A 110,607-nucleotide genomic window follows, 5' to 3' on the forward strand; every position below is an offset into this window, starting at 1 on the left:
CAGTACGACGCGTTTGCCGATTATCTGACCGAAGTAGTGAAGCATTATCGCGATGAGTGGGGCATTACGTTCCGTACACTTGACCCACTTAATGAACCTTCCTCTGATTGGTGGAAGAAAGGCAACATGCAGGAAGGCAGTCATTTTACCAATGAGAAACAGGCCGAGATTATCAAGAAGGTTGCGGCATCGCTCAAAAGTAAAGGGCTGGATGGTACGCTCATCAGTGCTGCGGACGATAATAGCATTGACGAGACGGTGCACAATTTCAGCCTCTATGATCAGGATACGCTGGATGTGATCGACCAGATTAACACGCACTCCTATAATGGTAGCAAAATGGAAGAACTACGCACGCTGGCTGAACGGTATGGCAAGAAACTTTGGATGTCCGAGTATGGGACAGGTGGCAGTGAACCGCATAGTCATGAGGACATGACTTCCGTGCAGGAGCTCGCGGAGCGCATCATGTTCGATCTGAAAATCATGCAGCCTTCTGCCTGGGTGTATTGGCAGGCCGTTGAAGATGAAGGTGCCAACAATAACTGGGGTTTCATTCATGCCAATTTTAATGGCGAAGAGCAGTACGAGATGACAAAACAGTATTATGGCATGGCCCAGTTTACGAAATTCATCCGTCCAGGTGCAACGATTATTCCAACAGATGATGGGCGAACACTTGCCGCATATGATGCAGCTAATCAAAGGCTGGTGCTGGTGATTCGCAATGAGCTATCTGCCGGAACTACAGCATTTGAACTGGGGGCATTTGACTACAGCAATACTTCTACAGCTAAAGTTTATCAGACGTCACCGGATCGGAACATGGAGCAGCTTGAAAATGTTCCGGTATATACCAATGGACTGGAAGTCTCGACTGCGGACAATTCCATCACCACCGTTGTAGTGGAAGGTGTAACGTTGCAGGCGAACTGATGGCCTATTGAAATCGGAATCAAAAAAATCTGGGGATAACAGAGATCGGAAGGTTGTTCTGTCATCGCAGCGATGAACTCAAACACAGAGAAGGAGGGCTTATCTTTGACAGAGAAAACATCCCTTTTGCTTCAGGAGCAGGAAAAGAATAAAAATACCAGAACTGAGCATAGTGCTCGATCTGAACTGACTTACGATCAGCGCAGCTTCATGATGAATGGAGAACGAGTATTTCTGAACAGTGCCACCATTCATTATTTCCGCATGCCAAGGGAGGAATGGCGGGAGGTTCTAATGAAGGCGAAGCTGGCTGGCATGAATTGCATTGATACCTATTTTGCCTGGAACGTGCATGAGCCGGAGGAAGGACAGTGGTCGTTCGAAGGAGACAATGATTGTGGAGCCTTTCTGGACCTGTGTGCAGAGTTGGGCATGTATGTAATCACGAGGCCGGGTCCGTTTATTTGCGCAGAGTGGGATTTCGGCGGCTTTCCGTATTGGCTGGAGACGAAGCAGGGAATCAAGTTCCGACAAAATAATGAAGCCTATCTGCATTATGTAGATCTGTATTTTGACCGGATCATTCCAATCATTCGTGAGCGCCAGCTATCTGCTGGAGGCACTGTTATTCTTGTACAGGTCGAGAACGAATACGGGTATCTGATGGATGATGTAGCAGCAAGTGCACATATGAACCACCTTCGGGACGGCCTGCTTCAGCGAGGGATTGATGTTCCGCTTATCACCTGTGTTGGTGGCGCGGAGGGCACGATTGAAGGGGCCAACTTCTGGTCAGGGGCTGACGGTCATTATGCGAAGCTTCGGCAGAAGCAGCCGGATACACCGAAGATCGTTACGGAATTTTGGACGGGATGGTTCGAGAATTGGGGTGGGCCTTCTGCCATTCAGAAGACGGCGCCACTGTTTGAGAAACGTATGATGGAAATTCTTCGCACCGGTTATACCGGAATCAGTCATTACATGTTCTACGGCGGAACCAACTTTGGTGGATATGGTGGCAGAACCGTGGGCAGCAGCGATATTTTCATGATTACTTCCTACGATTATGATGCGCCGCTGAACGAGTACGGGCGGGTAACGGCCAAGTATGCTGTAGCGAAGACGTTATCCTATTTTGTCCATGCGTTTGGCGCTTTGCTGATGGAGACGGAGGAAGTACCAGCAGAGCAGATCAAGGTACGTCATCCGCAAGGCATCTCTGTACGAGGCAGATCTAAAGGCAGCGAAAAGATATGGTTCTTGGAGAGTCAGAAGGATGAGCGCGAGACGTTTCACGTCACGCTGGAGGAAGGCCGGACACTTCCCGTTGCCCTGAACCCAGGGCAGATTATTCCGATACTGGACAGGGTAGAGATTGCCGAGAATGTATACCTGACAGGTAGCGCGATGATTACGGGCAATGAAGTGGTGAATGGAGAATTGACCCTGTTCATCGTTGCGGAGGCGGGACAGCGTTCAGTTGTGGAACTGGTAACGAACGTCTTGAATGTACAGGATAGCAGCATGCAGGTACTGGTTGAACGTGATCAGTTAAATGGAGCCTATCTCTTCGAACTGGTACATTTCCGTGAGCCAGGCATCATTCATCTGGAGGCGAGTGGCATCCCCATTCGGTTCGTGGTTCTGGACAAGGAAACGATGGATCGCACGTGGAGAATCAATGGAGGGGGAGGGGCGAAACAGCTGCGTTACGCAATCGGATTAGATGATATAGCTGTCTCCCTTTCCGGGCAGGTCACGGGTATGATCTCTGATCCGGATCGGAATATTTTACTTCTCGGCAGCTGGACGGATGGTGAACGGTCGTTGACTGGACGTGAGTTCATATACGGAGAAGCAAACGATTCACAGAGCGGCATGCAGGATGAACATGTTCAGGAGTCATCCGCAGCAATTCAGCATGCTCTGTTCAGCACGCCGCCAATGCCACCAAAACTGACGGATTTCCCTGAGTTGTCTCGTGTGATTTTGACAGCGGAACAGCGTGCTTCGAGTGGTCAACCAGCGCATTTTTCCCAGTACGGACAAGATTTCGGGTATCTGTTATACGAGTGCGATTTCGACCGTTCGGTGGATGGAATCACCACCCTGATTCTGCCGTCTCTCCAGGACACGGCCAGAATATATGTCAATCGTGTAGAGCAGGCACTGGTTCGTCAAGTTGGTGCAGCGGGTGTTCAGGTGCAGATGACGAAAGGAAAGAATACACTTCAGGTGCTGGTACAGCATATGGGCAGGCTAAATTTTTCTCCATATTTGGGTGAAAGCAAAGGTCTGGCAGGATCTGTGTACATCGGTGGTTCCGCTCAGGACATACGCCGGAATTGGCATGCGGAGCATGGGGTGGTGCATCTCGATGAAGTGAATCATCTGGAGGATGCCCCGCTTCTGAGCAGAAGCTTTACGCTGGATGGCATGGACCGTGCGATTCTCGTTGGAGCGGTGAGCCAAGGATTGCGCATTAATGGCATGGATGTGCCAATGGAAGGCTATCAGGACTGGTTTTCGTTTAACACGTTGGATCTTTCCCATTACTTGCGGCCCGGAGAGATCAATACGCTGGAGATGCCTTATAGCAGAACGCCGCTGAATCGGCTGGAACTGATCCTGTACCGGAGTGAAGATGAGTTGAAGGATTGGCGCATGGCAGGTGCGGATGCCTTGCTTCCACGGCAATGGGGATTATATGAGCCACCGAACGTTTCAGGTCATCTCGAAACCTATCGGCAGGATGCGGATCATAGTGGCAATTGGAATGCCATGTCGGTGGAGAATGGTTCGTACGGTCAACCTGTCTGGTACCGCTGGCGTTTCTCCAAATCAGCTGTGCCCGAACATTTCCGAATGAACCTGATGCTTCGCCTTACCGGGATGAGCAAGGGAACACTTCATCTGAACGGGCACCATGTGGGACGTTACTGGCAGATCGGTCCGCAAGAGGATTACAAAATTCCGGTATCCTGGCTACAGGATGAGAATGAATTGCTGTTATTTGATGAGGAAGGCCGAACGCCAGAACAGGTGCGTTTCTTGTATGATAACTTGTCCCAGTATCCATGGGTTGTGATCGAATAGCTCGTCTTTATATGTAACAGTACAACGGCAATAGACAGCGTTTCCTTCGTTGTATTTGTTCTCTTTGTGGAGACTGCTCGGATGTTTGAATCTATAGATTCTGAATCTCCGGGCAGCTCACCCTATCTGGACCCACCACTATTGCACATACTCCTTTCTTGAGACATGGTGTGCTATACCACACAACACGGTTCAAGAAAGGAGTTCACCTTGATATATGGCTACCAAATCGGGAAAGGGCAAATCGTCCAATATCCTGATCTGTATGGCCTGTTTGCATCAAATCAGACAATATTTTGCCCACTGCACTTGCGAATTTGAAGCCATGACCGGAAAATCCGCCTGCCAGCCATACATGGTTATGGGCAGGGTGACGGTCGATAATAAAATCTTCATCCGGTGTGAGCTCGTACTTGCATACCGCACCACGTTTCAGCTTTCCCGCTGCCAGAGGCATCCGAAGTTCAAGCAATCTCCGCAGATCACCCTCATCCGTTTCATCAGAGCCAAATGAAGCCAGTGTATCGCCTGGTGTCCACTCCCGCCCCGTATCGTGACGTCCAATCTTCAGACCCGACCCGCCAATGCTCGGAAATCCATAATATCCGCCTTCTTTTCCAGCCAGCGTAAAACCGGGAAAGTGATCCTCGGCGAACATTGCCTCCGGTGCATCGAACCATCCCACAGTTTTGCGTACAGCTCGAATGGGAAGATTGACGAACGGTTTCAGCGTCTGAAACCATGCTCCGGCACTGAGAATGACCTGGTTCGCATAATACGTCTCACCAGCAGATGTGATGACTCCAACAGAATCTGCGCTGCAATCGATATGTTCAACACGTGTGTGGGTTAAGAGAGTGGCACCCGATGCTTCGGCTGCCTGACGGAAGGCGAGCACGCAGCGCTCACTGAATAAATATCCTGCATCAGGCTCATACATTCCCTCGTAATGTTCAGGGACTTCAATGCCTGGCCAGCGTTTCATGATTTCGGCTGCGCGCAAGGTTTCATATCGAATCCCCGCATCGTCAGCATGGGTTAAACGATTATGAAAAGAATGGATATCCGGGTCAACTATATTCAAGACGCCTGATGGTACAAGCAATTTGGCCCCGGTAGTATCCTCCAGTTCTTCCCACAGTTCCTGCGCCAGAAGTGCCATCGCTATATAATCAGGTCCCCCGCTATATACGTGGCGGATAAGCCGTGGTTCTCCGTGATGGCTGCCTTCCGTATGCGGAGGATCAAAGGCATCAATCAGCAATGTTTTTAATCCACTGCGCGCAAGATAATAACCTGCACTCATGCCCATCGATCCGGCTCCAACGATAATGACATCATAGGAATGTGATATAACCATCCCTCCTTCCACTTATTTTTCAGAGACCAATCTTATACAGGATAATCTAGTCTCCAAATCTACGGCAGTCAATAGAACAGGTTATAGAGAAAGCCGATACGACAATAGAAAATTTTGATTAAGGATAAAGTTGTATGTATACCAAAATAGTGGTAGAGTTTTGAACTAAACATTCCGACCTGATTAGTCGGTATTTAAAATCACTGTATTCAGATAAAGAACAAGGAAGGTGAAGTCAACGTCAACGAATCCAACACAAACGTCTGGTTTTCCCAGTCAAACCTATGCCGAAATTGTACTTGAACCCGCCTATAACCAGGCCACACAGCATCTGCTGAACCCCATGATGGCCGTAAACAAAGCACATCTGATTATGCTCCGTGAACAACACATCATTTCGGAGCAAGAGGCGTGCCACATCGCTTCCGCTATACAGAGTTTGGATGTAGATGGGCTCCGAAGTAGCGAATATTCCTTCCACGTTGAAGATTTGTTCTACCAAGTCGAAGTTGAACTAGAGAAGCTTGGCGGACCTTCTGTCGGGAATCTGCATTTAGCCAGAAGCCGAAACGATATGGGTATCGCCATGTATCGTATGGTGCTTAGGGAGAAGCTGAACTCAACGATTTCCTCAGGGTTGTCATTACACCGAAGCCTAAGAGAATTTGCATTACGTCATATCGATACCCTCATGATTGCTCACACGCACACCCAACAAGCCCAGCCGACAACACTTGCCCACTACATCTGTGCCGTTAGCGATTCCCTTGAACGGGATCTCAATCGATTGAGATCCGCCTATACAGGCTGCAATCGCAGCAGTCTTGGTGCGGCTGCTCTCACCACTTCTGGATTTCCGGTCTGTCGAGACCGGACCGCAGAACTGCTTGGCTTTGATGGCATTATTGAGAATGCCTATGATGCCGTCAGCGGTGCAGATTATGCAGGTGAAGCCGCCTCTGTAGCCCAACTGGCAGCTATCAATCTGGGGCGTTTCGTTCAGGATCTGCTGTTATGGTGCACACAGGAATATGGTGCATTAATTGTAGCTGCCCCTTACGTTCAGGTTAGTTCCATCATGCCGCAAAAACGGAACCCGGTATCGATTGAACACGCCCGTTCACTCCTTTCAAGTGCCAAAGGGGATGCAGCAACTGCGCTTATCATGATGCATAACACGCCCTTTGGCGACATTGTAGATACCGAAGATGATATGCAGCCCTATGTATGGAGAAGTCTGAATACACTTGAATCCGTATATCGCTTGCTGTCCGAAGTGATGGATACCCTTAAGGTCAATGTGTTATTGCTGCGTGAACGGGCAGAGCATAGCTTCGCAATGGTTACCGAACTTGCAGATACCTTGGTCCGCACAGAAGGATTATCGTTTCGACAAGCTCATTCCATCGTGAGCCGCATTGTAACACAGCTGACTGAATCCGGTACTTCCATTTCGGGATTGAACTGGGATGTTGTGAATACAGCGGTGCAGGAAATTGCCGCCAAACCGCTTGCCTTAACCATTGAGCAATTAGAGCAAGCAATATCCCCTGAGCATTTTGTACACATTCGGCATGTGCGTGGTGGACCGAATCCGGAGGAAGTGGCAAGAGCATTGGAGGCCCAAGCGCCCCGTCTCGGCACACAGGAACAATGGAGTCTCGATACCACTAATAAACTCCGTTCTGTAGATGCAAAACTGGATTTAATTCTAAACGGCTGGCTTAACAGAATCTAAATGGAAGGAGCAAAATCAATGTTCGCCAATCCCGACTTTCGAGTTTTTGACATCCATGCCCATCTGCCTTATAAACTTTTGCTTTCCTCATATAAAAACCATGAGTTGGTGACGCGATATGGCAAGGAACGCAGTGAGCGAATGAGACTAACCTGGGACTTCCCGGCGGTGGAGGAGCAGGGAGAGGAAGCTGCGCGGCCGTTAATCGAACGGTGGGTAGATGAATTGGACAAATACAATATTGCTGGACTTAACTTTCTGACGGCTCTGGATAATGACAACTTGGCTGAACAAATATCCATATACCCGGATCGGTTTACCGGATTCGCCTATCATCCCATTGAAAATGAAGATGCATCCATTGAGCTGCGTAGGGCAGTTGATGAGCTCGGATTGCGAGGATATAAGTTGTTTGGTCCCCTCACCCAGATTCCCTTTGACTCTCCTTCGCTCGACCAGGTGTGGGCATTTCTTGCAGAACGCCGCCTGCCTGTCCTGATTCATTTTGGCATGCTTGGTCATGCCGGAGGCATCGTTCATCATCCCAACATCAATCCGCTTGCCATCTTTAATACGGCCCGTGCCTATCCGGATATTCCGTTCATCATCCCTCATTTTGGCGCAGGGTATTTCCAGGAGCTTCTGCATTTAAGTTGGAGCTGCCCTAATGTGTACATCGACACATCGGGTTCCAATCAGTGGGTACGCTGGATGCCATACGAGCTGAACTTGGAGACGTTATTCCGCAAAACCTACGAGCTGCTGGGTCCGGAGCGAATTATCTTTGGAACGGATGCAAGCGGATTTCCGCGTGGTTATCCCTATCGTTATTTGCAGGATCAGGTGCGTGTATGCCGTGAACTTCGCTTCCCTGAAGCGGACATTGAACTCATCTTCGGAAATAACGCAAGACGTTTGTTGAAGCTGCCTGTTGGCAAAGTCGTCGGTTCCACCAATGCGTAAGCCAAGGAATTAAAGAACGTTATAACACTTTTGTTGGAAAAAGAGGGGAGAGTGGCTTCACTTGACGGAATCCGGTTATTTTTCATTCAGACCAAGCAAGACCCTGCAATTATTGATTGCAGGTTTACTCTTATTGAGCATTATGGCTTGTTCAACCAAGCCATCCGAAGAGTCCGGTTCAGCAGCTGTTACAGCTTCGGGTGATCAGACGGAGACGGAGCCCATCACGATTGAGTACTGGCAGTACGAATTTCCAGCCAAGGTTGAACTGATCAATACCTTAATCCAGGAATTCGAGACTGAACATCCCAACATCAAAGTCAAACAAACCAATTTTCCGTACGACCAGTACAATCAAAAGGTAGCTACACTGGTTCCCGCCGGAAAAGGACCGGATGTCATTAATCTGTATTACGGCTGGTTGCCCAAATATGTGCAATCCGGTTATTTACAGCCGTTGCCTGAAAGCAGCTTTCCGGGCATCGCCGAGGCATTTTTCCCTTTTGTAGATACAGCCAAATTAAACGGAAGCTATTATGCTCTGCCTACAGGCGTGAGAACGCTGGGGTTATTTTATAACAAGGACTTGTTCGCCAAGGCTGGACTTGATCCCGACAAACCGCCTACGACTTGGGAAGAGCTTGTCTCGGATGCCAAGGCATTAACGGAAACGGACAAAAATGGCCAGTTGGTAACAGAGGGTTTCGCATGGGAACCAGGTTCCCAGCTTCATCACTGGTTCCGAGACGGATTGTTATATCAAGCGGGAGGCAAGGATACGAGCGAGGATCGTCGGAAAATCCTGTGGAATGATACCCCTGCAGGGCTTGAAGCATTCAAGTATCTGGTTGATTTTGCAACCGTGCATAAGGTGGGTATTAACGGCTTTTACACCGATGATGCCAATGCATTCAAAACGGGCCATGCGGCAATTAACGTGGATGGTTCATATCGATTGGGATCTATCAAAAAAGACGCTCCCGATTTGAATTTTGCTGTCGCACCGCTACCGGGTTATAAAGGGAAGTCCACACAGGCTTCATTCTGGGCGAATGCGATCCCTGCCAATGTTACCGGGGAGAAGCTGGAAGCAGCCACGGCATTTCTACAATTTTTGATCAGCAAGGGCGTCCAGGAACAGTGGGTGGAGAAGGTAGGCGAACTGCCTGCCCAGAAAGAAGTGGCTCTTCAGGATAAGTATGTGAATGACCCGCTGCTTGGCCCTTTTATCTCTCAACTGAACGATGCCAACGCCCACTTCTTCATTGATGAGACGCAGGAGCGTACGTTGTTTGTGAACGCTGTGGATGAGGTGCTGCTTAATCATGTGCCGGAAGAACAGGCCTTCAATGATTTGGTGGCCAAAACCCAGAAGCTCTATGACGACTACTGGGCGAAACAGGATAAGAAAAAATAAGTTCTCATTCAAGGAGGCTACGCAGCTATGAGGACTACCGGGGTGATCCCTTCGCGGCCGAAAAGGCGTTTATGGTTCGGATCGGGAATAGGAAGACTCAATTACAGACATAAACAGCGGTTATTCATTTATGGCGGTTTGTTGATTCCGCTGCTCTATTTTGTAGTCATCCGCATCTTGCCCATTCTGTATTCCTTTAACGTGAGCTTTCGCGAATGGGGCATGCTGTCACCGGACAAACCCTTTGTGGGTTTTGATAATTATGCGACATTGCTAAGTGACTCTCTATTTCTCAAGTCGCTGGTGAACACAGGAATCTACGTCGTTGTTGGAGTGCCTGCACAGTTAATTGCCGGATTAATCGTGGCTCTTCTTCTCCAGCAAGTGGTGAAGCTGCGCGGATTGTTCAGGACGGCCTACTTTATCCCGTATGTTACCAGTGTAGTGGCGGTAAGTTGGATATTCCGGTGGCTGCTGATGAAGAACGGGATTGTAAATGCTCTATTTATAGAGTTGGGTCTTGGACCGCAGTCATTCCTGTATTCGCCCTCACAGGCCATCTTCTGGATTATTGCGGTGATGGTATGGCAAAATATCGGATTTCAGATGCTCATTTTCCTGGCGGGTCTGCAAAACATCCCCAAATTGTATTATGAAGCGGCTGCGATAGACGGAGCCACGGGTTGGCAGCGCTTTGTGCATATTACGATCCCTCTGTTGAACCCGGTCATGCTTCTATCTGTCGTCATGGCAAGCATCGGGTTTCTGCAATCCTTCACTCAGGTGCTGAATATGACTGGGGGCGGACCGTTGGACTCCACCATATCTGTCGTGCTTCATATATACAATCTGGCTTTCAAAAGTTTTGATATGGGCTTGGCCTCGGCAGCGACTGTTATTCTGTTTGCCATCATATTCATGCTGACACTGATTCAGCTTAAAGTGCTGGGCAGCCGTTTTCAACAGGAGTAAAAGGAAAGGACGGTGCTCTTCAAGCATGAGCAGATCTGCCGCATTGGCTGATACCCGAACGACACTCCGCTGGAAACGTTCCGGGTCACTGATCAGTTATGTTTTACTTACGTTCGGACTTGGATTGATGGTGTTTCCGTTTCTATGGATGATATCGACATCGTTCAAGACGCTGGATGAAATCTACTCTCTAAGCCTCATCCCTTCCAGAGTCACATGGGACAATTATGCAGCCATTTTTCAGGGAACCCCATTTCCCCGTTGGATGTTGAACAGTTTATATGTAGCCGTCATTGCCACCGTGAGCGTCTGCGTATTTGATTCCATTACGGGATACATTTTGGCCAAATTTTCGTTCTGGGGGAAACAGGTTATTTTTGTGCTCATTCTAAGTACATTGATGGTGCCGACTGAAATGCTGATTATTCCATGGTATCTTGTATCCAGCAGTTTTAACGGCATGGATACCTACTGGGGGATTCTGTTTCCGGGTTTAATATCCGGGTTTGGCATTTTTCTGATGAAGCAATTCATGGAATCCCTTCCTTCGGAATTATTGGACGCAGCACGAATTGATGGCATGGGAGAATGGGGCATTTTCCTTCGGATCGCTGTTCCGCTGGTAAGGCCAGCGTTTGCCACCCTCTGCATTCTGACATTCCTGGGCAGTTGGAATTCATTCATCTGGCCGCTCATTATTACGCAGAGTGAAGAAATGTTTACGATTCCGGTCGGGATGGCTTTCTTCTCCAGCGAGGCCAAGGATAGCAGCAACTGGGTGCAGATTATGACTGGAGCCACACTTTCGGTTCTGCCATTGATCATTCTCTTTCTTTGTTTTCAGAAGCAGATCATTCGTGGCATTGCTACAACAGGTCTCAAATAGCATTAAAGCGTCGGACATTTTTTATAGAAAAACAGAACACTACAAAACAAACAAAGTCGGTTACCCCGTCAGGGAGGGCCGGCTTTGTTCTTTACATGGAAATGAAAAAGCCTTGTATGCAATGAAGCGGTGCATTTTCCATATGGAAATGGGTGATTCGTCCATGGAAGGCCGGACCGACCTTGGATATAATCGGAGATTAAAGCCGTAGCAACCAGGAGGAATACTTCATTGAAACAAGTGATGAGACAAGATGGAACAGAACCGGAGGTAACGTTGCCGGGAACTGCCTATTACCACATGCGTGCAGAACAGACCAAAAGAGAGTACGAGATCAGAGTTTGGGTGCCGGAGAGCGCCCCGCCAGCTTCCGGATATCCCGTGATCTATCTGCTGGATGCCAATGCGGTGTTTGGTACGATGGTTGAGGCCATGCGTATACAATCTTTACGCCCGGAGAAGACCGGGGTTGTTCCGGCAGTTATTGTTGGCGTGGGGTATAAAGCCCGGGAAGCCTTTCCACCGGACAGGCACTATGATTTTATGATGTCGGTTCCTGAAGGGGAATTACCTCGAAGACCGGATGGAGCAACTTGGCCGGAGCATGGCGGCGCTGAAGCATTCACACTGTTTATCGAGGAACAATTGAAGCCGGATATTGAACGACGCTATGCCATTGACCCGAGCAGACAATCCGTTGTGGGGCACTCGCTGGGCGGATTATTTGTTTTGCAGTTGTTACTGGAACGTCCGGGAACATACCGAAATTACATTGCAGGTAGTCCTTCTCTTCATTGGAACTCAGCCTGGATCGCCCGGCAACAAGAGACGTTTGCTTCTCGCATGCAAGATAACAGTAAGGAAATTCACGTTTTACTTGCAGCAGGAGAGCTGGAGGGGAGTCATCCCAGCGGGGTGATTGAACGTTCCCGAGCGTTTACCGAATGGTTGAACCATAGCGATGCAAGTGGAGTGCGCGCTGACTTTATCTGTTTTGAAGATGAAGGTCATATCTCGGTATTGCCTGTGTTGATCAACAGGGCACTGCGATTTGCATCCAGAGATTGGACGGGTTGAGTACCATCATGAAAGAACTAGTAGATGCGAGGGTCTCCGAAAATTTGATATACTGATGATAGTTATTGAGAATGGTTATCAAATGGAGGCCTATAAATAGATGATTTCCCCTAACTTATACCCTAATCAAGAGGTGGATTCCACGTATCTGCTCGACAGATTGACTATAAAATTGCGTGACATGGAGAAAATGAAATCCACTTCGGACTGGAACATTCCCCAGCAGCATACCTCGTCTTATGTGCTTGTCTTGGTCACAGGTGGTGAAGCCTTACTGACACTGGATCGGGGGTCTATCCATATCCATGCACAAGGCGTATATTCCTGTGTACCCGAATCCACTTTTGGCCTGACTTCTTTCGGAGATGAAGGAGCCGAAGTAACGATCATGCGGTTTGACCTTTATCAAGAGCTGCATGATGATCCTGACACCTTGCATGTGGTTAAAGATACCCCGATGTTCAGATCTGGCAAGGAGCTGGCGGTGTCACCAACCGTTCAGCTCTCATTTATGTGCGAAGAAATACACAACCTGTGGCATAGTGGCAGGGCCATGGGACATTTTCAGGCACATGTGCAGTTTCTCCAATTACTCGCAAGCCTTACAGAAGCATCACCTCCGCTCAAGGAAGATTCCCAGATGATGATCCAGCGTACCAAAGATTATATCGATGAGCATTCCAATGAGAATCTAACCGTGGAATATCTGGCAGGCATGGCCGGGCTGAGTCCGAAATATTATGTGGACCTGTTCAAGCGAAGATATGGAATGAGTACAACTGATTATATTTCTTCACTCCGCATTAACCGGGCAAAACAACTGATGGCCGGTACTGAAATGCGTCTGCGGGATATTGCACATCAGGTTGGATATCAGGACGAATTTTACTTCAGTCGCAAATTTAAAAAAGCCATGGGAATATCCCCTTCGGTATATATGAACAGCCGCCGCCGTAAAATTGCGGCCTATCACATTGCGATTACAGGACATTTGCTGGCCCTGAACATGATTCCCTATGCCGCACCGCTGCACCCGAAATGGACATCGTATTATTATCGAATGTATGGCAAGGACATCCCTGTACATCTGAGTGCCTATCGGATTGACATGGAATGGCAATCCAAAATTCAGGCTCTGCAGGAGCATCAGCCCGACCTGATTATCAGTTACGACCATTTACGACCTGAGGAGAAAGCACAGCTTGAAGGTATTGCACCGGTTCATTACCTCACGGTCTCAGATCACAACTGGCGAGCACAGCTTCAGATTCTGGCTGAACATCTGGGGACACAGCAGGATGCCAAGAGTTGGCTGGAAACTTATGATCATAAGGTTGATCAGGTCAAAACGATGATGCAGCAAAAGCTTGGCAACGAGAAGGTAGTTGTTGTCCGTTTGTTAAAACATCAGTTCACACGTTATTGTTCACCTTCCATGTTGGAAGTGTTATATGGAGATTTGGCGGTTAAACCAGCCCATGTCAGTGAAGAAGGGGAGATATATAACGAGCCGATTACGTTGGAACAGCTGGATGAAATGCAGACCGATTGGATATTTCTGATGGTATGTCAGGAGAGTGAGACGTTATCCTTCTGGGAGGATGTGCAGAAAACCTCCTTGTGGCAAAATATAAAATCCGTTCAGAATAACCGGTTATTTATCATCCCAGCTGATCCCTGGCTTGAGAACTCGCCCCTCGCCAATGAACGCATCCTGGACGATCTGATGGATCGCTATCGGTGAAAAATCCATAGAGATTCTGGACAGAGTCCATGGTTCTGTCCGTCATTCTTGTTTATCATTCAATAATGATTATTATTCTCAATTAGAATAATCGAAATTGAAGGGGGATCACCAGAGATGAAAAAGAAATTGGGGTTATGGTTGGTAATGATATGTATGCTCGCAGTATTAGGAGCGTGCGGCAATAAAGAGGACGCGTCAGGGAATGCGGAGAATTCAGCTTCGACCGGAACCGAGGCGTCGACCAATGAAACGGACACAGCTGAGGCAGCTGAAGGCACACGAACCATTAAATACTTAGATAAAGAGTACACAGTCCCAACAGAAGTTAACCGTATTGTTATTACTGGTTCCATGGAAGCGATGGAGGATGCGCTGGTTCTTGATGTACATCCGGTAGGGGCAATTACTTTTGGCGGCGAGTTCCCGGAGATGTATGCTTCTATCACGGATCAAGCTGAGTCCATTGGGCAGAAGATTGAGCCTAACTTTGAGACCATTTTGTCCCTGAAACCGGATATTATCTTGGGTTCCACCAAGTTTAAACCTGAAGTGGCCGAGCAGTTAAGTAAAATTGCGCCATTTATTCAGGTGTCCCATATTGCTACGGATTGGGAGTCGAACCTGAATCTGCTGGCTGAGCTGACAGGCAAGCAGGAACAGGCCAAACAGGAAATTGAACAGTATAAGGCTGCTCTGACTACTGCCCAGGCTGAATTAGGCGACAAACTTGAAAACAAAAAAGTGCTGGCAGTGCGTATTCGTAACGGACAAATGTATGTGTATCCTGAGTCTGTCTTTGTGAATCCGATTCTGTATGGAGACCTTGGATTCCAGGTTCCGGCCGAGATTCAGGCAGCCCAAGCACAGGAAGCACTTTCGGTAGAGAAGATTGCAGAGATGAACCCGGATTATGTGTTTGTACAATTTGAGACATCTGAGAACTCCGATACCCCGAATGCCCTGACAGATCTGCAAAACAACCCGATTATCCAGAAGACAACCGCGCTGAAGGAAAATCATGCTTTTGTCAATGTCATTGATCCATTGGCTGAAGGTGGTCCGGCCTGGAGTCGTATTGAATTCCTGAAAGCAGCAGTTGAGCAGTTATCCAAATAATTAGAGCAAGGCGTGTATACTCCTATGCAAAAAAGAAGATTGAATCCGGTGGTGCTGTTCGCAGCAGCACCTCTGTTCATTGCAGTTACCATTCTGGCGTCCGTCATGTACGGAGCCAAGAGCATTGACGTTTCGACCATAATGGCAGCCATTTTCCATTTTGATACAGACAGCATTGATCACCAGATCATCGTATCATCCCGGCTCCCGCGTGTTATTGGTGCTCTATTGATCGGGGCTTTTCTGGCGGTGTCAGGTGCGCTCATGCAGGGGATGACAAGAAACTATCTTGCATCCCCTTCCATTATGGGGGTATCCGATGGATCGGTAGTGGTCATCACCTTATGTATGGTATTTATGCCGAATACGTCATCTCTTGGTCTGATATTTTACTCTTTAGCGGGATCGGCACTTGGAGCAGGACTGGTATTTTTCATAGCCTGGTTACTGCCGGGCGGCATGTCGCCTGTTCGGCTTGCTATTCTGGGCACGATTATTGGTACATTCCTCGGTGGTGTATCTCAGGCCGTGGCTACCTATTATCAGGTGTCTCAAACGATCAGTTTCTGGTATAACGCCAGATTGCATCAGATGGACCCGGGCATGATCAAGCTGATTATTCCATTTGCTGTGGTGGGACTGGCGTTAGCCATCATTCTTTCCAAGTCTATTACCATTCTGTCGATGGGCGATGATGTGGCAACAAGCCTGGGGCAGCGTACCGGATGGGTTAAGGCTTTATCGATACTGAGTGTGGTTATCCTGACTGGAATATCTGTGGCTTTGGCGGGCAAAATCGCTTTTGTCGGTTTGTTGGTTCCGCATATTACCCGATTTCTCTTCGGGGTAGATTACCGCTGGATTATTCCGTGTTCCGCTCTGCTGGGCGGATTCTTTTTGGCCTGGTGTGACATCTTGAGTCGTTTCATTAACTCTCCGTTTGAAACACCAATTGGAGTAGTCACCGCATTATTTGGCGTTCCCTTCTTCCTTTATCTGATCAAAACCAAAGGAGGGGGAAAACATGCCTGAACCGCAGCGGGGAAGATTATGGGCCGTCATTTTCATAAGTTCAATAATCATTGCAGCAGCCGTTTATATCAGTTTGACTAATGGTGCGTTTGACATATCGGTGATGGATGTGGTCAAAACGTTATTACGGCTGGACCCTGTCCATGAGCATGATCTGGTCATTTTTGATTTCAGGCTACCGCGTATTGTCATTGCATTACTGCTTGGCCTGGGACTCGGGATTGCCGGAGCAGTTATTCAGGGCATCGCCCGCAATCCGCTGGCTGACCCCGGCATGCTTGGGATTAACGCAGGTGCCGGAACAGCAATGGTGCTCTTTATGCTTCTGTTTCATGGGTCCATAACAGGTACAGGATGGTTGTCCATTATGGCGATGCCACTGTTTGGCCTGGTGGGTGGATTAACGGCAGTTATTCTCATCTTGTGGTTTGCACAGGAGCGTGGTCAGTTGGATTCCCAAAGGCTTATTCTGGTCGGGATTGCCATCGGTTCAGGTTTTAGTGCAATTACGCTTTATCTTTCCCTAAAGATGAACCCGTCCGATTTTGAGATGGCTACCGTCTGGCTGACAGGCAGCATTTATAATGCCAATTGGCGATACATATCGGCGATGATTCCATGGCTGGTTCTGTTGATTCCTTTGCTTTGGGCTAAATCCCGTGTGCTGGATGTCATGCAGCTGCAGGAGGCCAGCAGCATGGGACTCGGCGTGGATGTTCATCGGGAGAGAAAAATATTGTTGCTGGGCAGTGTTGGGCTCGTCAGTGCCTGTGTTGCCGTATCCGGGAGTATCGGATTTGTTGGGTTAATCGCTCCTCATATTGCACGGCGGCTGGTGGGGCTTCACCATAAACGGGTCATTCCGATATCCGGGTTGGTTGGCATGGCGATGGTTGTTGTAGGGGATTTGATTGGTAAAACGGTGTTTGCCCCGGCAGAACTGCCTGTGGGCATCGTTATCTCCATTATTGGCGTTCCTTATTTCATCTTTTTACTGCTCAAGAACCGGATGTAACAAGCCAGATTTGAAACAGGAGGGAAGGGTTCCATATCATGAGTAAATGGGTACAGGAGTCGGTTAATGGTTGGACGCTCCATCTGCTGCTTCCGCCATCTTACACAGAGGGAGATCGTCATTACCCGGTCGTTTATATTCAGGATGGAGGTGCGGTAGCCAAAGCCTGCAGCAATCTGCTGGATCATTCTTTTCGTTCCGGAAAACTGCCTGAATTGATTTTGGTCGGTATTGAACCTCACAATCGCAACGATGACTACACGCCATGGCCTGTACCAGCGCTACATGCTTCCTTTTCGGCCTTTGGCGGTCAGGGAAGCATATATCTGAAGGCAATCACTGAGCAGCTGAAACCGTATGTGGACTCGTCTTACCGTGCTCTTACAGATTCAGAGAATACAGGTATACTTGGCTGTTCGCTCGGTGGGCTGATCTCTCTGTTTGCGGCGATGGAATTCCCTCATATCTTTGGAAAGGTTGGGGCGTTATCAGCCTCAATGTGGTATGAAGGTTTCCTCGATTATATGAGTGACTATTCCTGGGCTGAACGCCGCGGGTTGAAGTTGTATATGTACGTTGGGAGTCTGGAAGGTGTGTACAAAGCTAATGCCCAAGCACAAATGCTGGAAAATACACGTTCTGCGTGTCGCATGATTTTGGCCCAGGGCTATCCTGCCGAGCGGCTGAATTACGTGGAGGAAGAGGGCGGGACGCATGATCTTTTATTTTTTGCCAAGCATCTGCCTGAAGCATTAACCTGGTTGTTTCAGTGAGCATAGGGCTTAGTAAGCGCTCATTCTGTTTGGATATCGTCACACCTCAGCTTGTCCTTCCGAATTCGCCCATGCTATATTGGGGAGATGTGAGGAGATGAGGATATGAAGCTGGTGTCCTGGAATGTAAATGGATTGCGGGCATGTGTTACCAAAGGATTCATGGATTATTATAACGAGAGTCAAGCCGATATTTTCTGTGTGCAGGAGACCAAGCTGCAGGCAGGACAGATCGAAATGGATCTGGGTGAAGACGTATATCAATACTGGAATTATGCTGTCAAAAAAGGATACTCCGGCACAGCCATATTTACCCGGATCAAGCCTCTATCTGTCTGGTACGGGATAGAGGAAGATAGTGAACCGGAAGGCCGAATGATTACGCTGGAGTTTGATCATTTTTATCTAATCAACGTATATACCCCCAATGCGAAGCGGGATCTGACCAGACTTCCTTACCGTTTGGAATGGGAGGATCGGTTCAGAGGGTACGTGCTGCAATTGGAGCAGACCAAGCCGGTTATCGTATGTGGTGACCTGAATGTAGCCCATCAGGAGATCGACCTGAAGAATCCGAAGCCGAATCTGGGCAACTCGGGATTCACGCTGGAAGAGCGAGGCAAAATGACCGATCTGCTGGCTGCCGGATATGTGGATAGCTTCCGTCATCTGTACCCGGATCGCACGGATGTGTTCAGTTGGTGGTCGTACATGCCCAAGGTAAGAGAGCGTAATGTTGGATGGCGGATTGATTATTTTCTTGTGTCCAATCAGCTGGCTCCGAAGGTGTCAGAGGCGCATATTGATTGCCATGTCATGGGCAGTGATCATTGCCCGGTGGGTCTCACGTTGCAATTGTAGATTGCAGAGGGTTTATTTGGCTTTTTACAAAATGAATATCATCCAAACCGCAGGTTTCCGTTATCGGGAATTTGCGGTTATATTACGTTGTCTATATGATTATCTTCCCTTTGGTACAGGTCTCAATGGTATTTTTCATCCTGCGGGTAGGGGGTGGAACTAGACTTAGGTTGGGGAAAGAACTGGACCCGGGATCGTTCCGTTTCCACCCGTACTTGGGTAAGATTGAAGAATACATATAGAAGAAGAGCCGGGTAAGGGGTAGAGAACGATGAAGAAGGGGTTACGGAGAGGTTTGAAGGGGCTGGGTGGCCTGATGCTGGCAACAGGGCTTCTGCTGCTGGCAGGAACCGCGTACGAGGCATATCAGTCGACACAGGACATGAAATCTTATACTGCACCGGGCAAGATGTATGAGGTGAGCGGACGTAATATGCATCTCTATACAACGGGAAGAGGAAATGCGACAGTTGTCCTGGCTTCAGGCTGGGGTACGCCCAATCCGTATGTTGATTTCAGCCCGCTATATAACAAGTTGAAATCCCAGGTGAAAATTGCGGTGTATGATCGGTTCGGTTACGGGTATAGCGATTATACGGATCGGCCACGTGATATCGATACCATTACAGAGGAGATCCATCAATTGCTGCGAGTATCCGGCCAACGTCCGCCGTATATCATGGTAGGTCATTCTCTCGGATCGCTGGAGACCGTGCGATTCGCACAAATGTACCCTGATGAGGTAGCTGGCATGGTCATGATTGATGGAGGAAGTCCCGAATATTACAGCACTGTTGCTATGGAGCAATCGGACTGGTATTTCGATTCAGCCCGTCTTCTGGTGAAAACAGGAATTGTGCGTACATTGCTGCATTCGGATCGGATAACGGAATCTTTGGTCGTTAACCCGGATCTCGTTACGGAGTCAATGAGAAAGGCAGCCACAGTATCCACACTCAAGCATGCATACAATGACAACGTGATTGGAGAGATGCGCAATTCCAAGACGAACGCAGCCCATATCCTGGAGCATAAAAAGGAATTCTCCTTCCCGCTAACCATTCTGACGGCCGGTTCAGAGAAACCAAGCGAAGGCAGCCGGGCATGGCAGACAGATCAAGCCGATTTTGCTTCATGGTCCAGTCAAGGATCACAGGTCACTGTGGCACACGCCAAACACGATATTCATAACAGTCAGCCGGATATTGTCGCTAGTGAAATTTTGGAGTTGGTGAAGCGGTCCGGTGAATTATGAAGAACATAATCCAGCCAAAATATAGCAAACAGGATGAGGAGGTAGGATGGATGAAAAAGATCAGAACCGCATCAAGATTCCTTTCCTTACTCCTGGCAAGTTGTCTGTTGTCTCTAACGGTGTTGTCCGTTTCCGTCTTGTTTGCTACTTCTTCCGTGGATGCCATACCTTTTATCCATTCGGTTGGACGTGATTAGAATAAAAGGAATATATCAGGCCTTGCTGCTCTGCATGCAAGGTATTTTTATTTCAAACTGGAAACCTGACAATTTACATGTTATGTTATATCATTATACTAGATAAAGTAGGCAACTATAGATGAAGACAGGAGAGGATTGAACATGGTCAAAGTTGGTATCGTAGGTTACGGAAATCTGGGCAAAGGTGTAGAGAAAGCTATTACTCAAAACCCGGATATGGAGCTTGTTGCTGTATTTACACGTCGTAACCCGGAGCAGATGGTTGCAGAAGGTACGGAGGTTCGTTTCGAGCACATCTCTGCTGCTGAGCAATACATAGGCAAAATTGATGTGATGATTCTGTGTGGAGGTTCGGCAACCGATCTTCCGGAGCAGACACCTGCAATTGCAAAATTGTTCAATACGGTGGATAGCTTCGATACACATGCCAAAATCCCTGAATTCTATAAAGAAGTTAACGCTGCGGCAGAGCAAGGTGGCCACGTGAGCGTCATTTCCACAGGTTGGGACCCAGGCTTGTTCTCAATGAACCGACTGCTTGCCCAATCGATCCTGCCAGAAGGTAAAGAGTACACGTTCTGGGGTAAAGGGGTAAGCCAAGGTCACTCCGATGCCATCCGTCGTGTTCCTGGCGTTAAGGCTGGTGTGCAATACACTGTACCTGTTGAAGAAGTAATCAACAGCATTCGTGCTGGGGAGACCCCAGAATTGACCACACGTGAGAAGCATCTGCGTCAATGCTATGTAGTTGCAGAAGCTGGTGCAAATCAGGACGAGATTCGTGAAACGATTGTATCCATGCCGAACTATTTCTCGGATTACGATACAACGGTGACGTTTATTACTGAAGAGCAATTGAAGGCTGAGCATGAAGGCATGCCGCACGGTGGATTTGTCATTCGTAGTGGAGTTACAGGCGCAGGCCAGAAACAAATTATTGAGTTTGGTCTGAAGCTCGACAGCAATCCTGAATTTACCGCAAGTGTACTGGTGGCTTATGCAAGAGCCGCACAACGTTTGAGTCTGGAAGGACACAAAGGGGCTAAGACGGTATTTGATATCCCACTCGGTCACCTGTCTCCTAAATCGGCTGAGGACCTTCGCCGCGACTTGCTGTAGTCCGTTAATTCATTACTGTAGTTGCAAGTCCATGTAATGCAACACAAATAGCTCGTCCTTCTAAAAAGAGGGACGAGCTATTTGTTGTACAGTCTTCCCTACATCCAGTGTGAGGGAATGTTTAAATGATCCGGCAACTTGGTATCTGCACTGCCTTTTGCCGAGTTGAGCTGGGATTGCGTCAGAAAGATGCTGCCTCTCAGATCCGCTCCACCCAGATTCGCATCCCGCATGTCAGCCCCAATTAGATCGGTCTTTCTCATATCTGCGTTTCGTAGGTCAGCCGCTATCATTAAGGCACCTCTAAAGCTTGCACCCCGAAGGTCAGCGCCTTTAAGATTGGCTCCTAGAAAGTCTCTTCCGGTACCCTTTTTGGTCTTCGATTTGGATGGTCCCTTACCCGAAGCTGGAACCTTTGCCCGCACCATCTCGCTGGCCTGTACAAGCAGTTCGTTCACCACCGCCCGATGTGAGGGAATATCGAGACGTAATATGGCAGATGGATCCAGATCGGTTAGTCGTTCCATTTCCACATATAGGTCCTTCAACGCTGCATGGATGGATGATGTTTCCGGCAGCTGTAGCATTTCATTGATATAGCTCATCATCTCATGAAGCTGCTTCATGACAGGCAAGCAATCGAACATTTCAGCAGCTGATTCCGGATGGTTACGCCAATCCTTGCCCGCATATGTAATTTGTGATAGTTTCTGACCAGCTCCGAAACAATCGTAGACTGTGCAGCCCTTGAACCCTTTCTGTCGCAGCTGTGTATGGATGCCACAGCGGTTATCGGTACGAAGATTGGAACAGGGGGTACCGCTAGATTTATCAAAAGCAAAGTCTGAGGATTTGCCATACGGCAAGGCGACACAGCATAGCCCAAAACATTGCTCGCAGTCTGCGCTTAAATGCAGAGTAGCCTGATTGCTACTGAATGCTTGGTTAGTCATTTGTACACTTCCTTTTATTAAAAAGAATGCTATTTTAAGGTCAGTACAACTTTACCATCAGGCTGGATTTCGATCAATATGCTGCTATGTAGAATAAATTCATAACAATATTTGTATGATAAAGATAAAGTGAAAAAAATATATACAAACTTTACGTAAGTTACTTGACTAAATGAATTTAATTACTTAATATCAATAACAACAGAAGAAATTAAACCAAACGGTACAGGATGGTGTCAATATGGGTTTTATGGATAAATTATTTGGAAAAACAAACAACAACACACAAGAGGAGGAAGAAACGATGTCGAAACTTAACATTGGAATTATTCTTGGGAGCACACGTGAGGGGCGTTTGAGTCCACAGGTTGGAGAATGGGTAAAGCAGATTGCGGATGCACGTGGTGATGCCAACTATGAAATCGTGGATATTGCTGATTACAAGCTGCCTCTCTTGGGAGAAGCGGATGCAACGGAGCAGGCTACTGCTTGGAATGTGAAGCTGGCAAGTCTAGATGGGTTCGTATTCATTGTACAGGAGTATAATCACAGCATCTCCGCATCACTGAAAAATGCTTTGGATTATGCCCGTGAGGCATGGAATAACAAAGCTGCCGGGATTGTCAGTTATGGTTCCGTAGGTGGTGCACGTGCAGCAGAACATCTGCGGGGCATTCTAGGTGAGTTGTCGGTTGCTGATGTTCGTGTTCATCCGGCACTGTCGCTGTTTACCGATTTTGAGAACGGAACGACCTTTAAACCGGCCGATCTGCATCTGACCAATCTGAACGGCATGCTGGATCAGGTGCTGTCCTGGAGCGGAGCTCTAAAAACGGTACGTTCATAAGTACATGTGAGTCTACGGTTCTCTTTACAAAGGAATTAAGAGACTGATACTGCGATTCGAGTGACATCGTTATCTATATCTATGTTAAATGGCAGTTCTCCATTCGGGAGAACTGCCCTTTGCTTATATCTAAGCGATAAGATGCATCGTTTAGCAGATGTTCGGTAATGCAGAGAGTTATGACACCCAAAGAATTAGACGATACCTTGCGCAAGCATGGCGTCTGCCACTTTCAGGAAGCCAGCGATGTTCGCTCCGGCAAGCAGGTTACCTGCGCAGCCGTACTCATCCGCTGCCTGAACACAGCTAGTGTAGATGTCAGACATAATGTCATGCAGCTTGGCGTCCACTTCTTCAAATGACCAGGACAACCGCATGCTGTTCTGCGACATTTCAAGTGCGGACACGGCAACTCCGCCAGCATTAGCCGCTTTGGCTGGTCCAAATAGAACGCCTTCTTTGTGGAAAACGTCAATCGCAGCCAGAGTGGAAGGCATGTTCGCTCCTTCACCGATCGCTTTAACTCCGCCTTGCACGAGCAATGCAGCAGCCTGTTCGTCGATTTCATTTTGTGTTGCACAAGGCAGCGCGATATCACAAGGGATAGACCAGATGCCTTCACAGCCTTCGGTATACACGGCATGTGGATGCTCTTTGACATATTCGCTGATCCGCAGACGATCAACCTCTTTTAATCTTTTTACGGTATCCAGATTGATTCCTTGAGCGTCATAGATATAACCACCAGAGTCACTACACGCCACAACATGAGCTCCAAGCTCCTGAGCCTTCTGAATGGCATAGATGGATACATTACCCGAACCGGAGACAACCACCGTGCTGTCCTTGAAGCTCAGTCCTTTGGATGCCAACATCTCTTTTACAAAGTATACGCATCCGAATCCTGTAGCTTCCTTGCGTGCAAGACTTCCTCCGTACAGCAAGCCTTTACCTGTGAGTACGCCAGCTTCGTGTCCGCCACTGATACGTTTGTACTGTCCGAACATATAACCGATTTCCCGTGCACCTACACCGATGTCGCCGGCAGGTACGTCCGCATCGGAACCGATATATTTGTACAGCTCAGTCATGAAGCTTTGAGTGAAACGCATGACTTCCAGATCTGATTTTCCTTTTGGATCGAAGTCGGAACCACCTTTACCACCGCCGATTGGCAGGCCAGTCAGGGCATTTTTGAAAATTTGTTCGAACCCAAGGAATTTAACGATTCCCGAATAAACGGAAGGATGGAAACGAAGTCCACCTTTGTAAGGCCCAATAGCGCTGTTGAACTGAACACGGAATCCACGGTTTACTTGTACCTTGCCTTGATCATCTACCCAAGGCACGCGGAACGTAATGACACGTTCTGGCTCAACAAGCTGTTCAAGCAAGCCATTCTCCCGATATTTCGGGTGAGCTGCAATGACAGGAATAAGCGAGTCCAGGATCTCTTTGACAGCCTGATGGAATTCACTTTCCTGTGGATTTCTGGCGATAACCGATTCGTAAACGGAATGAACATACTCTGCGGCAGTTACTTGAGTTGAATCCTTAGTTATAGTCGACACTTTTTCAATGCACTCCTTTATTGTGTTAAAGTCTTGGGATGGCTATTTGTATAAATTGCATAAAAGTTTGTAGTTAAATATACAGGAAACAAAATAAAAATACGAGATGAAAACCCATAAAATGTTTTTTATGACGTTATTAAAATCTTCTATGGATCTGTCATATGATGTAAAGGTTAAGTTTGGAAGCTGGATTGACGCCCTTTTTATCATTATACAACGCAAAGTTAACAGAATAGCTGGATTAAAAAATTTGTTTTGGTAAGATGGTAGTAAGACCGCGGTATCCGTGGTTTTTTTATCTATATGAAGGAGGAGAACAACATGATGAAGAAAAACATGCGAATCAACATGGAGAACAGGGCTTGTATAGGAGGTGAGATTTATTATGAACCATAGGACCTCCTTTCAAAATTGCAGAGAAATGCTGGTGAACCAGCTCATTATATTCGGTGAAGAGAAAAGAACATTTCTCGACGCCTATTTTGACGTGCGTGACCCGGAACGTTCGCAGATGGAACGACTGCTCGCGAACTATACGACGTGTGTGGAGAAGCTGCTCCTTGGTTCGGATGAAGCTCTGGAATCGGTGGTACTTATCGGTAGTTTGATCCGTTTTGAGTACGTTGACTTCCATACATCTGATTCATTCACCATTGTTATGCCAGATGACGCGGACCCGGATGCGGGACAAATTTCATTCCTCTCCCCTGTGGGGCGGCAATTATTGCTTGGGCTCAAGGGAGAAGTGAGGTCGATTAATATACCGGCTGGCTCCATGCGAGTACGCATTACGGATATTACGTTAAACAAAGAGTCCTTGAATCGGATGTCCACTGGGGGTGCAGATCATGCACTTTAAAGAGACGGATTTGCCGGGAATTGGACGCAAGTATTGGCTGCACACACGAAGCGGTGAGCATCTGGTCATTGTCATCCATAATGACGAGCGACGTGACCTGTTTCACATGGAATCAGGCGATTCACCTGAAGAACTGGGAGATATGGTGTCACTGGTCACACTGGATGATGATGAGGCACGTGCGGTTGCTGCTATTGTCGGTGGCATGACGTACAAACCAACCTTTCAGGATGAGCGTGAAGTTATGCTGGAGGGACTGTTAATTGAGTGGCTCCGTATTGAGCCGCATTCAGAGAGCATAGGAAGAACGATCGGAGAACTGAATATTCGCCAGGCAACAGGAGCAGTTATTCTGGCTGTGGTGGAGAAGAACAGGACGAAGCAGTTTAATCCAGGTCCGGACTATATCTTTACCGCGGGGGCTACGGTTGTTGTCGCTGGTGATCGGGATCAGATCAAACTGTTAAAACAGTTGTTATCCAATGGACGGCTCTAGCCTATGGATATGCTCATATTCGAAGTGGGAATTGCCGTTGCGCTGATTACACTTACGGGGCTGATATCTGCAAGATTACGATTTTCGGTCATTCCTTTCTATATTCTGATTGGTATGGCTGTTGGACCGCATGCACCACAGATCGGCATTGTGGATTTGCGTTTTATCGAAAGCTCGGAATTTATTGAATTTATGGGCAGGCTGGGTATCCTGTTTTTGCTCTTTTATCTGGGATTGGAATTTTCGGTCTCCCGCCTGATGAAGTCAGGCAAAGCCATTCTGACCGGAGGTATGTTCTACGTTGGCCTTAACTTTGCTTCCGGTCTGCTGCTGGGATGGTTCATGGAACTGCCACTCAAAGAAACATTAGTTGTCTGTGGTATTATGACGAGTTCTTCCACAGCTATTGTGGCTAAAGTACTCGTGGATCTGAAGCGCACGGCGAACCCGGAGACGGAGATTATTATGGGCATGATCATGTTTGATGATCTATTCATCGCCATCCATATATCGATTCTGACGGGGCTTGTACTTAGTGGGGCTACCTCATTCCTCAGCGTCTTGCTCGTATCCCTGTCTGCGCTGCTCTTTATTGTGCTATTTCTGATCATAGGCAGGAAATGCATCAAATATATTGATAAGGCACTCAACATCAAGTCATCGGAGTTATTTCTGCTTACGGTTATGACGCTGCTCTTTTTGGTGGCTGGTTTCTCGGAAACGTTGCATGTAGCCGAGGCGATTGGAGCTCTGATGATGGGGCTGGTTCTGGGGGAATCCAGACATGCCAGCCGAATTGAGCATCAGATTATGCCCTTCAAAGATTTCTTTGGGGCCATCTTCTTTTTCAGCTTTGGCCTGACTATTGAACCCTCGACCCTTGGCGGGGCCGTTGGAATGACCGTGATTGCCGTTATTCTGACCATTGCCAGCAACTATGGTGCGGGCATGATCGCTGGCAGACTCTCTGGGATGACTCCCAAGGCTTCTCTCAATGTGGGATTCACGCTCGTATCCCGTGGAGAGTTCTCTATCATTATGGCGAACATCGGCAAGGCAGGAGGCCTGATGGCATCCATTCAGTCTTTTGCCGTGTTATATGTGTTGATTCTGGCAGTGCTTGGCCCGATCCTGACGAAAGAATCACCTTGGATCTACAGTCAATACGCTCGCTTGAGGAAAAGAATGAGGGGGAAAGAGACGGGATGAATTGTGCATCTGTTTGCCACGTCTTTACAGCGTAGGTTGGTACACAGATGCAAACACGCATTGAATCTAATCCATTGTTTAACCGTAAACGCCACACTGCTTGGAGTATATCTCTCCTTGGTGTGGCGTTTATTGTATCGGGACCGGGGAATTCATGAAAGTTGGATTCGAATGTTCTCTATATGAACCGCGACCCCGCCCACTTGAATCTTGGTGATTTCATTGGAAATGCCCAGCGTTAATCTGGCACGAATCTCCGAGGGGCGGTTCATGGTGTATCCTTGTCTAATCGTATAAGTTGTATCGTGGGGATCTGAAATTTGGTTGTTTTTATGTAAATAACAGAGTAAAGCACCGTTAGATGTACCAGTTGCGCTCTCTTCCGGGATATCGTAAAGGGGAGCAAAGTTCCGGCATTCTGCGAGAGTGCTCTCTTTATCTGGTTTGAGTGCAAATACGTGATAACCTACGACATGGTTAGCTTTGCTAATTTCAGCGATAAGCTTAAAATCAGGAATGATTTTTGACAGCAGATCAACATGGTTAACCGCAATCAAGATATCGCGCAATCCGGTAGATACGATCTGTACAGGTAATTCAGCGTGTAAATCATGTGTGGAAATACCCAGAGAATCTGCAATGCCTTGTCGGTCAACGATCTCTCCAAACTCCGGAAGCGCCTGAGACAAATAGACTTCACCATTGTTGTGGACAACTACTTCAAGTATTCCGGCTAACGTCTCCAGCGTGTATACACCTACATCAACGATATGTTGTGCTTTCATTAAATAAAATAAGGCAATCGTTGCATGTCCGCATAGATCAACTTCATCACTAGGGGTGAAGTAACGAACTTTGAAATCAGCCTGATCGGATGGCATAACAAACGCGGTCTCTGAGAATCCAACTTGTCTGGCAATCTCCTGCATCTGGGAGTCGGACAAGTGTCCTGCTTGTAAAACAACGCCTGCGGGATTTCCGCCTAGAGGCTTATCCGAAAATGCATGTAACGTACTTACTTCAATTTCCACATTCCTACCTCGCTTGTTCAGTTATTTAGGTTCAACTGTACTACATTATATCATGGTTACTAATCAGGCTTGTGAACCCAAACCTGCTGCGAATTCATGAATATAGGTCAAATGAACGTCCGGGAAGGGTAATGAAGAAGGAGAGTAAACGATAATGCTATGGAAAGGCTGGGATCTCTAATGAAAGCAATTGTGATTGAAAAGTTCGGTGGAGCAGAACAATTGAAGGAAAAGGAAATGCCCAAGCCGGCATGTGGAGTCAATCAGGTGCTAATCCGCATTCATGCTACTTCTGTGAACCCGGTGGATTTTAAAGTCAGACAAGGCCATATGAAAGAGGCAGCGGATTCTTTTCCACTTATATTGGGCGGGGATGTTGCCGGTACGGTGACTGATGCGGGTTCGAATGTGGCAAGGTTCAGAGCGGGAGATCGCGTATTTGCTCGTCCTCGTCATTTCGGGACTTATGCAGAATATGTGGCCGTGGATGCGGACATCATTGCCCGTATTCCGGAAAATCTGAGCTTTGAGGAAGCAGTTGCCATACCTCTAGCCGCCATGACGGCCTGGCAGGCACTTGTTGACCATGGACGGCTTGCCAAAGGGCAGAAGGTTCTCATTCACGCGGGAGCAGGTGGTGTAGGAACCTTTGCTATTCAGATTGCCAAATATCTTGGCGCTGAAGTGGCTTCCACGGCGAGTGAATCGAATGAAGAGTTGCTTCGTTCGCTGGGAGTGGACCATTTTATTAATTATAAAAAAGAAGACTTCTCGGAGATTCTCTCCGGGTATGATGTCGTGCTGGACACGATGGGTGGCGACATTCAGCGTGATAGCTTCAAGGTATTGAAGGCCGGTGGACATCTGGTATCCCTTGTGGGACAGCCGGATAAAACGCTGGCTAAGGAAGCAGGTGTAACGGCCAATGTGTTCATGATGGAACCCAAAGGGGATCAACTCGATCAGTTGGCTGAGCTCGCTGCTGAGGGCAAGCTGAGACCTATCATTGATGAGACATACCCCTTGAGTGAACAAGGACTGCGTGAAGCACACGAAAAAAGCGAAACCCATCATACACGCGGGAAACTGGTCATTCGAGTAGAATAGGTGAGGATTAACCGCTGAATATTTCAAATTTAAAAACTTTACTGACGGAAGATGTCAGTGAAGTTTTTTTATACTAGGGGTATCCACTAGAAGGGAAGTGCACGATGCATACAAAAAAAGCATATCTTTATGTATTTGATACGATGTCAGACTGGGAGGTAGGTTATTTAATTGCTGAACTAAACTCGGGAAGGTATTTTAAGAAAGGGCTGGCGGCGATAGAGGTGGTTGCTGTTGGCGTTGATAAAAGTCCGGTGACTACCATGGGGGGATTGGAAATATTACCTCGCATTTCAGTTGAAGAGTGTAAGTTGGAAAGTACGGATGTATTGATTCTTCCAGGCGGGAATACTTGGATGGAATCCATTCACGAGCCAATATTAAAAAAAGCTTCGACATCTTTGGAAAAAGGTCATGTTGTTGCGGCAATATGTGGTGCAACCGTTGGACTTGCGAGGGTGGGATCGCTAGACTCCAGAAGGCATACAAGCAACGATCTGGAATATTTGAAAATGATTTGTCCTCATTACATTGGAGAAAAATACTATGAAATGGTACCGGCCGTAACGGATGGCAATTTAGTTACTGCATCGGGCATAGCTCCGTTGGAATTTGCGATGCATGTATTGAAGGTGCTGGATGTATTTACTCCGGAGACTTTAGATTCGTGGTTCAATCTATATCAGACTCATGAAGCAAAATACTTCTTCGAGTTAATGAATTCTATTAAATAGCTGACATTTCGATATGTTCGCATGGAGTGGAATAAGATATAATAGTAACAATTTATTCCATTCTATGTATGAGGTGATTCGGATGTCCAATGAGCTCATTCAAGCGATTCAATTATTAAAAGAAAAGAAGTGGGTGGATCTGACCCATACGTTTGGACCGGAATCTCCGCATTTCTCAGCTTTTGATGCTGCAGCATTCGATACGTTGTTTAATCACGATCAAGGTTTCTTTGCCCAGAGTTTCAGATTTCCTGGTCAATATGGTACGCATCTGGATGCGCCAATTCACTTTGTGCGGGATACCCGGTATCTCGATGAACTGGGGTTGAAGGAGCTTGTGCTACCGCTGGTGGTCATTGATCAATCTGAGGCTGTTGAGAGCAATCCGGATTTCACGCTGGATGTCGATCATATTCTTGAGTTTGAAAAAGAGCATGGCGTTATTGAAGCTGGCAGCTTTGTAGCACTGCGTACCGATTGGAGCAAACGCTGGCCCAGTCATGAAGCATTCGACAACAAAGATGCTGAGGGAAACAGTCATGCACCCGGATGGTCAGTCAGTGCGCTAATGTTTTTATTCGAGGAAAGAAAAATACAGGCGATCGGCCATGAGACCTTCGACACTGATTCAGCTGTAGACTATCAAAAGAACGGGGCACTTCTGGCAGAATATTATGTACTTGCCCAGGATACATATCAGGTAGAGCTGTTAACGAATCTGGATCAGGTACCAGCCAAAGGTGCGGTGATCTTCAATATCGTACCTAAGGCCGAAAAGGCGTCCGGCTTTCCAGTGCGCTCGTTTGCTATTTTACCGTAAAACAAAGTTGAACTTAGTATATTGCAAAGGACTCACACACAGTTCTTTCCGAATGATTCGCATAAGTAAATAACTAGGGAGGTGTATTCCTCCTCTAATTGTTGAGAAACCCAGGTCATTTCTACGACCTTGGGTTTTTCTTCTGTTCAGCTAGAACTGCTGATATGGAATACTCCTATGGGCAATTGGATCAATCTTGTGTTAACATGTGCACTAACTAACCCAATAGCATGATTAAGAAGGGGATACCATGTCCATTCGAATAAAAATGTTGCTGTCCTTCACGGGTATGCTCGTCATAAGTCTGCTGTTCATCCTACTTACAGCTAGTCTGTATACGATTGCTGCAACAGGCGATCTGCAGGGTTTTCGCGATATTTACAAAGTACATTATCAGGTGAATCCACTCACGGAACAGGGAGAATCGATCTTTCAAGAGATGAAGTTTCTGGCCAAAAATGATCCAGACGAGCTGCAGAACAAGGTTTTGCTGCGCGAGTACGACATGAAGCTTCGAGCCGAGAAGTCTGGGCTATACGTCAGACGGGAGAATAACCAGATTTTCGAATCGTTGACCTTCAACCAGCCAGAACTGAAGCAAGCACTGCCTGCCTATGATCTCAACAATTATCAGATTCGCAGCACCTTTAATATCAGTGAGCGATTCTATGCATATGCGAAATTTGATTTTCAATATTCAGATGGAGAAAGAGGAAGTATCTTCGTTATTCGTGAGAGAAGCCCATTTGCAGAGCTTACTCGCAAGCTGCTACCTATGATGTCACTCCTGCTCATCGGCGTTCTCATTATCGCGAACCTGCTCTTATTCCGCTGGATCACTCGCAGCTTTATTAAGCCATTGAATCAACTGCGGAGCTCAGCCGAACATATTAAAGATGGGAATCTGTCCTTCAAGCTCCAACTTAGCTCCAATGATGAAGTTGGACAACTCAGCGAAGCGTTCGAGAGCATGCGGACTCAATTGCAGCGCTCCAATGAGTTGCGACAGCAAGACGAAGCGAATCGCAGAGAGCTCATCTCCAATATTTCGCATGACCTTCGCACACCGATCACCAATATTAAAGGTTATATTGAGGGGATTCGTGACGGAGTGGCCAACACTCCGGAAAAAATGGAATCATACGTTAATATCATTCACTCCAAAGCAGTTAGCATGGATAAGCTGGTGGATGAACTGTTTCTGTATTCAAAGCTCGACTTAAATCAGGAACCTTTCCTGTTTAAAGTGGTAGATCTTGTCGATTTCCTGGAAGACAGCATTGAAGAGCTCAGATACGATCTGGAGGACAAAGGGGTGGCTTTGGATTGGGATAATCGGGCATCTGGACCGGTCATGGCATCTGTTGATCTGGATAAATTAAAACGCACCGTTGTCAATGTAGTGGATAATGCCCTCAAATATATGGAGAATGACCATAAACGATTCGGGATTACACTTCAAGCAGATGAAGAATGGACTACGATAGCCTTTAAGGATAATGGCAGAGGAATACCGGAAGAGGCGCTGCCTTATATATTTGAACGCTTTTATCGGGCAGAGCAATCTCGCAATTCCTCAACAGGCGGAAGTGGATTGGGGCTGGCGATTGCCCGTCAAATCATTGATGAACACGGAGGCTTCATCTGGGCGAAAAGCAAACCCAATGACGGAACGGTCATTTATATCAAACTAAAACGGTTGAATGAAGAGGAGGAGATTAACGGTAATGACAAACATTTTGATTATTGAGGACGAAACAACGATTGCGGAATTGGAACGGGACTATTTCGAACTCAACGGATTTTCTGTAGAGCTCTGCCATAACGGAGATGAAGGGCTTAAGCTGGCTCTGGAGGGGAGTTACAATCTAATTATTGTTGATCTGATGCTTCCTGGCCTGGATGGCTTCGAATGTTGCAGGCGCATTCGTGAGGTGAAAGAGGTGCCGATCCTTGTCGTCTCCGCGAAGAAGGAGGAGATCGATAAGATTAGAACGTTCAATTTGGGTGTTGATGATTTTATTACGAAGCCGTTCAGTCCAAGTGAGTTGGTTGCAAGAGCGAAAGCTCATTTGACCCGATATGAGAGACTGCTTGGCAAAAGTAAACCAGCCGAGCAAGATGAAATCCACATTCGTGGGCTTCATATCGATAAGGGAGCGCGCCGCGTTTTTGCTAATGGCGAAGAGGTAGCAATTACAACCAAGGAATTCGATCTACTCGTATTTCTTGCGAGTCATCCGAACCGTGTATTCAGCAAATCCGATCTGTTCGAGCGGATCTGGAGCATGGATTCCAGCGGAGATATTGCGACGGTTACCGTCCATATTCGTAAACTGCGTGGGAAGCTGGAGGCAGATCCGAAAAATCCGGAATATATTGAGACCGTCTGGGGTGCGGGCTACCGGTTCACCGTATAAGTTTCGAGAAAAATTAGATTGAGTTTATAGTTTGTTAATATTTTTGTCCTTGGGAGTTTCTTTTTGTCCTCTATTCTATAGATACAGGCAACTTCAACCTATAGAGGAGGAATTCAAATATGAATCCTATAACCCGAAAAATGGCTACATTTTTAACGATAACTGCATTAGGCACAGCAGTATTCCCGCTAACTACCAATCAAGCACATGCAGCTACATACGTTACTAACGTTGCAGCTACAGCGACACAGCTTACCAACCAGCAGATTGAGGTCGCCATCAAGGAACTGAACAGCTTGGGGATCATGAACGGTTACGCCGATCAATCCATGGGTGAACATAGAGCTATTACCCGCGCGGAATTAGCATCACTGGTATTCAAAACGTTTAATCTGGAGGAGAAGAAGGGAGAAAGCGTTGACTTAACGGACGTTAATCCTGACGCGTGGTATGCACCGTATGCATCAAAGCTCGTTGAACTTGGCATCATGCAGGCGAATAACGGACAATTCAATCCACACAGTCAAGTGACGGATGCAGAACTCGAACAGGTCGTATCCAAAGCGATGCAGCGTGACGTGAAATCCGTTCACCATTGGATGAGCACGTTCTATTCCGAGAACGGTTCGACCACACGCGGCGAAACAGCGGTACTGTTGCAAACGGCACACCAGGCTATTCCCTCGGAGCAGGCTCAAATTCAGAGCGTTAGATCGCTGAATGCCATTACGTTAATTGTGACGTTCGACAAGCCGCTGACAGCAGCGGATGAAGTATTTTCCAAGGCACAAACCGACTTTGCGCTCAGTGGTGGGTTGACATTGACCAACATGCCTCGTCTGAAAACAGGGTCCATCGCAACTTACATCGTTCCAACGTCCGTTCAACATGCAGGTGAAGTATACAGTCTCACTTATAAAGGCCACGATGCTGGTTCCTTTGAAGGCAGTGGCACGAAACTAAACATGACGACGGCTAATCAAATAACGAATGATACGTTCGAGATTGAAGCACTGCAAGAGAACGGTGTAGTGGATTATGGCTATATCATTTCAGCATACAGCGGTGGTCGAGGGGCTAATGCGTTTGTGTTGAATGACCAAGAACAAGCAGGAGGCAAAACGTATCAAATTATCTCCTCCATGCAGGCAAGACAAGTCGTGATTACGCCAGAAGGTGGCGAGCCAATCGTTGCCAAATATGTTCCGTTCACGCAATCGACAGATGGCAAACAAGAACCGAAGTTCCGTTTGCCTGAAGGACAAACATTGCAATCCGGTGTGACATATACGGTTTCTTCTGACTGGGCGAACATCAATAACGCTTCATTCACCGCAAGGTCGTTTGATTCGTTGGAGGTTGCGAGTGCCCAAGCTGTGAGTGAAACTTCAGTTGAAGTTACGCTGGCGCAAGATCCTGGAGATGAACTGTTCTCAGGTCGAAGTGTAACATTAACATCACCTAACGGTGACGTTCTGACAGCGACATATAAATATTCAAGTCGGAAAGGCGCCACGGGCGTATTCGACCTTGTTAATGATGGCACGTTAATCTCAGGCACGACCTATACAATAAGTCCAGTTGGGGATTGGAGTGTCGCTTCTTCGGTAACAGTGACACTGTAGTAAGGGAGGCAGTATGAATAAGTCGCTGATGATAATTATCCTAATAAGCAGTATGTTCGTCGTTCAGGGCTGCGTGCCTGAAGTGAGAAACGACTCGAAGGTGGAGGAGAAGTTATCGGATTCACCGGATGAGCTGTTGTTGAAGGCAGCAGAGGGAAGAGACACCGAAAGTATTGAAAAATGGATTCAAGAGGGCGCCAATATCAATGCTCAGGATCAGAGCGGAAGAACAGCTGTTATGATTGCAACGTACAACAATGATCTGGCATCAGCCACAATGTTAATTGAAGCGGGTGCAGATATTAATGTACAGGATGATATGAAGAATAACCCATTTTTGTATGCTGGCGCTGAAGGGTACTTGGATATTTTGAAGCTGACGATTGAGGCGGGAGCCGATCCAGCGATAACGAATCGATATGGAGGAACTGCACTGATTCCGGCTTCGGAGCATGGATACGTGGATGTGGTACGAGAACTGCTGACCCAAACGTCAGTGAATGTGGACCATATTAATCAATTGGGATGGACAGCACTGCTGGAAGCAATCATTTTAAACGATGGCAATAAAAAACAGCAGCAGACGATTCAATTACTCATTGATCATGGAGCAGACGTAAACCTTTCGGATCGTGATGGAGTGTCACCGCTCATTCATGCTCAGAATAAAGGCTTCAAGGAAATCGAAGCGATTTTGGTCCGGGCTGGTGCGAAATAAAGTATTGTTTTTATTTTGCATAATTCAATTTTCTTACTCCAGGGTAGAGAATGTGAACAAGAAGAAGTATCCTGATCCATACAACGTCTAGACGAATAGGCATTCATATAAATAATAAAGGAGGCGTAGTACGCCTCCTTTTTATGTGGTTACTTTTGATCCGAAGAGGGATCTTGATTGAATCGTTGTGAAATTTTCTTCTCTGTCTTCTTACGCCGAACCCAGCGCTTGAAGATACTTTCTTCTTTTCTTCCCTGAAGTGTTTCCTTCATGCCTTGGATCATAAATTCGGATCTTCGTCTGTCGTCCCGACTAATCTCGCGTAGTTCCTTAATAAATTTGTCGTCCATATCTGCCTCTCGCTCATTAAGTATATCTCTATTATACCGAACGTACGTTCTTTTATCAAGTTTTACCATAATCGAATTTTTTGGGATGATTTTAGTGAGAAAGAGCACAGGATTCAGCCCTCTCCATATGTGAAAATGGAGTAGAACGTTCAGTAAAATCTGTTTCATGTCTGGAGGGTGAGGGATGAGAACTAGTGATGATGGAATGAAACGTGAATGTGTACCTGAAAGATCGTGGGCGCTCATTATGATGCAGGGGTTCCTGGCCATTGGTGCGATCATTGGAGGAGGAGCACTCATTATCGATCCATCGGGAAATCTTGTTAAGATGCCGAATTCAATGTTGGAACACTCCCCGTTTGGCAGTTTTCTAATCCCGGGAATTATACTAATGTTGGTTCTTGGTGTTATGCCAATGATCATTGCCATTTCACTCCTTCGTCGCATTCACTGGGAAATAGGTGAAAAACTGAATCTCTACCCGAATCAATACTGGGGATGGACGTTCTCCTTATATACGGGATTTGCTCTGATCATCTGGATTATGATACAGGTATACTGGATCCAGCATGTATCCGTCATCCATCTGGTCTATTTTGCCTGGGGAGTGGGTATCCAGATCGTCACTCTGTTGCCTGACGTACAACGAAGGTATCAGGCAGACTGCTCATCAGCATAATCTATCTCTCTATAAAATAAAACGGCTGTCATCCGGATCTTGGAGTGATCCAGTTGACAGCCGTTTATCTTTGTTGTTACTTGGAAGCCTGGTAGGCGCTCAAAAATTCTTTCACTTTTGCCGGATCGGACTTCAATTCATTCCCGGTCTGCACGAGTGGACTTACTGTAGAGTATGCCTTAAGTTTGTTGTTTTTGTAGAACTGCAAAATGTCATCCTGATTGATGGAGTAGAGCACGGATTTTCTCAGATCACTGCTCTTGGCAACTTCCCGATTGGCTGTGTTGAACAACAGATAGGAAACCGCATTGCTCGGAATGCTCTGCAATTGCAATTTGCTGTCATTTTTGATGATGTCATACTTTGTTTCGGATACTCCGTAGTACAGGTGGATTTCACTGCTGCGAAGAGCAGACAACGCACTGTCAGCATCGGCGATGAAACGAACATTCACCTGAGAGATTTTGGGTGCATATTCGGAGCCTTTACGGTAGCCGGGATTCTGATAGAATACACCTTCGTAATCATTTTTATATGCCAAGATATATGGGCCGCTGGCATACAGGGTGTTGTTGTACGCAGCACCTTCAGTCACGGTATTTTGATCGCCGTAAGGAATGTCTTTATTCACGTCAAACGAAGCTACATCATACGTATTGATGCTCTCAACCTGCTTTTTGGACACAATGCCAGCAGATTGGTGAGCCAGATAGTTCAATACTTGCGGGAAAGGTTCCGTGGTTGTAAGTTTCACAACTTGATACTTTCCGGCAGCGTTATCGGCTTTGTTTTTGTCCGCGACCAGTTCCGTAATTTTGGTGCCAAGCCCTTGTTCCAATGCTTCTTTAACCGTACCGCTGCCACTGGATTGCTGAACGGATTCCAAGGCGCCCAGATCGGTTACCAACTCGGCTTCCTTGATATGTTCGTGCAGGCTGTATGTCCGGTGATCCGGTACGGAATCTTTGTTTTTGGCGCGATCGAGAGAGAAGATGACGTCATCTGCACCGACACGTTCTCCCGTATCTACCGCTTTTTTATTATCAATCTTGGCAAAGTTGATATCGTCTCTGAGAATGAAGTAATACTCCGAGTTACCCTCAGCAATGCTGAAATTGTGGGAGAGGGAACCCTCTGGTGTAAGTTGATCGTCATCTGTCAGGTTAACGAGACGTACATAAATGTTGGTGTTCAGTTGGTTGATGGAACCGTCATTTCCTTTGATCGGGTCAAGGGAAGTCAGGACGGAAGCAGTTTGCGTCAGAATTAATGGTTCTTTTGTATTTTTGGAGCTGTCTTTGAATTCAATCGGTTCCCATGCCATGGCGCGGGATTTGGACAAGCGAACGGTGTCTACATTGAGAATGTCTTTGTTCACAGCCTGACTTTTCAGGGAAATGTACAACGGAGCGATATAGGCCTGATCGGTTACCAAGCGATCCTCCAATTGTTTATACGTATCCTTGTATTCGTCCGGAGTCTGAGTAGCAGCCTGGTCAATTAGCTTATCGATTTCTTCATCAGCCAGAATGCTGTAGTCTCCGCCTGTTTTGAAAAGTGAACGAACTGCATAGTCCGGATTCCCGGTTACCGTTGTCCAGCTGGACAGCGCAATGTCATAATTGCCTGCATCCTGCTGGGATTTGTAGCTGCCGTAATCTGGCTGCAGGTTCAGCTTAACATTGAAGCCATTCTTGGTGAGTTGGTCCCGGATAATGTTCACGTCATTTTCGGAAGAGCTCTGAGCCAATAATTCGATGTCTACCGGTTTTTGGTTTTGCGTGTTTTCTGTTGTATCCGATGGTGAGGATTCTGACTGGGATTCCGTCTTGGTCTTCACACTGCAACCGGAGACCACAAGGACAAAAGTTAATAGTAGTGCTATAAGCATACGTTTTTTCATGAAAATACCTCCAGATAAGTTCATAATCAATGGAATTCAATTTGAGCTGAATATTGTAGGGAAGCGGTTAAGCCTTTTCGAGCTTCGGATCAAGCGCGTCGCGTAGTCCGTCACCCAGAAAGTTGAACGAAAGTACGAGCAGAATGATCGCAAGACCGGGATAGATGGCCAGATACGAATGGGTTTCCAGATACGTGCTGCCCAGCTTGAGAATATTGCCCCACTCGGGAATATGCGGCTCCACGCCGAGCCCCAAATAACTCAGACTGCTGGTGGCAATGACCGCTCCGCCAATCGTAAGTGTAGACTTGATAATCATGGGTGCGAGCGAGTTTGGAATAATATGTTTGAAAATAATGGAGCGATTGTTGTAACCCAGTGCACGTGCAGCTTCAACAAATTCAAACGTAGATACATAGAGCACACTAGCCCTCATGGTTCGTGCATAAGTTGGGATCGAACCCAAGCTGAGTGCGAGAATAAGATTGACCGTATTGGCCCCGAACGCCGCAATGATGGCGATAGCGAGCAGAATACCCGGAATAGCATAGAGAATATCCAGCAGTCGCATGATGATATTGTCTGTGTGTCTCCCATAGAATCCCGAGAAGGCTCCGAGAATACCGCCTATCAGTACCGGAATCAGAGTTGACATGAATCCTACGATCAATGATATACGGGCACCAAATACAATCCGGGAAAATAAACATCGTCCAAAGTCATCCGTTCCCAAGGGATAGGCGAGCGATGGAGACTGAAGCAAGGCCGAGTAGTTATTTTCTACAGCCATGCTGTAATCAAAAGTAAAGAAGCTGCAAATCGATATCGAGAACAGGAAAATGATAAAAAACAAACCGGACATTGCCGTGACATTCGGAGCAAGACGCTCCCACAGATCATTCCAGAAGTTGGATTTTTGTTTACCCTGTCTGCGGATTCGTCCAATGATGGAAATACCCAGCAGCAGTGCAAACACATTTCCTGTGACCGAAGTCAGAATCAGGATCACGCTCACGCCCAGCATCCAGCGTGGGATGGTCGAGGCTGACGTATACCGGGATACGATAAACAGCACCACCAGATCGATGACAAGCACAAGTACGAGCACAGCCATAGCTGGCAAAAACGTATCCGCAACATATGCTTTAAACATATTGAGTGCCGAGACCCCAATAACGAACAGCTGGGTCAGCAGCATATACACCGCAAATGTATACTCAATGCTTTTTGTTTTCTTGATCAGATGAAAAGCGGCCGTCACGATAAAGATATTGCCTGAAATGATACCCAACAGCTGGACCCAGGCGAGTCTGCGAGTCAGCACAGAGATTGTCCCCTGCCGAATCAGGTCTCTCCGAATCCGGAGCGTCAGCACACTCTGGACCAGCGTGAAAAATAGGTAGATTCCAAGCGCAGTCAGCAGAAATGGTCTGAACTCCTGAAGGCTCCAGTCATAACTGTTGAACAACAGTAACACCGACAAGAGAAGGGAAGTGACCCAGGCGAAGCTCGCCTGACTGTACTCCTGTGAAGACTTAAGCCGAAAACTCATTTCTTGTGTAAGTGAACCCGATTTTGTCATAGTGCACCTGCTTTAATATTGTTTCATCTTGGAACGAACCCTGGGATCGACAAAAGCGTACAACAGATCTACCACAACATTAATGATGGAGATTGTAATCGCTGTGTATATGACCCCGCCCATAATGCTCGGAATATCAGGGATAAACTGTTTATCCACAATGTAGCTGCCAAGTCCGCTGATATTAAATACTTTCTCCGTTACAGCCGCCCCGCCAAGCATGCCTCCGAATTGAAGACCTACAACGGTTACGATTGGAATTAGCGCATTGCGCACAGCATGTTTCAGCAGAACCTGTCGTTCACTTAATCCTTTGGCACGAGCAGTCATCACGTAATCCTCATGAATAACTTCCAGTGTGGAAGACCGAGTCATACGGGCCACCGCAGCGGTTAATCCCGTTCCCAGAACAATCGTTGGCATAATAATAGATAGCCAGTTCTGTGGATTGAAGGTAGCCGGAAGCCACTGCAGCTTGATCGAAAAATTCAGGATGAAAATCAGTCCTTGCCAGAAATTCGGAATCGATAATCCAATCAATGCAATAAACATGAATGTGTAATCAAACAGTGAATTGGGCTTGATCGCCGAGATGATGCCGATTGGCAATGCAATGACAAGGGCAAGCAGCAAGGAGATAACGGCCAGTGTTAACGTGATTGGAAACTTTCTGGCGATCGTAGCCGTGACATCTTCATTCCCTGAAAAAGACTTACCGAGATCAAATAGCGCTATGCCCTTGATATTGTTCCAGAGCTGGACAAGATAGGGCTGATCCAGGCCATAGACATGGTTAAAAGCTGCGATCTGTTCCTGTGTCGCTGTCTCTCCGAGGATGTTGGCCGCCGGATTGAATGGGGACAGGTACAAGATGGTGAATACAAGTGTAGCTACGCCCAAAATGACGAATACCGTCATCAGAATTCTTTCGAATATGTACTTTAGATAAGGATTGCCATACAAAAACATCATGGCGTACATCAGACAGCCCGGAATAACTGATATCGCAAGGAACCAAGGTTTATCAATCATCGATTGGAATGTATCAGCCATCGTCAGGCGCTGTTTTCCCTGTTTCTGAAGCTTGCTGAACGTTCGTTCCTTTAACTCCTTCTGAACGGATTCCTCCAGCCATTCCTCCGTCTGACGCTTAAACTCTGCCTCACTAACTTGCTGCCGAAAGAAATGGTGTTTACGCCTCAACTGTTCTTCAACGTCCATTCGAAGTTTATCCCGGTAAGAAGTGGAGAGCATATCGCGCTCAACAGCTTGTTGAACCACGGCCCAGTCATCCCTTTTTCGTCTTGATTGCCAGATCAGAAGCACAACCAAATTAACGGGCAGTCCGAGAATAAATAGAACATATCGATAGGAGGGATGAAGCAGCATTTTGCCATAATTAAATCCCAGGGTGTAAACAAGCTGTGACATTTTGCTGCCTTTTGCAAGATTCAAACCATGCGAGCCTCCTTTCATCTCATTTTAAATTGCATTATTCCGATTGATATAGTATATATTATTTAGAGTCTATTTAATTGTCAAGGTATGGAAGAGTATACATATGAGCACATGTGAAAATATGGATGAGGGCTGGTGATCACATGCAACCTTTGTTGAAAGTAAATGAGTTGTCCGTTTCTTTTCATTCCGGAGAGAGTGAATTTCAGGCGGTGAAAGAAGTCAGTTTTGAAGTGCGGAAAGGCGAAACGCTTGGCATTGTAGGGGAATCCGGCAGTGGGAAGAGTGTTACGGCACGTTCCATTATGCGGCTGCTTGCCTCGCCTCCTTCGCAGATGAAAAAGGGTGAGATTCTGTTTAAAGGGGTAGACCTGGTCCATAAAACGCAAAAAGAGATGGAGAGTATCCGTGGCCGTGACATCGGCATGATCTTTCAGGACCCTATGAGCTCGCTTAATCCGACTGTGAAAATCGGAAAACAGATCACCGAAAGTCTGATTAAACATCAGAAGCTTTCCAGAGGGGAAGCGAAGAAGCAGGCGATTGCCATGCTGGAGCTCGTTGGTATCACCCGAAGTGAAATACGTTTCAATCAGTACCCACATGAATTCTCCGGAGGTATGCGTCAGCGGGTGATGATCGCTATTGCTCTTGCTTGCCGTCCTGAATTGCTGATTGCGGATGAACCTACAACTGCGCTTGATGTTACTATCCAGGCCCAAATCCTAAATTTGATGAAAGATATGCAGGCACAGCTGGGAACTTCTATTATTCTGATTACCCATGATCTCGGAGTAGTGGCAGGCATGTGTGATCGGGTCGTGGTCATGAAAGACGGGCAGATTGTGGAATCCGGCACAACTACAGAGATTTTTGCAAATCCGAAGCATCCGTACACGTCCAGGCTGTTGAATGCATTACCTCGACTGGATGAGAAGAAAAAGCCGAAACTCGTCTCGTTGGTGCCACGCGATCTGGAAGATGATCAGCCTTTACTGGAAGTGAAGTCCCTCAAACAACATTTTAATTTGGGGAAAGGCAACACTTTAAAAGCTGTGAACGATATCAGTTTCGAGATTCGCCAAGGGGAGACGCTTGGGGTCGTAGGCGAATCGGGCAGCGGGAAATCGACTACAGGCAGAGCCATTCTACGACTGCATGAACCTACAGGTGGGGATGTGCTGTTTAAAGGAGTGCCGCTCAACCGCCTCTCTGCCTCAGAGATGAAAACGATGAGGAGACATATGCAAATTATTTTCCAGGATCCGTATGCCTCGCTTAATCCGAAATTTAGAATTATGGACATTATTGGGGAAGCCTTGGATATTCACCATCTTGCCGGCAGCCCCGCTGAGCGGGAAAAACGTGTGGAGGAATTGCTGGAGATGGTGGGTCTCGATCCGGCTCATGCCCAGAGATACCCTCATGAATTTTCGGGTGGTCAGCGGCAGCGGATTGGAATCGCTCGTGCGCTGGCCGTGGAACCTGAATTTATTGTATGTGACGAGCCTTTGTCTGCGTTGGATGTGTCCATTCAGGCTCAGATCGTACAGCTGCTTGAAGAATTGCAGCAGCGACTCGGTCTGACATACCTGTTCATTGCACATGATTTGTCCATGGTTAAACATATCAGTGATCGTGTAGCTGTCATGTATAATGGGAAGATTGTGGAGTTAGCAGAAAGTGAAGAACTATATTCGAACCCTCAGCATGCGTACACAAAGGCCTTGTTATCGGCTATTCCGGTTCCGGACCCGGCTGTGGAAGCGAAGAAAAAACGTCATGCTGTAAACGAAGCCCCAAGAGAGACGGTAGAAGTGGAAGATCGCTATAATCTGGAGCAGTCCCGATGGGTGGAAGTCAAAGAGGGACATTGGGTGGCCATTTCCGGATAAGGTGAAACATTCATTTTACTCGAAAAAGAACCCCGGCAATGATCTGTGGAAGGTCATTGCGCGGGGTTCTATTCATGCACATTAGGCACTGTGACAGTGAGTGTATTATTTGAACTGAACGGATTTCTTGATGTTGTCGATCTCGGCCTTTGTAGTATCATCCAAATAGGTGAAGATGAAGTTGAATGCATAACCTTCAATAATGGTGCTGTAGTAATCTTGCGTAATGGTTGAACCATTGCCCGCATCCATCGTAATTTGCATCAGATCCATCTCTTTGCCACCGATGGTTTCGGTTGTGAATTCCTTGTATTCATAAGGGAACTGGCTGTCCTCCATGAATTTCTTCGTTGCTTTCAGATAATCTTTACCGGTACGAATTCCTTGCAGCAGGCTTACTTTTTCAGCAATCGCCATGGCGGAAGGGCCAACTTGACTTCCGTCCAATGGATATTGTGAAGCCATCAACAGGTTCAGTGTTTTGGCCTGAGATAGCTCAATTTGTTTTTTCTTCGTTTCATCATCTCCAGCAATAACTTCGGAGGAAGCGTTAGTCAGCTCGTTCATGCCTGCGGCATCCTGGAACTCCCAAGCTTCGGGGAATTTCAACGAAACACCGAAATAGTCATTGTTGTAAGAGCCTTTTTCCGTAGTTCCCAATTCAACGTCTTTGGAGTTATCTGTTTCCTTGGACTCGGAAGTGGATGCTTCGGAGCTCTCCGTGTTCTCCGTATCTTCTGTCTTGGCTGTGTCTGTATCTGTGCCGGCAGTGGTTTCTGTTGCAGTGGATTCCTTCGATTTGACGTTGTTATCCGCTTTGTCGCCGCAGGCTGCAGCAACCAACAGAATCATAATTAACATGGCAAACAATGAAGCTTTTTTTGGATTAGACATATTACCCTCCTGAAAATGTGTGTGTGTTCTTGTTCTCTCTCTAATTCATGTGTACCTAAAAATCTTAGCACAGATGTTCGTGTTGACCACCTATAGGAATCTATAGGTGTACCTTTATAGATAAGACAGACGGCTGGCAATTGAAACAGCTTCCGTGCTGGATTGTACACCTAATTTGTTAAAAATCACTTTTTTATGGTGATTTACGGTGCACTCCTTTATTTTCAATTTCAAAGCAATGGCTTTAACCGTCAGTCCGTTAGAGATCATTTTCAGAATGGTTAACTGTCGCTTCGTGAATTCAATCGATGGCTGCTCTGTTACCGACGAGGCAAGGTTAGATTGATACCGATTTTGCATATGGGCCGGGATCAGCTTGGCGATTGCAATCAGCTCACTCTGGATGTCTGCATTAATGGTGGAGACGTCTAGGTAGCCAACATGTTGAAGACCGACCGACAAAGGTGCAGCGTAGCAATGCCAGTTCTGAAAAAGTGGATTCTCATGCTGTTCAGGGGACAGCTGAACAGGCCCATGTTTATCCATAGATTCGGATATGGCATTGACGCCACAGCTTCTAGCTGTAAAGATCATACCTGGGCGGATGGGTGACTGTTTCACCACTTGTTCCAGATCGGGGCTATAATCCATGGCAAGCAGAACTCCATGCGCGTCGGTGAGCAGAAAGAGATATGTGTTGGACAGGTTTTCTTTGATATCCGAGAGACTCTGCTGGAAGGCGTTAATCAGAAAATGATTAATTTTGCGAATCCTGTCCAGATTGGTTTTCGTTAAATATTGAATATGTGCCATACCGGGAGCATAATTTTCGCTCTCGGACCAGCTCTTCCGTAAGGAAGATGTTCTTGACATATGGTTACCTCCTTGTGATCAACCGATGGTTTCGATCACATGACCATCCTGATCGGTAATTTCAGTGCGGGCAATTCGAAAGAGAACGCCGGGTAGTGAAGCAATTTCAAATGTTTGCTCGACTGGGCGAAGGTTTGCAACTAACTCCGATACGGTTTGTTCATGCACAACTACCTTAATCTGGTTGCCATCCTCAGAAAATGAAGGTGTCCCCCCGGCTTCGAACGTAATGTTCACTCCTGATCCGATTAGGGACAGTGGAGCGCCTTTTGAAAAGCGGCTACGTAGTATTTTTCCGATAATTTGGGCTTGTTTTGCTCCGATCTGGAGTTCAGCGGGTACACTTTTTTGCAGTATTCTCTTGCGTGGAGATATCCAGCCCAGTTGTTGTATGAATAAAAATGCTGTACTGGAACCTTCCTCTTCAATCCCGCGCTCAACAGCCTGTATCACTGAGGGGATATCCAAATATGAATTTCTCATGAGATCCGTAACGTATTTTGGCATGAATTCAACAAAGGCTGCTAACAATCCGCGGGTGTTCCATGTTTGCATCGTTTCGAGTTCCAGACCGGTGATTCCCACCATCTGAATGAATTTCACCGTTCCATTGGGTGTGGAGATCTCTGTCAGATCAGGATCTTCAATAAAAGAAAGTGCGGTTAGTAATGTATCTGAGCCGAGACAAATGGGGCCATTTGCATCCATGTAATCTCCTGCATGAAATACGTTCCCGCTAGTAAAAACATATCGTCCAACGTTCTGTAATAGATTCAGAGCCCAAGACGGGGGTATGGACTCACCCTCACTCCGGGTAAGCCGAAACGTCATTTCAAATCCATAACCGCTATGCTCGAGATCCTCCGATTCCTTCTCATACAGTTCTGAAAAACCATAGGTAATGAAATGCCAGTGAGGTATGGGGGCATCCACTTTGTATACGCTAATTCCATTTAGCGGATCAGGTCCACCGAGCATATAAGGAATGGCTGTACCATAGTGAAGTGGTTCCTGATCTCCATATAACTTACCAACTGCTATATCAATGGCATCCCAACCGGATGTGTTTGCTTCTTCAGTCATTGTTGTGTTCCTCCTTGGCTATTCATTTTCCCGAAAAACATTTAAAATTAAGTCTACCTTTTTCCAAATCGGTTTCAAGCGGCTTAAGGATGAATTGCTTATCGTAGGACTTGGGGGTTACGATGTCTATTTCAGTGAGGGAATTTACATGAGTATGAAAGAGTTATATCTGGCGGAATTTAATCAGGGCAGTTGGGACTCATTTGTGCAACTCTTTGAAAAATCATATTTACATGTGGACCCAAAATGGGCTGAATGTGCAGAGCAGCGGGGGATTCCGGCAGATATTAGCAAGGTTATATTAGTTGAAATGGGTGAATATGCGCTAAGATGGATAGACATGAAAGTTCCTGCATTGGGCGACGAAAGTCCTGCCAGCTATCTCGAATACGGGGATACAAATGCCCTAAGAGCAGCGATTATGCGAATGCCTCGATAACGTCCAAAGGTGGTCAGCGAGTGCATAAAACGGAAAGTTGATTTTGCAAAATAGATATGTTACGCTTACATTACAAGAGAAAACAACCGAATACGCAATAACATCTTTTGATGGATTGTAACTGTGCAGACAGGCAAAACCTAAACTGATGGTGAAATGAAGGCTCTTTTTTTGCGAGCTATTTTACCTTGAGTTTAGGTTTTTCTTGTTTTTTGGCCTGAAATACAGCCGCTGTATTCGGGAAAAACCCAAATAAAATTCGAAAAGAGGTTGTTCGTTATGACCACGGCAAAAAAAGGATTCCCCGAAAACTTCCTGTGGGGAGGCGCTACAGCTGCCAACCAATTAGAAGGTGCATTTGATAAGGACGGCAAAGGTCTCTCTACTGCGGATATGATTGCGCATGTTCCCAAAGAGAAGCGTACAGGCGGACATGCCATGGAAATCTCCTCTACACGAATTGAAGAGATCCTCTCCGGCAAAATTGAAGAACGTTTCCCTAAACGTTTTGGTATTGATTTCTATCATCATTATAAAGAAGATATCGCATTATTTGCTGAAATGGGCTTCAAAGTGTTCCGTTTGTCCATTCACTGGGCACGTATTTTCCCGAATGGTTATGACCAAGAGCCGAACGAAGCTGGTTTGAAATTCTATGACGACGTCTTCGACGAACTATTGAAATACGGCATTGAACCGCTGGTAACCTTGTCTCACTATGAAACTCCGCTGGGTCTGACACAGAAATACAATGGTTGGGCAGGTCGTGAAGTGATTGGACACTATGTGAGATATGCAGAGACTGTGTTCAACCGTTATAAAAATAAAGTGAAATACTGGTTGACGTTTAACGAAATCAACGTGATGCTGTTTAGCCCATACACAGGCGGCGGTATCCTGATCGATAAAGTGGACAACCAACTGCAAACGACATATCAAGCGCTGCATCACCAATTTGTAGCTAGTGCACTGGTAACCAAGCTTGCCCATGAGATTATTCCTGGTTCCCAAGTGGGCTGTATGCTCGCTCGGATGGAAACGTACCCGGCGACTTGTAATCCGGTAGATGTTCGTCTGGCGCAACATGAGAATCAGATTAACCTCTTCTTCACGGATATGCATGCTCGTGGTCAATACCCGAACTACATGGCTCGTTATTTTGAAGAAAATAACATCGTAATTCAGAAAGAAGCAGGCGATGATGAGATCTTGCTGAACAATACGGTTGATTTCATTTCCTTCAGTTACTACATGTCTGTAACCAAATCTGCATCCGCAGACAAGGAAGAAACAGCAGGTAACCTGACTGGCGGCGTGAAAAACCCTTATCTGGAAGCTTCCGATTGGGGCTGGGAGATCGATCCGATCGGTCTGCGCGTAACGTTGAATAACTTCTGGGATCGTTACCAGAAACCATTGTTCATCGTAGAAAATGGCCTGGGTGCATATGACCGTGTTGAAGAAGACGGTTCAATTCATGACTCCTATCGTGTGGATTACCTGAAGAAACACATCGAACAAATGAAAGAAGCGATCAAAGACGGTGTGGATCTGATTGGATTTACAGCATGGGGTCCGATTGACCTCGTGAGCATGTCCACGTCTGAAATGTCCAAACGTTATGGTTTCATCTACGTGGATTTGGACGACGAAGGTAATGGAACACTCAAACGTTCGAAGAAAGATTCATTTGACTGGTACAAAAACGTAATTGCCAGCAATGGTGAGCAACTATAATTTGATCTGATTCCTGTATCTTAAACCCGGATCGCTGTAAGTAATTAGGTTATTCGAGGATTGTTACCGCATAAAGCGGGCAAAACCCAACAGAAAGCAGGCTGATTTGAAGCCCTTTTAGTTGCGCATTGTCCGCTTTTTGATGTGTTCACGGGCATAGGGTCAACCGTTTTAACAAAGAATGAGTACAACGTAACCAGAGAGGAATGACAGATATGACAACACCATTTCCGAAGGATTTTCTATGGGGCGGCGCAGTCGCAGCCAATCAGCTCGAAGGAGCCTACAATACAGATGGCAAAGGCCTGTCTGTTCAGGATGTAATGCCCCATGGGATTACGACGCCAAGAACGGAAGGACCGACAGAGGATAACCTGAAATTGATCGGTATCGATTTCTACAATCGTTACAAAGAGGATGTTAAGTTGTTTGCTGAAATGGGCTTCAAAGTATTTCGTACATCCATTGCCTGGTCCCGTATTTTCCCTAAAGGTGATGAATTGGAGCCAAATGAAAAAGGTCTGCAGTTCTATGATGACCTGTTTGACGAGTGCCACAAATACGGGATTGAACCCCTCGTAACGATTTCTCATTATGAGACACCGCTGCATTTGTCCAAAACGTATGACGGCTGGGTAAACCGGAAAATGATTGATTTCTACGAGCGTTATGTAACCGTCTTGTTTAACCGTTTCAAAGGCAAAGTAAAATACTGGCTGACGTTTAATGAAATTAACTCCATTCTGGAAGAACCATTCATGAGTGGCGGCATCTTTACACCAAAAGCGGAACTCTCCAAACAGGATCTGTACCAAGCAATTCACCACGAGCTGGTGGCAAGTGCGCTGGCAGTAAAACTGGGTCATGAGATTATGCCTGAAGCGAAAATTGGCTGTATGGTACTCAGTATGCCAACCTATCCATTGACACCAAATCCAGATGATGTGGTAGCTGCAATGCATGCAGAACAGCGGAATGACATCTTTGCCGATATTCATGCACGTGGCTATTATCCGAAATACATCAATCGTTACTTCAAAGCGAATAATATCAACATCAAGTTTGAAGATGGCGATGCTGAAATTCTGAAACATACGGTGGACTTCATCTCGTTCAGTTACTATGTAAGTATTTGTGAGACAGGTGACCCACAGAAACGTGTTGAAGGCAAAGGAAATCTGTTTGCAGGTGTACAGAACCCTTACCTCAAAGCAAGTGAATGGGGCTGGCAGATTGACCCGCAAGGCCTGCGCGTAACGCTCAATAAATACTGGGATCGTTATCAAAAACCATTGTTTATTGTCGAAAATGGTTTGGGTGCAGCCGATGAGCTGGTCACTGACGAAAATGGCAATAAAACGGTGAATGATGATTACCGGATTCAGTACCTGAATGATCACTTGGTACAAGTAGGCGAAGCGATTGAAGACGGCGTTGAAGTCATGGGTTATACCTCATGGGGCTGCATCGATCTGGTGAGTGCATCCACAGCAGAGATGAAGAAACGCTATGGCTTCATCTATGTGGACCGTAACAATGACGGATCAGGTACCCTGGATCGTTACAAGAAAAAATCATTCCATTGGTATAAAGAAGTTATTGGTACAAACGGCGCAAGTCTAAAATCCGACAACCATTAATTTCTAGTTCTAAAGACATATGTGAGCAGCATCTTCTTGTGTCATATTCAAGCACATTAACCGCTTTCACAAAAACATTGTCAGATGGATAATTATATGGTAAGATGGACCTAAGGCTAATGAATACTGGATTGTTACTGTTCAATCAGGCAAAACCAGAAGCGGGGCATGTGTTTCATGACCAGCTTTGGTTTTGCCTTTTACTACTTTGACGGTGCAAGGTGATGTGAAGAAATGAAAATTGAGAAGGTGCTGAACAACAATGTAGTTACTGTGATTGATCCAGGAGGAAACGAACTGGTCGTCATGGGACGGGGCATAGCCTTCAAAAAGCATACTGGTGAAACGATAGACGACAGTCTGGTCGAAAAAATATTCTCATTGGAAAGCAAGGAAGTATCGCAGAAACTGAAAACGCTTCTGTCAGATATTCCAGTTGAATATGTCGAATGCTCGGATGAAATTATCCGTTATGCAGAGACCGTATTAGGTGAGAAGTTGCATGAGAGCATCTACATTTCACTGACGGATCATATTCATTTTGCCATTGACCGGCATCGTCAAGGCTTGCAGATTCGTAACGCATTGTTCTGGGAGATCAAGCGCATGTACCGCAAGGAATATGCCATTGGGCTCAAGGCACTTCAGATTATTGAAGAAACATTGGGTGTCCTGCTTCCTGAAGACGAATGCGCATTCATCGCAATGCATCTGGTCAATGCCCAGATGAATGGTGAGATGAGAGAAACCATCAGCATTACGAATATCGTAAAAGATATACTCAACATTGTACGACGCAGCTTTGTCATTGAGCTGGATGAGGATTCGCTGAGTTATTATCGATTCCTGACACATTTGAAGTTCTTTGCTCAGCGCGTACTACACGGTACAGCAATTGAAGATAAGGAAGCAGATAATCCGCTTCATGATCTGGTGAGCAAACAATATCCTGAGGCACATGCTTGTGCTTGTAAGATTAACGACTATACTCGCAAGATCTATAGCCGGGTCTTATCCAAGGAAGAAATCCTATATCTGACCATTCATATTGAACGAGTTGTCAGAACTGAACAAACAATTGAATAATTGGGATTGTTACTGCAAAAAAGGCAAAACCTAAACGTTGAATAATGATAAGCTGAAACTGCTTTGTCATTATTCAGTGTTTAGGTTTTTTTTTACCTTCATTACACATAAAAGGAGCAAAACACAATGGATAAACAACAATTGTCCAAGGATATTCTGAAGCTTGTTGGTGGCGAAGAGAACATCGATCAAGTCACACACTGTATGACAAGACTCCGGTTTAACCTGAATGACAACAAAAAAGCGGACAAAGCGACGCTGAAAAATACACCTGGCGTTATGGGCGTTATGGAGAATGGCGGACAATTCCAGGTCATTATCGGGAACGATGTGCCTGTTGTGTATAATGCACTTGTAGGCAACATGTCCAAATCCCCGAATGCAGACGCTGGATCAACCAGTGCTTCGACTGGGGAGAAGAAAAAGAGAAATCCAGTAAGTGCATTGTTCGACTTTATTTCTGGAATATTCACGCCGATTCTGCCAGCGATTACGGGTGCCGGTATGATCAAAGGGATCGTGGCAATCCTAGTAGCTGTAGGTTGGTTGTCTGATACCAGTTCAACTTATATCATCTTATCTGCTATCGGTGATGGTGCATTCTACTTCCTGCCGATCATTCTGGCGATCAGTGCCGCACGCAAGCTCGGTAGCAATATGTATATTGCTGCAGCGCTGGCAGCGGGGATTATGCATCCGACGATTACAGCCTTGCTTGCCAATGGTGACACCACATTTGTAGGCATTAAGGTTATAGCAGCAACCTATTCTTCTACGGTTATTCCGATTATTCTCGCAATCTGGATTGCTTCCTATGTAGAGAAAGCGGTTGATCGTGTTACACATGCTTCGCTTAAGCTTCTGATTGTTCCAACGGTTACCCTGTTAATTATGGTTCCTTTGACCTTGATGACGGTTGGACCATTGGGTACAGTGCTCGGTAATGGTTTGTCAGGTGGTATTTCATGGTTGTTCGACAATATGTCAATATTCGCAAGTATCCTAATTGGTGGTACGATGTCACTTCTGATCATTACGGGTATGCACTATGCACTGTTGCCGATCATTGTTGGTTCGATGACATCACTTGGTTACGATTTTATTATTCCACTGATGTTTGCTGCTAACTTGGCACAAGGTGGTGCAGCATTTGGTGTTGGTCTTAGATCGAAAAATGGTAAAACGAAATCGCTTGCTTATTCCACAGGTCTTACTGCTATCATGGGGATTACGGAACCAGCGATGTACGGGATCAATATGAAGTTCAAAAAACCATTTATTGCAGCTCTGATCGGTGGAGCTGTTGCAGGTGGATTCATGGGGATCGTCAATGTTAAAGCTTATGTACTTACAGGTCTAGTGGGCCTGCCAAGTATTGCAGCATTTATCAGTCCGGCAATTAGCACGTTACTCTACGCTCTGGCTGGTGGTTTGATTGCCATCGTAGCAGCGGCAGTACTGACGTACATCCTTGGTTTCCAAGAAGACAATGCTCCACAATCGGCTGAAGCAACGCCAGCTGCTGAGCCTACAACACCAGCAGCAACGACTTCTGCTTCCGCAGTAACTGCTGTTGAAGAAACTAAAGCACTGGATCAAGACGTATTTAGCCCAATTACTGGTGAAGTTAAATCACTGAGTGAAGTTCCAGATCCTGCATTCTCGGAAGAGATTATGGGTAAAGGTTTTGCCATCCAGCCGTCGGAAGGCCGTGTGGTTTCTCCAATTAACGGTACAGTATTCTCGTTGTCGAAGAGTGGACATGCCATTGGTCTCGTTAGTGATGACGGCGCTGAAATGCTGATTCACATCGGGATTGATACCGTGAAACTGAAAGGTCAATTCTTCTCCCCTAAAGTTCAAGCAGGAGCGAAGGTTGCCGTTGGTGATGTACTGATGGAATTCGACAGAGAAGAAATCGAAAAAGCCGGTTACACAACGATTACGCCGGTTATTATTACGAACATGCATCAATATAATTCGATTGAGTCTGCCGGGCGTACAACGATTAAGGAAAAAGAATTGTTGTTCACGGCAAAAGCTTAACGAACATCAAAAAGCAGCAGTCTTGCCGGATGAAATTATTCCGGCAAGGCTGCTGCTTTTTAGTATATGGACGATATTATTGATGGTCGATGTCTGCTGGACACTATACCGAGCTTGAAGGCAGTAGCTCCTGAACCAATTGCACAAAGTGCTGCGCGGGCTTGGAAAGATGACGATTGCGATGCCACACAAGCGCAGAATCTACGGCAGATTGCGCATCTTGAATACGATAGATATGAAACGGATGCTCATGATAAAGCTGAAGAACCGTATGGGGCACGATGGAGCTTGCAAAACCGAGTCGCACAAGTTCCAACAACATGTTAATATCCGAGCATTCGCCCGCAATGGAAGGAATCACGTGATGCTCACGGAATTTCTGTAAAATCAGTTCGAACATCCCGAGTCCTTCAGTGCTAGGAAGCAAGAGAGGGATATCGGCCAACTTTTGAAAATAAATCCCACGCTCATCCGCTGACTTCAGCGGTGTGGAGGAAATATAGAAGAGAGCTTCCTGCGGTAGATGCAGCACTTCATATTGTTCTGTTTTGACAGGCATCCGCACACAGGCAAGCTCGATTTTGCCTTCACCCAAGAGCTGGCAGAGCTGTGCAGATTCATTTTGCTGAATTTTATAGGTCACCTGAGGGTGTGTTGTCCGAAACTGCTGGAGCGCCTGCGGGATCAAACGATCTGAAATGGTATTAATGCCAAGCGACAACTTGCCCCGAATACCATAGCGGAAGCTCTGCATCTCCATGACAGCTTCTTCCATGTATTTGGTCATCGTAACCGCATAATCATAGAAGCTTCGACCGGCCTGTGTCAGCTCCATGCTGCGTCCTTTGCGTTCAAATAAAGCTACGCCGAGTTCGTCTTCCATCAACTTGAGCTGCTGGCTTAAAGGAGGCTGAGCCATGTGTAGTCTGCGCGCTGCCGCCGTGATCTGTCTCTCCTCGGCAATCGCGATGAAATAGCGACATTGTTTGATATCCACGTGTGTTCTCCTTATATGCAGCGATATGTTTTTCATATGGGAAACCAACAAAACATGTATTTTTAATATACTATTATCCTATGTTAACATACATAAGGTTTAAACACTTCAAATCACACATGTAGATTATGATGTATTGAATATATGCCGTGAGGATGGCGACAAATTGGAGGGTGAAGGTGCGATGCTGAAAACAATACATGCAGCTGCTGAAGCTGGACATACGGATGATGTGCTGCGGTTTATCGCACAAGGGACTGGAGTGAATGACCGGGATGCTCGAGGACGGACACCTCTGATGGCCGCGGTACATGGGAACAAACCAGAGACGGCAAGTACACTTATTGAAGCGGGAGCGGATGTGAACATCCAGGATCAACGACTGGATAACATGCTGCTGTATGCCAGTGCGGAAGGTTTGCGAAAAATGGTCGAACTGGCTATAAAAGCAGGTGCTGATACCCGGATTACGAATCGGTTTGGGGGCACAGCTCTGATTCCTGCTTCAGATCGAGGTCATGTCGATATTGTGGAGATCCTTCTGAAATGCACGGATGTGGATGTGAACCATATCAACAATCTGGGCTGGACAGCTTTGCTGGAAGCGGTCATTCTGGGGGATGGCGGCACTCGTCATCAGCAGATCGTAGCATTGCTTTTGCAATATGGTGCTGATCCTTTCATTGCTGACCGGGACGGAGTTACAGCACTTGCGCATGCCCAGAGGCATCATTATAAAGAAATGGAGCGAATGTTAACTCAATCATGAACAGACATCAAGAGCAATCTTTGCAAAATAATATAAAGGGTGCGTCATCGCTTGCATTGGCAGGCATTCAGTGGTTCTTCTTCCTGTTTACCAACACTGTGGTGGTGCCGTTATCCATCGGACATAATTTTCAGCTTTCACCGGAGGCCATTGCTGCGTCGATGCAGCATGCCTTTTTGCTTACTGGGGCTGTGTGTATATTACAGGCGTTCTTTGGACATCGTTATGCCGTGATGGATGGTCCCTCGGGATTATGGTGGGGGCTGACACTAAGCTTAACGGCCTCGGCTTCATCAGCCGGCATGAGTTTCGAACGTATCGGGGGAGGATTGGCTGCGGGTTTTCTGTTAGCGGGTCTGACGATGATGATCCTGGGCGGACTTGGAGCAGCGCATGTGCTTCAGAAGCTGTTCACACCAATGGTCAAGAGTGCGATGTTATTTCTGATGACGATTCAATTGACCATGAATTTCTTCAAAGGCATGATAGGATATACCGAGTTCGGCAATTTTAACCTGCCTGTAGCGGCGTTGTCCGTTGCCATAGCGTTTCTAGTGGCCTTAATCCAGCTTAAGGGAAAAGGCAAGCTCGGTAACTACTCCATCCTGATTGGCATCGTGACGGGGTGGATTGCCTACAGTTTTGTATTCCCTGGACAGCATGCAGGAGCATCCGGTCATCAGAATTTAAACCTGTTTTCCTGGTTTCCGTGGGGGACGCCGAAGTGGGAACCGGGTATTGTCATCACAGCATTTTTTGTCGGGCTGGTGAATATGACAAACTCCATAACCACGTTAAGCTCTGTCGAAAAAATATATGGAGTGCAAACGTCCAGCCAACAATATAAACGATCATACATGCTTACGGGATTGTTCACCATGTTATCTGCGTGTGTAGGTGTGCTGCCGTTCGGATTATTTGCCTCTTCGATTGGTTTTCTGGAGAGCACCCGTATTCTGAAACGGGCTGCGTTTGTTGTTGGAGCAGGCATGTTATGTATATTAGGACTGACGCCTTCTGTGACAGCCTTTTTCGCACAAATTCCTCCCAGTGTAGGGAGTGCCGTGCTATTTGTTGCCTATTTGCAAATGTTTGGTACAGCTCTAAGAACACTTGAAGGCACCACTTTTAATTCCAAAACAATCTATCGTGTGGCACTGCCGGTTCTTACAGGTGTTGCTGTAATGAACATCCCTGCTGAAGCTTTTCAGGCTCTACCCATGTATCTCATTCCGATCATTAGCAATGGGCTTGTCATTGGAGTTGTGGTGTCACTTTTGCTTGAAACCACAGTGGATTGGTCCAAGATGGACAATACTACGACTGCGACCAAAGCAGCCTGAATATCTAAAATGTTGAAACAGTCCGGTTCACCGGGCTGTTTTTTTTTGTTAGGTTGGTGCTTGCCGGGTTACTTCACCATAATTTTGCCTTGCCCCGCAAGCATTCTCATTTCTCTGGATAGACGCTCATGATTACCTTGCTGGATCTCCAGCTGTACGCCGTAGTGCCATCGGTTATTCTCTTCTTTGCCCCAGCGCAGCGTTCCTTCCAAATACAAGGGGTCTTCAAAAAGCAACAAGTTCATGCCGATTCGGATGTTATTGGACTCCACATGCAGATTTAACGGAAATGAAAGCTGACAGCCCGATCGGCTGATATCGCATAATTCCGCTTGAATGGGTTTGGGTGGTGCTGAGGCGCCGTTAATGCTGAGAATAAAAATTTCGAACATTATTGGTTCCTTTAAAGTATAGCGAAAAGGTTCTCTTCTAAGGTTGATAGCCATGGTTTCCTCCACAAAATCAAAAAAAGTCAGTTATCATTATATCGTCAATTTTGCTAAAAAAATGAAGAGATTAACCTTGTTTGCTAACACCTTAATTCTTCACATGTATAACATGAATCTAGTTAACTCTTGAATGCCTTTAACCTGTGTGCCGGGCTTGATATAATGGTTGGATATGGTTCTGATTTTTCACCTGGATCAGAATGGGAAGGAGCGGATCAAATTGCGTCATTTTTCTTCAGAATTTCAGGAGAAATGAATCGATTGGGAACCGGATGTGTGCAACAAACGGTTGATCAACTGCGTGAATAGAGTTCAAAAATTGAACGATATCGTCCAAATACTGTGCGTCCATTAGTTTTCGTGGCGAGAACAAGGCGGTTGCATAGGTTTTTAACGTAGAATGCACCAGTGAAGAGGGCAGCATCGAATGATCAGCATCCGGTAGTTTGGTTACACTGAGCAGTGATTGTGGAATCATCTGACGATACACGCGCTCTGTCTCTTGAACATCGACATTTATATCTTGACCTCCAAGCACGAGATGAACAGGGCTTTGAAACGAAACGAGCCCATCTGTGGCATCCGATTCCACATTGTTGACGATAAACGTCCAACGCTCCTTGGAAATGAGTTGGTCCTTATTAGCCATGAGTTTATATTCATCATAGGTGGCCTTGTTTCGAATCAGCTGCAGAACCTGGTCATTATAGAGCTGCCTTGCAGTGATCTCTTCCTCGGTATATCCCTTCTGGAGCATTTCCTGCTGCGTGTTGTATCTGTTCTGTGTAATCCAGTTGATGGCGGGGGAAACCAAAATGCTAAATGCAATATCCGGATCTTGTTTCACAACGTTTGGAATGACCCATCCAGCCTGGCTGGCACCCCACAAACCAATTCGATCTTGATCAATAGATGGTTCTTTTCTGGCCCATTCAATGGCGGTTAAGACATCCTGTGCACGATCCTCCATGGTCTGGTCAAGCCAGTTTCCCGAGGAACCGCCAACACCAGGTTTATCCAACGAGAGGGAGGCATACCCCGCCATGGCAAGCTTTTCCCACAAAGGTCGGTATCCACCGTCATAACTGGCATTAATCGGACCATCACCATGTACAAAAACGACAAGGCCAACCTTATCTGAATGCTGTTTGGGCAGTGTGAGTATACCCGTTAATTGTCCATATGAGGTTGGAATGGAGATGCGTGTTTCTTTCATGTTGAATGTGTTCTGAATGAGCAGCCAAGACACAATAGCCAGAATGATGATTGTTACACCGATCAGCCATTTGAAAACTGGGGTCGTAAATAATCTTAGTCTAGGGGGTTGTTGTTTAAACACTGAAATGCCTCCTGTATGTTAGAGATAGGGATCATCATGAAAATCCATTCAGGTTCACGGAACAGGAATTTTCGGGAAATGCTGTTGTGTGATGATTCCACTCTGAAGTTCAATTGTTGGTAAAGACGAATGGCTTGTGTGTTGCTGCTGGATACGTGCAAAGATATATATTTACAATGGAGATGTTGGTTTGCAAACTGCTGAGCTGTAATTAGCAACTGTCTGGCAATCCCACGCTTTCGGTGACTTGAAGCTACAGCCAAATGCTCAATATAACATTCGTGTGGTCTTGGCTTATATTCCAGGGCAATCATTCCGACCATAAACATGCAGACATTGCGTAGTCCATATTGCTTGCAAAGCTTACGGAGTGGAATGTGATGGATATCCTTTTTTATCTGTAGGGGGTTTTTGAGGCACCATTTCAGGGATAGAACCCCGACAACCTGGTTTCCATCCATAGCAATGAACTGCCTACCGGAGGGTGAGTTTCCCTGCTCAACCCATATAGCGCCAAGCAAGTCAACTATTTCCGTTGGGGCGAGCCGAACAAGAGCCTCAAACTTGGTTGCAAAAGAATGGACTATTAACTTTCGGACAGCCAGTTGATGTTGACTTTGATCATCATAGTCCACAATTTGAATTGGATTCGTGAGGTTCATAATGGGTTCCTTTCTTTCACTTTAGAAGGAGTGACCTCAATTCTGGCCTGAATCTCATAGTGTAATTGATCAGTTCCTAACATGGAAAGATAGGACTTTTCAATCAAAATTATAGGGTCTACCAGCACGTAAGTGGCTTGAAATGCATATTCCTTAAGGTGATGAATTTCCTGGGCAATATTTTCTTCGGATGTCACTGTGAATGATCTGGTTAGATACAACCCTTTTTCAACAAAAGAATCGCTGATAGAATTAGAAGACGGAACACAGACTGCAACCTGGCCTAAGGTATACAAGTAGTGTAAATCAATTTCAAACAATGCAGGTTGATCCGTACGATGCTGATAAAGTGCACGGGCATGCAAAGATTCGTTTGGTTGGATGGTGATCCAAGTGGTGAAATGCCGAACAGGAATTTCCTTTATCTCATATATGGGTATACACTGATCCTGCTGTGATTGGCTGATCCATTCCTGCTGTTCCTGCAATATGCCTTGAATGAATTGTTCCATATGCATTAACGAATCAATCTGTGATTGTACAGCTTGAAGTGAATCGGTTAATAATCGGTTATAGTCATCTGCGGAATAGGAGAGCATGCACTCTTTGATTTGCTGAACAGGGACATTCAACTTGCGCAATAAAAGAATGTGAGAAAGCTGGTAGATCTCATCCATTCCATACATACGGTAGTGGTTGGTATCCACATATGCCGGGAAAAGTATTTCTTTTTCCTCAAAGTATCGAATTTGATGGATTGAAACATGCATTAATTTGGATAATTCGCTAATCGTAATGTATTTGTTCATTATGCTGGCTCCTGTCTGCTTGAATGGAATAGTTCCACTATAAACCTTAGGTCTGACCTAGGGTCAAGGTGTTTATTTTGAATTAGAAAGGAGAGATGAAGAATGAATGGGAAGTTTCAGTTCTTCACGGATACGGCAGCATTGTGCCTGTATGATCTGGCGGCGCTAAAACATCGTGTTGAAGATACACCGGACTGGTGGTCTATTGCGGAAGATGAACTGATTGAGGTAAATGCAGGCAACTGTTTGTTTCTGAATCTGGGTGAAGATGGACAGTATGAGGTGACATGGAGTCTGGATGATGCGGGGAAGGAACTGGAGAATGCACAGGTATACCATCTACGTGTCCCTTCCGGTAACGTGTATCTGGGGGCGGCGGAGGATGTCACTGGGGGCGAGCTAGAACCCGATGAGTCTTGCGGTGGTGTGTTGCTCCAGATGAAGCCCGGAAATTATGCATGTGCGGTAACGAAGAAAGACAACCAAATTTCGATTACCATCAAACCCAGTCTGCAAAGCGAAAATAGTTTGAATGACTTGATTCGAATCTGACGTTATAGGTACAACGTGATGGAAGGAGGCTTACATACATGTACAAGGTACAGTTGGAACGCATACAGGGGAAGTTGAACAAACTCCAGACTCTGGACCCGAAGCGGAATCTGTTTGGGGCAGAGAATCATCAATATGAGATGGCTCCGGTATGGACATTGGACAAAATTAAAGCTTTTGAACAGAAATGGAAGATAGAGCTGCCCGAAGAGTATCAAGCTTTTTTGCTTGTGATTGGAAGTGGTGGGGCAGGTCCTTATTATGGGCTGGAAAAGCCGGAGAACGGCATATATTTGGTGATGGATTATGATGATGAGTTGAATGCAATTTCTGAGCCTTTTCCACATGTGGAATCCTGGAATTGGGATGTGGACTGGTACGACGACAGCAAAGAAGAGGACGAGTGGGCAGCGCTTGAACATGAGTATTATGATCCAAAATGGTCGGCAGGGATGCTGCGAATCAGCGATTTTGGATGTGGCGTGTCGCTCAATCTGATTGTGAAGGGATTGTCCTTCGGAGAGATCTGGACCGATGATCGAGCGAACAGTAATGGAATTTATCCAGATCAGTATATGGGCAACACGGAGCGGCTGGGTTTTCTCGACTGGTATGAATTGTGGCTGGACCGCTCGATCAATGAATTGAATGAGCAAGAGTAATCGTTTTTACTTACTTTTAGATTAAAGGAGGTACCATGTGGGCTGGGAATATGGCATCAGAACAACAAATCCTATCATTTTACCTCGGATTGTGAAGCGACTGGGGGATTCCTTAACCTTCTCTGACTTGTATAGTCTGGAGCATTATGAAGATGGGTTTGCGTTAATTCAGGAGGGTTCATCCTGGCCTGAAGCTCTACAAGTCTCGATTGAAGTGGCATCGGGAATGGATGAGATTGTAGAGGGAGAGTTATACATATATTGTCTGTTTCATACTTGGGGTGACATCGCAGCAAACTGGCTAAGGCAGATGGAAGCAGCTGTGAATCAGGATGACAATGAGCTGGAATGGTTTGAACTTTAAATAATGATGCGGAAATCAATACAAGAGCTTCCTCCTCAGGATTAGGCGGGGCTTTTTTGTGATGGAAAATAAATAAAAAACGGTTTGGCTTGTTCATCCGTCTTAAACCACAGAAAGAGAGAGAAGAAGGAGGGGATTGCAGGGTGGAAACCAAAGCCGAGATGAAAAAGATGCTGTTTGTACAGAGCGAAGACGAGACGGCATTTGTCCAATCCATCATGGAGCATCAGGACACGCTGATCTCCATTGCCTACAGTTACCTGCGTAATCATCACGACGCGCTCGAAGCGGTGCAGGAGATGACATGCCGGGCCTGGATCAAGCGTCGCTCTCTGAAAAATGAGAAGGCGTTCAAATCATGGATTATTCGTATTCTGATCTATGTGTGCATTGATGAACAAAGGCGTCGCAAACGGGCCACACCTCTGCCGAGCGAAGGGTTGGAGGAGGCGATATCCGATTCTGCCATTGCAGGATGCAGTGACAACAGACTTGCGATGTGGTCCATGCTTGAGAAAATCAAACCTAAATACCGCCATGTATTACTGCTGAAATACTATAATGACATGACGTCGATTGAGATTGCCTCCATTCTTGGCAAACCGGAGGGCACCATCAAGACCTGGCAGCATAAAGGGTTGGAACTGTTACGGAAACAGATGAAGAACAGGGGGGATTGGCATGACAACTAGTCCGGAGGAACAGGCACTTTTCGCAGATGCTTCCCAGGTTAAGCTGGAGAGACAGCAATTGAATCCGGCGGACACGGCGTTTGCCATTCAGCGAGGTCTGGCAAAGGCAAGAACTCGGCGAATGACAGGTCATGTGCAATTAAAGTGGATTACGGCAGTGCTCGTAACAGCTCTGGCAGCCGGTTGGCTGCTAATGGGTCCGCTTGGTTCTACACCACAACAAGCAATGTACAGCCCGCCCGCACAGAATTGGGGAGTTCTTGAACCTTTTCGGGAGTTGGCTGGAAAAGAGGTAGACGGAAACACGATTTCATCCGCAATTAACAATGGTTATGTGCAGCTCGTGAATCGTTCTGTGAAATCAGGAATATATCAGTTAACCGTCAATGCAGTGATGGCGGATGAAAACAAGATGATCGTATTGTACACAGCCCAGACGGATGCTTCCCAGGAGATATATTCAGTTCCCAAAACGAATGTGGTCAATGGCATGACGAACCAATCGCTTGGCTATAGCGGTATAAGCAGCCTGTACACCCCAAATGGAAAGTATACACTTTACGGACGCAGCACCGTTGAAATGGATGGGAATACACCGCTTCCTGATCAAGTGAAGTTCGATTTTCGCATTTCATCTGTAGTTCCTGATCTGTTGGCTGACACGAATAAGGTTAAAAAAGATCCCAAATACCAATTCTCGAAACCGATGGAAGTGAGCTTCGATCTGGACCCTAAATTTTCGGTACCCAAGACAGAAAAGATCAAACTTAATCAGTTATTTACGATTGGGGGTCATGAGGTATTGTTATCTGAAGCAGAGGTATCACCACTTATGACACGGGTAAGATTTATCTATGAACCTAATCAAAAAATTGATTATAAAACTAAACTCTCCGTCAGTGATGTGGTTAACCCTATCGAAATTGTATCCACGACCAAGGACGGGCAGAAGACCAAATTGTCCGGTGTATCAGGTAATGGGACGGAAGATGGGATGGTCTATTCCTTTAGTAGTAATCTGCTGGATGGCCCACAATCTCTGGTATTAAAACTTCGCGGTGAACCCGGCAAAGTTTACGATGATTGGCAGGAAGCCGAGAAACATATGCTGGAACTGAGAATCAAATAGGATTCAGAAGAAGGGCGATACAAAGTCATGGTTTTTGTAGATGACTTTGTGTCGTCTTTTCATTTTTCTTATACGGGGACTGCTGTTGCAAAAAAATAAAAATATTGGTTAAATTGCAATTTTTGTATTGTCACATCTGATGTTACACGATATAATCAACTTGTCTTTCAGGATAAAATTATAAAGGATGGTGAAATTTTGAAGAAATTTTCGATTCTTTTACTCGCTGTAACACTGTTATTGTTGACGGTCTCCACGGCACCCGCTACATATGGTGCGGCCAGTTATCCCAACACAGGCACGAATGGTTTAACGGGTTTTGCCGGTAACGCCAAAAATGAGAGTGGTGTATCCAAATCAGCCACGACAGGTGGTAAGAACGGTCAGGTCATCTACATCAGCAATCTGAACGATCTGCGAACACATATGGCAGGCACAACAGCTAAAATACTGGTCATTGAACAAAATATTTCTTCCTCTACGTTGCAGAAAGTCGAATTTGGATCGAACAAAACGTTGGTAGGCTCTTTTGATAAACACATACTGACGAACATTCATTTCAGATCGACGTCCAGCTCAAGCAATGTCATTTTTCAGAATCTGACTTTTGAACACGCTTCCAATATTAATGCTAACGACGATATCCAGATGTATATTACTTCAGGCTCCAACTACTGGATTGATCACGTGACGTTCTCCGGCCATAGCTACAGCTCGAGCGGAAGTGATCTGGACAAGCTCCTGTACATTGGGGATCGCGCAGATTATATTACGATCAGCAATTCCAAATTTGCAAACCACAAATACGGAATTATTCTTGGATATCCGAATGATGGCAACAGCAGCTATAATGGTGTACCTCATGTAACGATGGCAAATAACTATTTTGAAAACCTGTATGTACGTGGTCCTGGTCTCATGAGATACGGTTATTTCCATATCAAAAACAATTACGCCAACAATTTTAACCAGGCCATTACCATTGGCGAGAAAGCACGTATTTATTCTGAAAACAATTATTTCGGTGCAGGCGCTGAAAAAGGCGGCATTCTGGATGATAAAGGAAACGGAGAATTTACGGATACAGGCAGTACACCTGCGTTGAGCAGCCCATCTTCTCCCCAAACAAGTTGGAGACCAAGTACCAACTACAGCTATGAAGTGCAGACAGCCAGTTATGCTCGCGAGTTTGTCACCAAGTATGCAGGTTCGTCTAACACCACACTTGTGTTCGGAAAATAAAAGGTAGCTGACCCCCTTAACATGAAAAAGCCCGTATCCCTGATACGGGCTTTTACTATGGAGAAAACCAAATAAAATTTCTGAAATATAAGTACATATTATATTCCTTCATATATTAAAAATTTATAATAAAATTCCGATATATAGTAAGTGTGTTTTCATGTTTATGAAGACCTAATGTACTATAACAAAGCCCTAGGATTTTGCGATTTATTCATAAGCAAGGACCATAGACTGATAAAAGATAGTACAGAAATGTTTCACCAGCGTATTTAATTGATAAAAAGGACGGGAAATTCATGAATCGTTATGATGAAATCATCTGGAAAAGGAACAAGCTAATCTGTATCATCCTGTGGGTTATTGTTGCCATCGGTTTTGGTATGGCCTTTCTGGAACCCAAGCTGCTTGTTTCGAGTGGGGTAGCTATTTTATTCACCGGTTGGGTAACGTACGCCAATATCAAAAAGAAGTATATTCATGTGATCCCGTGGCTTTGTACACTCCTGATTACAATCTGTGGCGTCTACGCAGGCTGGGGAAGTGTTAACATCACTTTAAGTCTGGTTATCACTTCAGTGTTATTGCTCTATCCTGACAAGAAACTGTTCACAACCGGATTTCTCGTGCTGCTTGTTATTAGTATTCTTCAGGTTGTTCTGGTGGAGACAAAGAGCTCCGAGGAGTTTATTGGCTATATTGTTGATGTAGGGTTGTTTGCACTTACTGGAGCCATTCTGATGATGGTTTCCCAGTTGAATCAAAGACTCTTTTGGGATAGCGAGGCCAGGTGGCAAGAGGTGGAGCATTCCAAAATGAGAGTGGAAACAATGCTTGTAAGGGTCAAAGAATCTGTAGATGGCCTATCTCGTTATACGGAACAACTGAAGCAAAAAGTAACCGACACCGGCTCCATTACCCATGAAGTAACGCTGGGATTCAGTGAAGTGGCCAAAGGCGTTGAATTCCAGGCTACTAGTGTAGCAGAAATTTCAGAGTCCTTGTCCTTGTCGGATCAGCATATTCGCGATGTTGCTTCCTACTCACTTCAGATGAAAGAACTGTCAGCCAGCATGGCAACCAGTACAGAAACAGGCAGCACACAAATGGATCAACTGAATGTTCAGATGCAGGAGCTGTATGAAACGATTAATACCACAGCCGATGATATGAGTAAGTTTAACGAGGAAAGTGAGTCCATGTCGCTAATGCTGAACAGTATTTCAGATATTGCAAATCAGACAAATCTGCTTGCGCTTAATGCAGCGATTGAAGCAGCCCGTGCAGGAGAACATGGACGCGGCTTTGCAGTCGTGTCGGAGGAAGTTCGCAAGCTGGCAGAGCACTCCGGCCAGTCGGCCAGTGATATTGCTGCTATTTTGTCCCGTTTGAGAGGACAGACACAGGCGTTGACGGATCGATTTGGGCGTATTCGACTCGCTTTGGAAGCAGGAAAAGACAGTGTGCAAACGGCAGAAGAAGTTTTCCGTACGATCAACAGCAATTCTCAGCAAGTATTGAATCAGGCCGCAGATATCGAGAGCAGTTCAGCCACGATGAGAGATTCCTCTACCAAAGTGGTTAATGAGGTTTCAGAAATTTCAAGTGTGACTCAGCAATCGAGTGCCGCTACGGAAGAAATTCTTGCTAGTATGGAGGAGCAGCGCAATCTGACCCAGAAGATGGTGGACAGCTTCGGAGAACTGGAGCAACTGATTGTGGACCTGAACGAGTTGGTATCGGATAAGAACGAAGTAGTTTCTCCAACGGGTACGCTGTAAAATACTTAAGCTGAAGCTAGCTTACTGCATCGGAGTCACCTGATTACTCCAATTTTATACTCGAAGTTCAGTCTATTTAGCCTGTCTCCAACCATGATGTGGGGGCAGGCTTGTTTGTTTTTTGATGGCCGATCGCTCTGACTGTTTTCAATGAAATAATTGTGGGTGTTCATCCAGGCCCACTATAATGGAAGGAAAAGAATTTGAAAAAATAATTAATGGCAGGAGGTATGGGCAATTGGGGGAGCAGAACGTGAAGAATGCAGTAATGGAAAAAAGGACGGATAGCCACGATCGTACAGATCCAGCGAAGAATGAAAGACGCGATAGTCGCGTTCGTTTCTTTGATCGGAATTCGCTCGAAGATATGGACTGGCCTAACACCGAGGATGGTAGAGATGCAAGAGCGTATTTGGAACCCATGATGTTACAAGGGACACGGGACTTCATGATAAATGCAAACACAACCTTACTCATTGCTCGAATTGACGATCTAGTGCTTCCGTTGACAGTAAATGATGCAGAGTATGAAAATTCTTACGTTTGTTCGCCTTATACACATTATGTACGGTATGCCAAGCAGGAGTTGATGCTGCTTCGGAAACCGTTGCTGGAAAAAGGGTTTTTCGCGCTGCTCAGTGTGGTGGGGTGGGGAATGCGGCAATCACAAATAAACAAAGTTGTACATATCAACAACTGGCTGTTATCAACAAACCTGTATCCTGCCATGTCAGGAGAGCAGGCGGTTTGTCTGCTTGCAGCAGTAAGGGAACGTTATCCTGAGCATGCCGTCGTATTTCGTTCCTTGTGCCCAGGACTTCACTCTGATTTCACGGGAGAGCTGCAGCAAGCAGGCTGTCAACTAATTCCTAGCCGGCAAATCTATCTGTACCGGGCGAATGATCCAAATTTCGGCAATGCGAAGTCGCGCTGGCTGCTGAAGCGGGATTACGAATTGTTGACAAAGCACGAATATGAATTCGTTTCCGGAGCGAATCTGACGGAGGAAGATATTCCGCGAATCGCGGAGCTGTACAGGCTGCTATACCTCGAAAAATATTCTTATGATAATCCGCAATTCAGTGAACAGTTCATTGCGACAGCAAAAGCTTCGGGAGCGCTGACCTTGTGTGGTCTGCGAAAGGAAGGGCGTATAGATGCGGTTATGGGATACTTCTGTCGAAATGGGGTGATGACAACGCCGTTGTTCGGTTACGATACGGCGCTACCCCAGTCCATCGGGCTGTACCGCATGTTGTCAGCTTGCCTGATTGGACAGGCCCGTGAGAGCGGTCATCTGTTGCATGAGAGTGCAGGTGCTGCGCAGTTCAAGCGCAACCGTGGCGCTGTATCGGATTTCGAGTATTCTGCCGTGTATGAGCGCCATCTGCCAATGAGCAGACGCTGGTGCTGGCTGCTGCTTGAACGGCTTTTGAATCGCGTGGGTGTACCGCTAATGCGCCGGATGAAGCTGTAAACTTGCACAACAGCGCGCTGACGCCATCCTATGTGGGGTGCTCGTGCAGGTTTGGCTCCACACAAAACAGGCCGGTCATCGTGAAACGTACACTTATTTGGATTCGCCTCAAACAATATTACGCCTTAATTATGCATGTTCAGCCAACTGCACTTCGAAGCCATCTGGATCGGCAATGTAAATAAATCGCAGATGCGGATTGGGCTGGACGGGGCCTCGTACAATCGGGATACTTAATGCGGCGAGCTGCTCCATGGATTCGTCCAGCGACCTTACCTCATAACCGATCGAAACACCGGCCTCTGGCTTGAGTGTGGTTTCGCTGCCCTCAATCAGTTCCAACTTCGTTTCATTTTCCAGTCCCAGCATGGCGATCTGCCGTCCCCGGCTTTCGAATCTGCGCTGAATCGGCAGCCCAAGCATGTCGTGGTAGAAACGGAGCGATGCTTCCAAGTCGCGTACCCGCAGTGTGATCCAGTTTAATCTGATCAACATCATGAGTCTCTCCTTTTTTACGTCATATTTATCAACGTTATGCTTATTATACGATAAGCTTGTGCGTGGGCCTACTATACTACGTTACCTTTGCATATAGAAGTTGGATTTAAAAGTGAATTCGAAAAACCGCCCAAGAATATTCTTGGGCAGTTTAGCTAAGAGTGCCGTTCAATGAGGGGGCGCTATTTTATTGAATCAGATCAATCGCATCCTGTGACACAAAGGCTTCTACGCCATTGTAGACAATTACGCCATCCAGGGTTGTCTTTTTGCCATTAACGAGCGCGATATTTTTGTAGATTTGCAGTTCAAGCTTGGTGCTACCTTTTGTTACGAGGATCTTCGGATTTTTGGCTTCCGTCAGGTCCAGCTTGTACGTTGCACCTTTGGCAGTAAAAGCCTGTTTGGCGGGCACAAACAATTGTTTGCTAACGCTATCGAGGTCAAGGTCCAGCACACGTGCCATGTATTTGGCTACATCCGTGTTGTCGATAACACCGAAAGGTCGATCATTATTCGGAGCGTACGTATACAGCACAACATCTCCGCCCGTATGACCACCAGTGGTCCAGCCGATGCCGGAACGTTTGCTGATCATCGGTCCAACCGTATAATTGAGGCTGCCGGGACTGGCCGCTTTAATTGCAGCGATTTCCTCGGAAGTCAGGTCGGTAATGCCATAGTATTGCTTCATCACAGCTTTGATATTAGTGCGTTTGGCATCCAGCTTGGATTCCAAACCTTCGCCTGTTAGCTTGGCCTTTTTCAGAGGTCCGATAAATGTGGACAACGGCTCTTTATCATAGGTGCCTGTCGTTGAAGCATTACCGATGGTCAATCCACCGTTCTGGTGATCCGTGACAGCGACAACGACAGTTTCTTGATCTTTTTTGGCAAAATCCATGGCTACTTTGACGGCATCATCGAATGCCAGTACATCACTGATAATGCCGATTGGATCGTTGGCATGTGCTGCCCAGTCGACCTTGCTGCCTTCAACCATCAGGAAGAAGCCATCTTCATCTTTGGAAAGAACTTCGATCGCTTTAGTTGTCATCTCGGCGAGACTTGGCTGTTTAGCTGGATCACGATCCATATTATAAGCCATGCCTGCCGGGGCAAACATCCCCCACAGCTTGCCTGAAGTGGAAGCTTCCATCGCTGCCGGAGTAGTCACATAATCGTAGCCCAGTGCTTTGATGGATGAGACCAGATTTTCGCCATCTTTGCGTCCCGCAGGCTCCAAATAACTGCTTCCTCCACCGAGAACAACGTCCATACCGTTATAGACCTGCTGTTTGCTCAATGCATCATAGTTTTTGCGATCCGGATAGTGGGCGGAGAAGTCAGCTGGTGTGGCGTGCATAATTTCAGATGTCGCAATAATGCCAGTTGCTTTGCCTGCCAGTCTGGATGCTTCCAGGATAGAAGCAACCGGTTTTTTCGCATCTCCCGGTGCGATGGCTTTTTGTCCAGGCATCGTTGCTTTATCAGGCAGTACTCCGACATACCCTGTATGTGATTTGTGACCTGTAGCAAAGGCTGTTCCCGCAGGGGCCGAGTCCGCAATCGGCGCATCCGCAGAGTGTGTACGAACCATGCCACTAGCCATGGAGTCCAGAGTAAGAGAGGAACCTTTGTACCAGCGAGCCAAAGCTGTTGCGTCGTTCGCCATACCGTCCGGGATCAGGATGATTACATTTTTGATCGGTGAAGCAGATGAGGTGGTGTTTTCCACAGCCCATGCTGCACTACTGCCTCCCAGCGTAGCTGTAACAATGGTCGTAACCGCGAGCATCATTTTGGCAGCACGGGTATTGAATCGATTTAACATGAACACATCCTCCTAATGATATGTATAGTTTGGTATCCAAAACCAGTGTATACAATCAATGATAAATGAGCGTATGTACTCGATTAACTAAATGTAAATTTTACGATTAGAGAAGCGCGGCTGGATAGGTTTTGGATATTCGTCATCTCATTATGGAAGGGACAAGGTGTTTCAATCAGCCGACGCTTTTTTGTTGAAGGACAGAGGGGCAGCAGATATGCAGCAAGAAGCTTTCTCTCAGTAGGGGTGTGAAGTACTTGATTAGAAGAATCGCGAAACAGGATTAGCGAGCTAAGGTATAGAATTCGTAGTGTAAAGGTGTATGCATGATGAAATAGAGAGCTTGATGAGAGAGGTGAGTGACCATGATTGATATTATTGCGCTTCGACGAGACCTTCACGAACATCCCGAGCTGGGATTCACCGAATTTCGTACGGCTGCAAAAGTCGTGCAGATGTTAACGGAACTGGGTTACCGTGTGACTTATGGAAAAGATGCCATTGATGACACATCGCGGCGAGGTCTGCCAAAGCCTGAAGTGTTGGAAGATGCATATCAGCGTGCCATCGATGAAGGGGCAGATCCAGCGATTGTGCAGCAGATGCGAGGGGGATTTACGGCAGTTGTCGCTGAGTTACAAGGAGAACAGGAAGGACCAACAACGGCGTTCCGCTTCGATATGGATGCACTTCCGATCCGTGAGAGCAAGTCAGATAAACATATACCACAAGCGGGGCAATTCCGCTCCAGTCATGAAGGCATTATGCACGCTTGCGCACACGATGGACATACAGCCATCGGGCTTGCACTTGCAGAACGTTTGAGTAACCGAAATTTCGCCGGGAAGATCCGTCTGCTGTTCCAGCCTGCTGAAGAAGGTGTGCGTGGTGCGTATGCCATGGTCGAAAAAGGTATGCTGGAACAGGTAGACCGTCTGTTCTGCATACATCTGGGTACAGGTGTGCCTTCCGGTCATGTCAGAGGGGCATCTGCCGGATTTCTGGCAACGACCAAGCTGGAAGCCCATTTTACAGGTGTGGCTTCTCATGCGGGGGCCATCCCGGAGGAAGGACGGAATGCTTTGCTGGGAGCATCTACGGCACTCCTTAATATTCATGCGTTGCCTCGGTTTAGCACGGCAGATACACGCATTAATGTGGGTATTCTTGAAGGCGGAACAGGAGCCAATATTATTCCCGAGCACGCACGGATGGTGATTGAAACCCGTTCAACGAGTGAAGAAACGAATCGTGAGCTGGAGCGACGGGTGCGTCAGATCATCGAGCACAGCGCGGCGATGCATGAGTTAAGCTCCACGGTTGAAGTCATCGGCGGTGCAGTCCCTATTCGCTGTGATATGGAGCTTGCAGAGCTTGTTGTGCAGCAAACTGAAGGCATCGCAGGATTTACCCATGCGGAGGCTATTTCGGATGGTGCTTCACTTGGAAGTGAGGATGCCAGCTACATGATTCGGCGCGTACAGGAACAAGGTGGGAAAGCAACGTATATGATTATTGGCAGCGAGCTGCCTGCTCCGCATCACCATCCGGAATTCGATATTGATGAAGCAGTGTTGGCTCCTGCGGTAGAACTGCTGGAGAGATTGGCTCGGACGCGCTAGAAAGATATAACTACAACCAAGGAGAGGCTTTCACTTACATATCAGTTAAGGAGGTGAACGCGCTTCAAGGCAGGAGTATGAGCGAACGTACTGAGGAGACTGCATAAGCTTCACAGGCACAGCTCAAAAATGGCGTTGGAACCTTGGAGCAGAGTTGGATGAAACATAAACAAGATCAGGGGTTCAAACCTCAAACATTGCAGCAGACAAAATATGGAGCTATTGACGGAAAAATCTATGAACAATACGGTACGCTCGGCTGGTTAGGCGTTTCTTATGCAGCACCTCCGGTAGGTGCATTACGCTGGAAAGCGCCGTGTGAACCGGATGCATGGACCGGGACTCGAACAGCCAAGGAATTTGCTGCGTGCAGCTTGCAGTTATCCGGCGAAACGATAGCCGGAAGTGAAGACTCACTGTATCTCAATATTTGGCGTCCGAATACAACCAGTTCCAAGCTTCCGGTAATGGTGTTTCTGCACGGCGGCGGGAATATGACCGGATCAGGCAAGGATTTTCAGGGTGAACAGCTTGCGCGTAACACGAACAGCATTATCATATCGGTGAACTATCGTTTGGGAGCTCTTGGGTTCTTTCAAAATGCTGCATTGAAAACCGGAAATCCTCTTGATGATTCGGGCAACTATGGCTTGCTTGATGCATTCCGTGCACTCCAGTGGGTACAGGATAATATCGAGGGATTTGGCGGAGATACAGGCAATGTTACGTTGGCCGGGCAGTCGGCAGGAGCACGTAATGTTCTGGCAGCATTAATCTCTCCGCTAAGCAAAGGGTTATTTCAGAAAGCAGCTGCGTTCAGTGGTGGCCTGACCACGGCTGCACCGGAGGAAGGAGAGCAAAAATCCGAGCATGCACTTGTGAAATTGCTCGTGCAAGAGGGTACAATGACCTCTATTGAACATGCGAGAACATGGATCGGCATGCAGTCTCAGGCACAACTGGCGAGTTATTTGCATGAGTTGCCTGCGGACAAGTTGGTCACTGTATATGGTTCAACGGCGATTCGTATGCAGCCATTCCCACATCTATTCCGTGATGGAACGGTCATTCCAAGAGAAGGTTTCGATGCCATCAACAGCGGTAATTATGCACAAGTTCCTGTTCTGCTGGGCAGTTTGGAAACCGAGTTTTCCAGCTTTGCTTTCGGTGATCCATACTTTGTACCCTCATTTCATGATGAAACTCTGTTTACAGATGAAACCAAGGCCGAACAGTATGCCGCAGCTCTGAAATATGGTAGTGAGGTTTATGCAGGTTTTAATACAGAGCGGGTAGCTGAACGCTTGAAGAGTAAAGCGGGACAGCCACCTGTATACGCCTATCGTTTTGCATGGGGAACACAGGCTGGGGTCATTTCCGAAAGACTGCAAACAATGCTGGGCGCACCGCATGGCGCGGATATGGACTTTTACACAGGACACGCAGACGGCGTCGTCGCCCTTTTCCCTGAAGGTTATTTTAGTGAACAGAACAAACCTGGCCGTGAGGCATTGTCTGCAGCGATGGCAGCATATTTGAAGCAGTTCCTTTACACAGGTAACCCGGGTCGTGGTGGATCCTCGGAGTTGGCAGAATGGACACCTTGGTCAAAAGACGCCGAAGCACCAATTATGCGCTTGGACGCAAGCAGTACCACAGTTGAGATCGGCATGTCTACGCAATATAATGGAGGCAAGGATGTCGTAATGGCGAAAATGAAAAAAGAATTGCCAGACGAGACATACAAGTTGCTGACGGAGAAGGTATTTGCCGGACGTTTTTTCTGGGAATAAGTCATGTGAAAGGACACGAGAGAATGCTCTCTCGTGTTCTTTTTTAGTTGCAGGCGTATCTCCTCATTCTTCAATGTGAAAATACCATATCTATAGGTGGTTTCTGGATTTTTTTCGTATGTAGAATAGTGATCTCGTCATGGGGCTGGTCTAAAAGCAGAAATTGAGGTAGAATTATTGAGAATTATTCTCAATTAAACAAATCTCTATCTGAGAGTCATGATCAAGTTATAGACGAGGTGAGAACACATGGGTTTCGATTCGTTAGCTGTCGTATACCAGCATTACTTAACGCAGGAACCATTCAGTCAGCAAGATGAAAATACGTACCTGCTCTCTGCTAAAGCGGGCAGTGGAAATATAAAAAGAGTAACCACGTATAGTGGTATCGAAATTGTGTATTCTCAGATTAAATATAGTGAACCATGCTCTACGTTCTTTGCGTCGAATATTCCCATCATTGAGCTGCAATTTGCCTTGTCAGGTGCACGTTACGTAGATATATCTGGTCAGGAATATACGCTGGCCACTGGGCAGGGAGCACTCATTATGATGCGTGATTTTGAAGCCTGGTTCCATCCGCCTGCGCAGGAGAACTATACTTCTTTTGCCATCGGAATTCCGATCTCGTTGTTCAATTATGCGGGCGCACAATTGGCAACGAGCCAGTCCATTCGGTTTCAGGACATTTTAGGACATTGTGTGTTCAAACCGATTATATTTCAGCTGGATCACAGAATTCGAACGATGATTGACAGTCTGATTGGGGAATTGAACAACCCCTATAGATCTTCCTTAATGATGGAAGCGACCGCATTGGAGATATTGAATCGGTTTATGATTCAGCTGTTTGATCTGGCTCCTATTCCTTCAGGATTCTCCAGAGAGGATATACGGAAGTTGCATACCGCCCGGGAGATTATGGAGGCATGTATGGTAGACCCTCCATCCCTGCTGGCGTTGTCCAAACAGGTGGGTCTAAACGATTTCAAATTGAAAAAAGGCTTCAAAGCGCTGTTTGGCACTACCGTATTTGAATATTTACGCCAGATTCGTCTCGACAACGCTATGAAATTGCTGCGTAGTCAAGAAAACAACGTCACTGAGGCAGCGATAGCAGTTGGTTACAGCAATATCAGTGCCTTTTCTCAGCAATTCTATCGTAAATTCGGCGTGAAGCCATCGGAAATGAAAAAAATATATTAATAATCCGTCTAACCGTTAATTGTTCCGTATGGAGGCAGTCGAGATTCTCTCAGCCTTATATACTCCAGGTACAGTGGATACTGTACTGAAAAATAAAGGAGTGTATGAGCGTGAACAGAATCAGAGGAAGTATCTTTTTTAGCGTATTTGCAGCGATGTTGGGTCTTATGCTTATTGCTCCCATTATGCCGCCGCTTATTCGGGAACTGGGGATGAAAGAAAGTCATTCCGGACTCATTATTTCACTCGGGTCCATCGCCATGGCTGTGATGGGCCCGGTATGGGGCAGGTTCAGTGATCTGAAAGGCAGAAAACCCATCATATTGATTGGATTCATAGGTATGTCCATAAGCTGTGCGTTGTTTGCATTGGCGATGTATAGTGGATTAAATGCGTGGATCGGAGGGGGACTTCTGTTAACCCTTCTAATTGTAACGCGGAGCTTGATCGGTATGTTCATTCCGGCAGTGTTATCCTCTTCTCAGGCATATATGGGAGATGTGACGGAAGGAGAAGAGCGGGGAAGCGGGATGGCGATTATTAGTGCCGCCAATGGGCTGGGGCTTGTATTTGGCCCTGCGATTGCAGGCGCTTTTACCATTATCGGTCTCCTGTGGCCGCTTTATTTTGGTATTTTTATTGCGGTAGCGGCGTTTATCATTGCGTTGTTGCTCATTCCTGCTGCCAAGCCGGTCATTCAGGAGAAAGCGCCCAAGGTTAACCCGCTCCAACGCGGTTTGCGTATGTATCTTGCTGCCGGGTTAGTTACGATGATTGGCATTATGACGGTACAGGTTGTCGGTGGATTTTATTTTCAGGATCAACTCTCATTATCTCCAGGGGCTACAGCCCGAATGGTTTCGTTCGGACTGATGTTCTCCGGGGCTGCGATGCTGATCATGCAGGTAATCCAGATGAAGTGGTTGAAATGGCAGCCGCGGCCGATGATTTTACTCGGGTCCCTTTTTCTGCTCGCAAGTATGGTTTTGTTTCTGATCTCCAGTCAATTGGTTGTCTATTATCTCTCATTCTTCCTATTCGGCATGGGCTCGGGTCTGATGATGCCTGGTTTCATGGCGGGAGCTTCTCTTTCGGTTAGCAAAGAACAGCAGGGCGGCGCAGCCGGATTGGTTGCAGCGATTCAGGGCATATCTGCCGTAATTACCCCTTTACTCACAACAACGTTGTATCAGGTGGATAAACATATTCCATTCATGCTGGTAGCTCTGTTGGTTGTCATCATGGGTATTATTATGCTGGGCATTAAAAAAGATCAATCTGGTCCAGTGCAGGCAAAGGAGACTACACGTTCTGCATCATAGTCAGATAAAGCCAGAAGGTCAAAAAAGGTCAAAATTAAAGAAAGCAGAATCTATTTTAAGGGAATGAGTCGTGGCTTGGAAAAATCGTTCTTTTTGAGCTTTAACGGATTTTGAGCAATTTAGGGATCGATTTTATAATTAGACGTGTAAGCAACAACTAAACCAACCACACATAAGGAGCTGATTTTGATGTTTGATCTGATTCCGTTTCGCAAACGAAATGAAGACTTGTTCGGACACATGCTGAAATCCTTCAATGACATGGTTGAGTCTCCATTCCTCTCTCCATTCGGAACCGGTGTACAGTCATTTCGGACCGATATTCGCGAAGAAGAAAACAAATACGTGGTAAAAGCCGAGCTTCCCGGCATCGCCAAAGAGGATATAGACATTCAGGTTGAAGGTAATGAACTGATCATCCGTGCCAAACGGAATGAAATGACTGAGCAGAAGGATGATACGAATCGAATCATTCGGCAGGAGCGACGTTCAGGTGAATTTATCCGACGTTTCTATGTGGAGCATATTGATGAGGAAAACATCAAAGCCAGATTGGAAAATGGATTGCTGGAGCTCGACATTCCGAAACTGCCGGGTGAAGATCACAGCCGAAAAAGCATTCAGATTGACTGACACATATAAATACAGGAGCGTTATCCATCCTTCATGGCAGGCAGCAAGCAGGAAGCGTTCTTGATGATATTCCCCGGGGCCTCTCCTGGGGAATTTTCACATCTTTATTTAACCAGTCTGATTGAACATTTACAGTCTATTTCTTGGTCATTGGAAGAGCTCAATATCAGCTGATTCACGTTACTTCTCAGCCGCAACCTGCATCAGCTTGTAAATCTGGCGGGTCGTGTTCACGTTCCGAACCGTCATATATTTGTAGACCTTGGAGCCTATGAGCTTGTTCATACCACTTTTGGTAACAAGTTCTTTACTGACGGAATATAAAATGGCTCCGGGAACATATAGCAATGTGCCGATCTCCGGTTTGATGGGCAGTTTGTCCAGAACGGATGCATCATCCACTTCATCCCAGAGGAACATGACATCACTTTTGGCCGTGGCATCATTTGTCCAGTCCTCCGGTAGTGCCTGAATAACAGTTCGGACTTCATCCAAATTACGTACCATTACTTTGATCTGTAAGCCAAAATCGACAGCTATGGCTTGTTCAAGAATCTGGGATAATTCTGTATTCGCATCCACGCGTTCCTGATGATCGGCAAAGATAATATTTCCTGAGTTGATATATGTCACCACATCCAGCAAGCCGGCTTGCTCAAACGTTTCTTTTAACTGCTTCATATTGATTTTGTTATTCCCGCCCACATTAATGCCCCGCAGCAAAGCAACATAAATCATGATTCAACCCTCCGTATCTTGTGATCCTTTACTTTTAACGAAATGACAAATACTCGAATAAATGTGCAGTATGCTCTTCTCCCAGTAAATCATTCAATATAGGTTCGACATGCTCCAGATATTCGGGTATGGTTTCATAAGTTTCCTCGTCCTTCAATTCCCCTGTATGGGTCCGTGCAGCTTCAATCAGGATGGCCAGTGCATTGAAAAAGTCTGTTAATGAATCGGCAATAAGCTGAGGTTCTTCACCTGCAAAAGCAGCATATACCGGTGAGTCCGGTGCAGCTGTATCAACGATTATTGGATCATCGTTAAAATTTGCGATGACAACATGATTTTTTTGCCAAGAGTCTGACTCCTCATAAGGTTCGTTCATTCCGATCCAGCGGTGCCCCAGTTGTTGACGATAGAGATGTTCAGGTGCAACAAAGAAGATTAGAGCTGCATCACCGATCTCGACAGCTGCATTTTTCATTTTGAGTGTGCCGTTGGCCTGTTCATCCATCATCTCGTAGTGGCTGTACAGATATTGCAGCTCTGGAGAGAGCGGGATTCGTTCGTCCACTTCGGGCTGGTGGTGTTGTTCACGAGGACGTAGATCATGATTTTTGAAAAGTCCATATGCTTCATTATATAAATCTTGCTGCTCCACAAAATGGATAAGGGCGGCATTCAGCTTTTCCATCGGTGTCTGATCCCTCCTGGTGTTAGGATTATTTTTAAGCAGTTACATTCACTCATAGTCATAAGCATAATCATATATCAAAATAGGAAAAGCTTACACCCTGGTTATACAAATTCAACTAAACATTTTAATTGATAATGGGGAGCATCAGTTGAAGCATTATCAGCGTGTGATTCTCACTGTAAAATAGCCAAGAATAAAAAATAAGTACAAAGAGCCCTTTCGTGATGAGAGGGCCTTTTGGCATACAAAGTGGATTGTTCTTTATGTATCCAAAGTAATGAAAATTAATATTTCTTATCCATAACCCAACAATTTCCGATATAATAACCAGATAGGTCATAGCAAAAGGATACTACCTCAGAGAGGTGATTTGGATGACGATTGACGTCCTCGTACGTAACAATGTGAAAGTGCTGGGAAAAGGCAGCCAAACGATTATCTTTGCACATGGGTTTGGGTGTGATCAGGATATGTGGCGCTATATTGTTCCGAGTTTTACGGAGAACTACCGAGTTGTTTTATTCGATTATGTAGGCTCAGGTGAATCTCAAATTAACTATTATGATCCAAACAAATACAGTGATCTACAAGGATATGCCCAGGATGTGCTGGAGATTATGGAAGCGCTCGACTTGAGTGATGTCATATTTGTTGGACACTCGGTCAGCAGCATGATTGGCATGCTTGCTTCCATTCATGAACCTAAATATTTCAAGCAAATCGTCATGCTGGGGCCTTCCCCGCGTTATGTAAACGATCTTCCGGGTTATTATGGCGGATTTGATCGGCGTGACATTGATGAGCTGCTGGAAATGATGCAGATGAACTTTATTGGTTGGGCCAGCTATCTTGCTCCGATTGTTATGCAGAATGCGGAACGGAAAGAGCTGACGGACGAGTTGGAAAAAAGCTTCTGTTCGAGAGATCCGCATATTGCTAGACAATTTGCGGAGGTGACGTTTTTCTCGGATTGTCGGAATGAATTGGAGCGGGCCTCGGTACCTACGCTCATTCTTCAATGCTCGGATGACAGCATCGCTCCCGTTGAAGTGGGGGATTACTTGCATGCGCATCTGAAGAACAGTAGACTTCAACAGATGACGGCGAAGGGGCATTATCCACATTTAAGTCAGCCTGAAGAGACAAGCCGCTTCATTAAAGAGTATTTGCAGAGCGTGTAAAGTAAAATGAGAGGAAAGGCAATTATTTCAATGGATATTCAATTAGATATGGCTCCATGTGGCTATTTCTCAATCGCTGATTCAGGAATTATTCAATCCATCAATCAAACCCTGCTGACTCTGCTGGGATATGAACGCAACGAACTGCTGGGACGGCATATCGAGTCAACCATGTCGGTGACCAACAAACTTTTTTTTCATACGTATTTCTATCCCTACATTCAGTTATATGGACATGTGGATGAGATGTACTTCTCGTTTCGGACCAGCGACCAACAGGATGTTCCGGTTCTTCTGAACGGGGTTCGCCGGACACGCAATGGAGAGAGCGTAATCGACTGTGTTGTAGTTGTCATGCGCAAGCGAATTGAACATGAGAAGGATATAATGAACACCAAAACAAAGCTTCAGGAACTGTATCAAGCGACAAATGAGGCAAACCAGGAGCTTGAACGATTGCACGAAGAATATAAAGTGAAGCAGCAGGCATTGATTAAAGTAAATGATCAGCTGGAGACGATGGCCTCGACGGATCTGCTTACGGGACTTAAGAACCGCAGATTTTTTCAGGATAAAATGCTGGAAAGTTTGGCTCGCTTCCAGGAAACTCAGTGTGTTTTCTCCCTTCTGGTCGTTGATATTGACCATTTTAAGCATATCAACGATACGTATGGACATCCGATTGGAGATCTGGTTCTGGGTAACCTGGCAGGCTTGTTGCAATCGGTGTCACGGAGCACGGACGTGGTGGCGCGTTATGGCGGAGAAGAATTTGTCATTATTCTTGCGGATTGTGATCGACAGCAAGCTGTGACTATAGCAGAGAGATACCGTTCACAGGTCGCCTCTGCCGATTGGGGCGAGTATAACATTACAGTGAGTATTGGCGCGGCTACGGTTTCGCAGGAAGATACAGAACAGTCTTTGTTTCAAAAAGCGGACCAGGCGCTTTATGCCTCCAAAACAGGTGGGCGAAATCGGGTGACCCATGCAGCCGAAGCAGCGAGTAATGGTAGTAAACCTTCATAATTGATTAATAACTGTCGATATAATATTCAGCACTACTATCTCTATTAGAGGAAGTGAATATATTATTATGAATCAGGTTGAGGCTGTTTTGGCTGCAATACCATTTATTCGCGAAGCTACACGTCAGGATGTCTCCATATCGGTCATGGACCGGGAAAAGTTCCTGTTTTTCGAATCCGGCAACGCTTTGAAATATGATTTCAAGGCAGGAGACCCAATTGCAGATATACACAGAGACTTTAAAATGTTAAAGAATGAATCCAAGACAAGGGAGCATTATCCGGCTGAGGTTTTTGGTATCGCCACGGATTCTTATTTCCTTCCGATTAAGAATGAACAGAACGAGATAGAAGCAGTCCTTTGCATTACATATAGTATGGATACCCAGGATCAATTGAAAAAACTGATGAATCAGGCAGGAGAAGTTACAAGCAGACTGATTGAGGGTATCCAGCATGTAGCTGCTCATTCGGAAGAGTTGAGTGCAACCTCGGAAGAAATTTTGAGCAATACGAAACGTGCAGTTGAAGATTCCAGTAATGTGAACGAAGTGGTTAGTTACATAAAAGAAATTTCAGAACAGACCAATCTGCTAGGTTTAAATGCTGCAATTGAAGCGGCGCGGGTGGGTGAAGCCGGCGCAGGCTTTGGAGTAGTAGCCACAGAAATCCGTAAAATGTCCACAGGTACCAAAGAAGCCACGGGACGGATTGAGCAGTCTCTTGACGCTGTGAAAAAGTCCGTACTGAATATGGAGCAGGAGATTGCCCAGATTTCAGTTTCTTCACAAGAACAGGCCAAACTGGTCACAGAGTTTATGAATGTAATTGATCAATTGAACGAAACCAATCATGGCTTGCGGAAACTGGTCGAAAAAATAACCGACGACGCTGAATAATAATTTGCTTCGTTAAGCCTGTACTTCAAATTCTAAAGACGAAAAACGCTCAACCACCATCATGGCTGAGCGTTTTTTCGTCTTGCTTAGAGTTTCACCAATTGGAATCATATCAATCTATTCATGGCTCATAAATCCATTTTCCTTGGCAGGTGAATTGGCTTGGAGAGTGAAATCCTCGTTCGCCTCATCTACAAATTGGGGGTTCACATACAATGAATGTACGTCATTTCCTGATCCCTCCATGTAGGGGGTGAAGCCGGAATACTCCGTGTTTTTCCAGACCCACAGGGCCTCTTCTTGTGGTGCAGGGGAGTAGTACACATTATAATCAAACACATTCCCCGAATTACTGGTGTATTCATTGTAAATGAGCACGTCAGAGCTGCCCGATACGAGAATGTTTCGTTTGAACGTATTGTTCTTCGTTTGGGCTTGCAGGAATAACTGCCCATTGCCTGCATCCAGCAGGTCGTTATCCACTAACGTATTGTACATAATCGTACTATCCTCGGTAGAGCCGCGCTGCTCATCATAGCCGCCCATGGCGATGCCTGTAAGTCTGTTATGAAAAATCAGATTATCCTGCAACATAATGTTGCTAGTCGAACGTCCGGCATGTTCTGAAGCAATCTCGATCCCGATATCGTTGCGATATACCCGATTGTGGTCGATGATATGATTTTTGCCTCCATCCACGTAGATTCCTCCTGCTGAATTGCTATCATTGGGGAGAGTCGTTCCATAGGACGGATTATGATTGGAAGAGATATTATAGACCTCATTGCCCCGTACGATCCCGTTTCGCGCCAGATCATAAGTATCGTCCTCCGAAGTTCCCTCATACCCAATCAGATCAATGCCGATGTTGTCCGTATCATGGATCGTATTGTCCAGTATGGCAAACGTATCCACATTTCCGTTGACTGCGAGTGACTCACTTGAGCCTAGCACGAGATCATACAATTCATTATCCTTGATAATGATGTCCCGCAATGCTTGGGGATGCTCCGTACCATATATCGCGATTCCATGGGCATCTCTGCCTTGTAAATTGGGTCCTGAAGGTTTAGCCCCATTTGCAATGGAATGAATGGTGTTGCCCAGCAGTTGAATGTGCTCTCCTGACCCGTGAACATATATTCCAGTAGGCACTTGTCCCCGAAGTGAGGTTGTAAAGTTGCAGATTTCGAGATTTTGGATCGTAATATAGCTGGCATTTTCGACTTCAATCAGACCCTCTATGCCGCGTACCGACAGACCTTCACCATCAATGATGGCCTTCTCCTGCGGATAGCTGGAAAACAGGGTTGGATTGCCGGAGGAATTACCGCTTCGAGTGATTTTGACTTTTTGGTGATAGACACCTTCCCGCAAATAAACGGTGCTTCCCGGGGGAGCATGGTCGGCAGCATGCTGCAACGTTTTCCAGGGAGCTTGAATGGTTCCTTTGTTCAAATCGTTTCCTTGGGGTGATATGTAATACATCTTCTGGGTATCCGGTACCTGCACGGCCTCGGGAGAAGGGACGGATGAAGCCTCATCCTTCTGACAACCGGTTGCGAACAGGATCAGGGCCAGGAGTGTAATTGCAGCTATACGATACAAGTTGAATCCTCCTTAATAAATAGCTATGAAGTTCGATTATAACAGATTTAAAGGGTGAAATAAGGCGTAAGATGCTCATAGAATTCCACAATGGGGAGAGGTATTTAGAAACGAAACAGGTGGTGAGTGTGATCTCGCCACCTGTTTGTATATGTTGCTTGTTATTTTCGGTCCCAGAGCACACTGTAGCGGCAGCAGATAAAAATGATGACATTGGCTGCTGCGGCTATACCGAACACCAACGCAGGATTGGACAGCTCGGAGATCCAGCCACTTCCCCATATAGCCAAGGGCATGCCGAGTTTGAACAGAGACCCGGTAATCCCGCTGATCCGGCCTATCATGTGATGCGGCGTGGATTCCTGACGGAATGTCCAGATGCAGATCGTGCTGATGGTTTGGAAAATACCAGATAGAAACAGGCCCACTGCAAGTCCGTAGGTTGAGTGGAACAAACCAAGGATCAGAAAGGCGAAACCTTGAAGCAGTGTGGTCATCACAATCAGCACACCAGCAGAATATTTGCGGCGCAGGGAGCTTACCACCAGACTGCCGATTAAACCGCCTACTCCGGCAGCAGATAGTACAAGTCCAAGCTCCAGATTACGCAGTTTCAAAGTGTCTTTGGCATAAAAGATGACGGTTGCATCCACCATACCTGAGGTCGCATTAAGAAAAATGACCGTAATGCTGATAACCAGTAACATATGGTTGCGACGTAGCTCGATCCAGCCTTCTTTAAAGTCCACCCGGAAGCCCTGAGGAGATGTTCCTCTGGACACAGGTGCGGAGTGCAGTGGTAATAGAATCATACAGGATATCGCAAGCAGAATGGCGGTAATTAACAGACCTGTATACAAGTTGGATAACATCAACAGCATTCCTGATAGGGCGGCACCCATGATGGTAATTAACGTTGTGGTGAAACCCAAAGCCGCGTTGGCTGAGGTTAGTAGTGGCGTAGGCACCGATTGTTTGATCATGCCAGCTGATGCATTGCGAAAAACATAACTCAGTGTCATCAGCATAAAACCGCATCCGTAGAGTACATAAATGGAAGGTTGACCATATTGAAAAGACAGAAACAGCGCGAGCAGAAGAATAACCTGTAACACGATGGAGCCAATAGACCACCATTTCTTATGCACCCGGTCCATCAGTACACCGATAAACATGGCGAGAAACAGGTTCGGCAGAAATTCAATGCCACGCATGGTGGACATCGCTACAGGAGACTTTGTGAGTTCATATAAAATAAGAGGCAGAGCCAATTCATAGATTTGATTGCCAAGAGCAATGATGCCGCTGGCAGCAAACAGAATGATGAAGCTTGGATTTCTCCATACGGATGTGGCGAGTGTGGTGGTAGGTGTGGCGTGTACGTTGATTTCAGACATGGATAACAATCTCCTCTTTACGTGTGGTAATGAGGTCCATTATACTTTTGCAAAAGAGGAAGAAAAAGCGAAGCATTCACCAAGTCGACTTCGCCTTTTAGGAGGGGGAAGATGGACGCAGAAGAGCATTATCTGATCTTGCGCACTCACTTTGAGGGTGTGCCTGAGCAGGAAATGATGGAAGTCACGATGGAACAGGTCACTGAACTGCTGGATTGTTCGAGGCGTAATGCACAGCTTGTGCTGAACAAATTGACGGAATCCGGTTATTTGACATGGATACCCGGTCGAGGAAGAGGCAATGTATCCCGAATGTCTTTTAACGTATCGGTGTCGGATCTGCTTGCAGCCAAAGCGAAGCAGCTTGTGGAGAATGAGCAACTCAATGAAGCATGGCGTTTAATTGATTCTTCCGGTACGCAGCGAATGAAGGATGACTTCACCGATTGGCTGGAACGACAGCTGGGCATCTTGCGCGCCGATGGGGAGGAACGGGAGGTACTGCGTTTTCCCTTTTACCGGCCGGTCCCTCATCTGGACCCTGCGTGGGTTCAGCGGCGTACTGAATCTCATTGGGTAAGGCAGATCTTCGATACACTCCTCATATTCGATCCGGAGGAAAAACGTATTCTTCCTGGACTAGCTCATCATTGGGAATGGGACGACTCATCATCCCGGTGGCGGTTTTACTTACGTAAGGGAGTACGGTTCCACCACGGTCAGGAAATGACTGCACAGGATGTGAGATTTACATTTGAACGCATGTCAGGAAGGACATCCTCGGAATGGATGTTTTCTTTAATCAAAGCTATAGAGACTCCCGGGAGATATTGCATTGATTTTTATTTTGCCCAGCCCAATGCGGTATTTCCAGCTTTTCTCTGTACGGATCGCTGTTCGATCGTGCCTGAAGATTTGGGAGGTCCCGATAAAGCTGAATGTTTCTCAGCACTGCCGATTGGCACGGGTCCTTTCCGCATGATCAAAAATAATGAATCCCTGCTTGTTCTGGAAGCGAATGGCCATTACTTTGAAGGGCGTCCTCATCTGGATCGGATTGAGATGTGGGTGTGGCCGGACTACGAAGGACAGCCTGGGTCACACAGGACAAGCAGGGATATGCAGCTGTTATATTCGGGTGCGAGTAGAGAATCAACGAGTGAACCCTCTCTCAGCCAGTTGGAGAATGGCAGCACCTACCTGACCTTTAACCTGAACAAAGCAGGGATTCAGCAGAATATTTTATTTCGTCAGGCCATGGATCTGGGATTGGATCGGGAACGAATGATTAAGGAACTGGGTGGTCTCAGGCAGTGTGCATCGGAGGGGTTTGTGCTCAGTGGAGCGCAGCAGGATTACGCAGGGAGTTCTGATCTGGATGAAGCAAAAAAACGGATTCAGGGATCCGAATATGGCGGTCAGCCTCTGAACCTGTACACGTATGAATGGTTGGAGAATGAAAAAACGGCTGTGTGGATTAGCAGACGATGCAAGGAGATGGGGGTACAACTGAATGTGGTGAAGCTCCCGATTGAGCATCTGGCTGACCCCCAAGTGCTGGCACAGGCCGATCTGGTCATGGCTGGAGAAGTGCTTGGTGAGCAGGCAGACCTTACCCTGCTGGAGCTGTATCAATCCCGTTTCAGTTTTCTGCGTAATCACCTCAGCCCGGAATTGACCGCATATGTGGATGACAAGTTAACAGTATGCATGAGAGAACCGAGCCCGGACGAGCGAATGAAGCAGCTTTTGGACATTCAGGAAAAGCTCAAAAGTTCATCGAATGTCATCTTTCTGTATCACAGTCTTCAGAGTGCCCAGCATCACCCCATGCTTGAAGGCATTGCCTTAAATGCATGGGGAAAAATTGACTACAAGCATATCTGGGTGAAGCTTGCAACATAAAAGGAATAGTGTGAACGTATGGAGCAACTACGGCCTTATTGGATTTAAAGTAGATCGAAGGGAGAAATGATCATGCATAAATTATCCGTAAGCGAATTAGTGGATCGGGAACATCACGCTTGGGAGGAACTCAAGGAGCTATTGGACCATGGACAAAATAAGTACACCTATGTTCCTGCACAGCGGGAGGCAGGAGAGGATGCGCTCTATCGCCTCCAAGTAAGCACCAAATCCTATTTGGGAGCCGTTGCCTATGAGACAGAGGGAATCGTGTTGGATGATGGCTGGATTACGTTACTTGGATCGGGTGGTGACCGCATTTTTGGGAGTCTGACCCGTTGGAATGGTGTGGGTGACAAGCCGTGTGTACCCACATTGGAAGGCATGATGATCGTCGCCTACGATGCCGCCGGTGGGTTTTTCGGAATGGATATGGGCAAGTATGGCCGTACAGGACATGTATACTATTTTGCCCCTGACACGCTGGAATGGGAATCGACAGAACTGGCTTACTCGGGCTTCATCAACTGGTTGGCTAATGGTGATCTGGAGCAGTACTATCAGACCTTTCGTTGGAAGGGTTGGCAGAACGACATGGGACAGCTTCAGACAGGACAAGTATTTGTGTATTATCCACCGCTTTGGACGGAGGAGGGCGGCGGCGAGAGCAGCAGCAAAGCTCCTGTAGCAGTGGAGGAAGCCTGGAAAGCAGCATTGGTTGGGAAATGATGTGCTATGACAGGGCTGTAGGGGAGGGAGAGTATGAATAACTTGAATATCAATAACATTCAGAAGCATTACAGCATTGTGTTTCCGCACGAATATCTGGAGTTCCAACGGAAGACCGACGGTCAAGCATTTGATATGATTGAAAATGGAGAGGTCATCGATTGGGAAATTCGTTTCTCTGCTCTCGATGATCAGTTCATTGCAAATAACATCAATCTGGTAGACGATGTGAATCCGGATCCGAGCCGGATTATTCCGTTTGCTTGGAGTGTCAGCAGCGGCAACAACTATTTATTGGATTACCGAAAGAATTCAGAATCTCCTGCCGTACTGGTTATGGATCATGAAGAGGCGATGGTGCGTGAAGATGCTGAGAGTGAATCAGAGACCCCGGAGGAAGCTCAGCAACTGCTGGAGGAAAATGTACGAGAGATCGCTGATAATTTCAATGCATTCATAGCTTGTTTAAAAACCAGACCGAGTGATCCAGTTGAGTGATTCACCGTTTGAATATCCTCGTGAACGACAAAAGGCTCGCGCTATGCGCGGGCCTTTTACTCAATCGAATACATGAATGTTTTGATTGAATGATATAGAATACATACATCCTAGTTTGCAACCTACCCAGTCTCAGTCATCGTAACCGTAGAAGTTGATCGTGCAGCTTTGTTATGCCAGACCACGATGACTAGCGAGATCAGACAGACCAAGAGCAGACATCCATATACATAATGATAGGCTTCCTCTATCGGAACGCCCGGAATGCCGTGAAGCAGCAGCCCGCAGACAGCGACGGATACCGAACCGCCAAAAAATTGGATCAACTGTAATAAACCCATACCGGAACCGATCTGCGCTTTGGGAAGCATCCGAGATGCTTCATTATTCAGCGAAGCTATCGAGGCGGAGAGTGCCGGGGAGAAAAAGAGATAACCTCCGGTGATGATTAGGGCTGACTGATTCAGACCCAGCATAAACAGAGCAAGTACTGCGGCAAGCAAAATGTGCCCGATCATCAGAAAACGCATATTGCCATAACGGTCGATCCAGCGACCTACGAAGCGGGTACAGAATGCCGAGACGATGGCTCCAGGAGCAATCAGCAGACCAATAGCCAGCGCCGAACGGCCAAACAGATCAGCGAGCACTAGCGGCATCAGGAACAAATTGCCCAGATTTACGACCAGAACACAGAAGCCGATGAGCAGTAGCCGGGTAAACCCGGGTGTTCGGAATACATGTGGATTCACAAAAGGGAGGCTCGCCCTGCGAATATACACGATGTGCACAATAAGTGAAATGACACCGATGGTCAGCCATAACCATGACTGCTGAGTAATGGCAACCAGAAGGGTAGTTGCATTAATCACGGTTAATGCTGCACCGAACATATCAAAGGGATTCTCCGGTTTGGCCGTTTCACGCGGGAGAAAATAGAGCAGTACGGGCAGCGCAAGCAGGACAAGCACCGTAATAGCGAAAAGTCCATTCCAGCCCCAGTACTCACTAATGAGTCCACCCACAATAGGGCCAAGCCCAAACGCCATGGCACTGCCTGATGAGATCAGTGCGATGGCTGCTCCGCGCCGCTCCACTGGGATATAGCGGCTCGCGATAACAAGCCCAAGTCCGGCCATGACCCCTGCACCCGCAGATTGCAAAATGCGTGTCAGCAAAAGGATCGCAAAGCTGTGCGCAAATAATCCGAGTAATGAAGATAACCCCAGAATAAGCAATCCAACCGTCAACAATTTGCGTACCGGAATACGGTCAGACAATCGGCTGTAAATCACCGTCGACAAGGCATAACCAATCGAGTAGCTTGAAATGACCCAGGAACCCAGGTCCGATGTAATCTGAAGATCATGAATAATAACGGGTAAAGAGACGTTAAACATGGTGGTGTTCATCACAACGATGAACAGGCAGCAAGTCCAGAGAGGCATTACAATTTTATCTTTCACGTAACCATTCCTGTCTATGAATTCAATAAATCATTTTACGCTCAATCTTCTTATATGGCAATAATGTCATACGGATTCGACGATCTTCATTATCGTATGCTAGACACTTGTTGAATAAGTCTTGTTACCCTTTCTTCCTGAATTTAGATAAAATAGTCATTGTGTATACATAAATTAGATGTTAGGAGAATTTGAATGAATCATTTTTTACTGATGTCCCACAGCATATTTCCTACATTGGATATTAAGCAAACGGCTAAATTTTATGAAGAAAAGATAGGTTTCAGAGTAGTTGAGTATCTGGATACCGAGGAACCTCATGTTTGCCTGTATCGTGACGATACCGAAATTATTTTGACCCTTAGCAATGGTCAGAAGGTTATACCCAACAGGGAATTATACGGTTACGGGTACGATGCGTACTTTATCACCAAAAATCAGGAAGAGCTTCAACAGGAACTCATTAACGCTGATGTGAAAATAGTGCGCCCATTAAATCATACGGACTACAATAACAAGGAATTTGTCATTGAAGATGTAGACGGACGATGGATCGCTTTTGGCATCAAACAGGGGTAACTGTCTTGTGCAGTATATCTCGCGGAAAATAAGGTGGCTATACAAAAACGACGTCCTGACCAGGACGCCGTCTTTTGCATGTGTTCATTTTTAGGACGCAGTAGCTTGTGTGCCACGATTGCGAATCCACTTGATGACATCCATCAGAATGACCGCGGCGAGAGCAAGTCCCCCTGCGATAAGGAACTCATTCCAGCCAAAGGCTGCCGGGATGGCGAAGATGCTGCGAACCCCTGGAATCAGCGTGATTCCATACAGGCAGAGACAAACCAGGATGGAGCCGAGGACATATTTGTTGGTGGTGAAGCCGACCTGGAAAATCGTCTGTGTGTTGGAGCGCGCTGCAAAAGTTTGCAGACTCCGTGCCAGAATTAGGGTCGTAAATGCCATCGCTACACTCATTTCCTCCGAGATCCCAAGTCCAATATATTGGGACACGATGACAGCCACTCCGATCAGAACACCACGTGTAATGACAGCCTGCAACGTTCCACCAGCAAAGATGCCTTCGTTGATATCCCGCGGTTTTCGACGCATGACATCCGGTTCAGCTTTTTCCGTACCCAGTGCAATAGCTGGCAGGGAATCATTCACCAGATTGATGAAGAGCAGCTGGAGGGCTGTGAAGGGGTTCACCCAACCGACCACTAATGCAAACAAAATGGCGATAATCGCCCCCAGGTTTCCTGCAAACAGGTACGCAATGGCTTTTTTGATATTATCGAATACCATACGCCCTACACTGACTGCATTCACGATGGAGACAAAGTTATCATCCGTCAAAATCATGGCTGCCGCGTCTTTCGCGACATCCGTCCCGCTGCCCATCGCTACGCCGATGTCTGCCTGTTTCAGTGCAGGTGCGTCGTTGACGCCATCTCCGGTCATCGCTGCAATCTTGCCTTTGCGTTGCCACGCACGCACGATGCGGATTTTATTTTCAGGAGATACACGTGCATACACCGAGATATGTTCGAGCTGCTGATCGAGTTCTTCATCCGACAGTTTGTCCAGCTCTGCTCCGGTAAGGGCCAGATCATCCGGGCCTGCAAGTCCGATATCAATACCGATCGCTTGGGCTGTTGTTTTGTGGTCGCCAGTGATCATGATCGTGCGAATGCCTGCCTTCTTGGATTCTTCGATGGAACCATATACCGCTTCACGTGGTGGATCAATCATGGCTGTCAGACCAACAAGTGTTAGATCATATTCGTCCTCTACCGTGACCTGATTTTTGTCATCAAACTTTTTGTAGGCGTAGGCTAGCACACGGAAGGCCCGTTTGGAGAAAGCTTCATTCTTTTCTTCAAACTGCGTGCGAATCTCAGATGTCAATGGCTGAACTTCACCGTTCATAAATACATGACTACAGCGACTGAACAGCACATCCGGTCCACCTTTGGTCAGCAAAGCCGTCTGCCCTTCAAATGTGTGCACAGTGCTCATCAATTTCCGATCCGAGTCAAAAGGAAGCTCGGCTTCACGCGGAAACTGGTCACGAATTTCATTGTAATCCTTGTTAACCCGGTTACTGAAGGCGATGAGCGCTACCTCGGTGGGATCACCAAGTTCCTTGCCTTCTTGGTTAATATTCGAATCATTGCAGAGTACTGCAATATGTAACAAACGCCGTTCCTCTGCAGACCACTGTTTGGGATCATCGGGGAATTGATCTTTTGTGCCATGGGGAATGTAATAGTCCACCACGGTCATTTTGTTTTGAGTGAGCGTTCCTGTTTTGTCAGTACAGATAATACTGGCAGAACCCAAGGCTTCCACGGCAGGAAGACGTCTGATGATGGCGTGCTGCTTGGCCATTTTATTCGTTCCCAGAGACAATACAATCGTCACGATGGAGGAAAGAGCTTCTGGAATGGCAGCGACAGCAACGGCAACTGCGAACATTAGGGCATTCACAATGGATGGTCCGATATTTTCCGTTCCTTCAGTTAGCCAGACACGTCCTGCTTCGATGGCGAAAATAAGAATCGACAAGCCTAGGATAAAGAAGCCAAGCTTCTTACTAAAGGATTCCAATTTCCGTTGCAATGGAGTTTCCTTCGCCTCTGCATTTTCGATCAATTCGGCAATCTTGCCGATTTCCGTTTTCAGCGCTGTACCCGTAATGACGAGCGTACCCCGACCATACACCACCAGTGATCCACTGAATGCCATATTGCGACGGTCACCGATCGGAGCTTCTTCCGGGATGGCATCTGTGTGTTTCTCTGCTGCTTCGGATTCTCCTGTCAGCATGCCTTCGTTGATGCGCAAGCTGCCTGATTCCAAAATACGGCCGTCTGCCGGGACATAATCCCCTGCATCCAGCAAGACAATATCGCCGGGAACAAGTTCCCGCGCGGGAATCGTTTTTTTCTGCCCGTCACGAATGACTTTGGCTTCGGGAGCAGACATTTGCCGGAGTGCATCCAGAGAACTTTCGGCCTTTTTGGTCTGCACAACGCTGATTACCGCATTTAACAGAATGACGAGAAAAATGATTAGCGATTCGATCAGGTGTCCAAGGACGATCTGAACAGCGGCCGCGATCAGCAGCACGATAACCATGGGATCTTTAAAATTTTCAATAAATAGCTTCCAGATGGGGGTTGCGGCTTTTCCCTTTAACTCGTTATAGCCTTCCGTCTCCAGTCTCTTCGCAGCCTCAGAGGTTGTGAGCCCGTCCGTGGAACTCTGAACGTCCTGAAGCGTCTCCTCTGCGCTGTGTCTGTAATATTGCAAATGACCAGCTCCTTGGATCATAGATTTCAATATGCTTCACTTGTATTACCCTTACGGGCAAAATATAGAATCGTTCCATTCATTATTTTTTATGTACACAGTATTTTTCATAAGGAGTTCAGATATGCCTATTTTTAAATTTTTTATTTTCAGTGATGCACTTAGATGACATGCATCACTGAAATGTTGAATGAACTAACGTTGGCGAGTATGACAGATTAGATTAATCGGTAGCCGGGAGGAAGCTCACCGGTTCTTCTAATTTCACGAATCTGTGCCAGTGTTAACCGCTGATTGGAAGAAATGAGGGATTCCACATCACCTCTGCGCAAGAAGTCATCCAGTTCACGAATGATTCGATTGCCCCGCAGTACAACGAAATTGTCACGAAAACGTGAACGATCAAATAACACGAGTGTGGCGTTTGGATTGGTAGAGAAAAATTTCAGACTTTCGATCCCTGTCAGAACGGCGTCAATATCGGCAATTCCAAGGTTACCACGATATACTCTCCGAAGGCCTCTGAAATTCTCTTCGCTGTACACGGTTAATCGAGGGTGAATTTGGGAGATAGAAACTTGTTTGACCATATAATGATTCCTCCTTTGATTTCACACAAACTGTCTATGACAGAATGCGCTATTCGACAGGATATGCTGAGGATTAAGTGATGGCTTGGATGATAGTCTTGGAGTTGTCCAAAGTTGCGGTGAGTGATGACGAGTACGGCTATCTGAAGCATTAGATGTCAGTGGTGAGTACGGGGAAAATGATTCATAAAACAAGTTGAACGGAAGCATACATAGTAAGTAGCTCTATGCTTGAATTAGGTCATTATACCTTGCACAAAAATCATGAAATATAAGGTGAATTAGTTTTTTTATCCTATTGAAGTTTTTTCATGGAAATGTGTATATAGATAGGGGCACATCATAAAACTCGGGATTACCGCAGCATAAGGAGAAGGTACATATGAATGACAGTAGCATCGAACAACTCTTGAATCTCGCAGGAGGAAAGGAAAATATTCGTCTTGTACAGCATGAAGAGAACACCACTACGCTGACATTGCGTAACCGTACAGGTATAAATTTGTCCCTGCCTGTTGTATCAAATCTTGACGCAGATATTCGTATAACAGGTGATCAATGCTACATAACATTTGAGGACGAATTTTCCCAACTATACCATACGCTACAGGCCATGGGAGTGGGGAAAGCAGAAGGGGACGCAATGAAAGAAACAAGGCGTACCCGTAAAAAATCATTGTTATTTTTTGTTTCCGATGTGTTCAGGCCTCTGATGCCCGCCATTCTGGGAGCTGCAGTGCTCAAGATTGTGCTAGCCATCATTACGTTATTTAACGTTTACAGTTCTACAGATTCCTCTTCGTTGATGGACAGTCAGACGTTAATGATATTTAAATCCATTGGAGATAGTGTGTATTATCTGTTGCCAATCCTGGTAGCCTTCAGTACAGCCTTTCGGTTAAAAAGCAATGTTTATGTTGCCGCAGCGATTGCCGGACTAATGTTCTACCCGCAAATGACCGCTTTATTGTCAGGTGAAGAGGATGTTCACTTTATTGGAGTACCCATTGTGTCACAAGCGATCTTTTTTTCAGCTTCCATTTGGGTGATTTTGACGATATATGCGGCGTCCTATCTGGAAAAAGTCGTTGAGCAAATAAGCCCAAGAGCCTTCAAAGGAATTCTTGCTCCATTGTTGACGTTTCTGATTCTCGTTCCATTGGTTCTAATGATACTTGGTCCACTTGGTACTTGGATTGATCAGCAGTTACCGGATGTGGTGGATTCACTACTGAATGATGCCCCGATTTTAGCAATTATGCTGCTGGGAGCGGTTTATTCCCTAATGATGATCGCTGGATTACATTACTGGCTTTTACCTATCATAATCAATGAAATAATGGTGAATGGTTTCTCCCTCATTATCCCTGTCATGTTGGTTGCCTTTGTTGCACAAGCAGGAGCTTCACTCGCTACTGGGCTAAGAAGCAAACAGCGGGAATTCAGGAAGCTGGCTTTCTGGGCAACAGGAACTGCTTTATTAGGTACCCCAGAGCCTGCGATGTATGCGGTCAATATGAGAAAGAGGGCCTCTTTTTATTCGGCATTGCTTGGCGGTGCTGCAGGAGGACTGTATTTCGGGCTGATGTCCGTCAAAGCAGTTGCATTGGGTGGATCCGGAAGTCTGCTGGAAATTCCGCTATTTATGGAAGAAGGGAGCCTGAATCTGTTACATGCCTGCGTTGGTTTGATTATTTCCTTCTGTGTGTCAGGTGTGCTCACCTATTGGATGATAGGAAAGGAACGGAAACACGTATAAATTAAGAAAAGCCCGTACCTGATGGTGCGGGCTTTCGTGTATTGTAGAGTTAATAATAGGACAGCCACAGAAAGGATAACAAAAATGCTCAACAACATAGAGTGGATGGCTCAATGGAAGTCAACTAAGCCACTGACAGACCAATGGATGACGGCGGGCAAGCTGCATCACTTTCCTAGTCATGCTTTACTACTCATCCTCGATGGGAGAGCGATCTGGAATATTAATGGACATAGGGTTCAGGTATCTTATGGGGAGTTAGTTGCAGTGCAAGAAAACACCGTGATTGAAGTGATTGAGGGTGGCAATCTGGATCTGGCCGGATGGCATGTTCAGTTCGATACATACGCGTTGTTCCCAGACCGAGGTGAAGTAGTGAAATATGAATGGCATGTACCGTCAGGGGACACGTATCAAAAAGTAAAATTAACCGGTGGCACACTGGCGAGTCTCAGCCAACATTGGAGTGAAGAAGGTTCTCCTAATTCCAATGTAGTACATGTAGGAAATCAACTTTTGGTGTATGAACTGTTACAACATGTATACCGGGAGTTGTTAGAAGAGGAGCCTACCGTGGAACAAAGCATTCTCCGCACTGTGGACTACATGCAGCAGCATTATGAACAGGTCATCACACGAAAGCAATTAGCTGAGATAGCAGGCATAAGTCCCTGGCATTATTCCCGCAAATTCAGTGAGCGGTATGGAAAGCCGCCTCTGGATTATCTGGCTCATTACCGGATCTATCGTGCTCAAGAGCAACTGTTGTTATCAACGGCAACATCTCAGGACATTGCGAAGAGGACCGGATTCGAGGATGCTCATTATTTCAGTCGTCGTTTCAAACAGTTAACGGGTGTGTCCCCGAGAAATTATGCACAAACGTTGCCCCAGCGTAAAATCGTATGTCTTTCCCCGCTTTGTGCGGAAGTGTTGATTCACTTGGGGGTTATTCCACATGCGGTTGTAGTAACTCCCTTGCTTTTGCCTGAACATCTACGTGAACTATTTGACATGCATCAGGTGAAGATGATGGAAGTGTCGCAATATGAGCTGGATGTGGAACAGATTCGGCAAGTTCAGCCCGAATGGATTGTGGGAAATTTTTGGACAGAAGAGATCAAGCAAAGGCTGCGCACAATTGCACCCATTATAACCGGTTTAAATAACGATGTGGAGGCTCTGCTCCATCAATTGGCAGGCTTGTTTCATCGAGAAGATACAGCCCATAAACTGCATATGCAGATGAAATTGGAAGTAAACAAAGCACAGCAGCAACTACAGCATCTTGTCCAATCTTCCTCTACCGTGATGGTGCTGAGGGTAGAACCGTTCGGTTATCGATATTTGGGTGGTCATTCTAATGGGGTATCCCATTTACTGTACGAACAGCTCCGTTTAACTCTGCCACAGCCGTTGCATTCAGGGGAGGCGTGGTTTAATCCTTGCTCACTCGACTTGTTGGCCAAAGCCAATCCCGAATACCTGTTTGTGGAGAAGCGAGTTATGCAGCACTTTAGTGCTGAAGAAAATATGAAGAAGTTAGTGGAGAGCTCTCAATGGAATGGCTTGGAGGCTGTAAAAAACAACAGGGTATTTTTCGTGGATACTTGCCTGTGGGTGGATGGCCGTGGAATTATTGGACACCAAATGATTTTGAATGAAATTGTAAATAGGCTGGTCACCAATCTATGATAGAGCACAATAATCCAACTGAATACGCACCATCTCCTATGGAAGGATCTCTTCCTATTTGCTAGTATTTGATAATAATTATCATTATCAATATTGCATAAGGGGCGAGTAGATCATGTCACGAAGGTTTAAGGGTTTGGGAATGGTGCTGTTGGCGCTAAGTTTGGTGCTTTCCGCCTGTTCCGGTTCTTCTGATAAAGAAGTGGAAGCTTCAGCAAAAACGGCAGAGAAAAATGAGACGAAAGTTGTTCGGGATCAGTTTGGAGAGGTGACGATTCCTATGAATCCTCAAAATATGCTTGTACTGGATTCCATCTATGCCGAGTATTTGATTGAGATGGGCGTTACACCGCAGATGGTTATATTTGTTCCGGAGATTGAGCCGGAATATCGTGCGTCTTATTTTGAGGAACACGGGGTCCAAATGATTGAAGCGGAACAATATCAATATAATTATGAACAATTGCTGACGTTGTCACCAGATATGATTGTTAGCGCAGGCGTAGGTATGGAACAAGGCGTATATGATGAACTATCCAAGATTGCTCCAACGGTGGCTCTGGATTCCAACAGTGAAATGCAGATTGCCATGCCGAAGCTGGCTGCTGTCTTTGACAAGACAGAGGAATCTGCCAAAGTGCTGGCTGAATTTGATGAGAAGGCGAAGCAGGCACAGGAAAAAATTGCTCAAGCGATCGGCGACAAAACCGTGCTGGTTCTTCGAGTAGAGCACAATCGTTACCGTTTCATGGGTCCCAAAGGTGGAAGCAGCAGTGTCTTTTTCTATGAAACCTTAGGTCTGAACAGCCCTGAAGTCATCAAAGACTCTACAGATTGGTTTAGCCAGTTTTCCCTGGAATTTTTGCCGGAAATGAACCCGGATTATATATTTCTAGAAGACAGGACGCTGAAAGGCTATGATACGAAGCAATCCATGGATAACCTGAAAGAAAGCAAAGTGTGGGCGAATTTGAACGCAGTGAAAGACAATCATGTCTTTCCGCTGAAAACGAGTGATTTTGTAACAGGTGTGGGTCCTATTGGATCGGCCAAGTTGTTGGATTATGTCGTTGAAAAGTTGGTGCCCTAGATGAATACTGGAGCAGAGCAGCAATTGGACATTTACGATATAACGATTGTTGGTGGCGGACCTGCAGGAATGTACGCTGCTTTTTACAGCGGGATGAGAGCCATGCGTACCAAAATCATTGAAGCCAAAGAGGAATTGGGCGGATTTATGCGCACGTACCCGGAGAAGCTGGTCTGGGATGTAGGTGGAGTTGATCCGATTCGTTGTGAGAAATTGATCGATTCCCTGGAAAGACAGGCAAGAACCTTCGATCCAACTATTGTATTCGGCCAGGAAATTGCTCAGATGGAACGACGCGATGATCAACTGTTTGTACTCACCTCGAAGACAGGAAAGCGTCATTACACACGTACGATCTTGTTATGTGCAGGCAGAGGCATGACGCAGGTTCAGAAGCTGGATATTGAGGGCGCAAATCGGTATGAGCTGACGAACCTGCACTATACCATTACGGATCTTTCCAGATTCAAGGATAAACGTGTACTGATCTCGGGAGGCGGGGATTCCGCAATAGATTGGGCGAATGAGATGGAGGGATTGGCACGAGAGGTCATCGTAGTGCACAGACGACAGGAGTTTACGGCACATGAGTTGCCAGTTGCCCAGATGAAAGCTTTTGCCCAAGTCTGGACTCCTTACAGCATCTCTCGCTTATATGGTACAGGAGACAAAATAGGCCGCGTTGAACTCGCCCATGTAGACAATGGAGAAATCATGCCAATTGAAGTGGATGAAGTGGTTGTAAGTCATGGATACGATCGTGATTTCGGTAACCTTGTCCATTGGGGATTGGAACGTGAAGATTACGGTATCTCGGTTGATCCGCGAATGTGCACAAGTCAACCGGGGATATTCGGAGCAGGTGATTTCATTACCTATGGAAGCAAAGTCCGTCTGATTGCTGGTGCATTTAATGATGCCGTACTCGCAGTAAACAGCGCCAAGCTCTATCTGGAGCCGACCGCTTCCGATATGGCAGGGGTATCGTCCCATAATGCAAGGTTCTTTGAGAAAAACAAAGCCATATCTAACCTGTAAATCAGCATGTGTAGAACGTGAAGTAACAGTAAGAAGCCCGACCCATGTTGAGAATTTCTCGAACAAATGTCGGGCTTTTTTCATTAAAACATCCAATCTCAACTAACCAATACGTTATCCTTGTGCCTGATGTAATTCAATGTATGTCATAAGTTCCTTCACGCCTGCAAATTGCAGGGACAGTTGGCTGTTTAGCTTTTGCAGGGCTAGTTGGAAGGCTTTATTGATCTGTGTATAATCCTGCGTGCCGACAGTGTTCAGAAGCTCTTTCATATGTTCAATGTAGTAGACGGATTTTCTTAAGCTGCTAATGACCAATATCTTTCTTAATTCGTCCCGGGTATACATTCGATAACCGTTGTTAGGGTCTCTTTCTGAGAAAATCAAGCCTTCGGTTTCCCAATGCCTGATAGCAGAAGTGTTGACCCCGGCTGCTTCGGCAGCTTTTCCAATCGTCATCGCCTCCGTCGTTCCAACCTTTCGATCGTTAGCAAAATCCACCTGCTGCACCATCTTCCATATGTCTTCCATTCGTTGCTTCTCCAGTTGGCTGTTATATAGCTGCTGGTTTATAAGCCAGAGGGCATCCATCGTATCGCCCTGTTTTACTTTTCTCATAACCTCGTATACTACGGGAATCTCATACCCTTTCAATAATAAACGAATCGCAACAAACGCCTGAAGATGAACAGGGGTATAGTACCTATGATTGCTGTCTGTCCGTGGAACGTCTGGAATCAGGTTCTCCTTTTCATACCGTCGCAGTGTAGTTGTACTTACATCCAGCCTTGTGGCAATCTGCCCAGGTGTATATGTTCGGTTCATGTTTCTTCTCCTCATGCTTCAAGTAAAACCTTCAAGTGCTACAGTAACATACAACGCGCCAAAGTCCATATTTTATCCACATTTTATAATGAAAACCGGAAGATTGCATCCATGTTATACACTGAGGATATCAACAGTAAAGGACTGGTTCAATTGAAGAAAATGATTACATTGTTGAATGGCTCGCAGCTTGAAGTAGGTCTGACGGGAGCAGAAGATCGTAGCGCCATTATGCTGCCCATAGCCAAAAAGTCCGTAACCGGACAAGAAGCCGAAACCCTAAAGTTATGGGGGGGGGATCCTGAATTGGGTGCAAAGTTTATCGACGGACTTTCCGGTGAATTTCAGATCCTGCATTTTGATTATGAAGGCCACTATATGGCACATCCCCATCCGGAACATTTTACGCCCGAATATATCGCTCAGGATTTGTTACGAATTGCGGATCAGATGAATGTGAATCGATTTAGTTATTATGGATACTCCTGGCTGGCTCTCGTTGGACTGCAGTTAGCCCTGCGGACTGACCGTATGGAAAGTCTCATTATGGGAGGATTCCCGCCATACGAGGGGCCATATGAGGAAATGCGAGTAGTGACCACCAAGACATATGAGGGAGCATTGAAGCAGCATGAAGAATCGGGAGAAATACACTCAGCAGAAGCTCTAATGAAAGTAGAAGAACTGAGTCCGGATCAATTGGATTGGGACAACGTGGAGTTAAAGATCGATCCGGCTCAAACGAAACAATTTGCGACCTTGTATCAAGGTTTATTTGATTTCGATGATCAACGTATTCAAACTCAGTTGAATATCCCCAGATTGGCTTTTGCAGGAGAGAGAGATACGATTGTGTATGGTGAGAAATTTGGCAGTGTGACGGTGGATATCGCTGGACGATTGCAAAAGCATAAACACGTTCTTGAAAACCTCGGCTGGACCGTCCAAATCATCAAGGGAGCGGATATGGATCACACCAAAGCAATGCAGCCCAGTACCGTTCTCCCTATTATCCATCCCTGGTTAAAAGCTCATTTAAGCTGAGGATCGGCAGAAACAATGCTGGATTACTGTGTTACATCGTCTAATGCTCTTTGTTTGCGCTGCTGATAATCCAAGATGGATTCATATAACAATTGCTCGTTGAAATCCGGCCACATCACGTCCGTAAACCAGAGCTCGGAATAAGCGGCTTGCCATAATAGGAAATTGCTTAACCTTTTCTCCCCACTGGTTCGGATTAGCAGATCGGGGGCAGGATTGAGTCCGGTATACAAAAACTTTTCGAATTCCGCCTCGGAGATTTCCGAGGTTTCTTTGTTTTCTTCATTGTTTTCTACGATGTACGTTTTGATCGCTTGTACAATATCGTTTTTACCCCCATAATTCATCGCGAAATACACAGCCATCCCGCTATTCGTTTGGGTTAGTTCCACCACTTTACGCATCGCTTTCTGTGTTTCGTCTGGGAATTTCGAGATATCACCAATAAAATTAACTTTGATATTATTCTGATTCAGTTCCTGAACGGTTGTATCCTGTACAAATTCGACCACCAAACTAATGATGTAATCGACCTCTTCCTTGGGCCTTTTCCAGTTTTCCGTAGAGAAGGCGTAAAGAGTGAGCGAAGCAATCCCGTTTTTGTGGCACAGGCTTATCGTTTCCCGCATTGTCTGCATTCCTGCATAGTGCCCAGCACTTCGAGGTAATCCTTTTCGCGTAGCCCATCTTCCATTTCCATCCATCATGATTGCGATATGCCTCGGGATTAATCCGTTCCAGTCGATGGAATGGGTTGTATTCGATTTTTCTTTATGTACACGGTACCACTTCAATGAAAACTCCTCCTGCTCAAGCTAGAATGGGTTGATGGGATTACTTGTACAAATAAGACATACAAATATGTGAATAAATGGTGAATTACATACGCTTTCAGTCCATGATGATTCGTTCTCCATTATAATAAACTAAAACGGACGAGGAGATGAACTCCAGATGAAAAAACAAATGTGGATCATTGCCAGCTTAGTGGTTGTAATTGTGTTGGGGGCCTTCCTTATTGCAAACAATGTGGGGACAGAAGAAGCAGATAACGCGGAAACGCCCAATATCAAGAAATTAGTAGAAGATATCAGTACAGGCAAGGAGACACCTGAATCGGCCTCCATTAATGCCACCCAGTTAATCGTCACGGATAAAGGTAACCAAACGACAACCTACGACTTGCCTGAAAAGGAGTTTTTCCTTTCCATTGCACCCTATGTGGAGCAGACTCATCCCTGTGCAATTCATAGTTTGACCGGATGTCAGGGCGAAATGAAAAATAAGAAGTTCAGTGTGACGATCCATGACTCCGAGGGGAATACGCTCATGAAGGATGCTGAGATGAAGGCCGGATCCAACGGTTTTATGGATTTTTGGTTAGCCAGAGATAAGTCATACCTCATTCGTGTGGTGTATGATGGAAAGGTTGCAGAGACACAGCTATCTACCTATGAAGAAGATAATACGTGTATCACAACGATGCAGTTGAGTTAAATTATCGTACGGTGCATTCTATCACCATTTCAAAACAGTCGATGTGATCCAGGCCCGCCTTGAATGCGGGTTCTTTCATTTTTTTTCTGTTTATGCTGTGACAGGGAAGATATTGCAAAGAAAATAATAACTCTTTTGAATTGACAAAAAAGCAATTCTACAGGATAATCCATTAGTGATAATGATAATTGTTATCATATAAATACATATAAATAGGGGAGAAAAGAGATATGAAAAAAGGATTAAAAGGACTTTTGATCATGCTGGCGTTTGTGCTTGTCCTGGCAGGATGCGGTAAAGCCAATACTACTACAGATGCAAGTAAGGATGCTGATTCCGGAAGTGCTCCTGCAGAAGAGACAGCAGGCCCTGTGACGGTGAAGCATAAACGCGGAGAGCTGACGCTCGACAAGCCAGCAGAGCGTGTGGTTACGTTGGAATGGACATACACCGAAGATGTGGTTGCACTGGGCGTTCAACCAGTAGGTAATGCAGATAACGCCAATTACAAAGTCTATGTATCATCCGAAGCAGGTCTGGATGACAGTGTGACGGATATTGGAACCCGGAGTGAGCCGAATCTGGAAGCTATCGCTGCATTGAAACCGGATCTCATCATTGCCAATGCAGACAATAATACTGCGGTGTACGATCAGCTTAATGCAATTGCACCAACGATTGAATACGACCCGTATGATGGCGATGGCTATAATTATGACAAAATGACAGAGATCTTTAATAACATCGCAACTGCTCTGGGCAAAGAGGACAAAGCAAAGCAAGTACTGGATGAACTGGATCAGCATTATGCAGAAGCCAAAGAAAAATTGGCTGCTGCAGGTAAAGATAATTTCCACTTTGCTCTGACACAGGCATTCACGTATCAAAATGCGGCCAGTCTGCGCATGTTTACCGATAACTCGGTTGTGATTGGCACGTTGAACAAAATTGGTTTGGTTAACGATTGGCAGCCGGAAAAATTAGAAGGTTATGGTTTCTCTACAGTGGGGATTGAATCCTTATCTGATGTACAGGATAGTAACTTCATTTATATTACACAGCCAGACGATGATGTTTTTGGCACAGCAATGAAAGATAACTCGGTGTGGAACGGACTCAACTTTGTTAAGGAAAAACGCACATATCAACTGGATAGCACGACATGGACATTTGGTGGACCCGTTTCCTCCAAAGCATTGGTTGATGGCGTTGTTGAGGCGATTACCAAATGAGTTCGGTTCAGGCAACTAGGCCAGCAATGAACTGGCGTACAATAAGCATATATGGGGGCGGTCTATCCGCTCTCATCGTGCTTTTTTTTGTAAGCCTTTGTTATGGTGAGGCAGCCATTTCATTACATACCGTTTGGGATGCACTTACTGGCAGGCAGAATACTTTAGAGCACAATATGATTTGGGATTTGCGTATGCCACGTACGGTTATTGGTATTATTGCAGGAGGGGCTCTGGCTGTAGCGGGAGCGCTGTTACAGACGATTACTCGAAATCCGCTCGCGGCGTCAGACACGTTGGGCATTAATGCAGGAGCGTACTTTATCGTGGTGCTGGGAACCATTCTTTTTCCGGGCTTACTCAGTCAGTCACCTTTTCTATTTGCAGCTCTTGGTGGTCTGGTGGCAGCATTCGCAGCTTATTTTATGGGTGGCGGACGAAGATCCAGCCCGGTACGACTTGCATTGTCCGGTATGATTGTGTCCATGGTGCTTGGTTCATTTACAAGCGCACTGCATATTTTTTTCTCCATGGAAACGCAGGGGCTGTTTCTTTGGGGTTCAGGAACACTCGTCCAGAATGACTGGAGTGGCGTAGCTTATGCTTGGCCTTGGGTGATTGGTATTACCGTTATCGCGCTAATCCTGTCTAGACAGTGGGATATGCTGGAGCTGGATGAATCAACGGCGTCCTCATTGGGACAAAAGGTTGGACTCGCTCGTGCTGGCGGTTTGATTATTGCGGTATTGCTGGCTGCGGTGATTGTCAGTGTAATCGGGCCGATTGGCTTCGTGGGACTCGTGGCACCACATTTGGTTCGATTGAGTGGAGTACGCTCCAATCGATTGCTGCTGCCTGGTGTTTTTATATGGGGAGCGGCTCTCTTGGTTGGTGCGGATGTACTCGCCAAGATGGTGCATAACTCCAGTATGGAGCTGCCGACAGGGGCTGTAATGGCAATTATTGGTGCACCGTGGCTGATCTGGCTTGTACTCACACGCATGAAGGCAGCGAACGGGTCGGGCATGTCCACTTCGATGAGTACAGGAGCACCTTCACGTCGCTTTGCATTCGGCCCGATGGCCGTATTATTTTCGGTCATCACAGTAGTGCTGATCTTGCTCAGTACCATGTTTGGCGGTATGCGAATTCCGCTGGCCGATCTATTACCAAGTCTATTCCAATCAGATGGACTATTCTCCGCGTTGATTCAACTTCGAATTCCGCGTACGCTAGTTGCTGCAGGTGCGGGGGCTGCACTGGCGATCAGTGGTGTGCTCATTCAGATGGCGGTACGTAATCCGCTGGCGGATGCCTCAATTGTTGGTGTATCCTCTGGTGCTGGGCTTGGAGCAATGATGGTCATCATTTTGTTCCCAGGTCTACCAATTTATTTGCTGCCCATAGCGGCAATCATCGGTGCAGCCATCGCCGCAGTAGTTGTTTTTTCCCTCTCTTGGAAGAAAGGGCTGAACCCGTCTGCGGTTGTGTTGCTGGGAATTGCGATGTCTGCCATTGCAGGAGCAGGAATTCAGATTCTGATTGTACGTGGTGCGGTATACGGTAGTAGTGGATACATCTGGCTAACAGGAAGTACCTATGCTCGGACCTGGGATCAGGTTAAAATTATCGGCCTGTTTTTAATTATTCTGGTTCCGGTGGCTTGGTGGTTGGCTCGCAGATTTGAATTGTTGGTATTCGACGACAATAGCGCATCAGGACTTGGACTGAGCGTGCGTCGCACACGATTACTAGCGATGACGACAGGGGTGTTACTTGCAGCAGGGGCTGTTGCCTGTGTAGGGACTGTCGGCTTTATCGGTCTTATTGCACCCCATATGGTTCGCCTGCTCACGGGACACAAATTAAGACGATCGATGTTTTTATCCGCGTTGGCGGGGGCTGTCATGCTGGTGCTGGCCGATACGATCGGGAGAACGGTCATGGCGCCAACAGAGATTCCATCAGGAATACTCATTGCGATCATTGGTACACCGTATTTCCTGTATTTGATGTATCGTTCCAACTGGCGCAAGTCAATATAATGATTTTAAATTCAGGAAGCCTGCCATCGAGCAGGCTTTTTATTACCCGTTTGTCCCGTATTTCTGATTTAGAAAGGTAGTATCCCTTTTATTTACCCTGGCTGAAAATAATAAAAATCCCCCTGGTCCACAGTGTATGGAGATCACGTTAACCAAAGTGAGGCTCATACCCACTGTGTAGGACTTGGGGGATAACTCTTACAAGTAACGCTGAACTCTTATCGTGTTATAAATTCGTTGTTTTTTTCTCTTAGCATTCCACTGTTATCTACCGATAGGATCGCTTGCTGCAACGTCTCTTTATCCTGAACCAAAGCGAATCTCACATATCCTTCACCTGAAGGTCCGAATGCACTCCCAGGCGTTACGATTACACCCGCTTGTGTAACCAGATCCATGGCAAACTGTTCTGAGGTATCGTAGTGGTCCGGAATCCGACTCCAGATGAACATGCTGGCTTCGGGTTTGGCGATATGCCAACCGAGGTTGCTGAATCCTTCGCAAAGAATATCTCTGCGCTCCTCGTAGATATCTCTGACCCGCTCAACTTCACTCTGATCCCCTGTGATTGCAGCAATGGCTGCCTTCTGAATCGGAAGAAACATGCCGTAATCCATGTTGGATTTCAACTTTTTAAGCACAGATACCACATCCGGGTTCCCCACACAAAAGCCGATTCGTGCCCCAGCCAATCCATAGGTTTTGGATAACGAGTTGAATTCAATGCCGACATCCATCGCCCCGGGATAAGCAAGGAAACTACCGCATGTTTTCCCATCGAACACCAGCTCGCTGTATGCATTGTCATGAAGAACGATAATGTCATATTTCTTGGCGAAATCAATTAGATCCAGATAGAACTGATCGGGTGCCATCGCTGTCGTCGGATTGTTCGGATAGGATACAAGCATGAATTTTGCTTTGCGCGCAACAGCTTCAGGAATGTCCTGGAGTTGAATAACATATCCATGTTCTTCTTTTTGTGGCATATAATACAGTTCGGCTCCTGCAAGTAGAGGTCCATCAGCAAAGACTGGATAACAAGGATCGGGTACAAGGACCAGATCTCCTTCATCAACGATCGCCAAAGAGATATGGGCGAGACCTTCCTGTGATCCAAGCAAGGAGCAAATTTGGGTTTTCGGGTTCAGTTCGACATGGTAACGGCGCTTGTACCATTCACTGACTGCTTGCAGCAATTCGCTCTGATCATTTACAGCATATGTATAGTTTGAAGCATCTGCTGCTGCCTCGCATAAAGCCGTCATGATATGTTGGGCAGGGGGAATATTTGGTGTGCCTACACTTAAATCAATGACAGGTTCTCCATTCTCCAGTCGTTGCCTCTTGATTTCCAGCAAACGTGTGAATATCCCCTCACTGAAATGTTCCATACGTTTAGCAAACTTCATGATGATTATCCTCCATCCTGATCTCCCCTTGGGGAATAACACTTGGAGGTATTATAGCAGAGTTTTCAGGTGATAAGTAACCACGAAATGAGCTTTCAAGCTTCTAACAGGTATTAGATAATTCCGATCCCAGCTAGACCAATCAGAATCAAACCGAACCCTGCGACGCGATTCGCCCGTATTGATGTTCTGCGAGCTTTATCTTCGTAGCCTGGTTTAAAGCCGTGTTTGTAGATGAAGCTGTTTTCTATCCGCTTTTCGTTTTTGGAAGTAGCAATCATCATTACACCCGCAGCAATGGCAATAAGTCCTGTTCCAGGACCTATTAATGAACTATTCATCAGATCTCACCCCTCTTTCAAATAGATATCTCTTTATATCGGATAAATGCTCTTTAGATGTAACATTATGGATTTTAAAAGGTGATCTCTTTCTCATTTTCATGAATACACCAGTTGTTACCGAGTACAGAGTGCAGAATACAGTATTGCAATCGAATATCCGACTTCTCAATGTACTCTTCTTGATTTACAATTAAAGGAAAGCTAGACATAGATAAGTATCAGAGAATTGGAGGGTGACCAATAATGAACGAACCGTGGGCCGCTTCAATGAGTGGAGTTCCCTGGAACGAGGATAAAATGGACAAGGCTATCGTACAACTGCGGAACAGGGCTACGATTAGCTTTGTTGTCGGGTTGGACGAGATGCATGATCTGCGAAAACTGGATGAACATGTGTTTGCCAAACGACCCGATTTGATTTTAAATGTGTCCAATACAGATGTGAAGGGGCGGTATTCAGAAGAATTTCTGGAGGCACTTGCTGGTTTAAAACATGTCACCGCTTTGCAGCTGGATCTCAAGCAAACACAGGATTTAAGTATATTGAGTGCGCTGCAAAAGATGGAGTTTCTGAACATTCGCTCACCCAAAAAGCAAAACCTGGACTTCATCCGGAATTACAAATACTTGAATTACCTTGCACTTAGCGGGAAATTTCCCGATCTCTCGCCGATTGAGGACTGCATTCGGTTGAGTACCCTCGTCCTGAACTGTGACATTGATCAGCTTGATTTTGTTGTAGACTTACCATTTATCGAGTATTTGGCTCTCGATCACTGTACATTGGCTGGTTCACTCGAAGTACTGGCTGAATCGAATATCCGTATGCTGAGATTATCGTCCGTAAAGAATCTAACCGAGATCGATGCAGTAGGAGCATTACATCATCTGGTCTTTCTGCACCTTTCGCTACCCAAGATTGAGCGGTTGTGCGACTTCTCGCACATGAAAAATCTGAGGCATCTTGAAATGGATTTCATGAAGTCTCTGCAAGAGATTGAGAACCTGTGGACTGCGGATCAATTGGAGGTGCTGGAACTGAAAGAGATACATAAAGGCATCAAGGCTGAGGCATTCGAACGTTTGACTGAAATGCAAAGTTTACGACAGGTGGATTTTCGTTTTATTGATCATAGTAAAGGTCGGATTGCTAGTATGAGCAAACAAATGATTGAAGCGGGAAAAGGGCATCTGCTCTATGAACAAATTCCTGAAGAACAACGAATTCCTTCGATGGCTCTTGTGCACCTGTCCAAAATTCTAATGTAAACTGACAGTACACCAGCGCCTGCTTCCGAGCGGACGCTGGTGTATTTACAATCTACGGTTCTTGCCCGCTCACGCCTGGTTAGCCATGGCTGGAGGAGATAAATGGCTCATCACCCGCATGACGCTTGCGGTATTCTCCGGGGGTCAGCCCGTACCGACGCTTGAACATGCGGATAAACGAGTTCACATTTTGATAGCCGACCTGTGTCGCAATGTCCTGAATTCGCAGATCTACATTCACAAGCAGTTCCTTGGCCCGCTCAACCCGCAGATTGTTCAGATATTCGCTGAAGTTGATGTTAGTCTTTTCCTTGAAAATACTGGAGAGGTACCCCGATGTTAAATTCAACTTGTCGGCGACGATATTCAAATTAATGTCTTCCCCATAATGATGATCCAGGTAGTCCAGCACAAAGGTGATAACCGGATCACGCGTTTCCAGCTGGCTTCGTACTGCCGCAAGTACCGGTTGAGCCAACGCCTTAAGCCATTCCCTGTATTGCTGCATGGAATGGAAACCAGCAAATGCCTCTCCCGGAGGAGAAGAGCGAAGCTCGGATTCGATATTCGTCAAATTCAGCTTCATCACCGTCTTACTGATCTGTTCGACTGCGCCGATTGCAAATGTGCGGAAGTCTTCTGCGGCTGCATCCTTGTGTTGCAGTTGCTCCAGCTGCCGATCCAGCCAAGCGAATACGGCCTCTTCATTGCCGGATTGCAGCAGGTTGTGCAGTTCCTCCCCATAAGTGACCTTCACATGGAAGGCATTTGACGAAGAAGCACGCGGCTCCACAATAACTTGTGTCTCCCCATTCAGCCTGCGCTCTTTTAACAGCATGGACAGATTGCTGTACGCATCGGTAAACGGAATTTCTCCGGAATACACCGGACTTACCGCGATGGTCAGATAAAGGGTTTCCTCGACAGCCAGCAACTCCTTCAGTGTATCGAGCGCTTGAAGAATACCACTCTGTGGACCTGGATCGAACAGCAGCAAGAGCAGTTGGTCCTGCTCGGGCTGAATGGCAACGCTATTGGTTTTGCTGCTGGTGAACAGGCTTTGAATCAGCTTCCATAATAACAGGGTATGCTGCCCGAATTCATCCGGCTGGGATTTGAAGCCCACCTTGAACAGAATGGAGACATAAGGCTGCTCGGCATGCTGGGCATCCTCAAGCTCTGCCAAATAGGAGCTGAGCGGTATATTCTTTACTTTATGGATATAAGCGTACTGGCGTACAAGAGAGTTCTTCTGCGCAAGGTCGCTTTGAATGTAACGGTTATTCTCCAGAATAGAACTCAGGCGGTCGCCGATCATGGCGAATTCTTTTACACTGCTCCATTTGTCTGGTACGCTGTCCGAATTTCGGTCCAGAGCGGCAATAAGGCGCTGGAGCGGCTGGTTTAATCTTATGCTGAAAAACAGGGAGGAGATCATGCTAATCAGCACAGCAGCGCCAAGCAGGAAAGCCAGCAGCAGCTGCATGCCCCGCATTTCCGCGGCGATTACTGCGGCCTGGGTGACCCGGACATAGGTAAATCCGGTTTGCTTACCTTTTTCATAGAAGTAATACTGATCCCCAATACGTTCATGTTTGCTTCCGTCTGCAGGTAGCTGCGGATTTTGCAGTTCCCCCTCCATCGTGGTAAAAAGCAGGCGTCCCTCGTTGTCCAGAATGTAGAACGGATTATTAGCGGCATCGCCATATGTGTCCTGCATACGTTGTGGATCCAGCATAATAATGCCGTACACATCTTCGTAGGGAATAGCTTTCATCATGACCGGCATCAGTTGACCGAGAGAGCGGGATGAGTGAACGGTATTTTCCGTAAAAGCTGCGGCAGGCATTACTTTCAGGAACTGGTTGTTCATCGTTTGAGTTTTCCAGTAATCCGGGGGATATTCTTTACTATAATAATATTTACCGAACATATCGCTGGCACTGCTAAGACCTTCCTTCTCCAGTACATAGTCTTCTTGCTTGAAATAGAGAATGAAATTGTCGATATGCAGAAAAGGATTAGCGTACAGCGTGGAGAGGTCCGACTTCACCTCTGCGGGAATATCGTAACGGCGGTTCTCCTTAATGTGGCTCAAAATGCCCAGATTGGCTGTCCAGGTATCCGATTGGGTGAGGGCCAGAATCATGTTCTGGGTCAGTCGGAAATGATTCTCATACCCTTCAACGGTCTGCGCAAGGCCGAGTTCATTTTGTCTGACCATCTCCTGATAGACCTTGTTGCTTAAGTACAGATGGGAGAACAGATTAAATGAAGCCAAAATCAGGATGACACTGAGGAAGCTCAGCATTAGCTTGACAAACAGTCCATTCAGCGCAAATTTGCTTGTAAGCAGTCCCTTCATTATGACATTCCCCCTTGAGTACAGCCCCGGATCGAGTAGTTGATCCTATCATAGCGGCATAAATCTGACACAAACAATATACACTTTTACTGAATTATACGCGGATATCTGGAAAAAAGGAGTAAAGGCGAAAAGTTATATAACATGT

At 46.3% G+C, this 110,607-nt stretch carries 96 protein-coding genes (1 of these 96 cut by a window edge); 66 read left to right on the forward strand and 30 right to left on the reverse strand.

The window, feature by feature from the left end:
- Together CS562_RS15890 and CS562_RS15895 are read left to right on the forward strand one after the other, a co-directional pair.
- Nucleotides 1–936 carry the 3' portion of a glycoside hydrolase family 30 protein gene (locus tag CS562_RS15890; protein ID WP_306554266.1) on the forward strand. 597 nt of this gene lie to the left of the window's left edge, so the window shows 936 of its 1,533 coding nt (coding positions 598–1,533); its start codon lies beyond the left edge, outside the window; its stop codon occupies nt 934–936.
- Between the two features lie 105 nt (nt 937–1,041).
- Nucleotides 1,042–4,032: a beta-galactosidase gene (locus CS562_RS15895; protein WP_099857056.1), complete on the forward strand. Its 2,991-nt coding sequence runs from the start codon at nt 1,042–1,044 to the stop codon at nt 4,030–4,032.
- A gap of 205 nt (nt 4,033–4,237) precedes the next feature.
- Here the strand turns inward: CS562_RS15895 and solA are convergent, their stop codons facing one another.
- Complete coding sequence (gene solA, locus CS562_RS15900; protein ID WP_099857058.1) at nt 4,238–5,392, reverse strand: N-methyl-L-tryptophan oxidase; 1,155 nt, start codon at nt 5,390–5,392, stop codon at nt 4,238–4,240.
- A 229-nt stretch (nt 5,393–5,621) separates the two neighbouring features.
- On the opposite strand from solA, the gene argH reads away from it, so the two are divergent.
- The 15 genes from argH (at nt 5,622) to CS562_RS15970 (ending at nt 21,563) form a co-directional block, all read left to right on the forward strand.
- Complete coding sequence (argH, locus tag CS562_RS15905) at nt 5,622–7,130, forward strand: argininosuccinate lyase (RefSeq protein WP_257219504.1); 1,509 nt, start codon at nt 5,622–5,624, stop codon at nt 7,128–7,130.
- Nucleotides 7,131–7,148: 18 nt separating this feature from the next.
- Complete coding sequence (locus CS562_RS15910) at nt 7,149–8,093, forward strand: amidohydrolase family protein (RefSeq protein ID WP_099857060.1); 945 nt, start codon at nt 7,149–7,151, stop codon at nt 8,091–8,093.
- A gap of 61 nt (nt 8,094–8,154) precedes the next feature.
- Nucleotides 8,155–9,510, forward strand: a complete 1,356-nt coding sequence (locus CS562_RS15915; RefSeq protein WP_257219505.1) for a sugar ABC transporter substrate-binding protein — start codon at nt 8,155–8,157, stop codon at nt 9,508–9,510.
- Between the two features lie 27 nt (nt 9,511–9,537).
- Nucleotides 9,538–10,482, forward strand: a complete 945-nt coding sequence (locus CS562_RS15920; protein ID WP_099857061.1) for a carbohydrate ABC transporter permease — start codon at nt 9,538–9,540, stop codon at nt 10,480–10,482.
- A gap of 25 nt (nt 10,483–10,507) precedes the next feature.
- On the forward strand, nt 10,508–11,368 hold the full coding sequence (locus CS562_RS15925) for a carbohydrate ABC transporter permease (protein WP_099857063.1): 861 nt from the start codon (nt 10,508–10,510) through the stop codon (nt 11,366–11,368).
- A gap of 243 nt (nt 11,369–11,611) precedes the next feature.
- A complete protein-coding gene (locus CS562_RS15930) occupies nt 11,612–12,445 on the forward strand; it encodes an alpha/beta hydrolase (protein WP_099857233.1) in 834 nt (277 codons plus the stop codon).
- Nucleotides 12,446–12,545: 100 nt separating this feature from the next.
- Nucleotides 12,546–14,189, forward strand: a complete 1,644-nt coding sequence (locus CS562_RS15935) for an AraC family transcriptional regulator (protein ID WP_099857065.1) — start codon at nt 12,546–12,548, stop codon at nt 14,187–14,189.
- A 117-nt stretch (nt 14,190–14,306) separates the two neighbouring features.
- Nucleotides 14,307–15,308, forward strand: a complete 1,002-nt coding sequence (locus CS562_RS15940) for an ABC transporter substrate-binding protein (protein WP_099857067.1) — start codon at nt 14,307–14,309, stop codon at nt 15,306–15,308.
- A 24-nt stretch (nt 15,309–15,332) separates the two neighbouring features.
- Entirely contained in the window at nt 15,333–16,340 is a 1,008-nt protein-coding gene (locus tag CS562_RS15945; RefSeq protein ID WP_063565358.1) for a FecCD family ABC transporter permease, read from the forward strand.
- Nucleotides 16,333–17,355 carry a FecCD family ABC transporter permease gene (locus CS562_RS15950; protein ID WP_063565359.1) on the forward strand — a complete coding sequence of 341 codons (1,023 nt, stop codon included), beginning with the start codon at nt 16,333–16,335 and terminating at the stop codon, nt 17,353–17,355. Before CS562_RS15945 ends, CS562_RS15950 begins: the two co-directional genes overlap by 8 nt.
- 38 nt (nt 17,356–17,393) lie before the next feature.
- Entirely contained in the window at nt 17,394–18,128 is a 735-nt protein-coding gene (locus CS562_RS15955) for an alpha/beta hydrolase (protein ID WP_257219506.1), read from the forward strand.
- A gap of 105 nt (nt 18,129–18,233) precedes the next feature.
- Nucleotides 18,234–18,989 (forward strand): exodeoxyribonuclease III, encoded by a 756-nt coding sequence (locus tag CS562_RS15960; RefSeq protein WP_063565361.1) that lies wholly within the window; start codon nt 18,234–18,236, stop codon nt 18,987–18,989.
- A 271-nt stretch (nt 18,990–19,260) separates the two neighbouring features.
- Entirely contained in the window at nt 19,261–20,244 is a 984-nt protein-coding gene (locus CS562_RS15965; RefSeq protein WP_099857071.1) for an alpha/beta hydrolase, read from the forward strand.
- A gap of 50 nt (nt 20,245–20,294) precedes the next feature.
- Complete coding sequence (locus tag CS562_RS32975) at nt 20,295–20,441, forward strand: hypothetical protein (RefSeq protein WP_157258407.1); 147 nt, start codon at nt 20,295–20,297, stop codon at nt 20,439–20,441.
- Nucleotides 20,442–20,585: 144 nt separating this feature from the next.
- A complete protein-coding gene (locus CS562_RS15970; RefSeq protein WP_371121655.1) occupies nt 20,586–21,563 on the forward strand; it encodes a diaminopimelate dehydrogenase in 978 nt (325 codons plus the stop codon).
- A 98-nt stretch (nt 21,564–21,661) separates the two neighbouring features.
- Here the strand turns inward: CS562_RS15970 and CS562_RS15975 are convergent, their stop codons facing one another.
- Complete coding sequence (locus CS562_RS15975; protein WP_099857073.1) at nt 21,662–22,516, reverse strand: pentapeptide repeat-containing protein; 855 nt, start codon at nt 22,514–22,516, stop codon at nt 21,662–21,664.
- A gap of 304 nt (nt 22,517–22,820) precedes the next feature.
- On the opposite strand from CS562_RS15975, the gene CS562_RS15980 reads away from it, so the two are divergent.
- Nucleotides 22,821–23,363 (forward strand): NADPH-dependent FMN reductase, encoded by a 543-nt coding sequence (locus tag CS562_RS15980; protein ID WP_076288277.1) that lies wholly within the window; start codon nt 22,821–22,823, stop codon nt 23,361–23,363.
- A gap of 194 nt (nt 23,364–23,557) precedes the next feature.
- Here the strand turns inward: CS562_RS15980 and gdhA are convergent, their stop codons facing one another.
- Nucleotides 23,558–24,934 (reverse strand): NADP-specific glutamate dehydrogenase, encoded by a 1,377-nt coding sequence (gdhA, locus tag CS562_RS15985; RefSeq protein WP_076287928.1) that lies wholly within the window; start codon nt 24,932–24,934, stop codon nt 23,558–23,560.
- Between the two features lie 388 nt (nt 24,935–25,322).
- On the opposite strand from gdhA, the gene CS562_RS15990 reads away from it, so the two are divergent.
- The 3 genes from CS562_RS15990 to CS562_RS16000 are packed head-to-tail and all read left to right on the forward strand — an operon-like array spanning nt 25,323 to nt 27,501.
- Nucleotides 25,323–25,796 (forward strand): GreA/GreB family elongation factor, encoded by a 474-nt coding sequence (locus CS562_RS15990; protein WP_099857076.1) that lies wholly within the window; start codon nt 25,323–25,325, stop codon nt 25,794–25,796.
- Nucleotides 25,786–26,292, forward strand: a complete 507-nt coding sequence (locus CS562_RS15995) for a cation:proton antiporter regulatory subunit (RefSeq protein WP_099857078.1) — start codon at nt 25,786–25,788, stop codon at nt 26,290–26,292. The genes CS562_RS15990 and CS562_RS15995 overlap by 11 nt, the downstream gene beginning before the upstream one ends.
- Before the next feature lie 3 nt (nt 26,293–26,295).
- On the forward strand, nt 26,296–27,501 hold the full coding sequence (locus tag CS562_RS16000) for a cation:proton antiporter (protein WP_099857080.1): 1,206 nt from the start codon (nt 26,296–26,298) through the stop codon (nt 27,499–27,501).
- Between the two features lie 152 nt (nt 27,502–27,653).
- Here the strand turns inward: CS562_RS16000 and CS562_RS16005 are convergent, their stop codons facing one another.
- Nucleotides 27,654–28,532: a PhzF family phenazine biosynthesis protein gene (locus CS562_RS16005; protein WP_099857082.1), complete on the reverse strand. Its 879-nt coding sequence runs from the start codon at nt 28,530–28,532 to the stop codon at nt 27,654–27,656.
- A gap of 180 nt (nt 28,533–28,712) precedes the next feature.
- Between CS562_RS16005 and CS562_RS16010 the strand changes: the two genes are divergently transcribed.
- The 7 genes from CS562_RS16010 to CS562_RS16040 all read left to right on the forward strand — a co-directional run bounded on the left by CS562_RS16010 (nt 28,713) and on the right by CS562_RS16040 (nt 35,956).
- Nucleotides 28,713–29,639, forward strand: a complete 927-nt coding sequence (locus CS562_RS16010) for an NADP-dependent oxidoreductase (protein ID WP_099857235.1) — start codon at nt 28,713–28,715, stop codon at nt 29,637–29,639.
- Nucleotides 29,640–29,743: 104 nt separating this feature from the next.
- Nucleotides 29,744–30,373 (forward strand): type 1 glutamine amidotransferase family protein, encoded by a 630-nt coding sequence (locus tag CS562_RS16015; protein WP_099857084.1) that lies wholly within the window; start codon nt 29,744–29,746, stop codon nt 30,371–30,373.
- Nucleotides 30,374–30,455: 82 nt separating this feature from the next.
- Nucleotides 30,456–31,193, forward strand: coding sequence for a cyclase family protein (locus CS562_RS16020; protein WP_076287935.1), 738 nt, complete (start codon nt 30,456–30,458; stop codon nt 31,191–31,193).
- A gap of 250 nt (nt 31,194–31,443) precedes the next feature.
- Nucleotides 31,444–32,943: a sensor histidine kinase gene (locus CS562_RS16025; protein ID WP_099857086.1), complete on the forward strand. Its 1,500-nt coding sequence runs from the start codon at nt 31,444–31,446 to the stop codon at nt 32,941–32,943.
- Nucleotides 32,921–33,613, forward strand: coding sequence for a response regulator transcription factor (locus CS562_RS16030; protein WP_090903764.1), 693 nt, complete (start codon nt 32,921–32,923; stop codon nt 33,611–33,613). Before CS562_RS16025 ends, CS562_RS16030 begins: the two co-directional genes overlap by 23 nt.
- A 119-nt stretch (nt 33,614–33,732) precedes the next feature.
- Nucleotides 33,733–35,238, forward strand: coding sequence for an S-layer homology domain-containing protein (locus CS562_RS16035; RefSeq protein ID WP_099857088.1), 1,506 nt, complete (start codon nt 33,733–33,735; stop codon nt 35,236–35,238).
- Nucleotides 35,239–35,251: 13 nt separating this feature from the next.
- Nucleotides 35,252–35,956: an ankyrin repeat domain-containing protein gene (locus tag CS562_RS16040; protein ID WP_099857090.1), complete on the forward strand. Its 705-nt coding sequence runs from the start codon at nt 35,252–35,254 to the stop codon at nt 35,954–35,956.
- 149 nt (nt 35,957–36,105) lie between these two features.
- Here CS562_RS16040 and CS562_RS16045 read toward each other — a convergent pair whose 3' ends face one another.
- Entirely contained in the window at nt 36,106–36,306 is a 201-nt protein-coding gene (locus CS562_RS16045) for a hypothetical protein (protein ID WP_063565515.1), read from the reverse strand.
- Nucleotides 36,307–36,490: 184 nt separating this feature from the next.
- Between CS562_RS16045 and CS562_RS16050 the strand changes: the two genes are divergently transcribed.
- The gene (locus tag CS562_RS16050; RefSeq protein WP_257219507.1) at nt 36,491–36,985 is read left to right on the forward strand and encodes a hypothetical protein; all 495 of its coding nucleotides are present in this window, start codon (nt 36,491–36,493) and stop codon (nt 36,983–36,985) included.
- Between the two features lie 76 nt (nt 36,986–37,061).
- On the opposite strand, the gene CS562_RS16055 is transcribed toward CS562_RS16050, so the two are convergent.
- The 3 genes from CS562_RS16055 to CS562_RS16065 form a co-directional block, all read right to left on the reverse strand.
- Nucleotides 37,062–38,888 carry an ABC transporter substrate-binding protein gene (locus CS562_RS16055; RefSeq protein ID WP_099857092.1) on the reverse strand — a complete coding sequence of 609 codons (1,827 nt, stop codon included), beginning with the start codon at nt 38,886–38,888 and terminating at the stop codon, nt 37,062–37,064.
- Between the two features lie 67 nt (nt 38,889–38,955).
- Entirely contained in the window at nt 38,956–40,470 is a 1,515-nt protein-coding gene (locus CS562_RS16060) for an ABC transporter permease (protein ID WP_099857094.1), read from the reverse strand.
- Nucleotides 40,471–40,482: 12 nt separating this feature from the next.
- The gene (locus tag CS562_RS16065; RefSeq protein ID WP_099857096.1) at nt 40,483–41,925 is read right to left on the reverse strand and encodes an ABC transporter permease; all 1,443 of its coding nucleotides are present in this window, start codon (nt 41,923–41,925) and stop codon (nt 40,483–40,485) included.
- A 146-nt stretch (nt 41,926–42,071) separates the two neighbouring features.
- On the opposite strand from CS562_RS16065, the gene CS562_RS33720 reads away from it, so the two are divergent.
- Nucleotides 42,072–43,823, forward strand: a complete 1,752-nt coding sequence (locus tag CS562_RS33720) for an ABC transporter ATP-binding protein (protein ID WP_099857098.1) — start codon at nt 42,072–42,074, stop codon at nt 43,821–43,823.
- 105 nt (nt 43,824–43,928) lie between these two features.
- Here the strand turns inward: CS562_RS33720 and CS562_RS16075 are convergent, their stop codons facing one another.
- From CS562_RS16075 to CS562_RS16085, 3 genes are all read right to left on the reverse strand, one after another.
- The gene (locus CS562_RS16075; RefSeq protein WP_099857100.1) at nt 43,929–44,717 is read right to left on the reverse strand and encodes a hypothetical protein; all 789 of its coding nucleotides are present in this window, start codon (nt 44,715–44,717) and stop codon (nt 43,929–43,931) included.
- Between the two features lie 114 nt (nt 44,718–44,831).
- On the reverse strand, nt 44,832–45,590 hold the full coding sequence (locus CS562_RS16080; protein WP_099857102.1) for a LuxR C-terminal-related transcriptional regulator: 759 nt from the start codon (nt 45,588–45,590) through the stop codon (nt 44,832–44,834).
- Nucleotides 45,591–45,608: 18 nt separating this feature from the next.
- On the reverse strand, nt 45,609–46,673 hold the full coding sequence (locus tag CS562_RS16085) for a suppressor of fused domain protein (RefSeq protein ID WP_099857104.1): 1,065 nt from the start codon (nt 46,671–46,673) through the stop codon (nt 45,609–45,611).
- Between the two features lie 148 nt (nt 46,674–46,821).
- Between CS562_RS16085 and CS562_RS16090 the strand changes: the two genes are divergently transcribed.
- From CS562_RS16090 to CS562_RS16110, 5 genes are all read left to right on the forward strand, one after another.
- The gene (locus tag CS562_RS16090; RefSeq protein ID WP_099857106.1) at nt 46,822–47,112 is read left to right on the forward strand and encodes a hypothetical protein; all 291 of its coding nucleotides are present in this window, start codon (nt 46,822–46,824) and stop codon (nt 47,110–47,112) included.
- 279 nt (nt 47,113–47,391) lie between these two features.
- On the forward strand, nt 47,392–48,849 hold the full coding sequence (locus CS562_RS16095) for a glycoside hydrolase family 1 protein (protein ID WP_090903753.1): 1,458 nt from the start codon (nt 47,392–47,394) through the stop codon (nt 48,847–48,849).
- 215 nt (nt 48,850–49,064) lie between these two features.
- Nucleotides 49,065–50,489, forward strand: a complete 1,425-nt coding sequence (locus CS562_RS16100; RefSeq protein ID WP_099857108.1) for a glycoside hydrolase family 1 protein — start codon at nt 49,065–49,067, stop codon at nt 50,487–50,489.
- A 234-nt stretch (nt 50,490–50,723) separates the two neighbouring features.
- Entirely contained in the window at nt 50,724–51,575 is an 852-nt protein-coding gene (licT, locus tag CS562_RS16105; RefSeq protein ID WP_053781440.1) for a BglG family transcription antiterminator LicT, read from the forward strand.
- 126 nt (nt 51,576–51,701) lie between these two features.
- Nucleotides 51,702–53,621 carry a beta-glucoside-specific PTS transporter subunit IIABC gene (locus CS562_RS16110; protein WP_099857110.1) on the forward strand — a complete coding sequence of 640 codons (1,920 nt, stop codon included), beginning with the start codon at nt 51,702–51,704 and terminating at the stop codon, nt 53,619–53,621.
- A gap of 103 nt (nt 53,622–53,724) precedes the next feature.
- Here CS562_RS16110 and CS562_RS16115 read toward each other — a convergent pair whose 3' ends face one another.
- Nucleotides 53,725–54,618, reverse strand: coding sequence for a LysR family transcriptional regulator (locus CS562_RS16115; protein WP_099857111.1), 894 nt, complete (start codon nt 54,616–54,618; stop codon nt 53,725–53,727).
- Nucleotides 54,619–54,802: 184 nt separating this feature from the next.
- Between CS562_RS16115 and CS562_RS16120 the strand changes: the two genes are divergently transcribed.
- Together CS562_RS16120 and CS562_RS16125 are read left to right on the forward strand one after the other, a co-directional pair.
- A complete protein-coding gene (locus tag CS562_RS16120; RefSeq protein WP_099857239.1) occupies nt 54,803–55,387 on the forward strand; it encodes an ankyrin repeat domain-containing protein in 585 nt (194 codons plus the stop codon).
- The gene (locus tag CS562_RS16125; RefSeq protein WP_099857113.1) at nt 55,384–56,730 is read left to right on the forward strand and encodes a uracil/xanthine transporter; all 1,347 of its coding nucleotides are present in this window, start codon (nt 55,384–55,386) and stop codon (nt 56,728–56,730) included. Before CS562_RS16120 ends, CS562_RS16125 begins: the two co-directional genes overlap by 4 nt.
- A 68-nt stretch (nt 56,731–56,798) precedes the next feature.
- On the opposite strand, the gene CS562_RS16130 is transcribed toward CS562_RS16125, so the two are convergent.
- From CS562_RS16130 to CS562_RS16145, 4 genes are all read right to left on the reverse strand, one after another.
- On the reverse strand, nt 56,799–57,122 hold the full coding sequence (locus CS562_RS16130; RefSeq protein WP_246318214.1) for a PilZ domain-containing protein: 324 nt from the start codon (nt 57,120–57,122) through the stop codon (nt 56,799–56,801).
- 292 nt (nt 57,123–57,414) lie between these two features.
- Entirely contained in the window at nt 57,415–58,518 is a 1,104-nt protein-coding gene (locus CS562_RS16135) for an alpha/beta hydrolase family protein (RefSeq protein WP_257219508.1), read from the reverse strand.
- Nucleotides 58,491–59,180 (reverse strand): GNAT family N-acetyltransferase, encoded by a 690-nt coding sequence (locus CS562_RS33835; protein WP_099857117.1) that lies wholly within the window; start codon nt 59,178–59,180, stop codon nt 58,491–58,493. Before CS562_RS33835 ends, CS562_RS16135 begins: the two co-directional genes overlap by 28 nt.
- Nucleotides 59,177–59,989, reverse strand: coding sequence for a MerR family transcriptional regulator (locus CS562_RS16145; protein WP_099857119.1), 813 nt, complete (start codon nt 59,987–59,989; stop codon nt 59,177–59,179). The genes CS562_RS33835 and CS562_RS16145 overlap by 4 nt, the downstream gene beginning before the upstream one ends.
- Nucleotides 59,990–60,091: 102 nt before the next feature.
- On the opposite strand from CS562_RS16145, the gene CS562_RS16150 reads away from it, so the two are divergent.
- The 8 genes from CS562_RS16150 (at nt 60,092) to CS562_RS16185 (ending at nt 67,888) form a co-directional block, all read left to right on the forward strand.
- The gene (locus CS562_RS16150) at nt 60,092–60,541 is read left to right on the forward strand and encodes a DUF6386 family protein (protein ID WP_099857121.1); all 450 of its coding nucleotides are present in this window, start codon (nt 60,092–60,094) and stop codon (nt 60,539–60,541) included.
- A gap of 38 nt (nt 60,542–60,579) precedes the next feature.
- Nucleotides 60,580–61,203 carry an SMI1/KNR4 family protein gene (locus CS562_RS16155; RefSeq protein ID WP_099857123.1) on the forward strand — a complete coding sequence of 208 codons (624 nt, stop codon included), beginning with the start codon at nt 60,580–60,582 and terminating at the stop codon, nt 61,201–61,203.
- Nucleotides 61,204–61,240: 37 nt separating this feature from the next.
- On the forward strand, nt 61,241–61,567 hold the full coding sequence (locus tag CS562_RS16160; RefSeq protein WP_099857125.1) for a hypothetical protein: 327 nt from the start codon (nt 61,241–61,243) through the stop codon (nt 61,565–61,567).
- Nucleotides 61,568–61,710: 143 nt separating this feature from the next.
- Nucleotides 61,711–62,259, forward strand: a complete 549-nt coding sequence (locus CS562_RS16165) for an RNA polymerase sigma factor (protein ID WP_257219509.1) — start codon at nt 61,711–61,713, stop codon at nt 62,257–62,259.
- Nucleotides 62,249–63,388: a DUF4179 domain-containing protein gene (locus CS562_RS16170; protein WP_099857128.1), complete on the forward strand. Its 1,140-nt coding sequence runs from the start codon at nt 62,249–62,251 to the stop codon at nt 63,386–63,388. The genes CS562_RS16165 and CS562_RS16170 overlap by 11 nt, the downstream gene beginning before the upstream one ends.
- A 198-nt stretch (nt 63,389–63,586) precedes the next feature.
- On the forward strand, nt 63,587–64,630 hold the full coding sequence (locus CS562_RS16175) for a pectate lyase family protein (protein ID WP_099857130.1): 1,044 nt from the start codon (nt 63,587–63,589) through the stop codon (nt 64,628–64,630).
- 299 nt (nt 64,631–64,929) lie between these two features.
- Nucleotides 64,930–66,411: a methyl-accepting chemotaxis protein gene (locus CS562_RS16180; protein WP_099857132.1), complete on the forward strand. Its 1,482-nt coding sequence runs from the start codon at nt 64,930–64,932 to the stop codon at nt 66,409–66,411.
- Between the two features lie 238 nt (nt 66,412–66,649).
- Nucleotides 66,650–67,888: a GNAT family N-acetyltransferase gene (locus tag CS562_RS16185; protein WP_257219510.1), complete on the forward strand. Its 1,239-nt coding sequence runs from the start codon at nt 66,650–66,652 to the stop codon at nt 67,886–67,888.
- Between the two features lie 129 nt (nt 67,889–68,017).
- Here CS562_RS16185 and CS562_RS16190 read toward each other — a convergent pair whose 3' ends face one another.
- Entirely contained in the window at nt 68,018–68,383 is a 366-nt protein-coding gene (locus tag CS562_RS16190) for a VOC family protein (protein ID WP_099857134.1), read from the reverse strand.
- A 190-nt stretch (nt 68,384–68,573) separates the two neighbouring features.
- Entirely contained in the window at nt 68,574–70,187 is a 1,614-nt protein-coding gene (locus CS562_RS16195) for an alkaline phosphatase (protein ID WP_099857246.1), read from the reverse strand.
- 398 nt (nt 70,188–70,585) lie between these two features.
- On the opposite strand from CS562_RS16195, the gene CS562_RS16200 reads away from it, so the two are divergent.
- The 5 genes from CS562_RS16200 (at nt 70,586) to CS562_RS16220 (ending at nt 76,796) form a co-directional block, all read left to right on the forward strand.
- The gene (locus tag CS562_RS16200) at nt 70,586–71,842 is read left to right on the forward strand and encodes an amidohydrolase (RefSeq protein WP_099857136.1); all 1,257 of its coding nucleotides are present in this window, start codon (nt 70,586–70,588) and stop codon (nt 71,840–71,842) included.
- 158 nt (nt 71,843–72,000) lie between these two features.
- Entirely contained in the window at nt 72,001–73,635 is a 1,635-nt protein-coding gene (locus CS562_RS16205) for a carboxylesterase/lipase family protein (RefSeq protein WP_099857138.1), read from the forward strand.
- A 249-nt stretch (nt 73,636–73,884) separates the two neighbouring features.
- Nucleotides 73,885–74,841 (forward strand): helix-turn-helix transcriptional regulator, encoded by a 957-nt coding sequence (locus CS562_RS16210; protein WP_099857140.1) that lies wholly within the window; start codon nt 73,885–73,887, stop codon nt 74,839–74,841.
- 110 nt (nt 74,842–74,951) lie between these two features.
- A complete protein-coding gene (locus CS562_RS16215) occupies nt 74,952–76,163 on the forward strand; it encodes an MFS transporter (RefSeq protein WP_099857142.1) in 1,212 nt (403 codons plus the stop codon).
- Nucleotides 76,164–76,352: 189 nt separating this feature from the next.
- On the forward strand, nt 76,353–76,796 hold the full coding sequence (locus CS562_RS16220) for an Hsp20/alpha crystallin family protein (protein ID WP_099857144.1): 444 nt from the start codon (nt 76,353–76,355) through the stop codon (nt 76,794–76,796).
- 180 nt (nt 76,797–76,976) lie between these two features.
- On the opposite strand, the gene CS562_RS16225 is transcribed toward CS562_RS16220, so the two are convergent.
- Both CS562_RS16225 and CS562_RS16230 read right to left on the reverse strand, forming a co-directional pair.
- Nucleotides 76,977–77,534 carry a DUF1697 domain-containing protein gene (locus CS562_RS16225; protein ID WP_099857146.1) on the reverse strand — a complete coding sequence of 186 codons (558 nt, stop codon included), beginning with the start codon at nt 77,532–77,534 and terminating at the stop codon, nt 76,977–76,979.
- A gap of 34 nt (nt 77,535–77,568) precedes the next feature.
- Nucleotides 77,569–78,219, reverse strand: coding sequence for a hypothetical protein (locus CS562_RS16230; RefSeq protein ID WP_099857148.1), 651 nt, complete (start codon nt 78,217–78,219; stop codon nt 77,569–77,571).
- A 377-nt stretch (nt 78,220–78,596) separates the two neighbouring features.
- Here CS562_RS16230 and CS562_RS16235 point away from each other — a divergent pair, with 377 nt between their 5' ends.
- The 3 genes from CS562_RS16235 (at nt 78,597) to CS562_RS16245 (ending at nt 81,330) form a co-directional block, all read left to right on the forward strand.
- Nucleotides 78,597–79,403, forward strand: a complete 807-nt coding sequence (locus CS562_RS16235; RefSeq protein ID WP_099857150.1) for an alpha/beta fold hydrolase — start codon at nt 78,597–78,599, stop codon at nt 79,401–79,403.
- Between the two features lie 30 nt (nt 79,404–79,433).
- On the forward strand, nt 79,434–80,432 hold the full coding sequence (locus CS562_RS16240; protein WP_099857152.1) for a sensor domain-containing diguanylate cyclase: 999 nt from the start codon (nt 79,434–79,436) through the stop codon (nt 80,430–80,432).
- 67 nt (nt 80,433–80,499) lie between these two features.
- Complete coding sequence (locus CS562_RS16245) at nt 80,500–81,330, forward strand: methyl-accepting chemotaxis protein (protein ID WP_099857154.1); 831 nt, start codon at nt 80,500–80,502, stop codon at nt 81,328–81,330.
- 117 nt (nt 81,331–81,447) lie between these two features.
- On the opposite strand, the gene CS562_RS16250 is transcribed toward CS562_RS16245, so the two are convergent.
- Both CS562_RS16250 and CS562_RS16255 read right to left on the reverse strand, forming a co-directional pair.
- Nucleotides 81,448–82,938 (reverse strand): DUF5123 domain-containing protein, encoded by a 1,491-nt coding sequence (locus CS562_RS16250; RefSeq protein ID WP_099857155.1) that lies wholly within the window; start codon nt 82,936–82,938, stop codon nt 81,448–81,450.
- Nucleotides 82,939–83,099: 161 nt separating this feature from the next.
- Nucleotides 83,100–84,335: an MFS transporter gene (locus CS562_RS16255; protein ID WP_099857157.1), complete on the reverse strand. Its 1,236-nt coding sequence runs from the start codon at nt 84,333–84,335 to the stop codon at nt 83,100–83,102.
- Nucleotides 84,336–84,446: 111 nt separating this feature from the next.
- Between CS562_RS16255 and CS562_RS16260 the strand changes: the two genes are divergently transcribed.
- From CS562_RS16260 to CS562_RS16270, 3 genes are all read left to right on the forward strand, one after another.
- Nucleotides 84,447–86,240, forward strand: a complete 1,794-nt coding sequence (locus tag CS562_RS16260) for an SgrR family transcriptional regulator (protein WP_099857159.1) — start codon at nt 84,447–84,449, stop codon at nt 86,238–86,240.
- Nucleotides 86,241–86,312: 72 nt separating this feature from the next.
- Nucleotides 86,313–86,969, forward strand: coding sequence for a DUF2625 family protein (locus tag CS562_RS16265; RefSeq protein ID WP_099857161.1), 657 nt, complete (start codon nt 86,313–86,315; stop codon nt 86,967–86,969).
- A gap of 33 nt (nt 86,970–87,002) precedes the next feature.
- Nucleotides 87,003–87,467, forward strand: coding sequence for an SMI1/KNR4 family protein (locus tag CS562_RS16270; protein WP_099857163.1), 465 nt, complete (start codon nt 87,003–87,005; stop codon nt 87,465–87,467).
- A 122-nt stretch (nt 87,468–87,589) separates the two neighbouring features.
- Here the strand turns inward: CS562_RS16270 and CS562_RS16275 are convergent, their stop codons facing one another.
- On the reverse strand, nt 87,590–88,933 hold the full coding sequence (locus CS562_RS16275) for an MFS transporter (protein WP_099857165.1): 1,344 nt from the start codon (nt 88,931–88,933) through the stop codon (nt 87,590–87,592).
- A gap of 195 nt (nt 88,934–89,128) precedes the next feature.
- Here CS562_RS16275 and CS562_RS16280 point away from each other — a divergent pair, with 195 nt between their 5' ends.
- Nucleotides 89,129–89,512: a VOC family protein gene (locus tag CS562_RS16280; protein ID WP_099857167.1), complete on the forward strand. Its 384-nt coding sequence runs from the start codon at nt 89,129–89,131 to the stop codon at nt 89,510–89,512.
- A 90-nt stretch (nt 89,513–89,602) separates the two neighbouring features.
- On the opposite strand, the gene CS562_RS16285 is transcribed toward CS562_RS16280, so the two are convergent.
- Together CS562_RS16285 and CS562_RS16290 are read right to left on the reverse strand one after the other, a co-directional pair.
- On the reverse strand, nt 89,603–92,254 hold the full coding sequence (locus tag CS562_RS16285; RefSeq protein WP_099857169.1) for a cation-translocating P-type ATPase: 2,652 nt from the start codon (nt 92,252–92,254) through the stop codon (nt 89,603–89,605).
- 218 nt (nt 92,255–92,472) lie between these two features.
- Nucleotides 92,473–92,844, reverse strand: a complete 372-nt coding sequence (locus CS562_RS16290; RefSeq protein ID WP_076287975.1) for a hypothetical protein — start codon at nt 92,842–92,844, stop codon at nt 92,473–92,475.
- A gap of 382 nt (nt 92,845–93,226) precedes the next feature.
- On the opposite strand from CS562_RS16290, the gene CS562_RS16295 reads away from it, so the two are divergent.
- From CS562_RS16295 to CS562_RS16310, 4 genes are all read left to right on the forward strand, one after another.
- On the forward strand, nt 93,227–94,603 hold the full coding sequence (locus CS562_RS16295; RefSeq protein WP_099857171.1) for a PTS sugar transporter subunit IIC: 1,377 nt from the start codon (nt 93,227–93,229) through the stop codon (nt 94,601–94,603).
- An 84-nt stretch (nt 94,604–94,687) separates the two neighbouring features.
- Nucleotides 94,688–96,298 carry a helix-turn-helix domain-containing protein gene (locus CS562_RS16300; RefSeq protein ID WP_257219511.1) on the forward strand — a complete coding sequence of 537 codons (1,611 nt, stop codon included), beginning with the start codon at nt 94,688–94,690 and terminating at the stop codon, nt 96,296–96,298.
- Nucleotides 96,299–96,413: 115 nt separating this feature from the next.
- A complete protein-coding gene (locus tag CS562_RS16305; RefSeq protein ID WP_099857173.1) occupies nt 96,414–97,388 on the forward strand; it encodes an ABC transporter substrate-binding protein in 975 nt (324 codons plus the stop codon).
- A complete protein-coding gene (locus CS562_RS16310) occupies nt 97,389–98,426 on the forward strand; it encodes an NAD(P)/FAD-dependent oxidoreductase (RefSeq protein WP_099857175.1) in 1,038 nt (345 codons plus the stop codon).
- Nucleotides 98,427–98,540: 114 nt separating this feature from the next.
- On the opposite strand, the gene CS562_RS16315 is transcribed toward CS562_RS16310, so the two are convergent.
- Complete coding sequence (locus CS562_RS16315; protein ID WP_099857177.1) at nt 98,541–99,251, reverse strand: MerR family transcriptional regulator; 711 nt, start codon at nt 99,249–99,251, stop codon at nt 98,541–98,543.
- Nucleotides 99,252–99,362: 111 nt separating this feature from the next.
- Between CS562_RS16315 and CS562_RS16320 the strand changes: the two genes are divergently transcribed.
- Complete coding sequence (locus CS562_RS16320) at nt 99,363–100,295, forward strand: alpha/beta fold hydrolase (protein ID WP_257219512.1); 933 nt, start codon at nt 99,363–99,365, stop codon at nt 100,293–100,295.
- Between the two features lie 23 nt (nt 100,296–100,318).
- On the opposite strand, the gene CS562_RS16325 is transcribed toward CS562_RS16320, so the two are convergent.
- On the reverse strand, nt 100,319–101,089 hold the full coding sequence (locus CS562_RS16325) for an undecaprenyl pyrophosphate synthase (RefSeq protein ID WP_099857179.1): 771 nt from the start codon (nt 101,087–101,089) through the stop codon (nt 100,319–100,321).
- A 160-nt stretch (nt 101,090–101,249) separates the two neighbouring features.
- On the opposite strand from CS562_RS16325, the gene CS562_RS16330 reads away from it, so the two are divergent.
- From CS562_RS16330 to CS562_RS16340, 3 genes are all read left to right on the forward strand, one after another.
- The gene (locus CS562_RS16330; RefSeq protein WP_099857180.1) at nt 101,250–101,792 is read left to right on the forward strand and encodes a CueP family metal-binding protein; all 543 of its coding nucleotides are present in this window, start codon (nt 101,250–101,252) and stop codon (nt 101,790–101,792) included.
- Nucleotides 101,793–102,022: 230 nt separating this feature from the next.
- Nucleotides 102,023–103,024: an ABC transporter substrate-binding protein gene (locus CS562_RS16335; RefSeq protein WP_076287982.1), complete on the forward strand. Its 1,002-nt coding sequence runs from the start codon at nt 102,023–102,025 to the stop codon at nt 103,022–103,024.
- Nucleotides 103,021–105,069: an iron ABC transporter permease gene (locus tag CS562_RS16340; protein WP_099857182.1), complete on the forward strand. Its 2,049-nt coding sequence runs from the start codon at nt 103,021–103,023 to the stop codon at nt 105,067–105,069. Before CS562_RS16335 ends, CS562_RS16340 begins: the two co-directional genes overlap by 4 nt.
- 218 nt (nt 105,070–105,287) lie before the next feature.
- Here the strand turns inward: CS562_RS16340 and CS562_RS16345 are convergent, their stop codons facing one another.
- A complete protein-coding gene (locus tag CS562_RS16345; RefSeq protein ID WP_099857184.1) occupies nt 105,288–106,481 on the reverse strand; it encodes an aminotransferase class I/II-fold pyridoxal phosphate-dependent enzyme in 1,194 nt (397 codons plus the stop codon).
- Between the two features lie 113 nt (nt 106,482–106,594).
- Nucleotides 106,595–106,822 (reverse strand): hypothetical protein, encoded by a 228-nt coding sequence (locus CS562_RS16350; RefSeq protein WP_099857186.1) that lies wholly within the window; start codon nt 106,820–106,822, stop codon nt 106,595–106,597.
- A 246-nt stretch (nt 106,823–107,068) separates the two neighbouring features.
- Here CS562_RS16350 and CS562_RS16355 point away from each other — a divergent pair, with 246 nt between their 5' ends.
- The gene (locus CS562_RS16355) at nt 107,069–108,094 is read left to right on the forward strand and encodes a hypothetical protein (RefSeq protein WP_099857188.1); all 1,026 of its coding nucleotides are present in this window, start codon (nt 107,069–107,071) and stop codon (nt 108,092–108,094) included.
- A gap of 79 nt (nt 108,095–108,173) precedes the next feature.
- Here CS562_RS16355 and CS562_RS16360 read toward each other — a convergent pair whose 3' ends face one another.
- Nucleotides 108,174–110,459 (reverse strand): helix-turn-helix domain-containing protein, encoded by a 2,286-nt coding sequence (locus CS562_RS16360; protein WP_099857189.1) that lies wholly within the window; start codon nt 110,457–110,459, stop codon nt 108,174–108,176.
- Between the last annotated feature and the right edge of the window lie 148 nt (nt 110,460–110,607).

The organism is Paenibacillus sp. LK1 (genome assembly GCF_002750415.1).
GTDB lineage: Bacteria > Bacillota > Bacilli > Paenibacillales > Paenibacillaceae > Paenibacillus > Paenibacillus taichungensis.

What these genes read in the sequence shown, in the direction of transcription:
- CS562_RS15910 (WP_099857060.1), top strand. Translation starts at nt 7,149, where the DNA reads ATGTTCGCCAATCCCGACTTTCGAGTTTTTGACATCCATGCCCATCTG.
- CS562_RS15965 (WP_099857071.1), top strand. Translation starts at nt 19,261, where the DNA reads ATGAAGAAGGGGTTACGGAGAGGTTTGAAGGGGCTGGGTGGCCTGATG.
- CS562_RS16090 (WP_099857106.1), top strand. Translation starts at nt 46,822, where the DNA reads ATGAGTATGAAAGAGTTATATCTGGCGGAATTTAATCAGGGCAGTTGG.
- CS562_RS15920 (WP_099857061.1), top strand. Translation starts at nt 9,538, where the DNA reads ATGAGGACTACCGGGGTGATCCCTTCGCGGCCGAAAAGGCGTTTATGG.
- CS562_RS16030 (WP_090903764.1), top strand. Translation starts at nt 32,921, where the DNA reads ATGACAAACATTTTGATTATTGAGGACGAAACAACGATTGCGGAATTG.
- CS562_RS16205 (WP_099857138.1), top strand. Translation starts at nt 72,001, where the DNA reads ATGAAACATAAACAAGATCAGGGGTTCAAACCTCAAACATTGCAGCAG.
- CS562_RS16335 (WP_076287982.1), top strand. Translation starts at nt 102,023, where the DNA reads ATGAAAAAAGGATTAAAAGGACTTTTGATCATGCTGGCGTTTGTGCTT.
- CS562_RS15970 (WP_371121655.1), top strand. Translation starts at nt 20,586, where the DNA reads ATGGTCAAAGTTGGTATCGTAGGTTACGGAAATCTGGGCAAAGGTGTA.
- licT (WP_053781440.1), top strand. Translation starts at nt 50,724, where the DNA reads ATGAAAATTGAGAAGGTGCTGAACAACAATGTAGTTACTGTGATTGAT.
- CS562_RS15940 (WP_099857067.1), top strand. Translation starts at nt 14,307, where the DNA reads ATGAAAAAGAAATTGGGGTTATGGTTGGTAATGATATGTATGCTCGCA.
- CS562_RS16360 (WP_099857189.1), bottom strand. Translation starts at nt 110,459, where the DNA reads ATGAAGGGACTGCTTACAAGCAAATTTGCGCTGAATGGACTGTTTGTC.
- CS562_RS16225 (WP_099857146.1), bottom strand. Translation starts at nt 77,534, where the DNA reads ATGATTTATGTTGCTTTGCTGCGGGGCATTAATGTGGGCGGGAATAAC.
- CS562_RS16145 (WP_099857119.1), bottom strand. Translation starts at nt 59,989, where the DNA reads ATGAACAAATACATTACGATTAGCGAATTATCCAAATTAATGCATGTT.
- CS562_RS33720 (WP_099857098.1), top strand. Translation starts at nt 42,072, where the DNA reads ATGCAACCTTTGTTGAAAGTAAATGAGTTGTCCGTTTCTTTTCATTCC.
- CS562_RS15960 (WP_063565361.1), top strand. Translation starts at nt 18,234, where the DNA reads ATGAAGCTGGTGTCCTGGAATGTAAATGGATTGCGGGCATGTGTTACC.
- CS562_RS16080 (WP_099857102.1), bottom strand. Translation starts at nt 45,590, where the DNA reads ATGTCAAGAACATCTTCCTTACGGAAGAGCTGGTCCGAGAGCGAAAAT.
- solA (WP_099857058.1), bottom strand. Translation starts at nt 5,392, where the DNA reads ATGGTTATATCACATTCCTATGATGTCATTATCGTTGGAGCCGGATCG.
- CS562_RS16180 (WP_099857132.1), top strand. Translation starts at nt 64,930, where the DNA reads ATGAATCGTTATGATGAAATCATCTGGAAAAGGAACAAGCTAATCTGT.
- CS562_RS32975 (WP_157258407.1), top strand. Translation starts at nt 20,295, where the DNA reads ATGAAAAAGATCAGAACCGCATCAAGATTCCTTTCCTTACTCCTGGCA.
- CS562_RS16270 (WP_099857163.1), top strand. Translation starts at nt 87,003, where the DNA reads ATGAATAACTTGAATATCAATAACATTCAGAAGCATTACAGCATTGTG.
- CS562_RS16075 (WP_099857100.1), bottom strand. Translation starts at nt 44,717, where the DNA reads ATGTCTAATCCAAAAAAAGCTTCATTGTTTGCCATGTTAATTATGATT.
- CS562_RS16110 (WP_099857110.1), top strand. Translation starts at nt 51,702, where the DNA reads ATGGATAAACAACAATTGTCCAAGGATATTCTGAAGCTTGTTGGTGGC.
- CS562_RS15935 (WP_099857065.1), top strand. Translation starts at nt 12,546, where the DNA reads ATGATTTCCCCTAACTTATACCCTAATCAAGAGGTGGATTCCACGTAT.
- CS562_RS16055 (WP_099857092.1), bottom strand. Translation starts at nt 38,888, where the DNA reads ATGAAAAAACGTATGCTTATAGCACTACTATTAACTTTTGTCCTTGTG.
- CS562_RS16340 (WP_099857182.1), top strand. Translation starts at nt 103,021, where the DNA reads ATGAGTTCGGTTCAGGCAACTAGGCCAGCAATGAACTGGCGTACAATA.
- CS562_RS16025 (WP_099857086.1), top strand. Translation starts at nt 31,444, where the DNA reads ATGTCCATTCGAATAAAAATGTTGCTGTCCTTCACGGGTATGCTCGTC.
- CS562_RS16240 (WP_099857152.1), top strand. Translation starts at nt 79,434, where the DNA reads ATGGATATTCAATTAGATATGGCTCCATGTGGCTATTTCTCAATCGCT.
- CS562_RS16035 (WP_099857088.1), top strand. Translation starts at nt 33,733, where the DNA reads ATGAATCCTATAACCCGAAAAATGGCTACATTTTTAACGATAACTGCA.
- CS562_RS15930 (WP_099857233.1), top strand. Translation starts at nt 11,612, where the DNA reads ATGAGACAAGATGGAACAGAACCGGAGGTAACGTTGCCGGGAACTGCC.
- CS562_RS15950 (WP_063565359.1), top strand. Translation starts at nt 16,333, where the DNA reads ATGCCTGAACCGCAGCGGGGAAGATTATGGGCCGTCATTTTCATAAGT.
- CS562_RS16085 (WP_099857104.1), bottom strand. Translation starts at nt 46,673, where the DNA reads ATGACTGAAGAAGCAAACACATCCGGTTGGGATGCCATTGATATAGCA.
- CS562_RS16210 (WP_099857140.1), top strand. Translation starts at nt 73,885, where the DNA reads ATGGGTTTCGATTCGTTAGCTGTCGTATACCAGCATTACTTAACGCAG.
- CS562_RS16290 (WP_076287975.1), bottom strand. Translation starts at nt 92,844, where the DNA reads ATGGTCAAACAAGTTTCTATCTCCCAAATTCACCCTCGATTAACCGTG.
- CS562_RS16000 (WP_099857080.1), top strand. Translation starts at nt 26,296, where the DNA reads ATGGATATGCTCATATTCGAAGTGGGAATTGCCGTTGCGCTGATTACA.
- CS562_RS16330 (WP_099857180.1), top strand. Translation starts at nt 101,250, where the DNA reads ATGAAAAAACAAATGTGGATCATTGCCAGCTTAGTGGTTGTAATTGTG.
- CS562_RS16155 (WP_099857123.1), top strand. Translation starts at nt 60,580, where the DNA reads ATGTACAAGGTACAGTTGGAACGCATACAGGGGAAGTTGAACAAACTC.
- CS562_RS16020 (WP_076287935.1), top strand. Translation starts at nt 30,456, where the DNA reads ATGTCCAATGAGCTCATTCAAGCGATTCAATTATTAAAAGAAAAGAAG.
- CS562_RS16230 (WP_099857148.1), bottom strand. Translation starts at nt 78,219, where the DNA reads ATGGAAAAGCTGAATGCCGCCCTTATCCATTTTGTGGAGCAGCAAGAT.
- CS562_RS16045 (WP_063565515.1), bottom strand. Translation starts at nt 36,306, where the DNA reads ATGGACGACAAATTTATTAAGGAACTACGCGAGATTAGTCGGGACGAC.
- CS562_RS16295 (WP_099857171.1), top strand. Translation starts at nt 93,227, where the DNA reads ATGAATGACAGTAGCATCGAACAACTCTTGAATCTCGCAGGAGGAAAG.
- CS562_RS16200 (WP_099857136.1), top strand. Translation starts at nt 70,586, where the DNA reads ATGATTGATATTATTGCGCTTCGACGAGACCTTCACGAACATCCCGAG.
- CS562_RS16060 (WP_099857094.1), bottom strand. Translation starts at nt 40,470, where the DNA reads ATGACAAAATCGGGTTCACTTACACAAGAAATGAGTTTTCGGCTTAAG.
- CS562_RS16190 (WP_099857134.1), bottom strand. Translation starts at nt 68,383, where the DNA reads ATGTTGATCAGATTAAACTGGATCACACTGCGGGTACGCGACTTGGAA.
- CS562_RS15980 (WP_076288277.1), top strand. Translation starts at nt 22,821, where the DNA reads ATGTCGAAACTTAACATTGGAATTATTCTTGGGAGCACACGTGAGGGG.
- CS562_RS16010 (WP_099857235.1), top strand. Translation starts at nt 28,713, where the DNA reads ATGAAAGCAATTGTGATTGAAAAGTTCGGTGGAGCAGAACAATTGAAG.
- CS562_RS16320 (WP_257219512.1), top strand. Translation starts at nt 99,363, where the DNA reads ATGTTATACACTGAGGATATCAACAGTAAAGGACTGGTTCAATTGAAG.
- CS562_RS16315 (WP_099857177.1), bottom strand. Translation starts at nt 99,251, where the DNA reads ATGAACCGAACATATACACCTGGGCAGATTGCCACAAGGCTGGATGTA.
- CS562_RS16170 (WP_099857128.1), top strand. Translation starts at nt 62,249, where the DNA reads ATGACAACTAGTCCGGAGGAACAGGCACTTTTCGCAGATGCTTCCCAG.
- CS562_RS16040 (WP_099857090.1), top strand. Translation starts at nt 35,252, where the DNA reads ATGAATAAGTCGCTGATGATAATTATCCTAATAAGCAGTATGTTCGTC.
- CS562_RS16300 (WP_257219511.1), top strand. Translation starts at nt 94,688, where the DNA reads ATGCTCAACAACATAGAGTGGATGGCTCAATGGAAGTCAACTAAGCCA.
- CS562_RS15945 (WP_063565358.1), top strand. Translation starts at nt 15,333, where the DNA reads ATGCAAAAAAGAAGATTGAATCCGGTGGTGCTGTTCGCAGCAGCACCT.
- CS562_RS16280 (WP_099857167.1), top strand. Translation starts at nt 89,129, where the DNA reads ATGAATCATTTTTTACTGATGTCCCACAGCATATTTCCTACATTGGAT.
- CS562_RS16235 (WP_099857150.1), top strand. Translation starts at nt 78,597, where the DNA reads ATGACGATTGACGTCCTCGTACGTAACAATGTGAAAGTGCTGGGAAAA.
- CS562_RS16095 (WP_090903753.1), top strand. Translation starts at nt 47,392, where the DNA reads ATGACCACGGCAAAAAAAGGATTCCCCGAAAACTTCCTGTGGGGAGGC.
- CS562_RS15955 (WP_257219506.1), top strand. Translation starts at nt 17,394, where the DNA reads ATGAGTAAATGGGTACAGGAGTCGGTTAATGGTTGGACGCTCCATCTG.
- CS562_RS16350 (WP_099857186.1), bottom strand. Translation starts at nt 106,822, where the DNA reads ATGAATAGTTCATTAATAGGTCCTGGAACAGGACTTATTGCCATTGCT.
- CS562_RS16345 (WP_099857184.1), bottom strand. Translation starts at nt 106,481, where the DNA reads ATGAAGTTTGCTAAACGTATGGAACATTTCAGTGAGGGGATATTCACA.
- CS562_RS15975 (WP_099857073.1), bottom strand. Translation starts at nt 22,516, where the DNA reads ATGACTAACCAAGCATTCAGTAGCAATCAGGCTACTCTGCATTTAAGC.
- CS562_RS33835 (WP_099857117.1), bottom strand. Translation starts at nt 59,180, where the DNA reads ATGAACCTCACGAATCCAATTCAAATTGTGGACTATGATGATCAAAGT.
- CS562_RS16125 (WP_099857113.1), top strand. Translation starts at nt 55,384, where the DNA reads ATGAACAGACATCAAGAGCAATCTTTGCAAAATAATATAAAGGGTGCG.
- CS562_RS16050 (WP_257219507.1), top strand. Translation starts at nt 36,491, where the DNA reads ATGAGAACTAGTGATGATGGAATGAAACGTGAATGTGTACCTGAAAGA.
- CS562_RS16265 (WP_099857161.1), top strand. Translation starts at nt 86,313, where the DNA reads ATGCATAAATTATCCGTAAGCGAATTAGTGGATCGGGAACATCACGCT.
- CS562_RS16305 (WP_099857173.1), top strand. Translation starts at nt 96,414, where the DNA reads ATGTCACGAAGGTTTAAGGGTTTGGGAATGGTGCTGTTGGCGCTAAGT.
- CS562_RS16245 (WP_099857154.1), top strand. Translation starts at nt 80,500, where the DNA reads ATGAATCAGGTTGAGGCTGTTTTGGCTGCAATACCATTTATTCGCGAA.
- CS562_RS16355 (WP_099857188.1), top strand. Translation starts at nt 107,069, where the DNA reads ATGAACGAACCGTGGGCCGCTTCAATGAGTGGAGTTCCCTGGAACGAG.
- CS562_RS16015 (WP_099857084.1), top strand. Translation starts at nt 29,744, where the DNA reads ATGCATACAAAAAAAGCATATCTTTATGTATTTGATACGATGTCAGAC.
- CS562_RS16100 (WP_099857108.1), top strand. Translation starts at nt 49,065, where the DNA reads ATGACAACACCATTTCCGAAGGATTTTCTATGGGGCGGCGCAGTCGCA.
- CS562_RS16130 (WP_246318214.1), bottom strand. Translation starts at nt 57,122, where the DNA reads ATGTTCGAAATTTTTATTCTCAGCATTAACGGCGCCTCAGCACCACCC.
- CS562_RS16195 (WP_099857246.1), bottom strand. Translation starts at nt 70,187, where the DNA reads ATGATGCTCGCGGTTACGACCATTGTTACAGCTACGCTGGGAGGCAGT.
- CS562_RS15995 (WP_099857078.1), top strand. Translation starts at nt 25,786, where the DNA reads ATGCACTTTAAAGAGACGGATTTGCCGGGAATTGGACGCAAGTATTGG.
- CS562_RS16220 (WP_099857144.1), top strand. Translation starts at nt 76,353, where the DNA reads ATGTTTGATCTGATTCCGTTTCGCAAACGAAATGAAGACTTGTTCGGA.
- CS562_RS16310 (WP_099857175.1), top strand. Translation starts at nt 97,389, where the DNA reads ATGAATACTGGAGCAGAGCAGCAATTGGACATTTACGATATAACGATT.
- CS562_RS16260 (WP_099857159.1), top strand. Translation starts at nt 84,447, where the DNA reads ATGGACGCAGAAGAGCATTATCTGATCTTGCGCACTCACTTTGAGGGT.
- CS562_RS16150 (WP_099857121.1), top strand. Translation starts at nt 60,092, where the DNA reads ATGAATGGGAAGTTTCAGTTCTTCACGGATACGGCAGCATTGTGCCTG.
- CS562_RS15925 (WP_099857063.1), top strand. Translation starts at nt 10,508, where the DNA reads ATGAGCAGATCTGCCGCATTGGCTGATACCCGAACGACACTCCGCTGG.
- CS562_RS15990 (WP_099857076.1), top strand. Translation starts at nt 25,323, where the DNA reads ATGAACCATAGGACCTCCTTTCAAAATTGCAGAGAAATGCTGGTGAAC.
- CS562_RS16120 (WP_099857239.1), top strand. Translation starts at nt 54,803, where the DNA reads ATGCTGAAAACAATACATGCAGCTGCTGAAGCTGGACATACGGATGAT.
- CS562_RS16255 (WP_099857157.1), bottom strand. Translation starts at nt 84,335, where the DNA reads ATGTCTGAAATCAACGTACACGCCACACCTACCACCACACTCGCCACA.